Source organism: Chlorogloeopsis sp. ULAP01, assembly GCF_030381805.1.
In the GTDB taxonomy this organism is placed as follows: domain Bacteria; phylum Cyanobacteriota; class Cyanobacteriia; order Cyanobacteriales; family Nostocaceae; genus Chlorogloeopsis.
Map to the genome: position 1 here is coordinate 115,343 of NZ_JAUDRH010000019.1, position 85,515 is coordinate 200,857.

Here is an 85,515-nt window from a genome sequence, read left to right on the forward strand (position 1 = left end):
GTTCACCGCAAGCTGTTATTGCGAGTGGGAGCAGATCATGTTGTTTTTCCTGAATTTGAGGCAGGATGTGCCTTGGCGCGATCACTTACCAAACCATCAATATTAGAAAGATTTGACCTCGATCCTGATCATAGTATTGTAGAGCTGATTGTGCCTGACGAATTTCATGGCAGAACTATTGCCGAGCTACAACTTCGCAATCGCTATGGTTTAAATTTACTTGCGGTTAGTCATGATGGCAAATTTCAAATCAACCCAAATCCCAATCAATACCTTGAGCGTGGTTCAGCGATTGTAGTTATTGGTTGCAACAAAGATATTAATCGCTTGCCGATTTAAAGTTAATAGCTAAATGGCTAATAACTAGACTTGCGAAATAAACTATCCAGTGAGGAAAGGGAATAGGGTTGGGGGAACGGGGAACAGAGAACAGAAATTTTCATACTTTAGTTGTGAATTATATCCCCAGTCCCCAATCCCTAATCACTAATCCCCAGTTCCCCTTACAGGAAATAACAGTGGAGCAAGAGAGAAGGGTGCATCCTCAGGATCGACTTTTTCTTGTGTAGAAGTTTCTGGTTGACTAGGTGTCTGTTGTGGATTAAACAAAACCGGCACATTACTGGAGTGAGCTGGTGCTTGTGCGGGAGAAGTTTGACTAACTTGAGGTTGTTTTTGTCCTTGCATTTGAGCAATTTTTTGTATTAACTGCTCAACTTTATTAACTTGTTCTGTATTACCTTGTTCCCGGTATTGGTGACGTGCGCGTTTAAAAGCACCATTAGCTTTTTTAAACTCGCCTTGATTGTACCAAGTTACTCCCAAGTTATAGTAAGCCTCAGCATTTTTGGGAAGGCTACGAATAGCCTCTTGGTAAGTAGCAACCGCATCAGAAGTTTGACCTTGGAGAACCAGAAGACTACCCATGTTATTGTAAGCTAGAGCATTTTTAGGATTGAGCTTTATCGCTTGCCGATAAGCAGCGATCGCTTCTTCCATTTGTCCTTGTTCTTGCAAGACAATCGCTAAATTAAAATAAGCATCGGCATTAGTGGAATCTAAATTTACTGCTTGTTGATAGGCAGCGATCGCATCACCTGCTCGTCCTTTTTGATACAAAGCCAAACCCAGATTATATTGGGCAGATGCCATTGTGGGATTAATTACCAGAGCTTGGCGGTAAGCAGTGATTGCGGCTTCAGATTGTCCCTGTTTGTGCAAAGCCAAGCCCAAATTATAATGTGTATCACCGACATTGGGATTGAGCCTAATTGCCTCTGCATACTCTTGTACTGCTGCCTCCAAGCGATTTTGCTCCAACATAATATTGCCCAGGTAATTGTGTGCCAAAGCAATGTTGGGATCTAACTGTAAAGCTTGACGAAAAGCAGATTCTGCACCCTGTAAATTTTTGCGGTTATAGCGCATCACTCCCTGTTGAAAGAAGCTAGCAGCTTCTAAATTCTGAGATACAACATTAACCTTCTCTGCCAGCACCTTACTTGCTGATAATTCAGTAATTGTCGGTGCCGCCAACACCAAAAAAGCAGAAGAGCATAATAAAATCGCCTTGCTTAAGCTGGAAATACACTGAGATTGCCTAAAATATTTATACATAAAATAGACCTGGGCTGATGACTAGATACTCATACAGTCAGGTTACCCAGTACACAATTTAAAATTTAAAATTTGGAATTAACATTTTTTATTGATTTTCTATCCTTTACCAAATAGGTAACCATTTCTCCCTTACCCTTGATTTTCATCAGTCCTCGCGACTCAACTGTATAGCTGTTTTTCAGCTGCTCATAAGTCGTTTCTGTAATTTGAATACAACCTGGAACACCGTGAGATTCCATCCGACTAGCAATGTTAACAGTATCACCCCAAAGGTCATAGATAAACTTTTTGATACCAATAACTCCAGCAACAACAGGGCCAGTATTGATACTGATGCGGATGTTACAGTTACAATTAGTTTCTACATTAAATTGGCTAATTGCCTGTTGCATATCCAAAGCCATTTCCACAATAGCTTGGGCATGATCTGCTCGTGGATTGGGCAAACCACCAACAACCATTTAGGCATCGCCAATAGTTTTAATTTTCTCTAAACCGTGTTGCTCCGCTAGTTGATCGAAAGCCGAGAAAATCCGATTCAGTAATTTCACCAGTTCATTAGGAGAGATACGGCTGGAAAGTTCAGTGAAACCAACAATATCAGCAAATAAAACAGAAACTTCCGCAAAGCCATCAGCGATCGCAGTCGGTTTTTCTTTGAGACGTTCGGCGATTGGTTTCGGTAAGATATTTAGCAGCAAATGTTCTGATTTTTGCTGTTCTGCCGCTAGCTTGTAGGCTGTTTCCTGAGTTTCTTGGAGCGATCGCGCTAATGCCGCCACCTTTGAGAAATCTTCCGCACTGCCGGACGGAAAAAGAATACTCCCTCTAATACCAAAATTAAAAGTGTCAGAGAAAACAGCCACACTTCTAATTGTCGCAGTCTCCGAACTTCTGCTGTTACCTGCTGGTTATAACTCAGTAGAATTTTATCCGTATCTCTGACAAACGCTATTCCTGCTGCTTGGATTTGTAAAACCTTGGGCAAACTGGCACGACTTGGATTGTCAAACAGTCTGGGACGATTCGCTCCACCCACCATCAAGTTCTGAGCTGCTTTTTGCATGATTTTGGGAGTGGTTTGCTGAAGCATCCTACTCACCAAAATAGCATGGTCTTTTGGAAGTTGGGATGTACTTGCCAACTTTTGGAATTATGACTTGCTCGTAGAGAAGAGGCAACAGCCTTAGCTGGTCTATTGCTACCAAATTCGTGATTGCTGATGTGTCGCTAATGACAATCACAATTGCCCCAACTCTCGTAAGTTTTTCAAATCCAACTCAAAATCTTCAACATCATAGGAATACAGTGCAATTTTTCGCTGCTTCAAGAGTTGACGAAAAGCATTGAGTGGCATATCTGCTAAACGACTAGCGTAGCCAAGCGTTAAACGACCAGTTTGAAACAGATATATGGCAATTTCCTGGCGAAACTCGCTTGGTGTAAGTTGAGAGGCTTGCAGAATTTCATCTGAGATGACAACACTCATAACAGAGCTACCTTACCGACCACACCTTTAGAGTAACCTTTCTCGGCTCATAGATGGAAAAATTCCATATATCCACCTTATTTTTTACGTAAGAACAGGCTTTTCAGTATATTCATCGCTGATATCTGCTTCAGGCAAGATCAACATCGCGTCACCGAAAGAATAAAAGCGATATTGAGAAGCGATCGCCTGCTGATAAATATTTAATAACCGTTGCCTACCAATCAAAGCACTCACCAACATCAACAAACTCGAACGCGGTAAGTGAAAATTCGTAATCAAACCCTCAACTACACGCCATTTGTATCCCGGATAAATAAATAAATCAGTCTTACCGCAAAATGGTTGTAGCTCTCCTGATGTTGCAGCACCTTCTAAGGAACGAACTACCGTTGTACCTACAGCAATAACTCTACCGCCAGCAGCTTGAGTGGCACGAATTTGCTCTACAGTTGCAGCAGGCACCTCAATCCATTCTTCATGCATTTTGTGAGTAGTGACATCCTCCACTTCCACAGGGCGAAATGTTCCTACGCCCACATGCAATGTCACAAAAGCTTGATTAATACCTTTTTGCCGTAACCGCTCTAGTAATTCTGGAGTAAAGTGCAGCCCAGCAGTAGGAGCTGCGATCGCTCCCGGAGATTTAGCATAAACTGTCTGATATTGTTCGCTTTCAGCATCGGTTTGAGTAATGTAAGGTGGCAAAGGAACTTCACCAAACACATCCAACAATTGCACTAAAGAAATTTCTTCTGGCAAATCAAATTGTAGTAAGCGTCCCCCAGTCGCCTCATCAGTTTCTAGAACAGTAGCAGTCAGTTGCGAAGGCACGGAGAATTTTTCTTTCTCCGCGTCACCGCGTCTGTTTGTCTGGGCATTTTCCTCCATCTCCCTCGCCTCAAAAATAATTTTCGAGCCGCGCTTAAAGCGTTTACCTGGTTTAACTAAAGCTAACCAGCAGTTATGTTGCCGTTCCTCCAACAGCAACACTTCCACCTCTGCCCCAGTGGATTTTCGCCCATACAACCGTGCTGGTAGAACACGTGTATCATTTATTACCAGTAAATCTCCGGCTTGGAGTAAATCTGGTAAATCGCGGAAAATATAGTGTAAGGGATCTGTGTTTTTACCTGTACTGGGAGAATTTACGACTAATAATTTAGAACTATCTCTGGGAAAAGCCGGATTTTGAGCAATTAGTTCGTTCGGCAATTCATAATCATAACCAGCCAAGGAACAGTCTAATGAAGAACTTTCTATTTTTGGGTTAGAACTCAAATTTAAATTAGTTTCCGGTAGTTTTTGCTGCATTTATATTTAGATTTCCTAAAAAAAACGATTGCTGTTGTGCTTTCTAAAAGAACTCTAAAGGATTGCAAAAGATATTGATCCCTGGACTTTAAGATGGTTACTATTAAGTACCACGTAAGCACCTATATGAATATTGGGTAAAACTCCCCATCTAAAAACGGGGGCTTTTACCCTAGCGGATTGTATCCCCCTCTACCAATAATAGAAATGTAGGATTGGCTTTGATCCCAAGCACCAAGATGGAATACTTGTATTATCTGGCAAATGCCAGCCTCACTCTTCGGGTTATTCAGTACTTGCACGCTAAATCCCAAATACCTGTATCCTTCGTCACCGTAATTCATCAAATCGATGGTTGGGTGGTTAGGATCAAACTTAGAAATCAGTTATCACCTCAAGAAGATGGCGACATTAGGGCTTTCTTAAATGAATTAGGAATTAGCTATGAGCCGCCAATGAGGGTACAGATGGCTCTATGGAGTTTGGAAGCAGGACAGTGTCCCGTTGATGTGATGCGTCGCTACCAAGTAGCTATTGTTTCTCATGGTAATCCAGAAAAAGAAGAAATAGAGGCTTTCCGACAACAGTTTGTCAGGGGATTGGGTTACTGTCCAGAAACTTTGGCATAAAAGTTTTGAATTTTGATGACTGTTACAAATAAATAATTGGTAATTACTTATTGGTAATGGGAATTTTATCTCCATTACCAATATCCGTTTGCCACTTCAAAAGCAGCACAAATATATTCTTGTAAGATTAATTTGTATTCTTCTATAGAAGCATTGGCTAAAGTTTTGTCCATAACTTTAACTGTAGGAGATTGTTTTGGGATGTGCTGACAGTAGACAATAGCAACATCAAATTGGCAAAAATAATCTGCCTTATCTGGATATTTAGCTAAAAACATCTGTGCCGTGCGCCAAAGCTTTAGTTGTTTTGATGGCGCGATCGCACATCTTCCTCCTGAATCCCAATTGCCGGAACTGCGAGTTTTCACCTCCACAAACGCTAACTTGGGGGAAATATCCTCTCGTTGTGCTTGTGTCCCTGTGTCCTTTTGTTCCTCCTCTTCGTCATGTTGGGCAATAATATCAATTTCTCCCCAGCGACATCGCCAACGACGATGGAGAATTACCCAGCCTTGAGATTGTAACCATTGTGCGACTAGATCTTCTCCTGCGTTACCGATATCGGGATAATTATAAGGAGGATAGTTTGCCATTGACTAAAAGTACGATGATTTCAAGGTTAAGCGATCGAATTTGGATAAGCATACTTAATGTATTGCTTTTGACAGTGATTTTCATCACAGCAACTGTAGCTTTCCCTGAAGGTGCTGTGGCAGTAAACTATAACAACCGAACTCTAATTGAAGAAGATTTCTCAAATCAGGACTTAACAGATTCGAGTTTTGATCATGCTACTCTCCGCAAAAGCAACTTCAGTCACTCTAACTTACGTGGCGTTAGATTCTTTTCGTCAAATTTGGCTTCAGTAGATTTTACTGGAGCTGATTTGAGCTATGCCGATTTAGAATCAGCTCGTATGACTAAAGCTAATTTGACTGACGCCATCTTAGAAGGGGCTTTTATTACGGGTACCATGTTTGATGGTGCGATTATTGACGGGACAGATTTTACTGATACATACGTGCGTGAGGATGTGCTCAACAAATTATGCAAAGTAGCTAAAGGCACCAACCCAGTGACAGGGCGTGACACCCGTGATACTTTAATGTGTCCGTAGTACCCGAAGGCAGAAGGCAGGAAGGCAGAGAGCAGCGCGTTGCCAACAGAAGCGCCGTGCGGGGGTTTCCCCCCAACCCCACTCCGTGGGGGCCCCAAAGCCCCCCGTTGTAGACGCCCGGAGGGCGGCTTCCCGTAGGGTGGCGACTTCGGAGGGTTCCCCTCCGTTAAGGCGACTGCCCAGAGGCAGAAGGTTTTAGTACTTAAATACAAAAATTCTGATGTACTGTACAAGTTTTGAAGGTGGGTTTTGCCCACCTTTACTTATACTTAGATTAATTTCTCAAAGCCCTGATAAACCTTTGCAAACCCCTAAATACACTGGGTTTTCTTGCAGGTACAGTTGCGACAGTTTCTCCTTCTGGTGTTTGTGCTTGCCCGGCAAGAATCATATCTAACTCGTCACCAGAGGGTTTTTGCGCCAATTCAGCAACTTTTTGATAGTCACCATCGTTTTGTACCCATACTTCCCACACTCCCGGATAGCAGCGGAACAATGCCGCTTCTTCAAAGATAGGGCGCAGGTAATAACAAGATTCAATTGTATTAGTAAAACGATCGCGGATTTGTCTGGCGGCATAACCAATACCTATCTTGCCAGCATCCTCTAAAAAGGGATTTAACATCACAAAGGGGCGATCGCCAATTTCTTCACAAATCTTTTCTAACTGTGGTACTTCCACAGAGGTGGGAGCAATAAACAAAAATATTTCATCTTCTGGCTGAATTTTGGACTGAATAGAAGCAGCCCTGCCAGTACCAATGTCAGTAATTTTAAAAGGTACATTTGTCCAGTCGCGGCGGGCAAGCCCAGCACTACCAGCATCAGCAAAGAGAATCTTTAATTTTTCTCCATGTTCTTCAAAACTTGGCAACAGTTGTTGTGCAACTGGCATTAGTTTGAGTTCTGGAAACAGTAACTCAATTTGTAATCGTGTATATCCATCTGCAATTGCTGCTTGTGTAGCCTGTTGGGCTTGGGCGATCGCATCTTCAAGAGTCTTTGGAAGTTCAGTCATCTTAAAAAATTTTTGGAATGGAATTGTTAATTACCATTAGCCACTAACTAATCACAACCAATTCTACAGGTGAAAGTCGCTGCAAAACCTGCTTCAATACCATTGCTACCCAATCCACATCCTCTGCGGTTGTATCTCGTCCTAGTGTCATGCGAACACCTGCTAATGCAGCTTTTTCAGAGTATCCCATTGCCAGGAGTACGGGACTGGGATTGAGTTTACCACTATTACAAGCTGCTCCCGCGCTAATACCAATACCAGCACGGTTCAACTCCCGCACCAAGCTTCTACCATTAATTTTTTCTCCATCTGTGTGTTCCAGACAGAAACTAACATGATGAGGCAAACGGTGAATCAAATCACCTGTAGGCTTTAAATCAGGAATGTCAGCCAACAGAGAAAACAAGCGATCGCGTAACTTCATTAATCGAGGTATTTCTGTCGCAATTTCTTGCGCTGCCAATTCTGCTGCTACACCAAATCCAGTAATAATAGGTACTGCTTGCGTACCCGAACGCAATCGCATTTCTTGCCCGCCCCCACCCAATAACGGTACTAACTCTACACTCGGACGTACATATAGCGCCCCTACACCTTGCGGCCCGTAAATTTTATGACTAGAAAGACTCAATAAATCTACTGGCAAGTTTTTTACATCAATAGGTAAACGTCCTGCAACTTGCACTGCATCTGTGTGGAATAATACACCTGCACTATGAGTAATATTTCCCAGTTCTGCGATCGGTTGCAATGTGCCTACTTCGCTTTGCCCGTAAATTACCGACACTAACACAGTGTTATCCTGTAACGCCGCCTTTAAATCCAGGGGATTAACTCTACCCTTGCCATCTACCCCCAAGCGAGTCACTTGCCAACCCCACTGTTCTAATAATCGTGCAGGCTCGCTAATAGCAGAATGCTCAACACTGGAAATAATTATGTGTTGAGGTTCGGCATATAAGCGGGCAACACCCATAATCGCCAGATTGTCTGCTTCCGTGCCTCCAGAAGTAAAAATGATAGATTCAGCAGGTGCATTAATTAATCCAGCAACCTGCATTCTTGCTTGTTCTAGTGCTGTTGCTGCCCGTTGCCCCCATTCGTGTAAGCTAGAAGGATTGCCCCAGTATTGAGTCATGGCTGCTTGCATCGCCGCGATCGCTTCTGGACGAGTGGGAGTAGTAGCACTGTAATCTAAATAAATTTGCATAGATTCTCCAGTAAATATATGCTTGCACGGGCTGCATTTGTTTTCAGCATCTATAGTTAATTATTTCCTAATTCAGGATTATCTCTGCGTAGTTTTACGTTTATCTTTGTTTTCATCTTAAGTTAATAACTTTATTTATTGGGAATCATAAATATGTTAGTTAATTACACTTTTATCAAATTAACGTGTCTCATTTCTCTATCCGATGGAGTTTTTATTCTGTTGTTCTACTAATACTTACTCTGACTGCTTGTCAACAAAATAAGTCTCCCAATCAGTCTCTAGAAAGATTACCACAAGACCCTGTCATTCAAGTCTATTTCAATCAAAATTCCATATCTTCCTACAAAGATCCATACCGACACTTTCATCGTCAGGGAGACAATTTAGAACACCAGGTTATAAATACAATTAACCAGGCGAATTCTACTGTAGATTTAGCCGTAATGGAGTTTAGGCTACCCGAAGTAGCTAAAGCATTAAAGCGTGCTAAAGAGCGTGGAATTAAAGTTAGAGTTTTGCTGGACAATAAATACAACAAAACTATTGAGGAATATACGAAAGAAGAAATTAGTAGAATGAATAACCACGACCGAAGAGCTTATGAAGAATTAAAACGATATCCTGCTGATGCTCTGGCTATTTTACGCCAAAGTGGAATTGAAATTAAAGATGATACATCTGCTGGCGCAACTAAAGGTAGCGGACTTATGCACCATAAGTTTTTGGTTGCTGATGAAAAGACAACTATTGTAACCAGTGGTAACTTTACCACATCTGACTTTCATGGTGATTTTAACAATTTTGACAGTCGGGGTAATCCCAATAACATGATTTTTATTCTCGATCATGCTCTTGCCAAAACTTTTACTGAAGAATTTAACTATATGTGGCAAGGATTATTCAAATCTCGTAAACCCAAAAGATATCCTGTCACAATTCCAGTTGGTACGGGAAGTATTACAGTCAACTTTTCTCCAGCTCGTCGTCAAGAGAATGTAGCCACAACTAGCAACGGTATCATCGCCTCTTATGTGCAGCAAGCTCAAAAGAGCGTGTACATTGCAGTGTTTGTTTTTTCCGACCAAAAGATTAGCGACACTCTTAGCAGAGTATACGACAAAGGAGTAAAAGACATTAAACTGCTGATAGATCCAGATTTTTTCGGACAACCCTACTCAAAAGCATACGATGCACTAGGAGTTTGTCCACGTCCTGGTAAGAAAAATTATTCCATCAAAGTGAATCCGTGGAAAAATCCGATCGCCACAGTTGGTTTTCCCATCGCACCAACTGGAGATAGGGGAGTCCATAGTAAAATGGCAATCTTAGATGGAGAGTTAGTCATTACTGGTAGTCACAATTGGTCAAACTCCGGTAATTATCTAAACGACGAAACTCTGATATTCATACACAATCCTACTGTTGCCGCCCATTACGAACGCGAATTTAGCCGCCTTTATCAAACAGCACAAGTGGGTTTAGCGACTTTACCTTATGCTCAAAAGTGTCAAGCGCAATTCTTACCCCAAACTGCAAGCGAATCAGAATCTCTACCTACTGAGAATTAAAGCGCAATTAAGGAAATTATGTCTAATGTTGAAGAGTGGGTGTATGCTCAACCAGACTTCTTAGCTCAACTACAAGCATTACCTCAACCAAAAACAGGGCTGCGCTCGCCTCTTCGCCAAGGGTAAAAGCTTGATTTGATGTATGAGGGTGATGAAAATCAAGCTTGGATGGTTCACTTTGCGCTTCTCGACGCGGAGGGGAATCTTTTACCTCCCATGAGTGAATGCCAGCGTACGGTTAATGCTTATTTTCGAGTCGTCAATTCAAAGCTTCGGACAACAATTCACAAGGAAAGACTTAAACCTGGGGTACGGTTCTATGTAGTAGTCGGGTTACATAAAGTTGCAGAAGGCACAGTTACTAAGATACTGCACCTGCTAGACGAAGAAACACATACTTAAGCTTGTTGAGCGGTTAGTTAGCTGCACCGATTGCTAGCTCAAACTCGTGCTGAATCAATACACCAACACTTTAGTTTGCACACTTGTTGTAGTTTCCGTAACGCTACCCCAAAATCTGTGTGGAATACCCTACCCCCTTTATTCGGACACCACACTTTCTAGTTATTTGAAAATATTGTTAAATTTATTTACATAAATTTACAAAAATTAAATTAAGGAGTTGAATATAATGGCTATCTTAATTGCGTTGTTTGTTATCGCCTGGGTTGCAGCTTCCGTAATTGGTACTCAGGCTTATTTCCTAGGCGAACAGAGAAAGCCAATCCACGAGCGTAACTGGCGTTCCGAATCTTTTGAAAAATTGGCTAAATCCGTCACTGGCAAGGATACAGACAGAGCGCGATCGCACTCCTGCTTATGGAATGGATGCCTATGCCAGCAATACACTACCTAACTAGGGTCATGGGATGCGTTAGCGATCGTCTAACGCCCTATCTCCACCAAAATTTTTATAGAATCAACCCCCAAATAAAATCCGGTTTCACAAGCCAAAGAAACCGGGTTTTTCATTTGTAGGCGAAAGGTTTATTTCAACTCTAGTTTTTCATGCTTGCTGACATCAGCAGGTTTGCCAGTCATAGCTCCCTTAACTAAGCTAATCGTATTTGCGACTATGCTTGAAGGTGAATCCCAATATTCAGCTTTTTCTACGTTCACCTTAAGTAAAGCAATATCAGGCTCGTCTAAGCCTTTAGGAAACCAAGCCTTGAGTTGTGGTTGCCACATTTCCTCTAACTTTTGGCGATCGCGTACCAATTCGGCTGTACCGGATAAAGAGACGTAACACTGTTTATTAGGTGCAGCATAACTGACATTAACTTGATGGTTGCGATTAATTTCAACTACCTTGTAGGAACTAGCATAAGTGAAAAACCAGACATCGCCATCAAATTCTACTTCGCGATTGGTAGCCATAGGACGGCTATGTAATGTTCCATCCTCATTAACAGTCGTCAACATGGCATAGTCGATATCTTTAATCAGATCTCGCAACTTCTTCAGATTTTCGCTGTTATTTGCATGAGAGTTAGTCATAAACAGTCATCCTGTATTAGTTTGCTATTGGAATAAATTTCAATGGCAACTCAAAGGAAGATGCGAACTGCAATTCACCTCGCACCCATAAGTAGCACTGATTATTCTTTTCCTCACACTAACGTTCTGCCTAGCAAATAACCTGAGTCTACAGTTAGGTTTTCGAGCAAATCACTATATTTTTGTCAAAAAAATCGAAAACCGCTTAGTTTTTTAACAATAAATTAAATGCACACAGACAAAATTATCTACGTGGATCTATGCTTATAGGTATACTTTAAAAGGAAGATATCGGAAAAACGTTCAAATATTACAGCGCTTATCATTTCAATATTCTTAGCGCAACTAAAGCAATTTATTTCATTGCCCTCCTGATTTGATTTTAAAAGATACGAAAACTCGCATCTTTTACTAAAAAAATTATAATTCTCCTCGAATCTTACGCCTAATAATTTCCATCTGTTCTTGCATTTCTGCATCAGTCATCGGCGCAGGATAACCTTTAGAGTTAGGGTCACGTTTGCTCATAAGAAAACGTAGAGCTTCAATATCATCGCGGTTTTCGATGACATAAGCTCTTAGTTCAGTAAAGCTCATTTGTTCATAATTCGGGGTCATTGACAAAATCCCAAATTCCATTACTAAATATTATGATTTGGATATCATTCTCAGCCAGGATATATACCTGTCCAGTTTTGTCATCAAATCGAAATAGTTTAATATCCTTATACAGGTTAGATAGCATTTGACAAACCCGTACACAGGCAAATGCTTGTTCTGCTGTTGGTAGAATAATCACTCCTCACTACTATTTAATATAGGGTGAGCAATGCCCACCCTACCACTCCTTGCGCCTTTGTATGACCTTTCTACAACGGACGGTAAACGCGATAGTTGATATTGGGGAATATATTGTCCATTAGCTCAACTTTTTCTAACCAACCGCTATCGATTTTGCCGATATTAATGTCTTCGTAGAGCTTATTAAACCGCATCAGGTGCGATCGCGTTCTTCTAACTGCGTAGGGTACCATAGTTCCCGTTCGCATAATAAAAGCCCAGTCAGAAGATTGTGCCAAAAGTAACTCTCGTGCTGCCTGATTGAGTGCTTTCCATTCCAACTCATCCACAGGTTCCCTTGTAGAGAGTTCAATCATCCGTTCTGCCGCTTTGTGCAAATGTGGGTAAATCCACGCATTTGTATCATTTAACCAATACTCGTGGAAACCCTTATAACCCCAACTCGATTGAGAAGGACGGCAAACTTGCTGAGTTGGCTGTGCTCGTAAATAATCTCCTAAATGCGTCATTTGGTATGTTTGTTGGTCATACCATGACTTGCGGAACAGGTAATCAATAAACCAGGGGCCTTCATACCACCAATGCCCAAATAATTCCGCATCGTAGGGTGACACCACAATTGGCGGACGCTGCATGATGTGGTAGAGATGTTCAACTTGCCGTTCCCGGTTATACATAAAATTAGCAGCGTGTTCGGCGGTTTTTTCTCTTGCCCAGTAGGGGTCGTAGAGTGCTTTATCTCCTAAACCTAAACCACGACCAGTAATTTTATGATATTTGATGCCCGTATTCTTACGTTGACCGTTGGGCATGATGTAAGGCTTGATATACTCATATTCAGCTTCCCAGCCCAAGTCTTTATAAAACTCGCGATATTCCGCCGCACCAGGATAACCTACTTCAGAAGACCATACCTGCTGAGAGGATTCATGATCGCGTCCAAAAGCAGCCACACCAGTTTCTGTAAAAATCGGGGCGTAGCTGCCAAACCGAGGACGGGGACGAGCATAGAGAATACCGTGTCCATCAACAAGGAAGTAACGCAGCCCAACGTCTGCCAACATCCGCTCTAAGCTTTCATAGTAGGCACATTCGGGCAACCAAATACCCCTGGGTGGGCAACCAAAAGTTTCCTCATAATGTTCGTAGGCTACCTTAAGTTGCGCCCACACGGCTTGGGGATACATTTTCATTAATGGTAAATAGCCGTGGGTAGCACCACATGTGATAATTTCGAGGTTATTTGTGTCTTGGAAATTCTTAAAAGCTGTTACCAAGTCACCTTTGTAACGTTCCCAAACTTCTCGCGTGGCGTTGAACTCAGCAGCATAATGTTCGGCTAAATAGCGGATATGGCCATTATGGGTATTGTGCTCAACTTCTAGCTCGGCAAGTTCCTCAAGTTTAGCCAAATGGGCATCATAGCGTTCTTGCAGCAGAGGATCGCGCAGCATTGACACTAGAGGTGGTGTCATGCTCATGGTGATCTTAAAGTCGATACCGTCTCGCTTTAACCCTTCAAAAACTCGCAGTAAGGGAATGTAAGTTTCAGTAATAGCTTCATAAAGCCATTCTTCCTCCAGCACATAGTCACTTTCTGGATGACGGACGAAGGGCAGATGTGCATGAAGTACTAGCGCGACGTAGCCGATAGCCATAATGATTTCGGGGTGGTACGTAGATAAATTGTAAAGACGGGAGTTTGGCAGAAGTTAACAATATTTTAAGACCTTCTGGGGATCGTATCAGGCTTTCGCCAACTCTTTACAATGGCTGTGACTCCACGCCAAAAGTTATACCATTTTAGATTTTAGATTTTGGATTGTAAATCGCCTTCTGTGTCCGAGTTGGTTAAGCTCATCCCCCGACTGAAGTCTGGGGAATGAAAGCGGGCCGAAGTGAATTGGGAATTGGGCATTGGCCAATGCATGAATGCCCTTTGCCCCTTGCCCCAAGACGACGGACGACGGTTCTGAGCGCCCCTTAAAGGAACGGGCTTCCCCGTCGTCTTTTGGTGAATCCATCGGTCGCAATAATTTTTTAGATTAGTGTTAAAACTATTTTGTAAATAAGGGAGTCCCTATGAACTTCGTACACCACCAAGTATGAAAAAGTTCATTGGTATAAAAAATTTTTTGGAAGTTACCACGAGTGAAAAAACAAATTACTTTTCTTTTTTCTATCTTCACGAGCGCTGTTTTTGTTGCAACTCCAGTAGTTCTGGCAGTTCCCTCCACTGATGCGCCAAAAAGTCCAACTTCACCAAATTTAGAAGCAAAAACTACCACCTACGCAACTGCACTCACACTCAAAGATTTGCCACCTGGTTTTAAGGAATTGCCACCGCAACTTAAGACGGCAATAGCCACTCAACTAGAACCTCTCAAGCAAGCGATCGCCAAAGATAATCTGCCGCTCAATTACTTTTTTGCTTTTATTGAGCCAGAAAAGATGGAACTCGTGATGGGTTTTACGGGAACCCTGACTAATCAAAGACAACAAGCTCAATTTGATGCTGCCCTTAAGCAGGTGCAGAAACCAGAATTTGAGAAAGAAATCAAAAAATTAGAACCAGGGCTGCGATCGCTTCAGGTAATCAAATTTATGAACTACAAAAAACGCCCTGAATTTAATCATCTAGCTAATGCATCCACAGGTTTTTCTATCGGAGCAAAGATAGAACAACTACCAGTAAATTTTGACGTCATCGGTTTCCGTCGGCAAAGCTTTGGAGCATTTACAGCCGTGATGCATATGACTGGCAAGGAGCCTTCGATTTCTATCAAGGATGTCGTCACCAAATTAGATGGGCGTGTCTCACTGCCTTCTTCTGACTTTTGACTTCTGGTGTATTATTCCTCGCTGTCTTCATACAACTGCTCCAATTCTTGCAACTGTGTCCGTCGTGAAGCACGGCGATATTTCTTAGTTTCTAGCTTCGGTTCGTACTGAGTGTGACCCTGCTTGGTCGTTTTTGCTTTTACAGTAGACTCAGGATCGGCTTGTTGGTTTAATTGAGTTTGACGCGCGATCGCCTCTTCTAAAAACTCTAAATAATGCTGATAACGCTCCCAGTTTCCCTGTACTACGCACCCAGGTTCGTTACGATGTAGACAATCACTAAATCGACAGCTAGCGACTGCTAGTCTCTGCCTAATCTCTGGGAAATAACTTGCTAATTCTTCAGGAGTACAATCTAAATCCGGCTGATTAAATCCAGGCGTATCTGCTAATAATCCACCTTTTGGTAATTCAAATAATTCGACGTGACGAGTAGTATGGCGACCGCGAGCTAGTTTACCAGAAATTTCACCCACTCGCAGGTTGACATTAGGAATCAAAGCATTTATCAAACTAGATTTACCAACTCCTGAAGGCCCAGCAAGCACAGTAGTTTGCTGTTTGAGTGACTCAGCTAAGTTGTCAATATTTATACCTTCATAAACACTAATAAATATTGGCTGATAACCCCAAAGATTTAAATATTGATTAATTTCTGCTTGTTGTTCTGATGTAATTAAATCGCTTTTATTTAAACATAACACTACATGTAAACCCGTAGATTCAGCCTGAATGAGAAAGCGGCTAAGTTGGTAAGGTTCTAAAGGTGGATCGGCGACTGCAAATACTAAAAGAATTTGATCCACATTAGCGATCGCCGGTCGAGCCAATTGATTTTTCCGAGGTAAAACTTCAGCGATCGCACCTCTACCACCAGCCCAGTCTGGTTCTTCTACCACCACGCGATCGCCTACCATCACCTGTTGTCCAATTTTTTTGAGGCGAGTGCGGCGAGTGCATAAGAGGAGGGGGAGATGGGGGGATGGGGGGATGGGGGGAGATAGGGAAGGTGGAGAAGAATTTACTCCCATAACTTCCTCAGTTCCCTCAACTCCTTTTGTTCTCCTCTCCCATTCTTCTACTTCTAAATCCAGCTGTACTCGATAATAATTAGCCTGCACGGCTAATACTGTACCCAATAACTGCTGAGTATTTGCTAATGCTTCCGCTGTCATTACTCAGTTACAGGACGGCGTACAAACAAAGAAAAATAGCCCGTACAGTCTGTAATCTGTTCCACCAGATAGCCCGCCATTGTTAAGCTATCAGGAACTTGCTCAATCGGTTCACCAGGATCTAACCAGACTTCTAGCAAACTCCCAGGCTGCATTTGCTGCAAACGCAACTTCGTGCGCACGAAATTCATCGGACAGGGAGTGCCGCGCAAGTCAAGTTGAGCATCAGGGGACGAAAGGGAAGATACACTCATCGTTGGTGGAACAAATTACCTAAAAAACCTTCTATACCGCCTTTACCAGTGCGATCGCCTCTTATTTTAGCTAGTTTTTCCAGCAATTCCCGTTCCTCAGGTAGTATCTTGGTGGGAATATCGATTAACACTGTAATCATGTGGTCACCTCGACTTACAGGATTACCCAAGCGTGGTACACCACGATTTTCGAGCTTCATGACTGTATTAGGCTGGGTACCGGGTGGAATTAACAATTCCACAGGCCCATCCACTGTGTTCACCTCTAAACGGGAACCAAGAATAGCCTGAAGATAGCTAATTTTAATTTCCGAGAGAACATTAATCCCATCACGCTGGAATTCTGAGTCTTCATTAACGAACAAATAAACGTACAAATCTCCAGGTGGGCCTCCGCGTTGCCCAGCGTCTCCTTCTGAGGATATCCGCAGGCGCGTACCGTTGTCTACACCAGCAGGAATAGTAATTTTAAGCTTCTTGGTGACTTGATTTGCTCCTTTACCATCGCAAGCGTCACACTTATCTTCAATTACAGTACCTGTACCATTACAGGTGGGGCAGGTGGAGACTTGGGTGAAACTACCAAAAGGTGTTCTAGTGACGCGACGTACTTGACCAGAACCACCACAAGTAGAACAAGTGCGGGGTCTTGTTCCTGGTTTTGCACCAGAGCCACTACAAACTTCACAAGTCTCTAAATGGGAAATGCGAATTTCTTTTTCACCACCAAATACTGCTTCCCGGAAATCTAATTTCAGGTCTAAACGCAAATCGTCGCCTCTAACCGGGCCACTGCGCCGTCTTTGCGCTTGAGTACCCATGCCACCGGCAAAACCACTAAAGATACTCTCAAAGATATCGGCAAAACCGCCCATGTCGCCAATATCCTGGAAGCCCACACCGGCACCTGATACACCATCTGGGCCAAAACGATCATAACGAGCGCGGGTTTCTGGTTCTGAGAGTACCTCATAAGCGCGGTTAATTTCCTTAAATCGCTCCTCAGCTCCCGGTTCTTTGTTCACGTCTGGGTGATACTTCCGGGCTAAACGGCGATAGGCTTGTTTGATTTCTTCTTTATCGGCGTCACGAGAGACACCCAGAATTTCGTAGTAGTCGCGGGCCATACAGCAAAGGTGAAAGTAAAAAGGTAGAAAGCGGCTATGCAGGGAGAACTCATAAGACGCAACAGCATCTTCACCTCAGGGTGGGACTGCTGTCAGCATTCAGAAAATCGGGAAGGCAGAAGGCAATAGTTAAATTTTCTTAATAGTTAATTTTACCTTTTACCTTTTACAAAAATCACCAGTAAATCATCAACAACAGGTTTTTCTGTAAATTAAATAAACATAAGAGTTTTAACCTGAAGCTGTTCCTTTTATAATTGTGCTACCGAATACGGGAAAACTCCCACCTCAGATAGAGAGGCTAGCCGCACTTTTAGGTGTGGAAAACCCTCCATTAGTTTGGAAGTGTATCCTTGTCTTGAACCAATGTAGCTGGATTGTTCAACTCCTGGCAAGAAAAAATAAGGCTAAAGTCTGAAGTTTGAAGGATAAAATTTTTTAATTCCTTCATTTTTTCAAGCCTAAGCCTTCACCCTGAGCGGCGATAAGGCGCACTGTGCGCGTCTAGTCGGTTTAGTCTATCGCTTCATAATCAGCCTGTAGTGTGTTCTCCTGCTCAAAATCAAAATTGAATTGTGGTGTGAGTGTTCCATTGAAAGTTTCGTTTAGTTCAGAAGTCAAGGAATGATCCCCTGAGGAATTTTCATCGACTTGACCAACACGATTGTAAACTTCAGCACCAATAGTAAATAAAGTTTGCTGGAAGTCATCCAAGCATTGTTTAAACTCTGCTGTGGAAATACCAGAGTTAGCCATCACTGCTTTCAATTTTGCGAGCTTTTCATCTGCCAAGACCTTCATCTGCTCGGCGATCACATTGCCATTATCTTTTAACGTTGATTCATAACTATGTAACAAATTATCTGCTTGGTTTTTGAGTGCTACCATTTCTATGCGTTTTTTGTCTGCTTCGGCATAGATTTCAGCTTCTTGCCGCATTCTTTCCACTTCGTTGGTACTTAACCCACCTGTATTAGTAATCCGAATGCTCTGTTCTCTACCTGTACCTCTGTCTTGAGCTGAAACTTTGAGAATGCCGTTAACATCAATTTCAAAACTGACTTCTATTTGTGGTACGCCACGGGGAGCTGGGGGAATTCCCGCAAGCAGAAATTTACCCAAACTTTTGTTATCCCGTGCCATTGCCCGTTCACCTTGGAGGACATGAATTTCTACCGAGATTTGCCCATCCACGGCTGTGGAAAAAATTTGGGATTTGCTAGTCGGGATTGTGGTATTGCGTTCGATAATTTTGGTGAAAACTTCTCCTAATGTTTCAATACCCAATGACAAGGGCGTAACATCCAACAAAAGAAGATTATCGACTTCACCACCAAGTACGCCGGCTTGAATTGCCGCTCCTAATGCCACTGCTTCATCAGGATTAATTGAGCGATCGGGAGTTTTACCATTGAAAAATTTGCTTAAGGCATTTTGAACGGCAGGAATACGAGTAGAACCACCAACTAAAATAATGCGATCAATATCTTGTGGTTTTAGATCTGCGTCTTTGAGCGCCTGAGCCATTGGTTCGATGGTAGCTTCAATTAAATTACTGGAGAGTTCTTCAAATTTGGCGCGGGTAAGTTCTATTTCTAAATGTTTAGGACCTGTTTCGTTAGCTGTGATAAATGGCAAATTAATTGAAGTACTCAACATAGTGGAGAGTTCAATCTTTGCTTTTTCTGCTGCTTCCCGCAGTCGTTGCAAAGCCATTTTGTCAACAGAAAGGTCTATTTTCTCTTCTTGTAAGAAATTATCTATCATCCAACGGACGATAGAGTTATCAAAATCATCTCCTCCTAAGTGATTGTTCCCGCTAGTTGCCTTCACTTCAAACACACCATCCCCAAGTTGCAGGATGGATACGTCAAAAGTCCCTCCTCCCAAGTCAAATACTAGAATCGTCTGTTCTTGATCTTGCTTCTCCAAGCCAAAGGCTAAAGCCGCAGAAGTTGGTTCATTAATAATGCGTAGTACTTCTAGTCCGGCAATGGTGCCAGCGTCTTTTGTCGCTTGTCTTTGAGCATCCGTAAAATAAGCAGGCACGGTGATCACTGCTTGAGTTACCGATTCTCCGAGAAAGTTTTCTGCATCCTGCTTCAATTTTTGCAGGATCATCGCGGAAACTTCTTGTGGTGTGTAGTTACGTCCACGAATGTGGACATCAACGGTGTCATCTCGACCTTTGACACATTGATAGGGAACGCGATCGCGTTCTGCTTGAGTGTCCTCCCAGCGACGACCAATAAATCGCTTGATGCTATAGACTGTATTCTCCGCATTGGTTACGGCTTGGCGCTTTGCCAGTGGCCCGACTAAGCGTTCACCGCCTTTACCAAAACCTACAATACTAGGAGTAGTTCGTCCGCCTTCTGAATTAGCAATGACGATTGGTTGACCACCTTCTAAAATTGCCACGCAACTGTTGGTAGTGCCTAAGTCGATCCCAATAACTTTTCCCATGTGAATCGGTATATTTGCTGAGTTTTCACTCCTCAAAGTTTTACTAGATGCACGGAGGACAGTTTCATTAGATGCATTTATTTGCTGAAACTGTCTTTCCGTTAACCAGTAGCAGACCTGACAAAGAGATCTGCAAAACTTTTGGTGTGTTGTGGCGCGGACTACCTTTTGTAGGTTTTGAGATGCGATGCTCGCCTAGTTATGTTCAGTGGTCATTGGTCATTGATTAATAGTTACTATTGATACAAATGACAAATGACAAAAGGACGACTATTTAACTATTTGCTGAACTCGACTGATTTTCCTCTGAAGGTGGCATATCTTCCTTCGGAGCAGCCACTTTCACCATTGAATGGCGCAGCACGCGATCGCCCAAGTAATATCCGCGTATTAACTCTTCTAACACTGTTCCTTCAGGATGTTCATCCGTAGGTTCCCGCATTACTGCTTCGTGTAGGTTGGGATCGAATGGTTGACCTTCAGGACGCATCGGTGACACGCCCAAGCGCTTCAGGCAGTCTACTAATAGTTTGTAGACACCCTGATAACTTTTATGAATTCCCATCTCCCCATCGTTTTGGGGTTTGATTTGCGATCGCGCCCGTTCAAAATTATCAACTACTGGTAGTAACTCAGTAATTGTGTTCCGTTTCACCTGTGCTTCTAAGTCTTCTTTTTCTTTAACCATGCGTTTGCGGTAATTTTCAAAATCTGCCGCAATTCGCATATATTGGTTGCTACGCTCTTCTAGCTGGGCTTTGAGAGACTCTATTTGTTGGCTCATTTGCGCTAATGCCGCTGTGTCAACTGTAGTTGCCTCAGTGGCAGTAACCCCATTGTCAGGAGTCGGCATAACTGTATCTTCGGATACGTTAGCTGCTGTCTCTGTTACCTCGTTGCCAGGTTCGTTGACGTTGGATGGAGCTGGGGAGTCACTATTCATTGCTTGCTTAACCTCTGTTGCTTCACCAAATTGCTGGCTCGTATTGTTTAAATATTTATCTTCGTCCATCATTATGTACTCATCCCAGATGCTTATACAGCAATTTTCACGCTAGATTGTAGCCATTAGACAAATGGTGCAGAAAACGGTCAGAGCTTCTGCCGCTTGATTCCCTTGCTCAATGGCAACAATTGGCGTCTTTTTTACTGGAAGTGATGTCACCGTCCTCTATTGTGACAAATGGTGAGCGCAAGCGTGCAGACAGTAAAGGAGAATGGGGATTGGGGATTGGAAAATTGGGGAGGCAGCCGCGCTCTTCAAACTACCTTCCAGCGCGATCGCTAAAATTTAATTTTTAAGATTTCATCAGTCGCTAATTGAAATTGACATTTCGATGATTAAGAATTCCTCAGAAAAGATTAAAAATCAAAGCCCTTAAACTCCAAAATTTCATCTTCTGCATTATAAGTAAAATTTCTCACTACTTGAGTCTGATTAATTCTAAAAATTTAATTTTTTAATTACAGTGAAAACACGTAAATTTTTATTTTAAGAATAAGCTCAACAACACAACACTGTTAGCAAACCAAAAATTTTTGAATCGATATTAATTAAGTGGAAATGTAAATAATCGCTTTCAGCTTGGGAATACTCTAATCTAAGGGTTTCCGCAATAGCTAATTTATGACTTACTCGTCACCACAACGGCGCAGTACCGCTCTCACTACCAGAACAGAGTTTTCGCCTTTTGGCAATAAACTTGTTTCATCTGGCTTTGTCAATAACGAGCAGATGAAACAAGCACTGATGGAAAGTCGCAAATCTGGTAGACCTTTGACAGAGATACTGGAATCGATATCAGGGCGACAACTATCACCAGAGTTACTCAGACAGTACAAAAAGCAGCAATTATTTGAACTAAAAATACTTTATGGCGTTGAATCTCTAGATCCGGAAGTCAGTCCTGTAGGTAACACAACAGTTGCCAGTCTAATTGATGGCTTAATTCCGGTAGATATTTGTCGTCGTCATCGCTTAGTACCACTGGCAAAAAATGAAAACCAAAATCCACCTTCAGTTTTGGTGGCAATGGTTGATCCAGATAACCTAGAAGCATCGGATGATCTCAATCGTATCTTGCGCCCCCAAGGTCTAGTTTTGCAACGGATGGTAATTGCTCAAGAAGATTACCAGCAGCTTATCAACCAATACTTGGATGATTTGGCTGTTCGGCAAAAGCACTTGGAACAAGAAAAATATACAGACATCAATCAGGATTTAGAAAATCTAGAAAATCTAGACATCAATGATGCTCCTGAAGAAGCTGATGCTGATTTGGGAGCGGCAATGAAAGGTGCCGAAGATGCTCCGGTGATCAACTTGGTAAACAGAATCCTGGCAAAAGCACTGCATGAAAAGGTTTCTGATATTCACATCGAACCACAGGAAGAAAATTTACGCATTCGCTTTCGCAAGGATGGAGTGCTGCGCGAGGCGTTCGATCCTCTGCCCAAAAAAATCATTCCGGCTGTAACAGCTCGATTTAAGATTATCTCCAACTTAGATATTGCTGAACGACGTCTACCGCAAGATGGACGTATCCGCCGTCTATTTGAAGGACGTAAAGTAGACTTTCGTGTCAATACCTTACCCAGTCGCTACGGAGAAAAAGTTTGTCTACGGATTTTAGACAACTCTGCAACGCAACTCGGTTTGGATAAATTAATTACCGATCCAGAGACTTTGCAAATTGTCCAGGAAATGGTCAGCCGTCCTTTTGGTCTAATTTTAGTCACAGGGCCTACTGGATCTGGTAAAACAACTTCTTTATATTCAGCACTAGCAGAAAAAAATAGCCCTGGAATTAATATCAGCACCGTTGAAGATCCCATCGAATACAGTTTGCCGGGGATTACTCAAGTGCAGGTAATTCGAGAAAAAGGATTGGATTTTGCCACTGCATTGCGAGCTTTCTTACGGCAAGATCCGGATGTGCTGCTAGTGGGTGAAACGCGGGATAAAGAAACAGCAAAAACAGCGATTGAGGCAGCATTAACAGGTCACTTAGTATTAACTACCTTACATACCAATGATGCTCCTGGTGCGATCGCCCGTTTAGGAGAAATGGGCATTGAACCTTTCATGGTTTCCAGTTCGCTGATCGGTGTTTTAGCACAGCGTTTAATGCGGCGTGTATGCCCCGATTGTCGCATTGCTTATACTCCCACTGTGGAGGAACTGGCTCGTTATGGTTTATCAGCCTCCCAAGAAGTAGGAGTAACCTTTTACAAAGCTAATACTCTAACCGGAGAGCAACTTCAAGAAGCGAAAGCCAAAGGGCATCTTTGCTCTACTTGTAATGGTGTTGGCTACAAAGGACGCAGTGGTGTCTATGAGGTAATGCGAATTACTGAAAACCTGCAAACCCTCATTAATCAAGAAGCACCAACAGAACGCATCAAGGAAGTAGCAGTAGAAGAAGGGATGAAAACCTTACTGGCGTACAGTTTGGATTTGGTGCGCCAAGGTACAACCACTCTAGAAGAAGTAGAACGGGTAACTTTCACTGATACAGGTTTGGAAGCTGAATTGAAAGCCAAGCGCAAGACAAGCCTTACCTGTCGGACTTGTAATGCTGGATTGCAACCAGAATGGATGGATTGTCCTTACTGTATGACACCTCGATTTCAGGATTAACCATTAGCTATTAGCCAAACAACCAATAACATCGGAGCCAAAACTATGGAAATGATGATTGAAGATTTAATGGAGCAGATGATTGAAATGGGGGGTTCGGATATGCATTTATCTGCTGGTTTGCCTCCTTATTTTCGTATTAGTGGCAAACTCACTCCCATTGGTGAAGAACTCTTGTCTGGGGATCAGTGTCAAAGGCTGATTTTTAGTATGTTAAACAACTCCCAAAGAAAAACATTAGAGCAGAACTGGGAGTTAGATTGCTCCTATGGTGTCAAGGGATTGGCACGTTTTCGCGTCAATGTTTACAAAGAGCGCGGTACCTACGCAGCTTGCTTGCGGGCGTTAAGTTCTAAAATTCCCAACTTTGATAAATTAGGTTTGCCAGATGTAGTGCGGGAAATGGCAGACAAGCCCAGAGGATTGATTTTGGTTACCGGGCCTACAGGTTCTGGAAAGACAACTACCCTAGCAGCAATTATCGATCTGATTAACCGCACACGGGCAGAACATATTTTAACAATAGAAGACCCAATTGAGTTTGTTTACGAACCAATCAAAAGCCTCGTACATCAACGACAGTTGAATGAAGACACTAAAAGTTTTGCTAATGCTTTAAGAGCGGCTTTACGAGAAGATCCAGATATTATCCTAATTGGGGAAATGCGAGATTTAGAAACTATTTCTCTGGCAATTTCTGCTGCTGAAACTGGACACTTAGTATTTGGAACTTTGCACACTAGTTCAGCTGCGCAAACAGTTGACAGAATTATTGACGTTTTTCCTGCGGATAGACAAACGCAGATTCGAGTGCAGTTATCTAATTCACTTGTAGCCGTATTTAGTCAAACTTTAGTCTCAAAGAAAAACCCTAAACCAGGTGAGTTTGGGAGGGTAATGGCCCAGGAAATTATGATAGTTACTCCTGCTATTTCAAACTTAATTCGTGAAGGGAAAACAGCCCAAATTTATTCCGCAATCCAAACAGGCGGAAAGTTGGGAATGCAAACTTTAGAAAAAGTTCTAGCCGACTTGTACAAACAGGGAACTATCTCATTTGAATCTGCTATGGCTAAAACTTCTAAGCCAGATGAAGTACAACGCTTAATCGGTTCTGCTCCACCATCTGCTGCTGGAAAACCTGGTGTTGGTACTGCTGTAAAAGCACACTAAAGAACTGTGTTACTGCTAATTTGTTGTTTGGTTTTTACTATTAATTTCCAAACAACCAATAATAAAAAATTAACAATAAACAACTAATAATTATAAAATTCTCACGGATAGAGTTAAATTTATGCCCACATTTGTTGCTCGTGTTCGGGATTCACAAGGAAAATCAAAAACTGAAACAATTGTTGCGGAAACATTAGCGCAAGCACGCACTAATCTTAGGCAACAGGGTTTTATTGTCCAAGATTTAAAAACTTCTAAAGGATTTGGAAGCTTCGACCTGAAAAAAATTCAGATGTCATTAACGAAGGTTTCCGTTAAAGATAAAGCAGTTTTTTCTCGCCAATTTGCAGCTTTGGTAAATGCGGGAGTGGCAATAGTCAGAAGTTTAGGTGTACTGTCTGAACAGTGTAGCAATCCTAAACTGAAACAAGCGCTTTTGGATATTAGTGGCGAAGTTCAAAATGGGGTAAACCTTTCAGAGGCAATGCGTAAGCATCCTGATTGTTTTGATAATTTGTATGTCAGCATGGTTCAGGCTGGCGAAGTTGGTGGTGTTTTGGATGAGGTTCTAAATCGCTTATCTAAGTTATTAGAAGATATTGCCCGATTACAAAACCAAATTAAATCAGCGCTGGCTTATCCAGTGGTGGTGGGTTTTTTAGCCACAGCCATCTTTATTGGGATGACAGTTTTTTTGATTCCCATATTTGCCAATATTTTCAAAGAGTTAGGTACTGAATTACCAGCCCTAACGCAATTCTTGATGAGTTGTAGTGAAGTTTTGCGAAGTTGGCGGGTTTTAGTAATCATTGGTATTTTCATCGCAGCGGGAATTGCTTACAAACAGTACTATAAAACTCGCGTAGGTAAGGAAACTATTGACCGTCTTTCCCTGAAAATGCCTTTATTTGGAGATTTAATCCAAAAATCATCGGTTGCTCGTTTTAGCCGTACTTTTGGTGCTTTGACTCGTTCAGGTGTTCCAATTCTCACTTCCTTAGAAATTGTGCGGGATACTTCTGGAAACCAAATGGTTGCTAACGCAATAGAAGCAGCCCGTTCAGATATTCAACAAGGAGGAATGATTAGTTTGGCATTACAAAAAGATAAGGTTTTTCCCCCTATGGCTATTCAAATGATCAGTATTGGGGAAGAAACTGGAGAAATAGATGGAATGTTAATGAAAATTGCTGATTTCTATGAAGATGAAGTAGAACAAGCAGTAAAAGCCCTAACTAGTGTTTTGGAACCACTGATGATTGTGGTGTTGGGAGGGATGGTTGGTACGATTTTGCTAGCAATGTACCTGCCTATGTTTAAAGTCTTCGAGAAACTGGGCTAAGAACAGATGAAGGATGAAATTTTTCATATTTCATCCTTCACCCTTTACATTTCATCTTTATTATTAAAATAATGTCTGTGCAAAAATTTCATTATGAAGCTTGTTTAGCAGAATATAGTAATAATCTCAGCACGATCGCTCTATTAAAGCAGCACCGTCCATACCTGGAGATGATTCCCAGCCTGCGTCGTCCTGATGAAAGCATTATCACTATTCCACTGCCAATAATTCGCCTGCGCCAAGACGTAAAAAACGCAGCAGAGGCAATTTGTTTACCTTGCGATCTAGCAATTTTGACTTGCGATCCAGAGTGGAAAATCAAAACTGGATCTGAAATTATTATTTTTATTCATCGTCCCCACGAAGATTTTTCTGATTTATTAGGGCGCTGGCGACAAACACAAGTTTGGCTAGACAAAAGCTATGAATGGCTTATGCCCTTTCGCTACAAGCATATTTTGAGTGAGGGAACTAATACTGTATACCCTTTGTTTGTTGTTTTTCCAGAGACGCCAGAACGCATTCAAAGAGGTTTGGTAGGAGCCGATTTACCATTTGTAATTCAAGCCCCAGAATCGATGTTTGATGAAGACAGAAGTAGAGAAGAGGGGCTAGAGGCTAGGGATTGTTAGTAGATATAGTAGTCCTAAATTGTTTGTGAATACAATATTCCGACTTCTCACTAGAAGTCAGGGATCTGTGTTTTTTAATTCTTTATAAATCAAATAGAAAGTTTGTAGTGAGGGCTTTAGCCCTCAAAGTTTTAAGCACTAAAGTGTTTACTACAAGCCTATCTTACAAACTGAGGCATAATTTCAGCAGCAGTGAATATTCCATAAATGCCGCGTTGGTGCAATCCTATGCCTGCTTTAAGATAGCCAAAGGCTGGTCCACATACATTTGCTGCCATACTAGTTTCATCGCCTAGTGTGAAGGTGTGAGTGGAGATTTTACCCTCGAAGGTACGCCCTGTAATCTTCACGTTGGTACTGAGAGGCTTTTTGGGATTTCGAGTATCGACAACACCGCCTACTGTAACGCGATCGCGCGAACAAATTCCGGCTAATTCCAGCATCACATCATCGGCGTGTTCCATATTTTCTAATGTCAATACGCCATTAGTTTGATTTAAAAGTGCCTCTACTTCTGCATCAGTCATTGCTCTGGCAGTTTCTGTGCTGTAACCAGGCATATGAGCAATATCTTCACGGATTGTGGCGCGGTAAGCCTCCCAGTTAGCAATCCCTACTCCAAAGGTAATTTCCACTTGATGAATTTCGCTGTAGCTTTGTGCCGCCAGTGCTGCTGCTGCTGTTAACAATCCTGGTGTTGCACCGCAGCCCGTCAGATATGTAATTCCTCCGGCTTGCAGTTCTTCTTTCATTTCCAGCAACTGTTCTACCGCGCTGGTGCGTTTAATAGCATCAACTAGTACCCCCCGCCAACCTGATTTAATAAACTGTTGAGCGACAGAGGGAATAAAGTCATTCGGTAAGTTTGGCAATGCCAAAAAGTAGCCATCTACAGGATGACCACTTTCAATTAAATCCTGAATACTATAGTTAGTTAAAGTACCAAATACATCTAAGTAGCCGACCGAACCTTGAGAATGGTAAGTGGCTATACACTTTTTAGTATTTAATCCCTCTGGGCAGTAAGCATAACCTTTTTGGTCTGCTACTGCGACTAAAATCATTTCTCTTTTAGGATCAAGTACTTTGGCAGCAGCTTGCCCTAACCCGCCAAACCCTAGTACTCCAACACGCTTCGCTTTTGGAAAATTGGTATCCATTACTTGCTCTGCATTCATGGTCAATTAGCTCAGTTGAATAAAAGCTTAACCTTGCTTTAGATAAACTCCTGCTTCGCCTAACTCTGTAGAAGGAGTATCGTAAACGAAGCCACAAGAGTGCCATCTTGATTAATCTTAAGTTTGTGATTTCAGAAAGATACAGCACAGTCTAGTTTAAGCAAAGGCTAACCTTGACAAGATTTTATTATCCTGGGTTATTTCCTTTCCAGATTCTTTTGTTGCACTGCACTACCTTCTCGACATAAGCCCTCCTTTGTCTTATTTCTGGCAACTTCCGTAATGTTGTTAAAAATTTAAGTTTTAGTCCAGGCTTGTGGCTAATTTTATAAGATTAATTGAATAGTAATGATAAGTATTTTCAATAAAATTTTTAATTTCTCACTCTAGCTAACTCTTATAGCACCGCAGCTACTTGTTTCGCAGTGTTTTGTCATTGAGGATTTTGTTAAATTTTGAGCTTGACTTCTAGATTAGGTTAAGAGAAACTTACATATAACAAATGTATTGACTAATTAAATCAATAAGTTTTGTAAAGTTTTTGAGATATATATTTTGAGAGATGGAACATTAGTTAACAAATGGCAAATTTGTAGCTAAGGGAAAACGCTGTTCCTGTTGGCTATGATTTGTAGCTTTTTGCTAGAGCAGTAACGTCCAAGCATACTATTTGTGGTTGGCCAAAAGCATGGAGACATTAGAATTTATTATTTATTCAGATGGTAGGGTACAAGAAAAAGTCACTGGCATTGTGGGTGCTTCCTGTGCAGAAGTTACTGCGGCAATAGAGGCACAGCTAGGACAAGTACTCACTCAAGAGTCAACCTCAGAATTTTTCGCCACAAAGGTACAGCAATCTGGAGTGGTGAATACACAAAACGCTTTCAGCGATTGGTAAGTTTGCAAACATAAGTTTAGTTTCAATTAATTCACAACCACCATGTCACACTTTAGCCAAATTAAAACCCAAATTCGTAACCTTGAATCTTTGCAAGATGCTCTCACAGACTTGGGCATAGACTGGAAAAAAGGGCCACGAGAAGTACGTGGTTATCGCGGTCAAACCCATGCTGCCGAGATTACCATTGAGCAAGAAAATGGTTATGACGTAGGCTTTAGATGGAATGGCAAAGAATACGAATTGGTAGCTGACTTGCAATATTGGCAACAAGACTTGTCAGTGGAAGGATTTTTACGTCAGGTAACGCAGCGATATGCTTACAATACAGTAGTAAAAGAATCTACTCGTGCTGGCTTTCAAGTTGCTGAACAACAGCAAAATCAAGATGGTTCAATTCGCTTAGTAGTGCAGCGCTGGAGTGCGTAATGTCTGATTTTTCGCCGTCGCTGGAAGAACAAGAAGACAATAGATCCGGACTAGAGCCAGAATTAGGTGGTTTTTTGCGAGATACTCCTGAACGCTCTGGTTTAGAGCCGGAATTGGGGGGTATGTTGCGCCAAAAAGGTGTGTATGTTGATGAAATTACCTGTATTGGTTGCAAGCATTGTGCTTTTGTTGCCCGTAACACTTTTTACATTGAGCCAGATTATGGGCGATCGCGTGTGATGCGTCAAGATGCCGATCCAGAGGATCTAGTTCAAGAAGCGATTGATACTTGTCCAGTTGATTGCATCCACTGGGTTGACTACACCGAACTCAAAAAGTTAGAAGAAGAACGTAAATATCAGGTAATTCCTGTAGTTGGGTATCCGGTGGAAAGTGCAGTTGTAGCTGCACAGCGACGGCGTAAAAAACTCAAATCAAAACAAAAGAAATCCCGTTATTAAATTATAAATTTGGTTCAAAATCATTTAAATAATTAGGGCTGGTATTACCAGTCCTTTTGTTTTTTTTGAATTCAGACAATTCCAGGATTTACGCACAATTTATGAAGTAATTAACCGCACAAAACGCAGAGAATACTGAGGAAAGAGGATTTTAGAGAGATTTTGCGTAAGTCCTAAATTCAGATAAATCGACCATAGATAGACACACATGGACACAGATTTTACCAGTGTCCATGTGCGGTTGTCATTAACCTAGATCCTGATTTACCCAAGAAGGCTAGATCCTGATTTACCCAAGAAGGCTAATTATTCAGTCTCCGGGAAAGTCTGCACTTTGCCATCAGGATTGAGAACAGCCCGAATTCTCATCGCTTGTCCGCTTCTACTTGGAGAAACAAAAGGTTCACCAATTAAAGGCATACCCGTGCGATCAACATATTCTCTGGCAGCTTTGCCAATCGGAAAGATACGTTCAATAGTGCCGTCAACACCGACAATTAAACTGTATTCTAGTGCTTGCTTTAACGAGCCAGGTGGTTGCCAGCGTTTTCTCAGATATTCTCTCGCTTCTGCTACCTGGGCTGTGTCAAATAAAGTACCAGTGGCAACAGTTGTGCTGGGGTTACGATTTGCTCTTAATCTGTCAACTAATTTGGAACTATTATTAGCTGAAACTGAAGAGTTGGTTGGCGAACTGGCTTGGGTATTAGCACTGCCTGTAGGAATATTAGGCATAGAGGCAACATTTGGGGATGGGGGAACTTGGACACCCCCAGAGGGTAAGTTGCCTGTAATGGCAGGTGAAGTTGAAGGCAATCTTTGACCTGTGGGAGTTGATACAGTACCCTGCTGAGTTTTCAGAGAATTGGGTTGAATGGCAGCTTCCGGTTTTGTCAGTGTTTGGGGTGTATTGTTTGTTTGAGAATTGGGAAGATTTTGTGCTGTCGTTTGCGGAACGTTAAAAACACTACCTGAGGGTGATTTAGAGGCGGATGGGAAAGTGTTTTGAGTAGATGATGAAGGTGTAGGAAGAGTGGAAGATATGGGCGGGACGGCAGGTTGGTTTGGTGAAAGCGCTTGGGGGTTTTGGGGTAAAGTAGAACCGGGAACTGGCAGCCCAGAGCCAAAATTTAGCGGTGGTAATTGATCTGCCGGGGTAAGTGCAGGTGTAGGATTTGGCAGATTCAGTAAAGGTGAAGGTTCTAAGGCAATATTCTCTTCTGTTGTTGAAGGTTGATTGGCTGTTTGCGGTTCTTTTTTGTTGCTAGTGGATTGGAAAGCTAAGGGCAACAAACCCACACCCAACACCAAAACTGCTGCTACAGATGCCCAAGCAGGAATTGGAAAAGATGATTTTCTTTGGTAGAGAGTCGGTAGTGCTAAGACATCAGCCGAGTATTCATCTAAGGCAGTTGCTAAATCAAATAGTTGTAGTAGGCTGAGTTTAATTACAGGAGTTGAGACCTGGTAACCTAAAGAACCAAGAAACAAATTGTGAGTTAAATGGTTACTGGGTTTTATATATATTTCTGTTCCTGGTATTTGAGTACCCGGTATTTGAGGATTAAAAGTGTTTAAAGTTTGAATTGCTTGAGAAGATTGAAATTGTTCTTGTAATTCTGGATTTTCAGATGCTTTGCTTGAATCATCGAAGCCTGAGAAAGTTGCCCAAAACTTCTCAGGAGGCATTTGAAGGAATTCCTGCACGTAGTTTGTTACCGCTGCACACAAAGCTTCCAGTTGATCGCGATCGCCTCGAATTACAACCCTCTGTTCTTCTGGCAATTGTGGATCGTCAAAGCGTAGCTCAAAACGTAGCTGCTTTAAGACTGACTTTCCTACCCAACGGGATAAAGGTGAGCTTTGCGCCAATACTTCTAGCGTGCAAGTAGGCGGTGTGTACCGACGGATGACAGAATTTGTTAGAGGCATGGCAGGAAATACAAGCAGGACATTTTCAAAATTTAGTTGAACGGTCTATAAGTGCTAGCCAGAGGCGGCGGTGTCCACCAGAGCCACTGTAAAAAAGTAAATCTATCAGCAGTTTTAAAGCTAGGTGGGTTAGTTCGTCTGTAGAGATTGTCGATTCCTCCTCCATCCGCTCTTGGTATGTATTGCAGAAAGCATCGATATAATCTCCAAGTAAAGCAGCCTGATGAGGTTCCCGGTTATTTTCCGCCATCTGTTCTAACAAACCAACAGCACGACGAATCAACTCCTGGTGCTGTTGTGCAAGGTAGCAAGTAATGAGAACAAGCGCCCGCGCTTCTTCTACATCGAGCTTTTTTCGCCCTCCTTGACCTTTGCGTAGCGGATTTGATTGGCGCAATCGCCATAACGCTACACGATCTGGCACTCTTGACTCTAAATTCAGATCGATTGCCGCTGAAAGCATTGCCTCGGAGCCAATGCCAGTCAATGTTTCTAGCGCCAACAGCACCAAATCCAATTGGGTTTTGATATTGTCCCACTGAACTGAATTTGGGGCTGGGAGTTTAATTAAATCCTCCCACTGGGGAGTTGGAGTGGGTGAGTTAGCGGCAGAGTGCATAACTTTTAGCATAGGTGATCGGGCTAGTAGGGGCTGTTGCTGTTACCCATTTTGAAACCAGACTTTCACAAATGAAGATTGGTTTCCCAAAGCTATTACGTAGCAATGTAGTCTACATCAAGCTGTTTGGCGGCTTATATAGCTTTGATGTTTGGTAAACAGCAACAGTCTTTGTCTTAACTCTATGACGAAAAACGATTTTGGAAAAACTAAAGGCGTTATTTATTACTTTGTATTCTCCTGACTGCACCAATCAGTGTTTCGTGTATTTTCTACTAAAACAAGAGCTTTTTGATATTAAACAAATCTACCTTTAGACAGATATTTGCTCATAGTTAGTTGCTAATTGTGATTTTATACCCCAAAGAATACCTAATGAAGTCTTTTTCAACAACCAGCTAAAGAAAGTAAGTACTTTTGCAGAAATAGCGAATTTACCACAAGTGCTTTAGTGCTAACAACTACAAAAAGTATTCAGTAGATGTATGTGCGATCGCTGAATAAGATTGCTTTTCCAATCATCACATACTGTTTTTTGAACCAAATACGAGTTTTTTTCGGTTCTGATGCTGGAGGAAGCGCTAGTAGCAAAGGTGACTGCATTGTTAAGTAAATTTATAAATATAAAAGTATAAATTGTATCTTAAAATTACTATTACAATCTTTTTCTTACTAATTTATAGGTTGTCCGGAAAAATTGGGGTAGCACTCAAATTTTTGTGCTGCGTGCTTGCCAATGATTAAATAGCTTGTCTTGAAACAGTCTATGACTGAAAAGCTCCTACAAGTTTTTATATATGTTTATCAATACACTATTAACTCATCCCACACATTTTCTCAGGGTAGTTTTAATTGTAATAATTTCAGTTACTTTGCACGAACTTGCTCATGGCTTTACTGCTGTGACTCAGGGAGATGACACACCCAAAAAATCTGGTCATCTTACCCTTAATCCTATAGTTCATATGGGTTGGGAATCAATAATTTTCTTGTGTATTGCTGGTATTGCCTGGGGGAAAATGCCCGTCAATCCTTCTAAATTTCGTTCTGCAAAACTGGGTAATATTTTGGTATCCGCAGCGAGGAATATGTCCAACCTAGTTTCGGCGATTTTATGCCTTTTGCTGCTGAAATTTATTGTTTATAATTATCCAAATATTTTTAGTTTTAATTTTTTCTATCTAGCAGCTCGAATAAATTTGTTACTGTGTTTGTTTAATCTTTTACCAATTCCGCCTTTAGATGGGTTTCATGTTTTTAGTGAAATTTTTCCTGACTTAAAACAGCTAGAAAAAAGCCAATACGGATATTTTGCTTTGATGATGTTGTTTTTAATTCCTCATTTTGGAGATGGTTTGGGTGCGATCGCTGATTTTGTGATGAGTTTTGTGATTTTCAAATAGAGACACGATGTTTTGTGTCTCTACACTTAAAAAATAAGAATTAAATTTAATTTAAATGAAAATTAAACAAAAAATATTAGTTTTTACAACTGGATTTTTCATAAGTTTAATTTTTAGTAGTACACCATCGATAGTTCTAGGCTCAAATCTACTATCTCCAGAATAAATTAATGCTCACTGGCATTACTCAGACGTGTACGGTACTATCAACAATACATTGGATAAATTTCCAAGATTATTGGAACTAAAAAACTTACTGGTAATGTATCCCAAAATATCTGAATTAGTATTTGGGAAATTGCCAATAGTAAACAAAAATATTTGTGAATATATAATTAGCGATCGCTCAATATTTACAGACTTGATCAATTTGTTTGCTAGGTTGCTAATTATTGGTAGCGTCGGTTCATTAGGGATTGGGGGTTATTCGTCATTTATTGAACGCCATCTTCAAATCGTACATAAAGATTTTGTCTTGTTCTTGAGTGTTTGTTTATTGCTATTATTTCTTGCGATCGGCAGTATTGTATTCGCTATGTTTACTTCTGCCCATTCATTTCCGTCTTCGCTTAATTCTAGTAGTAGCTGTTTTTAGTAAACTTAGGCACTAAATATTCCAACACCCTAGAAGGGTGTGGCTATAAGAACAAAGCCTGCCTCCGCAGGCTAGTTAAGATCGCTTTTATAGAGAATTAACTCGTTCCCAGCCTCCAGGCTGGGAACACATCCTGTTAGGCTCCGCCGAGAGGGCTTGATGAGAGACAGGAGCTAAACAACCTGGCTTGGATGTTGTCGAACAGCTTATTGTACAAGAAATTTCTTAGAAGACTTTATAACTCACATCTTTACAGAGGATATTTCTACAGATAACTAGCACTAATTTCACTCTACATAAGCAACAGTAACGCCAGTGCCACCATCGGATTGTTCAGCCGCTTCATAACGGCTAACTCTGGGATGTTGCTTTAAAAATGCGTGAACACCTTGCCGTAGTTTACCAGTGCCGTGTCCGTGAATAATCCATATTGGCCCTGTTGCTTCTGAAATTGCTTTGTCTAAAATCATTTCTGCATCTGGCACCCTGCGCCCGCGCAAGTCTACTGTATTTTGAGATGTGCGAATTGCTGGAGCAGTTGCTGGTGCTGGAGTTTCAACGACTCTGGATTCTCCTTTGCTCTTGTGCTCCTTAATTACTGGTTCAGCTTTTTTACCATCCAGAGATTCCACGTCTTCCAACTTCACTGTCATCTTCATAATTCCAAAGCGGACAGTTAATTCACCATCTTCATCAGGTGCAGTTAAGACTTCTGCTGTTTGTCCTAATTTAGGAATGCGAATGCGATCGCCAACTTTCGGAACATACCCTTGTTTGGGTTTTGGTGGAGGCTGGGGTATAAATTTTTCAGTTATTTGATTTAAAGCATTTGTTGCTTGCTGGGCATCTTGGGCGGTTGGCGTACCTTGCTGCAAGCGACGAATTACTTTGGCAATTTCATTTTTAGCTTGGGCGATCGCTTGCTGTACTGCGATCTCTTGGGAAGCACGTAAATCGCGTTCTCTTTCTTGTAATGCTGTGGCTTTTTCGGTGACTTGTTTGTATAAACGTTCAGCTTGCTGCAATAAATCTTGTGCTTGTGCTGCTTTAGTTTCTTGGTGGCGACGTTGTGCTTCCAACCCAGCAATTACCTGGTTGACTTCGTCTGTTGCTCCTCCCAAGTTGCTTTTTGCCGCTTCTACAACTTCTGGTTTTAAACCCAAGCGACGAGCAATTGCTAGGGCGTTAGAACGTCCAGGTATTCCCCAGAGTAAACGATAAGTAGGCGAAAGAGTAGCTTCATCAAATTCGACAGAGGCATTTTCAAACCGCTCATCTTGATATTTCAGTGCCTTTAATTCACCGAAGTGAGTAGTTGCCATCGTCAGTTGAGCGTGTTCTGATAAATAGCGCAGCAGGGCGATCGCTAAAGCACTACCTTCGGCAGGATCTGTACCAGCGCCTACTTCATCAAGGAGCACTAAAGAGGAGGGGGGGAGGGGGAGAGGGGGGGAGGGGGAGATATTTTCTTCACTCTCCGTGTCTCCTGTCCCTAATGCATCCAAAATCCGACTAATCCGGCGAATATGTCCAGAAAAAGTAGATAAACTCTGCTGTAATGATTGTTCGTCTCCAATATCTGCTAATATCTGGTCAAACCAAGGTAATTCTACAGGTTCGCGGGCAGGAACAAACAAGCCCACCTTTGCCATTAATGCTGCCAAACCCAAGGTTTTGAGAGTTACTGTTTTACCACCTGTATTTGGCCCGGTAATTGTTACTACCCGAATCTGTGGCTGAATTAGTAAATCTACGGGAATGACTGCTTGTCCTTGTTCGTGCTGCTGTTGCCATACTAGCAGCGGATGACGCAGTTGTCTTAAGGTGATACTTTCATTCGCTTCTCGGTTAATAAAGTGAGGAGGATTGGCTTGTAACCACAAACTATAACGAGCTTTGGCAGTTGCTAAATCTAAACTGGTAACAATGGCTAACAATCTTTCCAAATCGAGTTTTACCGCTGCTACCTGCTCGGTTAAAACACGACGAATAGCTTCTTCTTCTGCTTGTTCTCTTTTTACCAACTGTCGCAGTTGGTTACCAAGTGGCACGATGGAATTCGGTTCTATGTATAATGTTGCGCCACTAGTAGAGGTATCGTGGACAATACCGGGAATTGCGTCTTTTTGGGGCGCTTTGACAGGGATCACATAGCGATCACCCCTTTGAGTAATAATCTGTTCTTGAACTGCGCCAGCTTTTGCTTGTAAAATATTTTGTAATTTTTGTGTAATTTGATTGCGTATTTTCCGTACTTCTGTGCGAATATCAGCCAGTTTTTGGCTAGCGCGATCGGTTACTTGTCCGCGTTCATCTATACAACGGTGAATTTCTTGCTCAAGTTCTGGATACGTTCGTAAATCAGCTACTAATTCCGACAGAATTGGTACATCTGGCTGATTGTCGATAATTCGGCGTAAGTTTCGTGCTCCAGCCAGGGTAGTAGCGATCGCAAGCAGTTCCTCACCTGCTAAAACTCCTTGCAATTCCGCTCTTGCTAAAAAATCGCCAATATCTTGAATTCCCTCAAATATTAAACCGGTAGTGAGGCGGCTTTCTAGTTCGTAAACTTCTTTAGTTTGCGCTAGTAAATATTCACTTTCATCCTGAGAATCGGGAATTCTTAAGTCACGTGCGATGACTGCCCCCAGTTTTGTGGCTGCAAACGTAGATAGGTGCTGGCACAGACGATGCCATTCAAGTAGTTCTAAAGTTTCAGCTTGAATCAAGGTTTTACTATTAGTGCTTTAATATCTAAATCTAAATGGTCTGAAATTATGGTAACAATACAAATCCCTGCATGGCTCAATCTCAAAGGGTGAATTTCCGGTTAGTCAATAGTCATTGGTTATTCCCCTTATCTCCGTGTCCCCGCGTCTGGTTGTCCCCGTGTCCTCTTCATTCCCCTTGTCCCCTGCTCCCTTCTCTCCCTCTCATGTACGTTCAATCAAAGATGCGATCGCTTCCACTAATGCATCCGGTTCAACAGGTTTGGGCAAGTGGATCTGAAATCCTGCTGCTATTGCCCGTTTTTGATCGTATTCTCCAGCATAGGCTGTGAGGGCGATTGCCTTCGGCATAGCTTCGCTTACCGCTAGAAATTGCTTTCCTGCTTCTTGATTTAATGCCCTAATTTGTTGCAGTAACATATACCCATCAGTATTAGGCATACCAATATCAGTTACTAACACATCTGGCTGAATTTGAACTAGGCTTGTTAGCGCTTCTTCTGCCGATGCTGCGACGGTTACTTCAGCTCCTGATTGTTCCAATACAAAACTGACATAATCACGCATATCGGCTTCATCATCCACAGCCAAAATTCGCACACCTGATAGTGGAAGAGGGTGAGATGAAGGGATGAGGGGATGGGGAGAGAGATTTTCTTCTTGTCTGTTTGTCTGTTTGTCTCCTTGCCCCCTGCTTTCTTTCAGGAGTGGCAAACATACTGTAAATGTTGCTCCTTGTCCTTCTCCTGGACTTTCTGCCCAAACAGTACCACCATGAGATTCAACGATATGACGCACGATCGCAAGCCCCAACCCCAAACCACCAAAGTTGCGGGTAGTGCCGCTATCTGCTTGTCGGAAGTAGTCAAATACATAGGGGAGAAATTCTGGGTTGATGCCTTTGCCTGTGTCTTTCACCTGAATTTGAGCGTAGTTAGCGATCAGGGATTGGCGAGTCCAGCGCGTTGCGGAGGTTCCCTCCGTTGTAGCGACTGGCGAACCCGAAGGGGGATTGGTGATTGGGTTCTGGGTAATAGGTGCAGAATCGTTATTTACATCTTCTTCCCAAGTCTTGTTGTCTCCTTGTCGACGGACACCTTCGCCAACGGGGGGCTTTGGGGCCCCCACGGAGGAGCCAGCGCCGTGGGCGGGTTTCCCGACTTGTTGGCGCGAAGCGACTTCCGAAGGTAGCGACTGGTGTTGGGGTTCGGGGGAGACCCCCGCACGGAAGTGTCCTCCCCTTGTCTTTTTCTTAGTCCCTAGTCCCCATTCCCCAGTCCCCAACCTTACCTCTACTTGCCCACCATTGGGGGTAAACTTAATTGCATTTGAGAGTAGATTCCAAACTATTTGCTGCAAACGATTGGGATCTCCTGCAACTAAACCGACATCTGGAGCAAATAGCTTCTGAATTTGAATGTCTTTGGCTTCTGCTGACAATCGCACCGTTTCTAGAGCTGCTTCTATCGTTGCTGCCAAATTGATGGGAACTACATTTAGACTGAGCTTTCCTCGTAAAATCCGTGAAACATCAAGCAAGTCTTCAATTAGTTGGGTTTGTAACTTGGCGTTACGTTCGATAGTTTCTAAAGCGCGATCTGTGGCGTCTGGATCGAATTTACGAGAACGTAGCAGTTTTGTCCAGCCCAAGATGGGGTTAAGTGGCGATCGCAATTCATGGGAAAGCACTGCTAAAAATTCATCTTTAATGCGGTTGGCGGTTTCTGCCGACTCTCGTGCTGCTTGTTCCAAGCGTAGGAGATTTTCACGTTCTTGTTCAGCTTGCTGTCTTTTAGTTACATCTTGTACTAGTGACAACACTGACACAACGTTACCTAATTCATCAGTTAGTGTTGAGTTATACCATTCACAATGAACAATGTTACCTGATTTTGTGTAGTTACGGTTACAGCAAAGAATTTGTGGCTCATTACCACTGAGGATTTGACGCCAGACATTCAGAACTCTTTGTGAATCTTCCTCGTAGACAAATTGCCACTCCCCATATTTTCTATATAAAACTTCTTGTGCTTGCCAACCAAATATCCTGGTGGCGGCGGCAGACCAACGGGTTATTTGCAGGTTTGTATTCCACTCTATCACTGCTAGAGGTGTATTTTCGACATGGAAGTTCAACCTTTGCAAAGCATCTCTTAAGGCAATTTGTGCTAATTTCCCATCTGTAATATCTTCTGCTACTCCGACAACACGATAGATTTCTCCAGACTCATTCTTGATTGGGAAACCGCGATCGCGAATCCATCGCATTGAACCATCAGAACGGGTAATCCGGTATTCCGCGTCGTATTTTCCTTCCGTAATTTGACTGAAGAAAGTAGCTTGTAAACGCTCTCTATCTTCGGGGTGGACGGTTTGCATCCACATAGCGGGGTTGGTATATAAACTTTCACAGGTACGTCCCCAAACCTGCTCATAGGCAGGACTAACGTAAAATATCTCACCTGCAAATGGGTTTGACACCCAAAATACATCTTGGATTGTTTCAGCTAGCTGACGAAATCGCTCTTCACTTTCTCGCAGCGCTGTTTCGGCTAGCTGGCGCTCTGTAATATCTTGGAAGATAAGCATCATCGTATTGACTATGCCATCTTCGTCACAAATGGGAGCAGCAGAGATACTCAAGATGATCTGGGAACCATCACGTTTACAGCGATAAGTTTCTACACCAAAAAATGTTTCACCATTCAGTAATAGCTCTCGTACTAAACGACATTCTTCCTTTTTGTCCTCTGGAACAATAGGTAGAATTTGGTTGAGGACTTCCGCTTCAGTCCATCCAAATAAACGTTCAGCTGCTGGATTCCATAGCCGTACTGTGCAGTCGGGTTGAATCAAAACTATCGGTAAAGGAGATGCTGCGACTAAAGTTTTTAAGGTTTGGTTAGTCTGTTGTATTTCTCGCTGTACCTGTTTGCGTTTGGTAATGTCGTAGAAGGTGAGGAGTGCTGCAACAATCTCCCCTTGCTGATTTCGGATCGGGCAAGAGTCAGCTAGTATTGTTTTCCGACTGCAATCGGCGCACACTAGCTCTATTTCCTCATTAGTTACGACTTCTCCTGTAGAGAGCGATCGCATCAAGGGCTTTTCCTCGTTCTTATATGCTCGTCCATCTGGATGAAGTAAGTAATGCTGAAAATGATTGTATTCCTCAAACCCCTCGACTAGAGGCAAGTCATAACCCAAAATTTGCTGCACTTGCTCATTCTTCAACAATAAGCGACCGGAAGGAGCCTCTGCCACTAACAACCCTGCTGGCATTTGCTGTAATACTGCCTCCACTAACCTTTGCTTAGACTCCACTTCTTCAAGTAGACAAATTCTCTCTTGCTCTATTTGCTTGTGATTGTGAATATCAGTAAAAGAACCAAACCAATTTGTCACTTCTCCTTGACAATTTCTTTGGGGTACCGCTCTTGTAATGTGCCAGCGATACTTTCCATCCAAGCTTTGCAAACGATACTGTCCTTCTATCCTACTTTTAGTAGCAAGTCCTGTCTTCCAAGCTCTCTGTGCCGATACTAAATCATCCGGGTGAATAGCACGTTGCCATTCCCAGCCCAAAGATGAATTAGGTGTAAGTCCAGTGTAGGCGTACCATTGTTGGTTGAAATAATCTATATATCCATCTGAGCGAGCATTCCATACCAATTGCGGTACATTTTCTGCCAATACTCTGTAGCGTTCCTCACTTTCCTGAAGTGCCTGCAAATTGTTTAGCGCCCGTTGTTGGGCAGTTTGGAGTTGCGAGTCGAGCGAACTAATTAGTAGTGTGACTAATAGAAACACACCCAACGGTACCAAGGAACTAGAACTGATACTGAAACTATATAACGGCGTGATCAAGAAATAGTTGACAGCCAGGGTGGATAAAATTGTAGCTGCTATCCCGGCTTTTATCCCTCCGTACCTGGTACTTATAACTACAGCCAAATAAAAAAGAGAAAGATTCGCAGGTGCTAAGAATGGTTGTAGTCGTAATGTCAGTACCAATGCTAAAGCAACGGATAGCACAGCAGTACCGTAGTGCAGCAGGTAAGTTCGTGTTGCATTAGACATGGATGATTATTGGTTAGCGATCGCTAACAAGCACATACATTAATTTTGACAAAACTAAGCAAATTTGATTTTCAAATACATATTTTTTATCTGCCTGATTTCTTACAAGGCTTTAGCGCTCAATGACGAACTAACATAACTGCTGCAAATATCCCCACAATTTGATACCCTAGCTTAAACAGATTTGGGAACATTGTCAGAGTGGAAATTCAAATTGGGCGGGGCAAAGCAGCTCGCAGAGCATACGGAATAGATGAAATTGCCTTAGTACCTGGCAGAGGTACACTCGATCCGAGTTTGGCAGATACAAAATGGCGTATTGGCAATATTGAGCGAGAAATCCCAATTATTGCTAGTGCAATGGATGGTGTAGTGGATATTCGCATGGCTGTGCTTTTGTCACAGTTAGGAGCGCTAGGCGTGCTGAACTTAGAGGGAATTCAAACTCGTTATGCGAATCCAGAGCCAATTTTAGATCGGATTGCGGCAGTGGGCAAAGATGAATTTGTAACGCTAATGCAAGAACTTTATGCCGAACCGATCAAACCAGAGCTAATCGAACAACGAATTAAAGAAATTAAAGCACAAGGTGGCATTGCTGCGGTGAGTGCAACTCCAGCAGCAGCAAGTAAATATGGTTCAGTAATTGCAAAAGCTGGGGCAGATTTATTTTTCGTTCAAGCTACAGTTGTTTCGACGGCACACTTATCACCAGAATCGATCGTACCACTAGATCTAGCACAGTTTTGTCGAGAAATGCCCATGCCTGTGGTGTTGGGTAACTGTGTAACTTACGAAGTAACTCTAAACTTAATGAAAGCAGGGGCAGCCGCAGTATTGATTGGTATTGGCCCAGGTGCAGCTTGTACTTCTAGGGGAGTCTTGGGCGTAGGTATACCGCAAGCAACAGCGATCGCTGACTGTGCTGCTGCACGCGATGACTATTATCAAGAAACTGGCAACTATGTCCCAGTCATTGCCGATGGTGGTTTAATTACTGGCGGTGACATCTGTAAATGTATTGCCTGTGGTGCTGATGGAGTGATGATTGGTTCTCCCTTTGCTAGAGCTGCAGAAGCACCCGGACGGGGTTTCCATTGGGGTATGGCTACTCCTAGCCCTGTCTTGCCGCGTGGCACACGCATTCGCGTAGGTACTACTGGTACTCTAGAACAAATTTTAGTCGGCCCTGCCCAACTCGATGATGGTACTCATAATCTCTTGGGAGCTTTGAAAACGAGTATGGGTACATTAGGAGCAAAAAATCTTAAAGAAATGCAACAAGTAGAAGTTGTGATTGCTCCGTCTTTGTTGACTGAAGGGAAAGTGTATCAAAAAGCCCAACAATTAGGGATGGGTAAATAGAGGGATTGGGAACTGGGGACTAGGGACTAGGAAAAGAGGAGCACAGGAGCACAGGAGCAATACCCAATCCCCAATCGCTCAACAAAATTTCCTAGACTATGAAACAATTACTGGAAAATTAGCATCTGTCGCCTACAATAGAAATAGCGGAGACGCATGTTTCCGTTCACTCCTCACACCACACTCCGCCCGGACTGCGGTTCGGGCGCTTCCTTATGTTTATTAATAAAAACTAAACCTATATATATACAAATGTATCTGCCTCATTTCCAAGCAGTGCTTTTTGCTATGGTAGAATTTCAGCAAAATCAAAAATATATCGTAGGCAAAGGTTTGTAGCCATGTCAGCAGCCGCACAAGTTACCGACTCTACTTTTAAGCAGGAAGTATTGGAAAGCGCAGTTCCTGTTTTAGTTGACTTTTGGGCTCCCTGGTGCGGTCCCTGCCGGATGGTGGCCCCTGTTGTAGATGAAATCGCAGCTCAGTATGAGGGTCAACTCAAGGTAGTTAAAGTCAACACTGATGAGAACCCTAATGTTGCCAGCCAATATGGTATCCGCAGCATTCCTACATTGATGATTTTTAAAGGTGGGCAAAAAGTTGATATGGTAGTAGGTGCTGTGCCAAAAACTACACTAGCTAATACTTTAGAAAAATATCTTGAGTCTTAAAGCATCTAGAATTTTTTTTGGAGTATTTTGTTGACTCTGTAAGTCAGCCCAATAATTGTCAGCAATGCAGTAAGGTGTAAGCATGGCACTTGATTGCACTGTCTGATTAATTAGATGGGCTATTCATTATCTTGAAATGACTTTCGTAGTGTATTCAACTGCCAAGACATCATAGTAAAAAACTTTCTTAAGGAAAGTAATCTGTGATTCATTTGTCTATCTTTTTGCCAATCCACCTAGTTGAAGGAAAAATAATCTCATCTGTTTTGCTTCAATTTATTCTGTATTTAATACAAAAGATGTAGCACCTTAGTTTTTTAACCAAAGGTGCCTTTTTGTTTGTAAAATAAGCTTAAAATTTTATACCTACTAAGAATCAAATTTTCTTATCCTTGCAAGGATGATAAGTAAGTCAATATAAATGTTAAGTTTGAAATATAACTAAAAAATACAGGCTGTACGGGTGTGATTAATTGCGTCTGTACGAGAGAGTTATGGGTGCTTATAGTATGTCTGTAAGAAAACGGCTACTGGGATCAAAATCTTTTCGTCCTTGAAGGTACGAAATAGCAGTGCTAGTACAGAGTCAACAAACTCTGTATAGTTAACTATGGGCTATGGACTTTTAACGACCCGTCGTGGTTGCAAATTTGATCGCAAATTTAGGTAAAATATAATGCCACTTTGGCTATAGTTCTCATGACCTCATCTGCGTCGTTCGACACATTAGAGTCTATCCAAGCTGATATTGCTGAATTAATTGAGCGCTTGCCGACGTTAAAACATCGGCAATATATCCGGCAAGCACTATTAACTATAGTGCGTCTAGCTGATAGTGAACTTGATCGCCTCGACTGGAAGATATTATCTGCGTCTTTAGCAGATATGGAGCGGGGTTTCGAGCTTTTTCATAATTACCGACACGTTCGCAAAGTTACTATTTTTGGCTCGGCTCGCCTATCGCCAGATACTCCAGAATACCAAATGGCAGTTGATTTTGCTCGCTATGTTTCTCAGTTGGGATTCATGGTGATGACTGGTGGCGGTGGTGGAATTATGCAGGCAGGGCATGAAGGCGCTGGGCGAGAAAATTCTTTTGGTTTAAATATTCAGCTACCTTTTGAGCAGCAAGCAAATCCAATTATTGAGGGCGATCCAAAACTAATTCACTTTAAATATTTTTTTACGCGTAAATTATTCTTGTTAAAAGAAAGCGATGCTGTTGCTCTGTTTCCTGGCGGTTTTGGCACTCAAGATGAAGCGTTTGAGTGCATGACTTTAAGCCAAACGGGTAAATTTGGCCCTGTACCAGTAGTTTTAATAGATCATCCTGGTGGTGATTACTGGCGTTCTTGGAGCGAGTATATTGATAAACAATTGGTACAAAAAGGTTTGGTAAGCCCAGAAGATCCAAGTTTGTACACAGTGACAGATGATTTGGTTGTAGCTTGCAATGCTATTACACGCTTTTACCAGGTTTATCACTCCAGTCGCTATGTAGGCGATCGCTTGGTGATCCGCCTCAATACAGATTTATCAGATGCTGAAGTCGAAAAACTAAACGCTGATTTTGGTGACATTCTTGTCCAAGGAAGGATAGAAAAAAGTCAGGCTTTACCCCAAGAAGGGCAAGATGAAGCTTTTGACTTACCTCGTCTAGTCCTATATTTCAATCAACGCGATTTAGGACGGTTGTATCAGATGATTGCAGAAATTAATAACATGGGCAAGCCTTCACCTGAAGAGAGAGGACATCCAGAAAGAAAGTAAATTGAGCTAATTTAGGTGGGCGAGTATTGCCCACCTTAGTCCTAACTCAGTACCCAATTAACCAAACTACGTACACCGAAGCCAGTAGCCCCAGAACCGTTATAGCCGTTTTCCTTGTCTGCCCAAACAGTACCAGCAATATCTAGATGCGCCCAAGGAGTATCTTTGACGAACTGTTTGAGGAAAAGAGCAGCAGTAATAGAACCACCAGCACGTGGCCCCGTATTTTTCATATCAGCGATACTAGACTTTAAGCCCTCAAAATATTTTTCTTCCATTGGCATTCGCCAAATTTTTTCGCCAGAAGTCTCGGCAGCCTTTTCTAATTCCTTCGCTAAAGCATCATCGGGAGTGAACAAACCAGCAATGTCATCGCCCAAAGCAATGACACAAGCACCTGTTAGAGTAGCCAAATCAACGATCGCATCTACTCCCAACTTTTCAGCAAATACCAAGGCATCAGCTAGAGTCAATCGCCCTTCAGCATCGGTGTTGTTAACTTCAATCGTTTTACCGTTGGATGCTTTGAGAATATCACCTGGATGCATAGCATGACCGCTAATCATATTCTCTGTGACTGCGGAAATAAAGTGAACCTCCACATCTGGCTTCAGTTGGGCAATGGCTTTGGCTGCACCCAAAGTAGCCGCACCACCGCCCATATCCATTTTCATCGTTTCGATGCCACTACCCGCACCTTTGATATTGAGTCCGCCAGAGTCAAAAGTTAAACCTTTACCGATAATTGCTAGCTTGCGTTTTGGTGTTCCTTCGGGCTTGTAAGTTAGGTGAATGAATTTTGGGGGCAAATCAGAAGCTTTTGCCACTCCTAAAAAAGCACCCATGCCCAACTTTTCGCATTCTTCTTGTTCGAGAATTTCGACTTGCAAACCATGTTCTGAGGCGATCACCATTGCAACTTCTGCCATAGTAATTGGCGTTACCTCGTTAGCAGGGGCTGCTACTAGTTGTCTTGCTAAAATTACCCCAGAAGCTATTTGATTGGCGCGGGTAATTGCTGCTTCTTGTCCACCTAACCCCAGTAAATCTACGGTTTCAACTTGTACTCCTTTATCTTCTGGTTCCGATTTAAAGCGATTATCCTGGTAAAGTGCTAGCTGTATGCCTTCAGCTATTGCCTGGGCAGTTTGTGCCGGATCGTTATTCCAAGTTGGCAGACTAATCCCTAGAGTTTTGCACTTTTGCTTTTTGGCTAATCGAGCAACAATAGCAGCAGCACGCCGCAAAGTATCAAGTTTTAGCGCTTCCGGTTTGCCTAAACCAACTATTATTACTTTGCGAACTGGGCTAGGGCTACCCACCCGTGTAACCACCGTGCTATTAGCTTTGCCTTTAAATTCCTCTTCGGCAATAAGTTCTTGGAGAACACCAGCAAGCTTTTCATCCAAAGCTGCCAGATCACCTGTTAATTCTACAGCATCTTCAAATAATCCTATAGCTAATCCATCTCCTGTCCACTCTAAAACAGGGGTTTTACTCGGTCGAATGTCCATTTTTAGCGTTCAATGTAAAAGTTCTGGTACCAGTATTGCGTAAAATTTGGGTTTTATGCTTTGGGGAAAGGAGGGATGGAGGAGGGAAATAACCACTGTACGGGCGGGTTTTAACAACAATCTCTCTAGGATGACGGAATATCTAAATAAACCCGCCCCGACTAATGACTATTGACTATTGACTATTGACTTAATTGAATTCAAGTCGATGTCAAATTTGGTAGCGATCGCATCAATGACTTTTTGTTCTGGTGGTGAAATTTCACCTTCAAGTTTAGCTATTCGGCAACACTGAGCCAAAAGTGGTACTGCAAAGTCTCGGTTGAGTTGATTGAGAAGATCATCTAAAGGCTGTGGAGATTTGATGTTTTGCTTAATCGCATCCAAAGATTCAGGGGTGAGGTTCAAAGCTTCCAACTCTGGCAAAATTGTTTCCCAAGTCTTGTCTGGATAGCTAGCAAGGAGCATATGAACCAAGATTTGATCCATGATTTTTTGCTGGGCGATCGCAGTTTCCAGATAGCGATCGCTTTGTTCCTTTAATTCTGTTATTGTTTCTTCGGAATTCAGCGACTTGGATTCATCCAGTTTGGCTTCATAAAATCGACAAGCTGCGTATCCTAGCGAATATACCATTGTCGAGTTTGAGCTAGCACCAATTACTGCACCAGCAAAAGGCACATTTCGTAGTAAACCTAAACCCGCTGCTCTCAAAAGCTTTCCACCACCTAAACCTATGCCAAAAATTGCCAAAACTTCACCTCTACGGGCTGGATCTTTTAAATCTAAGCCATAGGCGGCAGCAATCTGATAAATCATTTCTGATTGCAATTGTGTCGTGGCTGCCAAATCAATAGCTAACAATGCTGCAGCAAATCCTGGCAAAAGACTACTAGCAAAACCAATCCCACCTGCTTTTGTGGCTTTTTCCACCATAATACGGTGAGCTATTTGACTGGGTGATTCGTTCGGATGCTCTTGCTGCAACTTTTTCACTGCTGCTGCTGCTTTTTCTAAATCAACATTATCACTTGCACCAACTAGCCAATTCAGGTTTAATACGCCAGCTACCCTACGAATTAGCCAATTTTGCCCTAGATAATCTGTAACTTGTCCGGCTGTATGAGTTGCTTGCTCAATTAACTTATGGGTTTGTTTTGCTGCCGCTTCTCCTACACCAGCTGCTGTTTCTGCGACTGCTTTGCTTGCTTCTATTGCACTGCTACTGGCTGCTGCACCTACACCTACTGCTGTTCCTGCTACACAACCTAATGTTTCGGCAAAAGATTCAAACAAAGATGGCTTGTCTTCTTTTTGCTCGGCAGGGGGTTTATTGTTTAGTTTTTTATTCTCTTTTTCTTTTTGGGGCTTATCTGCCATTGCTTGGCACCTTCTAAAAGTCTTTCTATTCTGTTTTTAATGGAAATACAAGCACTTGACTTCCCCCTGTAAGGATAAGTCGTTAGTTTAAGCAACAGTTAGCCTTAATCTCAAAACAGAGCAGTGTGAGTAGGCTAATTTAGTGCATAAATATAAATATCTTGAGTATCTTGTGGTGTGAATATCTTGTCCGTACTGAAACCTCTTTCTATTACACAAGATATACAAGAAAGCGATCATGCGAGATTTGAGTTTTACCACCCCAATAGCAATGATGACAAAATTAATCTGCACTTTACAGTTAATTTAAATATAAGGTGTGTTAAAAATCTCTTTTGTTTTAGCTTTTAACCTCTAACTTTTTAACTACTTCTGTACCACGTTCTAGAAAATTATGGGCTTTCATGATCTCGTATAAGTTAATATCTGTTTCTAATAAACAAGCGTGTCCACTTTCCGGCAAAAGCACCAATTTAGACTCAGGTAAAATATTAACTAATCTTTGTGCTTCAGCAAGGGAAGGCAAAAGTCGATCTAAGACACTAGCAACTAGCAAAACAGGTTGAGTCAGGCGACGTAACTCTTCTTCATCAACATGAAATTCTTTAATTAAAGACAACCGCCAACAAACCGTTTCTGCTGGTATAGAACGTATGGTTCTTAGCATTTCATGGCGATCGCTTCTAGAAATACGTGATAAAGCTGCTAAAAACGGCAAAAACCCCACTGCACCAAAGTCAAAAAGACATGATGGCACTAAGTTAGTGAATTGCGATGCCCATTCATATAAAGGGCGAAGATGAAAGCTAGAAGCAGGGTTGACAAGGATAATTCGCTTAAACAACTGCGGTGCTGCTACAGCTACTTTCTGAGCTAAACAACCTCCAAAGGACTCACCACATAGATAGACTGAGCGCTGAGAGCTTTTTTCGAGTTCGGCGTGGATTAAGTCTAATACATTATTTGTCAGCACTTCCCAGCTAGTTAGATCCTCGCGGGGAATTGCTAAACAACGGACATCAAAACCAGCTTCCAATCCTACTGTTTGCGTTCGTAGTAGTTGACCGGTTCCATCCATCCCAGGTAAATATACAAACAGGGGATATTCTGGTTGTAAGCGCCTGGGAGTCAGAAAACATGGCTTTAGTTCTACTTTTGTAATAGACATTTATCATTAGTCATTGGTCGTTGGTCATTAGTCATTGGTTTTTAGTCAAAAAGACTTTGACTAAGAACAATTGACTCTGGATTAATTAATAACATCCTTGATGTAGCAAACTGGTTATTTCGCCATAACAATGTTCTGTCAGTTCAGCCACAACAGTTTTTGCTTGTTTTCCTTGATATTGTTGTTGATGTTGGGGTCTAATCCAATAAGGATGACCGATTAGCACCGCAACACGATTGTAGATGACCAAAGGGTGCCAACCTGGTTGATTAAATAGAGGTTCTGAAGGATCGAAAAAGCTCAATAGACTTAGAGGTACAGCAGATGTGTTAACTTCTTCTAAAGAGGCGATCGCAACTGGCAAAATTGCTAAATCTTGCACTGCTGCTCGTAATGCCAAATGGGCAAATCCTCGCTGGAACTCTCCCACCTGCTGTGGTTGAGTAAATTTTACCATTGGTTCCGCTCCTTCTGGAAACACACCCACTACTTGCTTTAGTTGTAACAGTTGTTGTGCTTGCTTAAAAAAGCTTTGCTGACGCTTTTGATCTGCTTCTAAGGGAAAGCATCCTAAACCTGTGACAATTTCCCGCATGATCGGCACTTGACTCATGTAGTGATGACAAGCGAAGCGAATTGGGCTGGATAACGCCGACATTAAAATCGGTGCGTCCATAAAGCTACGATGATTACTTACTACTAATACGCTAGCGTCTTGGGGAATGCGATCTTCATAGTAGCGAAACATTTTGGTCGATAAACTTCCCAACAACCAGCGAGAGATATCTAAGGAGTTGTTTACACTCATATTTGTTCAATATAAATTTTACGCAAATACTAGGTGTTATTCTGAATACAATTGTTACATTTCTTTACCATACCTGGAACTGCCTTAAGGTAGAAATGTCTTGATCTGCAAATCTAGAAAAATTCTTTATGAAATAAATATATGTATTGATAATGTAAAAATTAATCAAATCAAGATTTTTTTCAGAAATTAATCGTTGAAAGTTTCTGTCTTTTTGGCAGATTTTTAGTTAATTTCTATCTAATTAAAAATTAATTCCGCTCCAAATAAATTTGCTAATATTATGGTGTAACTTGAAAATATAGTATTTATGTTGTATAATTACGTGGTTTTGCCTAAATAAGTTTAGAATAGAAAATTGTTTTAATTTATTTAAGTTATTTTTTGATTTTGCATGAATCTAGTGGATAAAACAAAAAAAACATTTGCACTCACAACACCGTTATATTACGTAAACGATTTGCCCCACATAGGTAGTGCATATACAACAATAGCAGCAGACGTAGTGGCACGCTTTCAAAGACTTTTGGGGCGTCCAGTACTACTTGTGACGGGTACAGATGAACACGGGCAAAAAATTCAAAGAACAGCCGAAAGTAAAGGATTACCACCAAAAAAGTTTTGCGATCAAATGTCTGAGGGGTTTGTGTCCCTGTGGCAATTACTAGATATAAAATACGATCGCTTTATTCGCACTACCGATCATCGGCATGAAGCACTTGTCAAAGACTTTTTCCAGCGAGTTTGGTCTAAAGATGATATCTATCTGGGACAACAAAAAGGTTGGTATTGTGTATCGTGTGAAGAGTTTAAAGAAGAACGAGAATTACTAGAAGGACACCGTTGCCCGATTCACCCGAACAAAGAAGCAGAGTGGCGAGATGAGCAAAACTACTTCTTTCGTCTATCTAAATACCAAGCCCAACTCGAAGCACTCTACCAATCTCGACCAGATTTTATCCAGCCAGAAACTCGTCGCAACGAAGTTCTGAATTTTGTCAAACAGGGCTTACAAGATTTTTCAATTTCACGGGTAAATGTAGAGTGGGGTTTTCCAGTACCAGCAGATCCTAATCATACTCTTTATGTCTGGTTTGATGCCCTCTTAGGATATGTAACAGCATTGCTAGAACCAGGTGAACAAGCAACTTTAGAAAATGCCTTAGCAAAATGGTGGCCGATCAACTTACATCTTATTGGTAAAGATATCTTACGCTTTCATGCAGTTTATTGGCCTGCCATGCTGATGTCAGCCGATTTGCCTCTGCCAGAACGAGTATTTGGACACGGCTTTTTAACTAAAGATGGCCAGAAAATGGGTAAAAGTCTGGGCAATACCCTTGATCCCGTGGCATTAACCGCAAACTATGGTGCAGATGCTGTTCGTTATTACTTCCTTAAGGAAATCGAGTTTGGCAAAGATGGCGATTTTAATGAAGTTAGATTCATAAATGTTCTGAATGCAGATTTGGCAAATGACTTAGGTAATTTGCTCAATCGCACTTTAAATATGGTTAAAAAATACTGTGCTGGCAATCTACCATCAATTACAAGTGAAGATATTCCTGCCGATAATCCTTTAAAAGCGATCGGTTTACATCTAGGGGAACAGGTAAAAATTGCTTATGAAGCGCTAGCTTTTAACCAAGCCTGCGACGCTATTCTGAAGCTAGTACAAGCCAGCAACAAGTTTATTGATGAACAAGCTCCTTGGTCATTGTATAAACAAGGACAGCAACAAGCAACAGAAATAGTATTATATGGGGTTTTGGAATCAGTAAGGTTAGCAGCTTATCTCTTGTCTCCAGTTATTCCAAATATTAGTAGTGATATTTATCAGCAACTGGGTTTTGAAATTGACTTTAACGAGCAATCACAAACTGCCATTGTTGCCCCGTTTGAGATTCATGGTATGTGGGGAGTACTAAGTGGCAAACAAAAATTGGGCGATCCCCGTCCTGTTTTTAAACGCATAGAAACACTCAAATAACAATTAGCTAGTTCTTTCCATTTCTAAATTCTTTGTACTTAACCAGGGCTGATTTAATTAGCCCTGAAAGCTGTTCATAAGCAACTCTAAACTTTTATGAAAATCTAAAAAAGTATCAATTATTACATCGATAAAAAATGAGGTATGACAACAATGTTGAATAATCTGGAAAACGACTCGATTTTTACGCCAGAGCAAGTTTTGGAAAATCGAGGTCGCGTTGCTATATTTATTGATGGCTCAAATTTATTTTATGCAGCGCTACAATTAGGAATTGAAATAGATTACACCAAGCTATTATGTCGATTAACGGGTGGTTCTAGACTGTTACGTGCTTTCTTTTACACAGGCGTAGACAGAACTAACGAGAAGCAACAGGGTTTTCTGTTGTGGATGCGTCGTAACGGTTATCGAGTTATAGCAAAAGATTTGGTGCAATTGCCAGATGGATCGAAAAAAGCGAATCTAGATGTGGAAATTGCGGTTGATATGATGGCTTTAGTAGATTCTTATGATACCGCCGTATTAGTCAGTGGAGATGGGGATTTGGCATATGCAGTAAATTCCGTCAGTTATCGAGGAGTGCGGGTAGAAGTAGTAAGTTTACGCTCAATGACAAGCGACAGCTTAATCAATGTGAGTGATCGCTATATAGATTTAGAAGCTGTCAAAGAAGATATTCAGAAAACACCACGCCAAAGTTATCCGTATCGGCCTTTATCTAGTATGGATTTTTTGGAGCATCCTAGAGAAATAGCTGATGGACATTTGGAAATTCCAGAATGAAACAGCATAACAAAAGACACGGGGAAATTTCCTCTCACCGCGTCCCCGTGTCTCCCCTTCACCGTGTCCCTTATCACCTCTTGACTCTTGGCTTGCTTCTAATCCTTGGGTTAGCTGGCTGTGGGGGTAATACTACACTCACAAAATTGCCTGTTGAAATTCCCCAAGACAAAGACACAGATAGCAAGTTAACTTTCTTTGCTGTCACATTAGAACAGGCAGATGATGTTGGACGGCCTATTTGGAAAGTCAGGGCAAAACAGGCAAAGTATACAAAAGAAAAACAAATTGGTCAAGCCGAAAGTCCCTATGGTGAACTATATCAAGATGGCAAAATAGTTTATCAAGTACAGGCACAACAAGCAGATATAGAACAGGATGGAAAACAATTATTTCTTAAAGGAAATATAGTTGCTACAGATCCTCGCAATGGAACGGTATTGCGTGGCAATGAACTAGAATGGCGTCCTGATGAAGATTTATTGATAGTCCGCAACCAGATGTATGGCACCCATAAGCAACTACAAGCAGTAGCGCAAGAAGCACGAGTAAAAACTCGAACTCAACGTGTTGATTTTTTGGGTAAAGTAGTTGCAAACTCGATGGAACCACCATTACAAATCCGTACAGAACATCTAGTTTGGCAAATTAAAGAGGAAAAATTAATTGGCGATCGCCCTGTACAAATTGACCATTATAAAAATAATAAAATTACTGATCGAGGTCGAGGGGATGCCGCCGAAGTTAACTTGAAAACTAAAATTGCTACTATTACTAAAAATGCTCAAATAGAATTACTTGAACCGCCGATGCAAATTGCTAGTAATTCTATGTCTTGGAACTTAAGTACAGAAACTGTTACTACCAATAGTCCTGTACGCATATTTCATCGTGCTGAAAATGTGACAGTAACTGCTAATCAAGGTGAATTAAAAATACCTCAAAAAATTGCCTATTTAACAGGTAATGTCAATGGTGTTGGGGAACGCAGCCAGTCACTAAAATCTAAGGAATTAACTTGGTATCTAAATAACAAATTAGTAGAAGCTCAAGGTGATGTAGTTTATAAGCAAGTAGACCCACCAATGACATTTACAGGTGAAAAAGCTATTGGTAATATCCAAAAGGAAAATATAGTTGTTAGTGGTGGTAATTCTGGCAACCGAGTAGTTACAGAAATTATTCCCAAGGAAAAATTTCAGAGTCAATAGTTAATAGTCATTGGTCATTATTAAAAAAGAACAGGGGAGCCAGTGCGTTGCGGAGCCAGTGCGGTGGACGGGTTCCCCGGCATAAAGCACCTGGCGTCGGGTTAAGCACGTTGTAGCACCTGGCGTCAACAGGGAACAGGCAACAGGGAAATGTCTGTTATTCCCCTTGTCCTAAATTTCCTACCTACGCTCTTGCGCGTTCGCCGTCAGGCGTTGCGTTAGCTAGCGACTTCTGTAGACGGGCTTTGCCCGGCTTCCCGTCGGGTAAGTAGCCGCTTGGGCGTCTACTGTCATCTGCCCTCTGCCTTTTACTTAATGGAATACTTAACTTTTATATAGAATTTCATTGCGTTCGTTAGTACCAAATTTGGGTAAAACTTCGATGGGTGAGTGGGGAGCGATCGCTTTTGGAATCGCAGATGGTGCTTGCAGTTGTTTGGTAAGATTTTGCAAAAGTTTGTCTTGTTCAGCCCGAAAATTTAGTACATATGGGCCACGGTTAATAATGGTAAACCAAACCAAACCGCGATCGCGTGTAGGTATCACTCCGGCTAAAGCACTAACATCGTTGAGAGTGCCAGTTTTCATGACAGTGCCTGCTGGCATATGTCGAGCGTGCAGCGTTCCACGGCGATCAAAGCCAGACGTAGGAAATAAATCTGCTAAATTTAACCCATGAGTGAGTGCTTCTCTTTGAATTGCCATTAACATCGCACAAGCAGCTCTGGGAGAAATACGATTTTCAACTCCCAACCCTGAACCGTTAATTAATTGAATTTCTGACTCTGGCACCCTTGCGAGCCTAGCGGCAGTTGATTGCACAACAGTGTGTCCTCCCACCAACTCTGCTAGCATCTGTGCCATTTCGTTATTACTGAAAACGTTCATTTCCTTGATTAATTGGTGCAAAGGCAAGGAGCGACGACGTACTAACAAGGTTTGTTGTGGTATGGTTTGCGCCTCGAATTTGACAGTGCCAGCTATTTTAACTTCAGGCTTGGGTGTGCCTTTGGGCATGAGCGAATATTGTAAAGTAGTAGCACGAGACCAAGTCTTATGATTCAGTGCTTGCTTGAGTGCTTGCCCTGCTAGCAGTGGGTGTCGTTGGAAATTCATGGCAAAATTACCACTGATGATCAAATTGCCCTTGATCTGCTTGATGCCCATTTTATTCAATGTATTACCAAGGGCGATCGCTTCCTCCCAAACAAACAAAGGATCACCACCACCAGTAATTATCAAATCTCCCTGCAACACTCCTTTTTGCACAGAGCCTGTAGTACCAACTATAGTCTCAAATTGATGTTGTGCTCCCCAAGCTTTCAAAGCAACAAGAGAAGTCGCAATCTTAGTTAATGAGGCAGCAGGCAGAGGAGTTGTACCTTGATGATTAGCCATCAGCATAGGCCCTGACTGCAACCAAATTCCTTGACTCTGGGTTAGATTTGCTGGCATGATTTTCGTTGCCAATAGCCCCTTGAAATATTCCTGCACGGTAGTTACCCCAGCTGGACTTGGATCGGGAGCAAGAATCAGGCTAGGACTACTTTGCCAAGTTAATACATCTAAAGGATCTAAAGGTTTAACTTGGACTCCAGCCATCTCCAGCCACATTGACATCAAACCTGAACCAATTAATTCCAGCATTGATCGCTCCTCATGTATGCGAATACGCCACTTTGTTTTGGGTACTCAATACTACTTTGCATTGGGTAATAAATCATAACTGTTGATTTTTACATACGAAAGTGAGGCTAGTAACAAAGTTTTAGTAGGTTATACAACATCCACTTATTGCACTGTTATAAAAGTTGTAATCACAGAGTGCTTATTAGTATTACACTTGGTGTGCAATCATTAAATCCCAGATTGGCAGTTTCTTGTTTTCAAGCTTTAATATTAATCATTTCACTAAGAATTTCACAAATTAGTAATATAGATATATAGTCATTTCACTAAGATAGATAAGTATGATTTGGAACTGCTCAAAATAGGCTAGTTCAGTATAAATATTTTCAAAACCCGAAAACTTAACTTTATCTATGAAATTTTTATTACATTCTTTATGCCCGTATATACTTCACAAGGAACTCTAATCTGGAACTTATAACAAGTAGGTTTACTGAGATTGTGGTAATAAAGTTAAACAGTTTTGAGCGAATTTTAGCAACTAAAAAAATAATGTGCTTGTTGTTTGGTATATTAAAAAGCAAATATTTAGTAAAAAATTTTTCATCTCCATGTATTGACGTAAAATAGGGAAGTTTTTATCCTATAACTTCCAAAACTCAGGCACAATTCAGGTTATTTTTCTGATTTTAAAGAATAATTCATCTTTGCTGATTGCTTGGCAACGAACGGTAAAACTTTTTTGTTCAGTCCTCAAAGACTAACCAGATACGTAGTTTCATCAGTCAGTTAAGGGAGGAATTCATGTTATGTTGAGCTTGTCAGAATCTATAGCTGAAAGGGCAAAAGATGAAATAAGTGGCAAAACCTCGGAGTGATCCGTGGCTTGACTTTTTCATCTCAGACTGGGAAGCCACCCAGATAAAGATTTGAATATTGATGGATGCAATTTAGCAGCTATCAAATTGCTACTTTCGGCAGAGGCATCTGGTAAAATTTGTAAGGTTTCTAAAAGCTCTGAGCAATGGGATCGACTTGCGCACGGATCGCAATTGACGCAATGGGAGGGGATAATGCACCCGGTGAAATCGTGGCTGGCGCACTGCGAGCACGAGAAGAACTTGGTGTAGAGGTATTGTTGGTAGGTGATCCCCAAAGAATCGAAGCAGCCCTGCCAGCAAAAATCAATGTGGGTCAAGTTCAGATCGTACCTGCTGAGGATGCGATCGCAATGAACGAAGAAGCCCTTACCAGCATCAGACGTAAACCCAAAGCCTCTATTAACGTGGCAATGGATTTAGTCAAGCAAGGACAGGCAGATGCTGTAATTTCTGCCGGTCACTCTGGTGCAGCGATGGCAGCAGCATTACTTCGCTTAGGACGGTTGCCAGGAATTGACCGTCCGGCAATTGGTGCAGTATTTCCCACCATAGTAGCCAGCAAACAAGTTCTTATACTTGATGTCGGTGCAAATGTGGACTGCCGCCCGAAATTTTTAGAGCAGTTTGCCGTCATGGGGTCGATTTACAGTCAATATGTTTTGGGTGTATCTGAACCGAAAGTAGGTTTGTTGAATATCGGTGAAGAAGACTGTAAAGGCAATGATGCAGCTGTTCGTGCTCATCAATTACTGCGTGAAAATGCCCAGATTGCTTTTATTGGCAATGCAGAAGGAAGGGACGTGCTTTCCGGTCAATTTGACGTGATTGTCTGTGACGGCTTTGTGGGCAATGTGCTGTTAAAATTTGCTGAAGCGGTTGGAGAAGTAATGCTGCAAATAATGAGGGAAGAATTGCCGCAAGGATTGCGTGGTCAACTCGGAACGGCAGTTTTAAAACCCAACCTGAAGCGGATCAAGCAGCGAGTAGATCACGCAGAGCACGGAGGAGCTTTACTTTTAGGCGTAGACGGCATTTGTATAATTAGTCATGGTAGCTCCCAAGCACCTTCTATTTTTAATGCCATTCGTTTAGCAAAAGAAGCAGTCAACAATCAAGTGCTGCAAAGAATTCAATCTCAATATCAAAGCTCAACAAACTCCGGGCGTCTGTTGCCCGAAACTAATTAACTTAAGTCATTAGCCAAAAATAAAAGACAGATGATAAAAGACTAATGGCAAAAAGCCGATCGCTTGGGAGAAGCCGGAGTGCAACAAATAGGAATAGCAATTACAGGAAGTGGCTCGGCAGTACCAGCTACTTTCCTGGATAACCAGGGGTTGACTGAACTGGTTGAAACATCAGACGAGTGGATAACAACAAGAACAGGAATTCGTCAAAGGCATTTAGCCAAAGCTGGTGATTCTCTTGCAGAACTTGCTGCGATCGCAAGCCATCAAGCGATCGCCATGGCTGGAATTACACCAAAAGACATAGATTTGATTTTGCTCGCAACTTCTACGCCTGATGATTTATTTGGCAGTGCTTGTCAAATTCAAGCAAAATTAGGAGCGGATAGAGCAGTAGCATTTGACTTGACAGCTGCCTGCTCTGGCTTTGTGTTTGGATTAGTTACAGCCGCCCAATTTATTAGAACCGGAGTTTACCATAACATACTACTTATTGGGGCAGATATCCTCTCTCGTTGGGTGGATTGGCAAGATCGGCGTACCTGCGTTTTATTTGGAGATGCAGCTGGGGCAGTTGTACTACAAGCAAACCCACGCGATCGCTTACTAGGATTTGAGCTTAAAAGTGATGGCACTCAAAATAATTGTCTCAACCTAGCTTATCAAGCTAACTCTACAGAACTGCTCTCTAGTGTTTGTGTAGGACAAGGTGGCTTTTTGCCCATCACAATGAATGGCAAAGAAGTTTACCGATTTGCCGTCCAAAAAGTACCAGAAGTTATTGATAAAGCTTTATTTCGCGCTAACCTCTGTGTAGAGCAAGTAGACTGGTTGCTATTACATCAAGCAAATCAACGCATTCTCGATGCTGTTGCCCAGCGCCTAAATATCCCGGAAGATAAAGTTATCAGTAATCTTGCTTATTATGGCAACACTTCTGCCGCCTCTATTCCCCTTGCCCTAGATGAAGCAGTACGGCAAGGCAAAATTAAATCTAACGACATCATAGCCGCATCAGGTTTTGGTGCTGGACTGACTTGGGGAGCGGCAATTTTTCAATGGGGTAGATAGGGTTAATTGCTAATGATTAATGGTTAATAGTTAATGGTGCAATTAACTATTAACTATTAGCGATTAGCAACCTCTACTAGCCACCGACACTTGATACTTGAGAGTTGATGATTGACGAATGACTAAAAGCGCATGGGTATTTCCCGGACAAGGTTCCCAAGCTCTGGGAATGGGAGCAGATTTAATAGAATTACCATTAGCAAAGGAAAAATTTGCCCAAGCTGAAGAAATTTTAGGCTGGTCTGTAATAGAAATCAGTAACAATGATGCCGAAAAACTATCACATACCCTCTACACTCAGCCCTGTCTGTATGTAGTAGAAAGTATTCTCGCTGATCTTCTTTTAAAAAAAGAACAGCCAGATTTAGTTGCTGGTCACAGTTTGGGAGAATACATTGCTCTTTACGTTGCTGGTGTATTTGATTGGACTGCTGGGCTACACTTGGTAAAGCGTCGTGCAGAACTCATGGAAAGTGCTGTTGGTGGAATGATGGCAGCATTAATGAATTTTGACCGCGAAAAACTAGAAAAGGCGATCGCCGAAACTCCTGAGGCGACAATCGCTAATGATAATAGTCCAGCCCAAGTTGTGATTTCTGGCACACCAGCAGCAGTAGAAAAAGTGATGTCACAAGTGAAGGCAAAACGTGCAGTTCCTTTAAAAGTTTCTGGTGCATTTCATTCGCCTTTAATGGCAGCAGCCTCGGCAGAGTTTAAAGATGTTTTAGCTTCTGTAGAATTTAATACAGCTAAATTGCCAGTTTTATCGAATGTAGAACCAACTCCATCCACAGACGCAGATGTTTTAAAACAGCGTTTGATCCAACAAATGACTGGGGGGGTGCGCTGGCGAGAAATTTCCCTAGCCCTACCAGAAAATGGCATTGAGCGAGTAGTGGAAATTGGCCCCGGTAATGTGCTAACTGGTTTGATTAAACGCACTAGCTCCGGCCTAATTTTGGAAAACATCCGTAGTGCTGCGGAGTTACCTGTTTAATATTTAACTTATAGTGCTTGTGGAATTGGAGATGCGATCGCTTTCTACCCTTGCTAGTTTTGGTTTGGGTGTGGAGCGATCGTGTAATTAAAATAATAGATTTCACAACTTCCTATATTTGATGAGCCAGTACAATAAAGATTTGAGCAGCTTTATGCCGTCTGTGAGTAGCATTACGCTTTCACTCCAGCCAAAATCAAATTAATCGCTTCCTGAGTTTGCCGCTCAATCATTTCTGAACTGAGAAGTTGCCGACTCGGATCGAGATACTTCAAATTTTCGTGGGCATTAAAGTAAAATGTGCAAACTCCCAAAATATTGATCGTGGTCAAAAATGGATCGAGCGATCGAAACACACCTTCAGCTATTCCACGTTCTAAGAGAGTTGCCATACTCCAGAAACTTTTCTGCCAACCGCTCATCTGACCATATTGCCCCTGATTTTGGATAGCTTCATAAAACCACAGCATTCCGCGATGTGGATAATTGGCTCCGTAAGCAATGCCACTGCGAATGTATGCTTTTAAGGCTTCTTCTACGGGTAAATGGTCTGAACCAAGCTGTTGAAATGCTGTATCCAACTCGCTGCCGATCCGTTCCATTACTGCTTGATAAAGTCTTTCCTTACTTTCAAAATAATAATAAATCATCGCTTTTACAACACCTGTTCGGGCAGCGATCGCATCGATCCGCGTTCCAGCCAAGCCATAGCGGGCAAATTCCTGTTCGGCGGCATCTAAAATTTGCGCCTGAGTTGCCTCGGCATCTCGAACTTGACGAGGCTTTTTTGCTTTTCGTCTGAAATACTCTGAAGAATTCACACTTGTCCTCTGATACTTGCAGCATTAATGCTAACTGAAAATTTGGTTAGTTGTTGACAAACTCTTTGTCGCAGCAGATACTAACTGAATATATAGTTAGTTGTTGAGGCTCAACTCATGAATCCGATCTTACCGGGTGCGCCTTGGTTGATTGCTCATCGTTCTATGCTAGGGATAAATCGTCCCCATAAGGTGACATTAAATGAGCAGGACTACGTTCTATGGCAAAATGATCGGGGTGAAATTTTCGCTTTGAACAATGTTTGCCCTCATATGCAAGCGCCACTATCAGATGGCTGGATTTGCCAGGAAAGAGGAACGATTACCTGTCCATTCCATGCTCTAGAGTTTGACGGTGAGGGGAGATTATATCGAGAGGGTAAACAACAGACGCAACCAATCGCGCAGCCACTCAAGCTTATAGTGAAGAGAGATTGTGTTTGGAGCTATGGGGATTGCGAATCTCGCGTGGCTATTCCTGAAATTGTTGAGCAAATTGCATCGGAATATGATTTTGTCGGGATTGCTGGAGAAAAAACGATCCAGGGGGACTTCTTAAGTACCTGGTTAATCAATTCTGATTTCAATCATCAAAATGGCACCCATCGGGAGCTATTTCAGATTGTTCAAAACCAAATGACAGAATTTGATCAAGATGGCTTTTGGTATAAGGTAAAACAGGAAAGTACGAGAGCTGATAACTCACTTAGAGAACTTTTGCTTAACCCAGTTTTGTTAACTATCCCAAAAGTTCTCAAGAGTACCGTTGAATACTTTTTCCCTTCCGTTTTAGTGCTTTATGCCGAAACAGGAGCTGGGCCTTTTGCTCAAGTGGTTGTGCAATATCCGCAGCAACACAATCAAACCAAGATTTATGAATTAATCTTCGCCAAGCTAAAACCTACTTGGGTAAAGCCTCTTTTACGTCAATCAATGCTAAAAGCCATTGATGTGATTGTTGAGCAGGATACGACCGCGATTGAAACTCGCTATCCTCGCCAACCTGGCAAGGTTAAACTTCCCGGTGAAGAAGTCATGATGTATGCTGAGAAACTTTATCATGAATGGTAGCCGTTTTCTCAGCCAATGACTTTTTTGTATACGCTCTGCACAAGAAGTTCTTGAAGTTGCCTTACGCTTGCTGGATGCATATGATCGCGCTGAAACTGAATGGGTGGAGGATGTGAGAGAGAAAATAGATGCGGCAATTGCTCAATCAGAGCATACACCACCTGTTGACGGTGAAACTTTTGTAAACCAAATTTTAAAACGGTGAACAGCAACGTTGGGCAGCAACGCTCCGTCTGCGATAATACAGCCATATGGGAATATAAAAGAAAGAGTTCACAGCCGATGAACCATAAAGATGCGACACCTCTACGGTTTGCTGACACGCAACTCACGACAGGTGTACGGCTCCATTATGCAGAGCAAGGTAGCTCTGCTGGTCATCCGATTATCTTGCTCCACGGCTACACAGATTCGTGGTTTTCATACAGCCGCGTACTGCCATCCCTCTCTTCGGTCTACCACACCTATGCCCTAGACCAGCGGGGTCATGGTGACTCTGAGCGGCCTTCAAGTGCGTATGACATACCGGACTTTGCTGCCGACGTGGTTGCGTTTATGGATGTGATGAGACTGACGCAAGCAACACTAGTCGGGCATTCAATGGGAAGCCTCGTGGCACAACAGGTGGCTCTCAATGCGCCGGAGCGTGTGGCGCGGCTTATTCTAGTCGGCTCGGCAACCAATATGCGTTCCAAAGATGTCTTCCAGCTACAGCAAGCAGTTAACGCGCTTGACGACCCGGTACCCCCGGAGTTTGCACGGGAATTCCAGTTGAGTACCATTTATCACTCAGTACCCGACGACTTCCTAGACAGGGCAGTCGCGGAGAGCCTGAAGCTACCAGCACGCGTGTGGCGTGCCGCTTTGGCAGGACAGCTTGCCGTAGACTACACCGCCCAAATCAATTGCATTCAGATGCCGACACTGGTTCTGCGGGGCGATCACGATACGATATTCTCACAGAGCGCCCAGGATGCTCTAGTGGTTGGTCTAGCGAATGCAGTCTTGAAGGTTTATCCAGAAACTGGTCACGCGCTCCACTGGGAGCGTCCAGACGAGTTCGTTCATGACATAGAAGCCTTCATCATCCGTACGAAGTCGCCGTAGAGCACATTTTATTTTTGTGCTGATGCTGCTGTGCATAAGAGCTTTTGCTTACGAACCCGCTACCCAACAAACGCAAACCAAATGCTCAAACTGTTCCTGAGTCACTTTGAAAGTATCTGGAAGGTATAGCAAAGGTTTCATAGCAGGAGCGCAGATTGCTACCATTTTATAGTAAGAGGTAACTGGTCATTGATCTGGTAAGTAACTTTAAAAGATTCATCCTAGAGTGCAGCCCTATGTCAGACTTGTTGAGAAGAATTACGATTAATCCAAAACAGTGTGGTGGTCGCCCTTGCATTCGAGGTATGAGAATTAGGGTATCAGATGTACTGGACTTATTTGCGGCTGGACTGAGTGCTGAACAAATCTTAGAAGAAATGCCCGATTTGGAGGCAGATGCTTTAAAAGCAGCACTTTTATACGCCTCGCGTAAGCTTAATCATCCAGTTTTGGTGGCATGACGATTTGGATTGATGCACAGTTGTCTCCTACGATCGCAACTTGGATTACCAGCACTTTTGGAATAACAGCATTAGCTTTACGCGATATTGGTTTGAGAGATGCTGAAGACTCTGAGATTTTTGAGACAGCAAAAGCTCATGGGGTTATCTTCATAACTAAAGACAGCGACTTTGCTGATCTAGTCGATCGCCTTGGATCGCCACCACAAATTATCTGGTTAACGTGTGGGAATACTTCAAATGCTCGATTGCAAGAGATTTTGAGTGCTACTTTGCCCTAAGCACTAGAGCTTTTACAAGCAGGTGAAGCGTTAGTCGAAATTAGTGGAGACTAGCAGTGCAAGCTCACAAACAATTGCTCAATCAGGTAACTAACTTTAACACTCAAAAGCAGTGCCAATAAGATGGGAGACTAAGTTTAAGTTGTGAATGAGCAACCTGCAAACACTCAAATAGCAGAATTTTTGTCTCACTCCTCAAATGCAGGTATTGTGCAAATGCCGGGACGCAAATTTCCTGGTATTGTCATGCAAGGAGATATTTTATTGAACCTTTTTAGAGCAAGTTTGTTTCAGTTTACTGGATGCCAAGTAGCGTAGAGACCAACAGGCATATTATGAGTTCTTAATGTTTGCTGAAATGCTTCAGGGACAATTGCTTTACTACGAAAAAACTTTAGATAAACTGGAAATACCTCGGCCGTAATTTCCGTCAATTCGGGAGCGGCTGATTCAAGATGATTACGATTCTTGAAGACACTTGATCCTCCTATTCCAAGAATAGAACGATGACTGAGTTACTTGAACAAGCAATTTCAAGACTTAAAACTTTGCCTCCTACTGAACAAGACGCGATCGCAGCCATCATTCTAGAAGAACTCGAAGATGAAGTTCGATGGGATGCTACCTTTGCTAAGTCCAAAGATGTTCTTGCTATCCTTGCAGGCGAAGCAATAGCTGAGTATCGTGCAGGTAAAACACAGGAGTTAGATCCCGAAACATTGTGAAGTCACGCACTACCGCCCAATTTCGTAAAGCGTTTGCGGGACTGTCTGAGCAAGTTCAAGAGCAAGCACGTGAAGCATATCGCCAATTCAAGCAAGATCCAAGTCACCCAAGTTTACGCTTCAAAAAGGTGCATCCAGAAATACCAATTTATTCTGCTCGAATCAGCAAAAATTATCGGGCAGTTGGACAGCTATGTTGGACAGCTATATGGAGATACGGTCATTTGGTTTTGGGTCGGTTCACATATAGAGTATGACAAGTTACTCTTGCAGTTATAGCGACAGTAATTAACTTTAACAGTCAAAAGTAGTGGCGATCGCTTATCCTTAAATTCAGTCTGATTTCAATTATTTTCTGTGGGCAAAAGCCGCGAACCATTCGTTAGTCTGTTCCTTTACCACGCCTTTAAGTGGTCTGTTGTTAGCCCGATGCTGCACGTTTACTTTCGGGGTAAAATTTATGGTGCAGAAAATGTGCCTAAAAATGGGCCTTTGCTGGTAGTCAGCAATCATGCTAGTAACTATGATCCGCCAATTGTGTCCAATTGTGTAGATCGGCCTGTGGCACACATGGCGAAAGAAGAATTATTTAAAATTCCCGTTTTAAAACAAGCGATCGCTTTATATGGTGCTTATCCAGTCAGTCGAGGTACAGCCGATCGCGCTGCTATCCGTGCAGCCTTAAATTATCTAGAACAAGGGTGGGCTGTCGGTGTTTTTTTACAAGGCACTCGTACTTTAGATGGACGCATTACAGATCCAAAACGAGGTGCAGCGTTAATTGCTGCTAAAGCAAAAGCACCACTGTTGCCAGTTAGTTTATGGGGAACTGAAGCTATTGAGCAAAAAGGTGCTGTCATACCTCGTTCAGTTCCCGTAACAGTAAGAATTGGAGAGTTGATAGAAGCACCAACTTCTACGGATAAAGAAGAATTAGAGGCTGTAACGCAAAAGTGTGCTGTGGCAATCAATAAGCTACACGATCTGGGGCGATGAGTGCAAGCCTTTTATGGGTATCGGAGGAATATTTTTCTTATACCCTTTCTTCTATCAAGTAACCAGGGAAATATGCACTAGGGAAGTGGTGATTGTAACTTAAAGTCTGTAAGTTTAGGTTTATCTGAAGGCTAAAGTATAGAGGATTCATACTTTAGCCTTCACTTTTATCCTTCTGTTTAAGCTTTTTTTAAATCAACTATGAGTGGCTTTGGAGCCAATAATTTTTGGTCGCGGCTAAATAATCTTGCCTTAGTCCGCTTCTTGCTTTTTGTTGCTTCTGGCTGGGCAATTGTACAGCTTTTGGCTTATTTTGAATCGGTAATTGTTATTTTTACCTTTGCCACTATTTTAGCTTTTTTACTTAGCTATCCTGTACAGTGGCTGCGACGTTTTTTACCCCATAGTCTTGCAGTTTTTGTGGTTTTTTTACTTAGTATTGTCATTATTGGAGGTCTTGTAATTAGTATTGGTTTAACTGTTTTATCTCAAGGACAACAATTAATAGATAGTGTCACTGCTTTTTTAAATTCTTTAGCACCTATGTTAGAACAAGTAGAGACATTTTTACGAGAACGAAATCTACAAATAGACTTGAGTATTATAGATGAACAACTTAGGAATCAGGCTATATCTAGATTGGTGACAAGTATAGCAATTTTACAATCAATTTTAACTAATTTTGTAACTTTCATTTTAATTGCGGTTGTTGCTTTTTTCATGTTACTAGATGGAGAAAAGCTTTGGTACTTAATTGTTAAGCAAATACCAGTACAACGACGAACTAGATTTACAACTGTGATCAGACGTAAATTTTTGGGATTTTTTCGAGGTCAGTTGTTATTAATGTTATTTTTATCAAGTACAACTTTTATTGTTTTTTTGATATTAAAAGTGCCTTTTGCATTGATATTGTCATTAATAGTAGGGGTGCTTGACATCATTCCCGGTATAGGAGCAACATTAGGAATTGGTACAATTACTTTGATTGTATTATCTCAAGGTGTGTGGTTAGCTCTAAAAGTATTAGTGGTTTGTATTATTCTTCAGCAAATTCAAGATAACTTAATTGCACCTCGCATAATGCAAGGAGCTTTGAATCTGAATCCTGTAGTTGTATTTTTTGCTTTACTATTAGGTGCAAGAATAGCAGGATTGTTAGGAGTTTTTATTTCAATTCCTGTTGCTGGAGTGATTGTTTCTTTGTTTGAGATTGATGAAATGAAGGCAGAGGTTTAGGTTTTGATCTTTGGTCATTAGTCAATAGTCATTAGTCTTTTGTACCATAACTCTTGACCAAGACAGCTAGCGGCAATTAATCCAAACCTGCATATATAAGGAAAGGGATGAATCTCGGTCTTTTGGTAATTCATGTAGATTATGTTTAGTATAGTAATTAATACTAGTTACTAATAGCCAATGACTAATCAAGATTTAAGGGCAGAGTTAACAGAAAATCTGGATGAAGCAGAGTGGGAGTGGCTGGTTCCCCATATGCTGCGAGATGCAGTAATTGTAGTAAATCCAGAATTAGATATATTGGATGTGGGGGTAGCTATTGCTAGTGATAATGTCTCAGAAGTGCAAATTTGGATTGATGAAGCACTTATTGCCAAACCCTCAACTACCCAGATGACTGAATGGAATAGCGATCGCGCTAAACGATTTAATACTCTGATTGTGCAGCCATTTGTCCTGGTACAAGAGAAAGTAGCGGCATAGTTACGGTTGGAATTCTAGTGAATGAGCAAGAATAGAAAGCTAGTCATATAATGTTTATTTAACAGTTTTTGTCTAACAAAACCCATTCCCATTTAAGATTGGGATGGGATTTTTGATTTATTGATAAGGAAAAATCATAATTGTTTTGTCTGCATTACTACTAGCTAGCCTCTTCCCATCCGGGCTAAAAGCCACAGCATAAACTGCACTTCGATTTTCTGTAAAAGTACGAATTTCTTCACCTGTATCTACTTGCCATAACTTAAGAGTCTTGTCTTGACTACCACTAGCTAATAATTTACCATTTGGGCTAAAGGCTACAGAATAAACTTCATCTGTATGTCCCATCAAAGTGCGAATTTCTTGACCACTTTCTACATCCCATAGCCTAATAATTTTATCTTGACTACTACTAGCTAATAATTTACCATTCGGGCTAAAAGTAATAGAATAAATTCTTCCCCAAGAATTAGAATAACCTTTGAGAGTCAGGAATTTATTTTGTGTAAGGTACCAAATTTTTATAGTTCCATCATTATCACCACTACCACTAGCTAGCATCTTGCCATCTGAACTAAAAGAAACACATAAAACTTCATCTATATGACCTGTAAGTGTATAAGTTTCTTGCTGCTTTTCTATATACCAAAGCTTAATAGTTTTATCTTGACTAGCGCTAGCTAAAATTTTACTATTCGGACTAAAAGCTACTGAATTTACTCTCTCTTTATGTCCGGATAATGTACAGATTTCCTGTTCTGTGCGTACATCCCATAATTTAATTTTTATCCCATCATTGCCGCTAGCCAATATATTTCCATTCGGACTAAAAGCTACTGAATTTACTCTCTCAGAAACTTTGATGGTACGAGGTTCTTGATTAACTAAATGCCAAATTTTGATAGTTTTGTCATGGCTACCGCTTGCTAGTGTTTGCCCATCATTACTAAAAGCAATAGACACTACTCGCTCTAAATGTCCTTGGAGAGTGGATACAAATTTTAAGTTCTGGATGATTGTTGGCTGTGATTCAGGTATAGCTACTACTGGCACAAATACCTTAGTTGCTTCTGGATCTGGCTGAGGCTTGAAGTTTTTCTTTTCCTCTGGTGGTGATTGACTTTGCAAAATGGTGGTTTGTTGTTCTTGGGGTTTTAGTGATGTTTGTTGTGTAGTATTTTCTGTTTTTGTTTTTTTATTTAAAATCTCTTGGTGAAGTTGCTGTTCTACTTGAGTTATTGACTGTGTTAACTTTTGCAGTTCTGTTTGAAGTAGGGCGATCGCATACTTAAATTCTTCTGTCTGTTTTTCAGTATTTGTATTCAGTTCGGCAATACACTGTTGGAGCGGCTGAATTTGTTGCTGAGTATTTGTATTTAACTGTTGTGTAAAGGACTCTATTTGTGATAAGCGCTGATTAATAGCGTCAAGATTAGGCGCTTGTTGGAACTTCTGTAATTGCTCCATTTGCTGCTGAGTACTTTTACTCAATTGTTGTGTAAAAATATCCAGTTGTGTGAGGCGCTGTCTGAGTAGTTCAAATTGCTGATGAGTAGCTGTATTTAACTGCTGAGTAAAGGTATCAAGTTGGGCAAAATACTGCCTGAGTGGCTCAATTTGTTGCTCTGTAGTTCTGCTCAATTGGTGTGTGAAGGCATCAAGCTGGGCGAGATGTTGTCTAAGTGGCTCAATTTGTTGTTCAGTATTTCTACTCAACTGCTGCCTAAAGGAATCGAGTTGTACAAGTCGCTGCCGAACCGAGTCAGTAGATTGTTCTTGCTGGTGGCGTTGTAATTCCTCTATTTGTTCTTGAGTTGTTTGACTTAAATTTTGTGTAAAGCTGTCAAAGTTCTCTAAACGTTGTCGGAAAGGATCAATCAATTGATCTAATTGAGCGATCGCTGTTTGCTGTTGCCGTTCGTTTAAATTCTTCAATCTTTCCCGATTAGCCACATTTAAACCAATAGCTACAGTCAAAGGAGCTGCTGCATAGACAGCTTGTTGAGTTACTGCTGCCACCAAGGTTCCAAGTGCAGAGGCATACAGGGAAACGTATTCAGTAACTTCTAGCCAGTGGAGTTTAGTCATAAGTGGACTGTGCTGTACTTGCTGCTGAAATAGAAAACAGCCAGAAGGCGCTCTTGGGAGTAGAAAGGTTTTCTCTCATCTTGTGCCAAGCATATTCTTTGAATCTGTGCCGAAAATTCCCCATTGTGACAGCAGATAAATAAAGGTACTGCCTGAAGGAGCGAGACGGCAACTCACGATGTAACAATTTTTCTGTCTCCAGATAGAAAAGATTTCATTAATGTTCAGGATTTTCAAGCGATCGCTCATACTAAAAAAGATTGTCTTCACCGAAAATTCATGCTTGGTTTGCTTAGAAATCCTTTTGACACCACTCACACTCCTCACAGTGGATATCATTGGGACGGTACTAGCCGTCGCTTTTTTGAAGGTTGGTATTACCGGGTAACTTTACCTGGCGAGGCTCAATCCTTTGCCTTTATGTACTCTATCGAAGACCCCGTTGGTGGTAAACCCCATAGTGGAGGTGCAGCACAAATTCTCGCTCCAGATGATGAATATTTGTGCCGTACTTTCCCAAATGTCAGCAAGTTTTGGGCAAACCAGGAGGAGCTGGCATTGGGACATTGGGGTAAAGCAGATTTAGATATTAAACCTGGTTACCTGCTCAGTGCCGATTTTGAACGTTATGTACAACAAGGCTATCAAGCGACAGCTACCCTAAATCAGGGAGCAATTTTTGACCCTGGTAGTGGCAAATATTGCCGTTGGCAGTATGAAATTCAGCCAGTATATGGCTGGGGGAACAAAGGCAGCATACAGCAATCAACCGCAGGTTGGGTGTCATTTTTGCAGATTTTTGAACCTGGTTGGCAAATTTTGATGGCGCATGGGTTGGCTAGCGGTTGGATTGACTGGAATGGCAAACGCTACGAGTTTACTAATGCCCCTGCTTATGGCGAGAAAAATTGGGGAGGCGCTTTTCCCCAAAGATGGTTTTGGGCAAATTGTAATAGTTTTCTCGATCAGCCGGATCTAGCTTTAACAGCTGGTGGTGGTAGACGGGGAGTTTTGTGGTGGATGGAATCTGTAGCAATGATTGGGTTGCACTATCAAGGGAAATTTTATGAATTTGTTCCTTGGAATTCTCAAGTGAGCTGGAATATTCAGCCTTGGGGTAGCTGGCAAATGCAAGCAAAAAATTCTCAATATGAGGTCGAGTTACTTGGAGCTACTGATTTACCAGGTACTCCCCTACGCGCACCTACAGAAAATGGTTTGATATTTTGCTGTCGCGATACCTTACAGGGACGGTTAAATTTAGAATTGCGAGAAATTGGTGGTAATCAAAAGAGAACAATCCTCAAAGCATCTAGTTCTCTATGTGGATTAGAAATAGGCGGGGGCCCTTGGAACAATAGCTGGCAGCACGATTAAAAATGATATTATGGGGAATGGTATCTATTGGGGCTGTAGCTCAGTTGGATAGAGCGAGCGCCTCCTAAGCGCTAGGTCGCGCGTTCAAGTCGCGCCAGTCCCGTTCCCCCTCAAATCTTGAAATCTCTGTAAGGACTTGGTTTCAGGGTTTTGTTATTTTGGTTTAATAGCTCAAATATAGTACGTAAGCACTATTTGGCATTGATCTTATAATTTCTAATGAATATGGACTGAATATAGACTCATATTTTATTTTTGAAATATACGTAGTAGGGTGTGTTAGCGAAGCGTAACGCACCTTGCCAAGACTTTGGTGCCTTACGGACTATGTCCTAACGCACCCTACTCGATAACCTCTAATGAATATGATATGTTAGTCCGTGTTAAGCTGCGACTTAAAATTGTACCAACGTTGTCCAGCAGCTATAAAACAAAATTGCAAGAGTACTTTGCATCTGCGCAAATAATAGATAAAATCTAGCATCGAATCTGTAATCAGTACCCATTGCTTTCAGGTACTGAATTACGGTAAATGAAGTTGGAAAAATGACTAAGATCTAAATTTAGACATATTTTCACAACTCTGTAAATTTATACTATTATTCTTTTTCAAGAAAATTCTATTGAAGTTGCCAAAGTTATAAAACCTTGAAAAAGCTACTATTTACAGCAATTTCTTCCCCATTCATGCTCCTAATCCTACCACTAGCACTGTTATGGAGTTACAAGGAAATACAAAGTCAATTACACCAACCACAGGCAATTCTCGTTTTAGGTGGTTCTACAAGAAAATTAGAACGAGAAAAGTTTACGGCAGATTTTGCCCGTAGGCATCCCAATTTACCGATTTGGATTTCTGGAGGTAGCCCTCCAAGTGTGACAAGAAAAGTGTTTTCCAAAGCAGGAATCGACTCTAAGCGATTGCATTTAGATTATCGGGCGAATAATACAGTAGAAAACTTTACGACACTTGTGGGTGAGTTGGAAAGCACTGGTATTAAAAGTGTCTACTTGATTACTTCTGACTTTCATATGCGACGTGCCACTGTTGTCGGCGAGATTGTTTTGGGTAGTAGGGGAATCAATTTTAAGCCAGTGTCTGTTCCTTCTGATAATTCCCCGGAACCACTAGCAAAGTCTATTCGTGATGGAGTCAGATCTTTAGTTTGGGTGGCAACTGGTTATACAGGAGGAAATCAGTTGCAAGACGAGCATTAACCCTGAATTTAGAATCTTAAGGACGAATTCTTACAAAATTATTAAAGTAAATTTTAATCGTTCTACCGTAAATATACTGAATTGTTTATATGACTATGCAAAATATTTCCGTAAATATTCCGGAATTTATTTTGGCAGTTTAGTATATAGTTAATGTGCGGTGAAAAACCGCAACTAATTCCAAGAACTATACCGAATCAATTAACTATTACCAACTATCTAAAGTTAGTACTCTATCCCCTTTCCGAGAACCGGAGAGGGGATAGTATTTTATGGAAAAATACAACCATTGATACTGATTAATTGGGACTACTTATTTCTAGGGTTGAATTATTCTGATGCTTTTCAGTTTATATGCAATGAAGTACCCATTTAATATCCGATCTAGTACATTTTATCTAATAGCTAGTGTTGCTACTTTGCTTTTTAGTACAAGTACACTGGCGGCAGAAAGGGTTGTTTTTACATACAACATTTTTCGTGAATCAGTATCAGTAGACGAATTAACAAGCTTTGCTGAAACTGGAGAAGCTTCGCCAAGGTTAAATTATTATTTAAACCAAACTAATCAAGATCCACAGACAGTTCGCAATGTCTTAACTCAAGAACTCAACGCCAGCCCTGTTGTTTTGGATCGAGCGCTGAATAACCCAATTGGTGAATTTTTACTAGATCGAATCAGTCAAACAATTCGTACTCCCTCCAATCGAGCAAATCGACAAGCTTTACGATCAGCAATAGTATTATCTGCTAGCAAAGACAATAGAGTTTCATTAATTGAAATTCTTCAAAATTATCCGACAACAGAAGTTTATGTAGAGGGCGATCGCCTGGCTGCAACTTATAATCAACTCAGCATTTTGATAGAAGGTTTACAAAATATATTGGGTAGTCGTTAATCATTTTGATTACATAGCCGCCATGAAATTCAACCTGATAACGAAGCTAGTCTTCCCTTGTGCCTTCTATTTCAAGGCATCACTCTAATGATGGATGTAACTTCACAGTATAATCTGCCATGATCTGGAGTTGCGATCGCGTAGCGTACTGTAAGTAATCGCTACCATTGCCGAGTCGCAATGCAGCAAGTGCAAAAGCCATGATGAAAAGGCGAGTTTTTTTCCAGCAAAGTGTAAGCATCTTTGTTCTGGTAAACTTATCTGCGGTTAGTTGGGCTGCTACTGATAGTGGCGATACACTAGTTATGCCTACCGGGAGGAGCGATCGCTCGAAAAGGGAGGTGCAAAATATGAAATTGGCAAGTAGTGTACTTGAAGAAAATGACTTCATTCCTGCCAAATATACTTGTGATGGCGCGGATATTTCCCCTGCCCTAAGTTGGGATGAACCTCCACCAGAAACCGAAAGTTTTGCCCTGATTGTAGATGATCCTGATGCACCCAAGCGAACATTTGTTCATTGGGTTGTCTACGATATACCCGCCAAAGCTCGACAATTATCAGAGCAAATAGCAACTGTAAAAACTTTACCTAATGGTGGTGTTCAGGGAAAAAATGATTTTGGTAATCTTGGTTATGGTGGGCCATGTCCTCCTAGTGGCACCCATAGATATTTTTTCAAACTTTATGCATTAGATAAAAAGTTAGGCTTACAACCTGGTGCTACCAAAAACCAGATAGAAGCTGCGATGGATGGACATATCTTGGCAACAGCAGAATTAGTTGGACGCTATCAACGTCAGCGATGAGCGGGAGATAAGGAGACACGGGGACAAAAAGACAAGGGGACAAGGGGAAGAGGGGCAGAGGAGCAGGGGAGAGAACAACTAACCACTAATTACTAATACCAATTCTGTATGAAGATGCGCTTAACGAACCACATAGACGCGGAGCGGCTTCCCGCAGGGTAGGACGCAAAGAACACAAAGAGAAGAGGTATAGAGAAAATTTGGCGCAGCTTCACAAAGAAACGGTATAACCACTAACTACTAACCACTAACTACTATCCAATAACCAATGACAAATGACCAATGACTATTGACTAACCACCATAATATTCTTCAAAAACCCAAGCACCGTGAAATCCATAGGGTACGCGTTGGGGAAGTAGCACTCGTGCCACTGGTTCAGATGTAACATCCTGAGCGTTCACGACTACAAGTTCAGAAGTTTCAGAAGCGCGATCGTAAACAAAAGTCACAAGCCAACCATCATCCTCACTCTTTGTCACTCCGTTAGGAGTACGAGGTACAAATACTGCTTCTCCACCGTAGCGCCCTTGTCCAAATTCATAAGTTTGGGAATTGCCATTGTGGAGATTGTATTTGATGATTCCATCAAACAAAGGTATGGAACTTTTTGCCATTTTACCAGCGTAGCCATATTGAGTTTTACGTCCCAACAGGTATTCATTCACGCGGGGAAATTCTGAAGGCATATCGTCTAGCATTTCTTCGTGTACAGTTCCACTAGTCAAGTTAAAACGCCAGCGATGCAGGTGAGGAATATTTCCTTGAGGATCGCTTTGAGAGTCTTCAGACGCTAATACTGTCGTGGAATTCATTCGACAAGCTATAAGTACAACTTCGTCTCCTTCCTCATAGGCATTGAGGGTATGGAAGACATAGCAAGCCGGGGTTTCAAACCAACGGATATCACCATTGTCACCGTGACGGGGAAGAATACCAAAGCGACTGGGGCGATCGCGCTCAAACATCATCAAAGGCTCTCCCCTTTGCATCCGTTCAGGGCTAAAAGTTAGCGGCAAATCCATAAAAATTGTGTAGTTTTCGGTGATAGCAAAATCATGCATCATCACGGGCATTGGCAAATCAATAGGTACTGTCCGCAAAAGTTCACCACTAGCTGAAACCACACCATATTGCAGGTAAGGCGGACTAAAGCTATAGCCAAAAAACATCATTTCCCCTGTCACCGGATCTACTTTAGGATGAGCGGTAAAAGGAGAAATTAGTTTGCCATTGTAGGTGTACTCACCAATAGTTTCTAACTCAGGAACTTTGATGGCGTGAGGCGCACCTCCTTCCCACAGGGCGAAAAATTGACCAGCGTGCCATACCAAAGCAGTGTTAGCAGTATTCTTGTAAAATCCATAGGGGTTATTTTGTTGTGGTGGTTCTAATAACCCAGTCCAGATAGCTTTACCTGCTTCATGCTCGATTTCCCATCCTCTTGTTCGTACGTAACGGTTACGGTAAGTAGCTCTGCCATTGCTAATGCGTACACCGTGCAACATTCCATCTCCATCAAACCAATGGTATTGACCGATCGGTGTCCATTGAGGGTTGGGGCCATTTCGCACGAACATTCCCGATAAGTCGGGAGGTAACTCACCTATGACTTTGAGAACATCGGTGGTAATTTCATGACGTACAGGCGCAAAGTTGCCATCGAGATAGGGATTGACTACTGTGGCTACCATAGTGTTTTGTCAAACTGAGGGTTAATATATGACTGGTTCTTTCTATATTTTGGCTTGGGAATTTAGTGGTTTGGAGTGAGGATTTGCGGCTCAGTAAGAATATTTATACTGCGCAAAGCTACTATGCTACTTAATATTAGAACGTGGTATATTTAGCAGTTACCAATAAATATTTAAGTATTAAGTTAGCTTGACATTATGCATAATTGAAAGCTACAAAGGTATTTCTCTAATTTTAATATTTTTAATTGACTTGGCTATCTATGTATAAAAAATCAACTAGAACCATAATATTGGCAGTGGCAGCGATCGCACTTTTGTTTATTCTAGCTATTCCTAGTTTAGCGATGCCAAATAAGGTTATTGCTCAAAAACCCAGAATTGATTGTTCTAAAGCGACTACTACACCAGAACTTAAGTATTGTTCTCAATTATCCTACACAGCCGCAGACAAAAAACTAAATCAGGTTTATCAAAAAGTGATATCAACCTTAAACAGAGAACCTAAACAATTACTAATTACAGCAGAACAAGCGTGGATTAAGTTTCGTGATAATAACTGTAATTTTGAAGTTTATAGTTCTCGCGGTGGAACAGGTTATGAAATCTTTCGTAATGGATGTCTCGAACGGCTAACTAAACAACGCACCAAAGACTTAGAAGATTATTTAACGGCTAGGTAATTAAATAGGAACTAAAGATCCCCGATTTTTTGGAAAAATCGGGGATCTTGTTCATTTTCCCCAGAAAGTAAGTAGTTACTATTACATTTATCACAAATTTTATTCAATTATTGCGAAAAATTATTGTGAATAAATCTTGGTAAAGTATCAATATCTATCGAGAGGAGTAATGCTAGTCTTATATACATAAGGCACAAGCAAGATGAAACTTCAACCAAAGAATTTTTTAGATCGGAGCCTGTGCCACCTGCTCCCGTCTATTCGCAATCAATCCGATTAGGATGGCGTCCAAGAATGTGTTTTCGCCTTGAGTATATCGAGTTGTTTTGGAGGTAATTGAACGCACAGCCAAGAATGCCTGCCTAGCTGAAATAAAGGATGCTCTAGTCGGAAGATAAGAATAAAGATTGCGAATTTTGTTCACCTTAGTTTGAGTTACTTGTATCTGACTTTTAATTCTAATAAACCTGTTGGATGGTTAGTAAACTGCCGTTAGCTAGTGACGTTCCTCGGTCATAGTTAGCGGCAGTAAAGTTTTATATATTTGCTTAATTTTGTAATGTAATCACAGTTACTTCTGGTGGACAAAAAAGCCGTCCTGGTGCGTAAGTTCCTAAGCCACGATTGACGTATAGCTGATTTTCTCCCACTCGATGTAAACCGTATGCCCATTCCCAATGTCGCACCACCTTAGCGCAATCTGCTCGCAAGAATGGTATCCACAGCCGCACTTTTCTGGGAATTCGGCGAATCAGCTTTTTGTAATAAATAACCGCAGGGCCAATTCCTGGTATAATAATTTGACCACCGTGAGTATGGCCAGATAGTTGCAAATCTACCCGCCATTGTTGTAAAAATTCAGCAGTATCAGGATTGTGAGATAAGACGATACACGGTTTTGCTGGATCTAAATTGTTCATTACCAGTGCAGGTTTAAATTCCCGCGACCAATAATCGGCTAGCCCTACTAATAATATTTGTTCTCCCAGTGGATAAGCGATTTCATTCCAAAGAACTTTAACATCAATACTAGATAAGGCACTTGTAATTTCTGCTTTTGAGTAGCGGTAGTATATATCATGGTTGCCAAGTACAGCGTAAATACCAGCACGGCTTTGCAGATGTTTGAGTCGCTGTACTAGCTTGTGTATTGGAGTTGGATCGTCGGTTATATAGTCACCCGTTAGTACAACTAAATCTGGTTCAGCTTCATTACTGATTGCGATCGCTTGTTCTAACATTTCTTCCGACAAGCGCAACCCATCGTAGTGCAAATCTGACAACTGCACCAGCTTCGTACCTTGCAACGATGCTGGCAAGCCCTCAATATTAACTGTCAGTGCCTCTACACTTAAATTTCCAGACAACAACCTGTGCATAATGCTGACATCACTCCTCATACCAGCGCTTTCAGCTTAACATGGTGCGTAAACATGAAATCACTGATGCACTGTTGCATAATCTACCTTTAATCCCCGCTTAATCATCGCTATCTTTCAAAGAGAGTATGCATTCATAATTTGGAATAAACTATCCCTTCAACCTTTCTTATAAAGGAGAAAGGAGAGTAGTGGGAGAAACATATAACAAAAGATAAAATCGCTGCTGAAGAAGGCGTTAGGCTATATGCATAGCCAGTAATTGTTTTATTTTGCCGTTCTGGAGAAAAAGTAACTAATGATACTTGCACCCTCGGAAGAAAAGATGTGGGAAAAATCGCCCACGAAAAAAAATAGCGATACCAAGACCGATGAGGAGATTAATGCTAAATACGAAAAAGGAGAGAAAAGAATACTCACTGAAATGAATCGTGAAAAACTTCCTAATTTTGTGGAAGCTTTAAAAAAGCCTGGCTATATGGATGTGCAACCTTTTTACCAGAGAAGATCCCGTTGGGATGAAAAGAAGCAATCACGGCTTATTGAGTCATTTCTTATCAATATTCCTGTTCCTCCTATTATTCTTTATGAAAAAGATTATAATTCTTATGAAGTAATGGATGGGCAACAGAGAATTACTGCTCTGCGTGATTTTTATGAAAACAAATTAGAATTAACAGGCCTAGAACTTTGGCCAGAACTAAATCAACGTACTTACGATCAACTTCCTGCAAAAATTAAAGCAGGTATTGATCGTCGCTCCATATCATCCATAGTTCTAATTACAGAATCTACTTCCGATCCCGAAGAAGAGCTTTTCTTAAAACGAATTGCTTTTGAGCGTCTGAATACGGGAGGTGTAGCACTCAGCCCACAGGAAGTACGAAATTGTTTGTATTATGGTAAATTTAATCAATTATTGTTGGAATTAACAAGTAATTCTATATTTGCCAGTGCTTGGGGAATTCCTCTAGAGAATCATGAAGAGTTACCTCAAAATAATCTATACAAAAAAATGGAAGATGCCGAATTAGTTCTTCGCTTTTTTGCCTTACGGCATACAGATGACTTTCGTAGAGGAATGAAGGAATTTCTGGATCTCTATATGATGAAGAGTATGAATTTTTCTGAGGAAGACATCGAAATTCTCAAAAGTATTTTTATTAGGACTATAAGTTTAGCTAACCAAATTTATGGAGAAAATTTATTTAAACCTTACGATCCAAAAACTAATACTTGGAGTAAAGAGGCTTATAAAGCTTATTATGATGCAGTTATGGTTGGTTTTAGCAAGCATTTGGAAGATGCAAGCGTGTTAGTGGAGCGTAAGCAAATAGTAATTGAAGAAACAAAGAAGCTGTTTAGAGAAGATAAATCAAAGCTCTTGACAGGTGCTGGAAAAACAAAAACTGATATCCAAGAGCGAATAAGACTATTTGATAATATGTTGTCTAATGTCATCGCCAAGTAAAAAGCGATGTTTCAGGAGCTTTTAATAACAGTCAAGGCGAATATTTCTACTGTTCATTCCATTATCAAGACTAACGATAAACTTAGAAAAATTGCATTTGGAGAAGAAACTATTATAAAACAAGAATTGGATCAGCAAGCCCAATTCATTATTAGTTTTCTCATGGAGGATATACCTAAAGCAAGAGATTGGCGAGTTTACGATCACTGCAGCGCAGTGACGCGATTATACGCTATTTACGAACGTTTTATTGAGGAGTTAATTAGTGAGTGGCTAGTACTTATTCCAGGATTATTTCCACGTTATTTAGACTTGGATCAGAGCATCCGAAATACCCATCAGATTGGTGTCGGGAGATTGCTATGTGAATTGAACAAAAACAGGTATGAACACCTTTCTATTGAGGAAGTAGTTCGCGGTTTGTTTCGTGGAGTTACTGGTGAAGCGGAATACGAGTTACTAGCGGATGCATTTCTTTTTCATGAGCAGAACTTACGTCAAGAAACCCTAGAAAAATTGTTTGCTAATGCTGATATACCAAATGCATGGGCTTGGGTAGTTAAACATAGAGCCATAAAGTATTTTATAGAAGAAATTCGTGGTAATCAGAACACTGTAGAAGGAGAATTAAATGAACTTATTAGCTATCGGAATGATGCAGCTCATGGATCACCGATAGACGACTTATTAGGTTTAAATGCATTGTTGGAGTTGTGTGATTTTATCGAGGCATTGTGCCAAGCGTTGGCTGAATTGGTAACTTATCAAGTGATTGAGCGCAAGAAATCAATAGGACAAGCTAGGGAAATTGGTAAAATTACAGAGTGGTTTAAGAAGCCAAAAGCTGCGGTAGCAAAGATTGAGGAAACTATTTTATCAGTCGGAGAAAGTCTTTTTTTAGTTGGTGAAGCATATTGTTTGTTAGCTACTATTCAGAGTATTCAAATTGATGGAGTTACAAAAGATAAAATACAAACAACTACTGAGATGGAGTTAGGGTTGAAGTTTGATGTAGATGCTAGAAAAGAGTTGCGTTTGTATCAATTGAGAGCTTAAGGTAGTGTGATTTTGAGCATTTTATAAGCGGGGTTTAGTGATAATTTGAGTTATCAGGAAATATGGTATATCCAAATCAAACCCGCCCCTATTAATTAACTACACCCTCACTCCTTCAATCATACTGAATATAATACCTATAATACCTAAAATCATCAATAATTTTTAATCATATCAGCGGCTTTTTCAGCAATCATAATAGTAGGTGCATTAGTGTTACCACCCACAATAGAAGGCATAATTGATGCATCCACAACTCGTAAACCTTTTACTTTATGGACTTGGAGTTGAGAATTAACCACCGACAGAGCATCATAGCCCATCTTACAAGTACCAACTGGGTGATATAAAGTTTCTGCCATATTACGAATAAAAGTGTGAATTTCCTCATCATCTTGTATCTGAAATCCAGGGAATAATTCCTCACCCCGAAATTCATCAAAAGCTTTCGTTTGTACTAATTTGCGAGCAAGTTTTACACCTGTCACTAAAACTTCTAAATCAGCAGCTTTTTCTAGATAATTTGGCTGAATAATAGGTGATTCAAAGGGATTATTAGAACGTAAAGTAATCCTACCTTTACTTTGAGGATATACAAGAGTAGGAACAAAAGTAAATCCATGTCCTTCTGGTTTCGTGAAGCCATGATTTAAGAAATATGCAGGAACGAAATGGAATTGTAAGTTGTAGGTTTTCAAATCAGACTTAGTTTTGATAAACCCACCTGCTTCTGCAACGTTAGTTGTAAGAGAGCCACTCTTAAAAAGTAAATATCTTAAAATATTTTCTGTTTTTTCAGCATTTGCTAGAGATATATTTTTAATACATTTATAGACAATGGGTACGCATAAATGGTCTTGTAAATTTTGTCCTACACCAGGTAAATCGGCTACTACTGGAATTCCTAAAGCATTCAATTGTTCCTTGCAACCAATGCCTGATAACATTAATAACTGTGGTGAATTAATAGTACCACTCGATAAAATTACTTCTTTAGTAATTTTTATTTCATGATTGCTACCATTATGAATATAATTTAAGCCAATAGCTTGTTGATGAGCAAAAATAATTTTGGTTACTTGGGCATTAGTTTTAACAGTTAAATTTGTTCGATGTAAAATTGGCTTTAAATAAGCTACTGCTGCACTGTGTCGTTTACCATATTTCTGAGTTACTTGATAAAATCCTACTCCTCCCCGTTCTATACCATTAAAATCATGATTTAGCACAAAACCAGATTCTAATGCTGCTTTTATAAATGCATATGAAAGTGGGTTAATACAGCGTAAATTAGTAATATTGAGAGGCCCATCTACACCATGAAATTCATTTTTTAATACTTCCTGATTTTCAGCTTTTTTGAAGTAAGGTAATACTTCTTTATAACTCCAACCTTCATTACCTAAATCGTACCAATTATCATAATCACGCCAGTCGCCACGAATATAAATCATGGCATTGATAGAACTACTTCCGCCTAAAAGTTTACCACGAGGCCAATATAACTGTCGATTATTTAAGTGAGATTGCTTTTCAGTATAATAAGCCCAATCATATTCAGTTTTAAATAGTTTGTAAAAGCTCGCTGGAATATGAATTTCTTGTTTTTGATCTGGTTTTCCTGCTTCCAAAAGTAGTACTGTAGTTGTTGGTTCTTCTGTTAAACGATTAGCCAGAACACAACCTGCTGAACCTGCACCAACAATTACATAGTCATACATTGAAGATACCTCATCGTAATTTTTTAATAATAATATTTGTAAGTGGCACTTTTATATGACTCATTTTTATTTTTGAAATATGCGTAGGGTGTGTTAGCGAAGCATAACGCACCTTCCAAAGACTTAGATTTTTCAAAAATCAAATCGGATTACTATATTTAATTAGCCTTACTAATGATTTATTATTAAATAATTTTAATTCAGACACATTTTTTTAAGACACAAATCCTTGGCTTCTGGTAAGAAGTCGGGAATCTTGTTTATCACAAATATCTTAGACTACTATTTTTCGTTTATCCCAAAATCTATTCTTTGCATCTGTCAAAACAGCCAAATGCTGCGAAACCTATTTCTACCTACGGTGGGGTTAATCCATAAGAGCTGATTTATAAGATTTTGTGAGTGAGGTGCAGTTAATAGATATCTGTAATTTTCACTACGCACTTTTGGTAAAGCAACTGGAGACATTTTATGACATTTGCAACTGATGAAAGAACAAAACAGGCTGTAGAGCAATTTCGCGGCTTTGATGTTGATACTCAATTAGCATTACTGTGGTTCGGGTATCTAGATATTAAAGATAAATTGATACCAGCAAATCAAACTTCTGCACAAGATACTGCTGCTGCTTTGTACGATCAAATCCAAGCAAAGTCTAAGGAAGAACAGCTACAAGCACAACGCGATCTCGCTAGCCGTGCAGATACGGATATTAGCCGTGCCTATACTGCTTTGAGTTCTAGCGCCAAATTAGATGTATGGTTGCGTCTAGCACGAGGCATGGAAAACGATATTATTATTCCAATGCCCTCTGACTATAAATTGCCCGAAAACACAAAAGGTTTCGTGGATACCATCAAAAGTTTGGAATTTGAACAGCGCGTTGATTTCACCCGTAGTGTTGTGATGGAAATGGGTGCTAAGTAAGTAGAGGATAGGAAATAGGGAACAGGGAGCAGAGAAAAACTGTAACCTGTTCCCTGTATCATGTTACCTACTGAAGTGCCTCCTATTCAGGACGCAGAATGCCATACTGAATCAGATCAAAGCGCTTTCCCTCACGTTGGATAAAGCTGCACTGAATTTCTTCTTGACGAAAACCCACTTTTTCATGAGCTTTCATTGAGCGGATATTATAGCTAATGGTTGTTGAGCCTACCCGATAGAGGTTTAACTCCCGAAAAGCATAACCGAGAATAATTTGCAGCGCATCTGTGCCATAGCTTTTACCCCAATATGCGCGATCGCCAATCGCAATACCTAGTGATGCAACCTGGTGCATCCACTGGATCGCAGCCAAACCAACTAAACCATCTTCATTTCCAACTCTTTAGTTGTTGCCTCAGTTCCTCTATATCTAAACAATCGCTAGCAAAAGCTTTGCGCAAAAGCGGGTGAGGAATAAAGCGATCGTACTTTTGCATTTCTGGTGCTTCCGCATCACTTAATAAATCTTCTGCTGTAATTCTTTGTTCACATAAAGAGATAATTTCTGGATATAAAGATTGAATTTTATCCTTACCTAATTTCAGAGTTAGAAAATAGGGATTTACACAGTTAATAATTTTAATTTCTAAAGATTCCCGACAAAAAGAATTAAGCAATCTTTCAAGAGTGCGAAAAGCTTTCGTACCTAACCAGGGGAAAATACAACATTGATTTTTTGCTAATTGCACAATATTTTTTTGAGCTAATCCATCATTTTGGGCTAGTTTGCGAACTGACTGCAAACGTTTGCTCGCATTCTTTTGTAAGTAAGGATATTCTACATCTTCAATCAATACCTGTCGCATCCTTTGTAAAATCCGTGTATGAATAGAACCACTACCGCCACGCCAAAAAATACTTGCTTCTCCTTCCACTGGCTTAACTAATATAATCTTTTTTTTGAAGTCAATTTCTACAACTTCCCAAGTTTTACCTGCCAACGCAAACTGATTTCCAACAGGTAGTGGCATGACGATACTACCAATTTCCGTTTTATCTTGTTTAACACTATATTCTTCGTTATCTGGAAATACAGCATAAAATTGAAATTTACTAACTATCTTTTCTCCTCCCAATCCCAAAATTAATTTGCCCTGTTCGGCTAGTTGAATATGATTAATGTCAATTAAATAGCGCAGTAATAATTTGAAGTCTTCCTTAGAAATATTATTAAAAGATGGTAAATTAAAAACTTTCTGAGCAAGGGCTGTTGGCGAAATTGCTCCAGAGACTGCTAAGATGCTCATTGTCTGATGATATAGCAAACTAAACGGATATTGAATTGGTTTAATTGGTTCTATCCATCGCCCTTCTATATAAAGTTGAATAACTGCAATACACTGTATAAGTTGCCAAGGGATTTGTTCTGGTAGAGTTGCTTCTGGTGATAGCTTTTCTTCCCCACAGACAAAGCGCATATCCGCAGATTCACCTCGTCTTCCTGTGCGTCCCAAACGTTGTAAAAAACTGGCAACAGATAGCGGTGATTCTAACTGAATCACTCGTTCGAGATAACCAATATCTATACCTAATTCTAAAGTTAAGGTTGCTGCGGTAACAGTGGGTTGGTTGGGTTCGCGCATCGCATTTTCAGCCACTTGTCGCAAGCTAGCAGATATACTACCATGATGCACGTAATAGTTATCTGTTTGTCCTTCCTCTGTGGCAATTTTTCGTAAAGATGTAATGACAGATTCGGTTTGGGATTTATTGTTAGCAAAAATTAGACACTTACGAGATTTAGTGAGATTATAAATATATCTTTCATAGGCACTTATTTCTGAAATCTCATTATATTGACTAAAATAAAAATGTTCTAAAGCCAGTTTAATTTGTCGCTTGCCTACCTCAATCTCTGGAGTAATAACTGGTTTCTCTGTTCCGGAACGCAACCATTCTTCAGCCATTGAGTAGTCGCCGAGAGTTGCTGATAATCCAATTCTCCGGGGTTGTTTTTGTGTCAAATTCTCTAAACGTGTCAACTGACAAAGAATTTGACCGCCTCTTTCTGTACCCATAAAAGCGTGAATTTCATCGATGATGACAAACCGTAAATCACCAAAGATACGAGTAATATCGTGATATTTATTTATTAATAGGCTTTCTAAAGATTCTGGAGTGATTTGTAGAATGCCTTGGGGATTTTTCAGAAGCTTATTTTTATGGCTATGAGAAACATCACCATGCCAATGCCAAACAGGAATATTTGCTTCTTTTAGTAAATCATTAAGTCGTTCAAATTGGTCATTAATTAAAGCTTTAATGGGGCCAATATACAATGCACCGATGCTGATAGAAGGATTTTCGTGTAATAGAGTTAAAACCGGTAGAAAAGCGGCTTCTGTTTTGCCAGAAGCTGTACCCGCTGCAACTAATAAGTGAGCCTCAGTATTAAAAATAACTTGACAAGCCGCAATTTGGATTGGTCGTAATTCAGTCCAATTGTGATTGTAAATATATTCTTGGATAAATGGTGCGAGTCTAGAAAAAGTAGCATTGCTCATGGTTAAACAAGAAGATACCTGGCATTGCTAGCGATTTTAGCAAAGAGGTAGTGTATGACTCGCCACTATGATCCTGAATTTGGAAAATAGCGATCGCATCTGTACGAAACTGTTTGTTACTTATTACTCTTTCACAAGTACAGAAAAATACTTACCCAAATTGGCATAACTAAAGAATTTAGTCGTGCTTCACATTTAAAATAGATACTTTTCTACAATCTGGGTTAAGAGACAAAATACGAAATTTTTACTAACAAATCAAATATTTTCTATGTCACAAACCTTGATCTAGATTGATTTACGGAAAAACTGAGTAATTAGCTGAATTTACCCATTGGCTTCACTACAACGAAAAAAGGGTGGAATATCCACCCTAGAATTTTTTCAGTTGACATCAAAAGTCTGAAGATTAACGAACACCTGCTGTGGTTTCATGCGCATTACTGTATGAATTCATAATGCTATGAATCGTTCCATAAACTTTAGTGTAATTACTTTCATGGTAGTTACCATGTAAAGCAGAACCAGCAGTATGAACGGTAAAATCATCAAATGCTACTTCTTTGCCACCCCAAGTATATTTAACGTCTACATCACCATCTACATAAATCTTGTCAGCCCAAGATGCATAATATTCGTTGCGATTTGAATTGGTATGAGAATCAAGATGTAAGTTAGTTTTTGTTGTAGTGTGGCTATTTGTCCACTCGTTACGAACAAAAGTTTCACCAGCCAAAGCAGGGGTAGCAAAAAAAGCAGCCAGAATTGCCAAGCCAAGAA

At 41.2% G+C, this 85,515-nt stretch carries 80 protein-coding genes, 1 tRNA gene and 3 pseudogenes (1 of these 84 running past the window's edge); 45 read left to right on the forward strand and 39 right to left on the reverse strand.

Annotated features, from left to right (window positions below; all coding sequences use genetic code 11):
- Nucleotides 1-339, forward strand: the 3' portion of a protein-coding gene (locus QUB80_RS30825; protein WP_289793340.1) for a potassium channel family protein. It extends 357 nt beyond the left edge of the window; the window shows 339 of its 696 coding nt (coding positions 358-696); its start codon lies off the left edge, out of view; its stop codon occupies nt 337-339.
- Nucleotides 340-486: 147 nt separating this feature from the next.
- On the opposite strand, the gene QUB80_RS30830 is transcribed toward QUB80_RS30825, so the two are convergent.
- The 6 genes and pseudogenes from QUB80_RS30830 to queA all read right to left on the reverse strand — a co-directional run bounded on the left by QUB80_RS30830 (nt 487) and on the right by queA (nt 4,423).
- On the reverse strand, nt 487-1,617 hold the full coding sequence (locus QUB80_RS30830) for a tetratricopeptide repeat protein (RefSeq protein ID WP_289793271.1): 1,131 nt from the start codon (nt 1,615-1,617) through the stop codon (nt 487-489).
- 65 nt (nt 1,618-1,682) lie between these two features.
- Nucleotides 1,683-2,486: pseudogene (locus tag QUB80_RS30835) on the reverse strand (adenylate/guanylate cyclase domain-containing protein).
- The gene (locus tag QUB80_RS35360; protein ID WP_502875341.1) at nt 2,390-2,713 is read right to left on the reverse strand and encodes a hypothetical protein; all 324 of its coding nucleotides are present in this window, start codon (nt 2,711-2,713) and stop codon (nt 2,390-2,392) included. The pseudogene QUB80_RS30835 and the gene QUB80_RS35360 overlap by 97 nt, the downstream one beginning before the upstream one ends.
- 1 nt (nt 2,714) lies before the next feature.
- Nucleotides 2,715-2,864, reverse strand: a complete 150-nt coding sequence (locus QUB80_RS35365; protein WP_502875342.1) for a PIN domain-containing protein — start codon at nt 2,862-2,864, stop codon at nt 2,715-2,717.
- A complete protein-coding gene (locus tag QUB80_RS30840) occupies nt 2,861-3,109 on the reverse strand; it encodes a UPF0175 family protein (protein ID WP_289793272.1) in 249 nt (82 codons plus the stop codon). Before QUB80_RS30840 ends, QUB80_RS35365 begins: the two co-directional genes overlap by 4 nt.
- A gap of 84 nt (nt 3,110-3,193) precedes the next feature.
- Complete coding sequence (gene queA / locus QUB80_RS30845; RefSeq protein ID WP_289793273.1) at nt 3,194-4,423, reverse strand: tRNA preQ1(34) S-adenosylmethionine ribosyltransferase-isomerase QueA; 1,230 nt, start codon at nt 4,421-4,423, stop codon at nt 3,194-3,196.
- A gap of 239 nt (nt 4,424-4,662) precedes the next feature.
- Between queA and QUB80_RS30850 the strand changes: the two genes are divergently transcribed.
- Nucleotides 4,663-5,052: a hypothetical protein gene (locus QUB80_RS30850; protein WP_289793274.1), complete on the forward strand. Its 390-nt coding sequence runs from the start codon at nt 4,663-4,665 to the stop codon at nt 5,050-5,052.
- A gap of 74 nt (nt 5,053-5,126) precedes the next feature.
- Here the strand turns inward: QUB80_RS30850 and QUB80_RS30855 are convergent, their stop codons facing one another.
- Nucleotides 5,127-5,645 (reverse strand): YraN family protein, encoded by a 519-nt coding sequence (locus QUB80_RS30855; RefSeq protein ID WP_289793275.1) that lies wholly within the window; start codon nt 5,643-5,645, stop codon nt 5,127-5,129.
- 14 nt (nt 5,646-5,659) lie between these two features.
- On the opposite strand from QUB80_RS30855, the gene QUB80_RS30860 reads away from it, so the two are divergent.
- Nucleotides 5,660-6,169 carry a pentapeptide repeat-containing protein gene (locus QUB80_RS30860; RefSeq protein WP_289793341.1) on the forward strand — a complete coding sequence of 170 codons (510 nt, stop codon included), beginning with the start codon at nt 5,660-5,662 and terminating at the stop codon, nt 6,167-6,169.
- Between the two features lie 274 nt (nt 6,170-6,443).
- Here QUB80_RS30860 and QUB80_RS30865 read toward each other — a convergent pair whose 3' ends face one another.
- Both QUB80_RS30865 and QUB80_RS30870 read right to left on the reverse strand, forming a co-directional pair.
- Nucleotides 6,444-7,187 (reverse strand): DUF1995 family protein, encoded by a 744-nt coding sequence (locus QUB80_RS30865; RefSeq protein ID WP_289793276.1) that lies wholly within the window; start codon nt 7,185-7,187, stop codon nt 6,444-6,446.
- A gap of 43 nt (nt 7,188-7,230) precedes the next feature.
- Complete coding sequence (locus QUB80_RS30870) at nt 7,231-8,397, reverse strand: cysteine desulfurase family protein (protein ID WP_289793277.1); 1,167 nt, start codon at nt 8,395-8,397, stop codon at nt 7,231-7,233.
- A 185-nt stretch (nt 8,398-8,582) separates the two neighbouring features.
- On the opposite strand from QUB80_RS30870, the gene QUB80_RS30875 reads away from it, so the two are divergent.
- The 3 genes and pseudogenes from QUB80_RS30875 (at nt 8,583) to QUB80_RS30885 (ending at nt 10,828) form a co-directional block, all read left to right on the forward strand.
- A complete protein-coding gene (locus tag QUB80_RS30875; protein WP_289793278.1) occupies nt 8,583-9,968 on the forward strand; it encodes a phospholipase D-like domain-containing protein in 1,386 nt (461 codons plus the stop codon).
- 138 nt (nt 9,969-10,106) lie between these two features.
- Complete coding sequence (locus tag QUB80_RS30880) at nt 10,107-10,370, forward strand: hypothetical protein (protein WP_289793279.1); 264 nt, start codon at nt 10,107-10,109, stop codon at nt 10,368-10,370.
- Nucleotides 10,371-10,599: 229 nt separating this feature from the next.
- Nucleotides 10,600-10,828: pseudogene (locus QUB80_RS30885) on the forward strand (photosystem II protein, Psb35-related).
- 127 nt (nt 10,829-10,955) lie between these two features.
- Here QUB80_RS30885 and QUB80_RS30890 read toward each other — a convergent pair.
- The 4 genes from QUB80_RS30890 to QUB80_RS30905 all read right to left on the reverse strand — a co-directional run bounded on the left by QUB80_RS30890 (nt 10,956) and on the right by QUB80_RS30905 (nt 13,924).
- Nucleotides 10,956-11,465 (reverse strand): pyridoxamine 5'-phosphate oxidase family protein, encoded by a 510-nt coding sequence (locus tag QUB80_RS30890; RefSeq protein WP_276753302.1) that lies wholly within the window; start codon nt 11,463-11,465, stop codon nt 10,956-10,958.
- A gap of 420 nt (nt 11,466-11,885) precedes the next feature.
- Nucleotides 11,886-12,062 carry a DUF6887 family protein gene (locus QUB80_RS30895; protein ID WP_289793280.1) on the reverse strand — a complete coding sequence of 59 codons (177 nt, stop codon included), beginning with the start codon at nt 12,060-12,062 and terminating at the stop codon, nt 11,886-11,888.
- 4 nt (nt 12,063-12,066) lie between these two features.
- Nucleotides 12,067-12,264 carry a DUF6888 family protein gene (locus QUB80_RS30900; RefSeq protein WP_336622364.1) on the reverse strand — a complete coding sequence of 66 codons (198 nt, stop codon included), beginning with the start codon at nt 12,262-12,264 and terminating at the stop codon, nt 12,067-12,069.
- Nucleotides 12,265-12,334: 70 nt separating this feature from the next.
- Nucleotides 12,335-13,924 (reverse strand): glycoside hydrolase family 57 protein, encoded by a 1,590-nt coding sequence (locus tag QUB80_RS30905; protein WP_289793281.1) that lies wholly within the window; start codon nt 13,922-13,924, stop codon nt 12,335-12,337.
- Between the two features lie 493 nt (nt 13,925-14,417).
- On the opposite strand from QUB80_RS30905, the gene QUB80_RS30910 reads away from it, so the two are divergent.
- On the forward strand, nt 14,418-15,107 hold the full coding sequence (locus tag QUB80_RS30910; protein WP_289793282.1) for a hypothetical protein: 690 nt from the start codon (nt 14,418-14,420) through the stop codon (nt 15,105-15,107).
- An 11-nt stretch (nt 15,108-15,118) separates the two neighbouring features.
- On the opposite strand, the gene rsgA is transcribed toward QUB80_RS30910, so the two are convergent.
- From rsgA to grpE, 5 genes are all read right to left on the reverse strand, one after another.
- A complete protein-coding gene (gene rsgA / locus QUB80_RS30915; protein ID WP_289793283.1) occupies nt 15,119-16,282 on the reverse strand; it encodes a small ribosomal subunit biogenesis GTPase RsgA in 1,164 nt (387 codons plus the stop codon).
- On the reverse strand, nt 16,282-16,536 hold the full coding sequence (locus QUB80_RS30920) for a sulfurtransferase TusA family protein (RefSeq protein ID WP_289793284.1): 255 nt from the start codon (nt 16,534-16,536) through the stop codon (nt 16,282-16,284). The genes rsgA and QUB80_RS30920 overlap by 1 nt, the downstream gene beginning before the upstream one ends.
- Entirely contained in the window at nt 16,533-17,663 is a 1,131-nt protein-coding gene (dnaJ, locus tag QUB80_RS30925; protein ID WP_276753308.1) for a molecular chaperone DnaJ, read from the reverse strand. The genes QUB80_RS30920 and dnaJ overlap by 4 nt, the downstream gene beginning before the upstream one ends.
- A 513-nt stretch (nt 17,664-18,176) precedes the next feature.
- Nucleotides 18,177-20,129, reverse strand: coding sequence for a molecular chaperone DnaK (gene dnaK, locus QUB80_RS30930; RefSeq protein ID WP_289793343.1), 1,953 nt, complete (start codon nt 20,127-20,129; stop codon nt 18,177-18,179).
- Nucleotides 20,130-20,403: 274 nt separating this feature from the next.
- Nucleotides 20,404-21,141 carry a nucleotide exchange factor GrpE gene (grpE, locus tag QUB80_RS30935; protein ID WP_289793344.1) on the reverse strand — a complete coding sequence of 246 codons (738 nt, stop codon included), beginning with the start codon at nt 21,139-21,141 and terminating at the stop codon, nt 20,404-20,406.
- A gap of 615 nt (nt 21,142-21,756) precedes the next feature.
- Between grpE and QUB80_RS30940 the strand changes: the two genes are divergently transcribed.
- From QUB80_RS30940 to QUB80_RS30955, 4 genes are all read left to right on the forward strand, one after another.
- Nucleotides 21,757-23,769 (forward strand): GspE/PulE family protein, encoded by a 2,013-nt coding sequence (locus QUB80_RS30940; protein WP_289793285.1) that lies wholly within the window; start codon nt 21,757-21,759, stop codon nt 23,767-23,769.
- 45 nt (nt 23,770-23,814) lie between these two features.
- Nucleotides 23,815-24,942, forward strand: coding sequence for a type IV pilus twitching motility protein PilT (locus tag QUB80_RS30945; RefSeq protein WP_289793286.1), 1,128 nt, complete (start codon nt 23,815-23,817; stop codon nt 24,940-24,942).
- Nucleotides 24,943-25,063: 121 nt separating this feature from the next.
- Complete coding sequence (locus QUB80_RS30950) at nt 25,064-26,284, forward strand: type II secretion system F family protein (protein WP_289793287.1); 1,221 nt, start codon at nt 25,064-25,066, stop codon at nt 26,282-26,284.
- Between the two features lie 71 nt (nt 26,285-26,355).
- A complete protein-coding gene (locus QUB80_RS30955; protein WP_289793288.1) occupies nt 26,356-26,916 on the forward strand; it encodes a hypothetical protein in 561 nt (186 codons plus the stop codon).
- 158 nt (nt 26,917-27,074) lie between these two features.
- Here QUB80_RS30955 and bioU read toward each other — a convergent pair whose 3' ends face one another.
- Nucleotides 27,075-28,094, reverse strand: a complete 1,020-nt coding sequence (bioU, locus tag QUB80_RS30960) for a (S)-8-amino-7-oxononanoate synthase BioU (RefSeq protein WP_289793289.1) — start codon at nt 28,092-28,094, stop codon at nt 27,075-27,077.
- Between the two features lie 688 nt (nt 28,095-28,782).
- On the opposite strand from bioU, the gene QUB80_RS30965 reads away from it, so the two are divergent.
- The 3 genes from QUB80_RS30965 to QUB80_RS30975 are packed head-to-tail and all read left to right on the forward strand — an operon-like array spanning nt 28,783 to nt 29,882.
- A complete protein-coding gene (locus QUB80_RS30965) occupies nt 28,783-28,992 on the forward strand; it encodes a DUF2997 domain-containing protein (protein WP_289793290.1) in 210 nt (69 codons plus the stop codon).
- Between the two features lie 42 nt (nt 28,993-29,034).
- A complete protein-coding gene (locus QUB80_RS30970; RefSeq protein WP_289793291.1) occupies nt 29,035-29,421 on the forward strand; it encodes a DUF1257 domain-containing protein in 387 nt (128 codons plus the stop codon).
- On the forward strand, nt 29,421-29,882 hold the full coding sequence (locus QUB80_RS30975) for a ferredoxin (protein ID WP_289793292.1): 462 nt from the start codon (nt 29,421-29,423) through the stop codon (nt 29,880-29,882). Before QUB80_RS30970 ends, QUB80_RS30975 begins: the two co-directional genes overlap by 1 nt.
- Before the next feature lie 306 nt (nt 29,883-30,188).
- On the opposite strand, the gene QUB80_RS30980 is transcribed toward QUB80_RS30975, so the two are convergent.
- Both QUB80_RS30980 and QUB80_RS30985 read right to left on the reverse strand, forming a co-directional pair.
- Nucleotides 30,189-31,814, reverse strand: coding sequence for a DUF4335 domain-containing protein (locus QUB80_RS30980; RefSeq protein ID WP_289793293.1), 1,626 nt, complete (start codon nt 31,812-31,814; stop codon nt 30,189-30,191).
- A 25-nt stretch (nt 31,815-31,839) separates the two neighbouring features.
- The gene (locus QUB80_RS30985) at nt 31,840-32,445 is read right to left on the reverse strand and encodes a DUF3038 domain-containing protein (RefSeq protein WP_016879727.1); all 606 of its coding nucleotides are present in this window, start codon (nt 32,443-32,445) and stop codon (nt 31,840-31,842) included.
- A gap of 785 nt (nt 32,446-33,230) precedes the next feature.
- On the opposite strand from QUB80_RS30985, the gene QUB80_RS30990 reads away from it, so the two are divergent.
- Nucleotides 33,231-33,836, forward strand: a complete 606-nt coding sequence (locus tag QUB80_RS30990) for a site-2 protease family protein (protein WP_289793294.1) — start codon at nt 33,231-33,233, stop codon at nt 33,834-33,836.
- A gap of 262 nt (nt 33,837-34,098) precedes the next feature.
- Nucleotides 34,099-34,431 (forward strand): hypothetical protein, encoded by a 333-nt coding sequence (locus tag QUB80_RS30995; RefSeq protein ID WP_289793295.1) that lies wholly within the window; start codon nt 34,099-34,101, stop codon nt 34,429-34,431.
- 287 nt (nt 34,432-34,718) lie between these two features.
- On the opposite strand, the gene QUB80_RS31000 is transcribed toward QUB80_RS30995, so the two are convergent.
- A complete protein-coding gene (locus QUB80_RS31000; RefSeq protein WP_289793296.1) occupies nt 34,719-37,160 on the reverse strand; it encodes an endonuclease MutS2 in 2,442 nt (813 codons plus the stop codon).
- Between the two features lie 204 nt (nt 37,161-37,364).
- Nucleotides 37,365-41,237: a PAS domain S-box protein gene (locus tag QUB80_RS31005; protein WP_289793297.1), complete on the reverse strand. Its 3,873-nt coding sequence runs from the start codon at nt 41,235-41,237 to the stop codon at nt 37,365-37,367.
- Nucleotides 41,238-41,438: 201 nt separating this feature from the next.
- On the opposite strand from QUB80_RS31005, the gene QUB80_RS31010 reads away from it, so the two are divergent.
- From QUB80_RS31010 to QUB80_RS31020, 3 genes are all read left to right on the forward strand, one after another.
- Nucleotides 41,439-42,602, forward strand: a complete 1,164-nt coding sequence (locus QUB80_RS31010; protein WP_289793298.1) for a GuaB3 family IMP dehydrogenase-related protein — start codon at nt 41,439-41,441, stop codon at nt 42,600-42,602.
- A gap of 314 nt (nt 42,603-42,916) precedes the next feature.
- Entirely contained in the window at nt 42,917-43,273 is a 357-nt protein-coding gene (trxA, locus tag QUB80_RS31015) for a thioredoxin (protein ID WP_289793345.1), read from the forward strand.
- 699 nt (nt 43,274-43,972) lie between these two features.
- Nucleotides 43,973-45,043 carry an LOG family protein gene (locus QUB80_RS31020; protein ID WP_289793299.1) on the forward strand — a complete coding sequence of 357 codons (1,071 nt, stop codon included), beginning with the start codon at nt 43,973-43,975 and terminating at the stop codon, nt 45,041-45,043.
- Between the two features lie 41 nt (nt 45,044-45,084).
- On the opposite strand, the gene QUB80_RS31025 is transcribed toward QUB80_RS31020, so the two are convergent.
- The 4 genes from QUB80_RS31025 to QUB80_RS31040 form a co-directional block, all read right to left on the reverse strand.
- A complete protein-coding gene (locus QUB80_RS31025; protein ID WP_289793300.1) occupies nt 45,085-46,557 on the reverse strand; it encodes a leucyl aminopeptidase in 1,473 nt (490 codons plus the stop codon).
- Nucleotides 46,558-46,725: 168 nt separating this feature from the next.
- On the reverse strand, nt 46,726-47,937 hold the full coding sequence (locus QUB80_RS31030) for an EcsC family protein (protein WP_289793301.1): 1,212 nt from the start codon (nt 47,935-47,937) through the stop codon (nt 46,726-46,728).
- A gap of 340 nt (nt 47,938-48,277) precedes the next feature.
- On the reverse strand, nt 48,278-49,105 hold the full coding sequence (locus QUB80_RS31035; RefSeq protein WP_289793302.1) for an alpha/beta fold hydrolase: 828 nt from the start codon (nt 49,103-49,105) through the stop codon (nt 48,278-48,280).
- An 85-nt stretch (nt 49,106-49,190) separates the two neighbouring features.
- Nucleotides 49,191-49,913: a lysophospholipid acyltransferase family protein gene (locus tag QUB80_RS31040; protein ID WP_289793303.1), complete on the reverse strand. Its 723-nt coding sequence runs from the start codon at nt 49,911-49,913 to the stop codon at nt 49,191-49,193.
- 394 nt (nt 49,914-50,307) lie between these two features.
- Here QUB80_RS31040 and metG point away from each other — a divergent pair, with 394 nt between their 5' ends.
- From metG to lptC, 3 genes are all read left to right on the forward strand, one after another.
- The gene (metG, locus tag QUB80_RS31045) at nt 50,308-51,903 is read left to right on the forward strand and encodes a methionine--tRNA ligase (protein WP_289793304.1); all 1,596 of its coding nucleotides are present in this window, start codon (nt 50,308-50,310) and stop codon (nt 51,901-51,903) included.
- 153 nt (nt 51,904-52,056) lie between these two features.
- On the forward strand, nt 52,057-52,689 hold the full coding sequence (locus QUB80_RS31050) for a LabA-like NYN domain-containing protein (RefSeq protein ID WP_289793346.1): 633 nt from the start codon (nt 52,057-52,059) through the stop codon (nt 52,687-52,689).
- Nucleotides 52,686-53,900 carry an LPS export ABC transporter periplasmic protein LptC gene (gene lptC / locus QUB80_RS31055; protein WP_289793305.1) on the forward strand — a complete coding sequence of 405 codons (1,215 nt, stop codon included), beginning with the start codon at nt 52,686-52,688 and terminating at the stop codon, nt 53,898-53,900. Before QUB80_RS31050 ends, lptC begins: the two co-directional genes overlap by 4 nt.
- Nucleotides 53,901-54,224: 324 nt before the next feature.
- Here lptC and QUB80_RS31060 read toward each other — a convergent pair whose 3' ends face one another.
- Nucleotides 54,225-55,547, reverse strand: coding sequence for a D-alanyl-D-alanine carboxypeptidase (locus tag QUB80_RS31060; RefSeq protein ID WP_289793306.1), 1,323 nt, complete (start codon nt 55,545-55,547; stop codon nt 54,225-54,227).
- A 1,006-nt stretch (nt 55,548-56,553) separates the two neighbouring features.
- On the opposite strand from QUB80_RS31060, the gene plsX reads away from it, so the two are divergent.
- The 3 genes from plsX (at nt 56,554) to fabD (ending at nt 59,665) form a co-directional block, all read left to right on the forward strand.
- A complete protein-coding gene (plsX, locus tag QUB80_RS31065) occupies nt 56,554-57,597 on the forward strand; it encodes a phosphate acyltransferase PlsX (RefSeq protein ID WP_289793307.1) in 1,044 nt (347 codons plus the stop codon).
- 78 nt (nt 57,598-57,675) lie between these two features.
- Entirely contained in the window at nt 57,676-58,668 is a 993-nt protein-coding gene (locus QUB80_RS31070; RefSeq protein ID WP_289793308.1) for a beta-ketoacyl-ACP synthase 3, read from the forward strand.
- Between the two features lie 118 nt (nt 58,669-58,786).
- Complete coding sequence (gene fabD, locus QUB80_RS31075) at nt 58,787-59,665, forward strand: ACP S-malonyltransferase (RefSeq protein ID WP_289793309.1); 879 nt, start codon at nt 58,787-58,789, stop codon at nt 59,663-59,665.
- A gap of 173 nt (nt 59,666-59,838) precedes the next feature.
- Here the strand turns inward: fabD and QUB80_RS31080 are convergent, their stop codons facing one another.
- Nucleotides 59,839-60,486 carry a TetR/AcrR family transcriptional regulator gene (locus tag QUB80_RS31080; protein ID WP_289793310.1) on the reverse strand — a complete coding sequence of 216 codons (648 nt, stop codon included), beginning with the start codon at nt 60,484-60,486 and terminating at the stop codon, nt 59,839-59,841.
- Between the two features lie 117 nt (nt 60,487-60,603).
- Between QUB80_RS31080 and QUB80_RS31085 the strand changes: the two genes are divergently transcribed.
- From QUB80_RS31085 to QUB80_RS31135, 11 genes are all read left to right on the forward strand, one after another.
- A complete protein-coding gene (locus QUB80_RS31085; RefSeq protein ID WP_289793311.1) occupies nt 60,604-61,557 on the forward strand; it encodes a Rieske (2Fe-2S) protein in 954 nt (317 codons plus the stop codon).
- Nucleotides 61,558-61,624: 67 nt separating this feature from the next.
- The gene (locus QUB80_RS31090) at nt 61,625-61,762 is read left to right on the forward strand and encodes a hypothetical protein (RefSeq protein ID WP_289793312.1); all 138 of its coding nucleotides are present in this window, start codon (nt 61,625-61,627) and stop codon (nt 61,760-61,762) included.
- Nucleotides 61,759-62,664 carry an alpha/beta fold hydrolase gene (locus tag QUB80_RS31095; protein ID WP_289793313.1) on the forward strand — a complete coding sequence of 302 codons (906 nt, stop codon included), beginning with the start codon at nt 61,759-61,761 and terminating at the stop codon, nt 62,662-62,664. The genes QUB80_RS31090 and QUB80_RS31095 overlap by 4 nt, the downstream gene beginning before the upstream one ends.
- Nucleotides 62,665-62,900: 236 nt before the next feature.
- Entirely contained in the window at nt 62,901-63,125 is a 225-nt protein-coding gene (locus QUB80_RS31100) for a DUF433 domain-containing protein (RefSeq protein ID WP_289793314.1), read from the forward strand.
- On the forward strand, nt 63,122-63,406 hold the full coding sequence (locus QUB80_RS31105) for a DUF5615 family PIN-like protein (RefSeq protein ID WP_289793315.1): 285 nt from the start codon (nt 63,122-63,124) through the stop codon (nt 63,404-63,406). The genes QUB80_RS31100 and QUB80_RS31105 overlap by 4 nt, the downstream gene beginning before the upstream one ends.
- 144 nt (nt 63,407-63,550) lie before the next feature.
- The gene (locus QUB80_RS31110) at nt 63,551-63,724 is read left to right on the forward strand and encodes a DUF6959 family protein (RefSeq protein ID WP_289793316.1); all 174 of its coding nucleotides are present in this window, start codon (nt 63,551-63,553) and stop codon (nt 63,722-63,724) included.
- Between the two features lie 188 nt (nt 63,725-63,912).
- Entirely contained in the window at nt 63,913-64,131 is a 219-nt protein-coding gene (locus QUB80_RS31115; protein WP_289793317.1) for a hypothetical protein, read from the forward strand.
- The gene (locus QUB80_RS31120; protein ID WP_289793318.1) at nt 64,128-64,388 is read left to right on the forward strand and encodes a ParE family toxin-like protein; all 261 of its coding nucleotides are present in this window, start codon (nt 64,128-64,130) and stop codon (nt 64,386-64,388) included. Before QUB80_RS31115 ends, QUB80_RS31120 begins: the two co-directional genes overlap by 4 nt.
- Before the next feature lie 100 nt (nt 64,389-64,488).
- Entirely contained in the window at nt 64,489-65,127 is a 639-nt protein-coding gene (locus QUB80_RS31125) for a lysophospholipid acyltransferase family protein (protein WP_289793319.1), read from the forward strand.
- Nucleotides 65,128-65,328: 201 nt separating this feature from the next.
- Nucleotides 65,329-66,366: an AI-2E family transporter gene (locus QUB80_RS31130; RefSeq protein ID WP_289793320.1), complete on the forward strand. Its 1,038-nt coding sequence runs from the start codon at nt 65,329-65,331 to the stop codon at nt 66,364-66,366.
- Nucleotides 66,367-66,546: 180 nt separating this feature from the next.
- The gene (locus QUB80_RS31135) at nt 66,547-66,849 is read left to right on the forward strand and encodes a DUF2288 domain-containing protein (protein ID WP_289793321.1); all 303 of its coding nucleotides are present in this window, start codon (nt 66,547-66,549) and stop codon (nt 66,847-66,849) included.
- Nucleotides 66,850-66,966: 117 nt separating this feature from the next.
- Here the strand turns inward: QUB80_RS31135 and QUB80_RS31140 are convergent, their stop codons facing one another.
- Together QUB80_RS31140 and QUB80_RS31145 are read right to left on the reverse strand one after the other, a co-directional pair.
- Nucleotides 66,967-68,937: a WD40 domain-containing protein gene (locus QUB80_RS31140; protein WP_289793322.1), complete on the reverse strand. Its 1,971-nt coding sequence runs from the start codon at nt 68,935-68,937 to the stop codon at nt 66,967-66,969.
- Complete coding sequence (locus QUB80_RS31145; protein WP_289793323.1) at nt 68,930-69,124, reverse strand: hypothetical protein; 195 nt, start codon at nt 69,122-69,124, stop codon at nt 68,930-68,932. The genes QUB80_RS31140 and QUB80_RS31145 overlap by 8 nt, the downstream gene beginning before the upstream one ends.
- Before the next feature lie 92 nt (nt 69,125-69,216).
- On the opposite strand from QUB80_RS31145, the gene QUB80_RS31150 reads away from it, so the two are divergent.
- The 4 genes from QUB80_RS31150 to QUB80_RS31165 all read left to right on the forward strand — a co-directional run bounded on the left by QUB80_RS31150 (nt 69,217) and on the right by QUB80_RS31165 (nt 72,431).
- Nucleotides 69,217-70,314, forward strand: a complete 1,098-nt coding sequence (locus QUB80_RS31150; RefSeq protein ID WP_289793324.1) for a tocopherol cyclase family protein — start codon at nt 69,217-69,219, stop codon at nt 70,312-70,314.
- Between the two features lie 29 nt (nt 70,315-70,343).
- A tRNA-Arg gene (locus QUB80_RS31155) sits at nt 70,344-70,417 on the forward strand.
- Nucleotides 70,418-71,001: 584 nt separating this feature from the next.
- Nucleotides 71,002-71,532 carry a YdcF family protein gene (locus QUB80_RS31160; RefSeq protein ID WP_289793347.1) on the forward strand — a complete coding sequence of 177 codons (531 nt, stop codon included), beginning with the start codon at nt 71,002-71,004 and terminating at the stop codon, nt 71,530-71,532.
- Between the two features lie 359 nt (nt 71,533-71,891).
- A complete protein-coding gene (locus QUB80_RS31165) occupies nt 71,892-72,431 on the forward strand; it encodes an alpha/beta hydrolase (protein WP_289793325.1) in 540 nt (179 codons plus the stop codon).
- A gap of 79 nt (nt 72,432-72,510) precedes the next feature.
- Here QUB80_RS31165 and QUB80_RS31170 read toward each other — a convergent pair whose 3' ends face one another.
- A complete protein-coding gene (locus QUB80_RS31170) occupies nt 72,511-72,633 on the reverse strand; it encodes a hypothetical protein (RefSeq protein ID WP_289793326.1) in 123 nt (40 codons plus the stop codon).
- Between QUB80_RS31170 and QUB80_RS31175 the strand changes: the two genes are divergently transcribed.
- A complete protein-coding gene (locus QUB80_RS31175) occupies nt 72,632-73,240 on the forward strand; it encodes a YbhB/YbcL family Raf kinase inhibitor-like protein (protein WP_289793327.1) in 609 nt (202 codons plus the stop codon). The two genes, QUB80_RS31170 and QUB80_RS31175, sit on opposite strands and share 2 nt — an antisense overlap.
- Nucleotides 73,241-73,533: 293 nt before the next feature.
- On the opposite strand, the gene QUB80_RS31180 is transcribed toward QUB80_RS31175, so the two are convergent.
- Nucleotides 73,534-74,934, reverse strand: coding sequence for a carotenoid oxygenase family protein (locus tag QUB80_RS31180; RefSeq protein ID WP_289793328.1), 1,401 nt, complete (start codon nt 74,932-74,934; stop codon nt 73,534-73,536).
- 263 nt (nt 74,935-75,197) lie between these two features.
- Here QUB80_RS31180 and QUB80_RS31185 point away from each other — a divergent pair, with 263 nt between their 5' ends.
- Nucleotides 75,198-75,617, forward strand: a complete 420-nt coding sequence (locus QUB80_RS31185; RefSeq protein ID WP_289793329.1) for a lysozyme inhibitor LprI family protein — start codon at nt 75,198-75,200, stop codon at nt 75,615-75,617.
- Nucleotides 75,618-75,843: 226 nt separating this feature from the next.
- Here the strand turns inward: QUB80_RS31185 and QUB80_RS31190 are convergent, their stop codons facing one another.
- Nucleotides 75,844-76,041 (reverse strand): hypothetical protein, encoded by a 198-nt coding sequence (locus QUB80_RS31190; RefSeq protein ID WP_289793330.1) that lies wholly within the window; start codon nt 76,039-76,041, stop codon nt 75,844-75,846.
- Between the two features lie 124 nt (nt 76,042-76,165).
- On the reverse strand, nt 76,166-76,996 hold the full coding sequence (locus QUB80_RS31195; protein WP_289793348.1) for a metallophosphoesterase: 831 nt from the start codon (nt 76,994-76,996) through the stop codon (nt 76,166-76,168).
- A 298-nt stretch (nt 76,997-77,294) separates the two neighbouring features.
- On the opposite strand from QUB80_RS31195, the gene QUB80_RS31200 reads away from it, so the two are divergent.
- Together QUB80_RS31200 and QUB80_RS31205 are read left to right on the forward strand one after the other, a co-directional pair.
- On the forward strand, nt 77,295-78,467 hold the full coding sequence (locus tag QUB80_RS31200; RefSeq protein WP_289793331.1) for a DUF262 domain-containing protein: 1,173 nt from the start codon (nt 77,295-77,297) through the stop codon (nt 78,465-78,467).
- A 6-nt stretch (nt 78,468-78,473) separates the two neighbouring features.
- Entirely contained in the window at nt 78,474-79,523 is a 1,050-nt protein-coding gene (locus tag QUB80_RS31205) for an MAE_28990/MAE_18760 family HEPN-like nuclease (RefSeq protein ID WP_289793332.1), read from the forward strand.
- Between the two features lie 155 nt (nt 79,524-79,678).
- On the opposite strand, the gene QUB80_RS31210 is transcribed toward QUB80_RS31205, so the two are convergent.
- On the reverse strand, nt 79,679-81,244 hold the full coding sequence (locus QUB80_RS31210; RefSeq protein WP_289793333.1) for a GMC family oxidoreductase: 1,566 nt from the start codon (nt 81,242-81,244) through the stop codon (nt 79,679-79,681).
- 471 nt (nt 81,245-81,715) lie between these two features.
- Here QUB80_RS31210 and QUB80_RS31215 point away from each other — a divergent pair, with 471 nt between their 5' ends.
- The gene (locus QUB80_RS31215; protein WP_289793334.1) at nt 81,716-82,171 is read left to right on the forward strand and encodes an orange carotenoid protein N-terminal domain-containing protein; all 456 of its coding nucleotides are present in this window, start codon (nt 81,716-81,718) and stop codon (nt 82,169-82,171) included.
- Between the two features lie 82 nt (nt 82,172-82,253).
- On the opposite strand, the pseudogene QUB80_RS31220 reads toward QUB80_RS31215, so the two are convergent.
- The 3 genes and pseudogenes from QUB80_RS31220 to QUB80_RS31230 form a co-directional block, all read right to left on the reverse strand.
- A pseudogene (locus QUB80_RS31220) lies at nt 82,254-82,550 on the reverse strand (GNAT family N-acetyltransferase); the annotation flags it as partial.
- A gap of 10 nt (nt 82,551-82,560) precedes the next feature.
- Nucleotides 82,561-84,735: a DEAD/DEAH box helicase gene (locus QUB80_RS31225; protein ID WP_289793335.1), complete on the reverse strand. Its 2,175-nt coding sequence runs from the start codon at nt 84,733-84,735 to the stop codon at nt 82,561-82,563.
- 409 nt (nt 84,736-85,144) lie between these two features.
- On the reverse strand, nt 85,145-85,515 hold a 371-nt coding region (locus QUB80_RS31230), incomplete at its 5' end, for a hypothetical protein (protein ID WP_289793336.1).

Bases quoted from the DNA above. Each gene is read 5' to 3' on its own strand.
- QUB80_RS30830 (WP_289793271.1), bottom strand. From the start codon at position 1,617: ATGTATAAATATTTTAGGCAATCTCAGTGTATTTCCAGCTTAAGCAAG.
- QUB80_RS35360 (WP_502875341.1), bottom strand. From the start codon at position 2,713: ATGCTTCAGCAAACCACTCCCAAAATCATGCAAAAAGCAGCTCAGAAC.
- QUB80_RS30840 (WP_289793272.1), bottom strand. From the start codon at position 3,109: ATGAGTGTTGTCATCTCAGATGAAATTCTGCAAGCCTCTCAACTTACA.
- queA (WP_289793273.1), bottom strand. From the start codon at position 4,423: ATGCAGCAAAAACTACCGGAAACTAATTTAAATTTGAGTTCTAACCCA.
- QUB80_RS30850 (WP_289793274.1), top strand. From the start codon at position 4,663: ATGGAATACTTGTATTATCTGGCAAATGCCAGCCTCACTCTTCGGGTT.
- QUB80_RS30855 (WP_289793275.1), bottom strand. From the start codon at position 5,645: ATGGCAAACTATCCTCCTTATAATTATCCCGATATCGGTAACGCAGGA.
- QUB80_RS30860 (WP_289793341.1), top strand. From the start codon at position 5,660: ATGATTTCAAGGTTAAGCGATCGAATTTGGATAAGCATACTTAATGTA.
- QUB80_RS30865 (WP_289793276.1), bottom strand. From the start codon at position 7,187: ATGACTGAACTTCCAAAGACTCTTGAAGATGCGATCGCCCAAGCCCAA.
- QUB80_RS30870 (WP_289793277.1), bottom strand. From the start codon at position 8,397: ATGCAAATTTATTTAGATTACAGTGCTACTACTCCCACTCGTCCAGAA.
- QUB80_RS30880 (WP_289793279.1), top strand. From the start codon at position 10,107: ATGTATGAGGGTGATGAAAATCAAGCTTGGATGGTTCACTTTGCGCTT.
- QUB80_RS30890 (WP_276753302.1), bottom strand. From the start codon at position 11,465: ATGACTAACTCTCATGCAAATAACAGCGAAAATCTGAAGAAGTTGCGA.
- QUB80_RS30895 (WP_289793280.1), bottom strand. From the start codon at position 12,062: ATGAGCTTTACTGAACTAAGAGCTTATGTCATCGAAAACCGCGATGAT.
- QUB80_RS30905 (WP_289793281.1), bottom strand. From the start codon at position 13,924: ATGGCTATCGGCTACGTCGCGCTAGTACTTCATGCACATCTGCCCTTC.
- rsgA (WP_289793283.1), bottom strand. From the start codon at position 16,282: ATGACAGCGGAAGCATTAGCAAATACTCAGCAGTTATTGGGTACAGTA.
- QUB80_RS30920 (WP_289793284.1), bottom strand. From the start codon at position 16,536: ATGAGTGTATCTTCCCTTTCGTCCCCTGATGCTCAACTTGACTTGCGC.
- dnaJ (WP_276753308.1), bottom strand. From the start codon at position 17,663: ATGGCCCGCGACTACTACGAAATTCTGGGTGTCTCTCGTGACGCCGAT.
- dnaK (WP_289793343.1), bottom strand. From the start codon at position 20,129: ATGGGAAAAGTTATTGGGATCGACTTAGGCACTACCAACAGTTGCGTG.
- grpE (WP_289793344.1), bottom strand. From the start codon at position 21,141: ATGGACGAAGATAAATATTTAAACAATACGAGCCAGCAATTTGGTGAA.
- QUB80_RS30940 (WP_289793285.1), top strand. From the start codon at position 21,757: ATGACTTACTCGTCACCACAACGGCGCAGTACCGCTCTCACTACCAGA.
- QUB80_RS30945 (WP_289793286.1), top strand. From the start codon at position 23,815: ATGGAAATGATGATTGAAGATTTAATGGAGCAGATGATTGAAATGGGG.
- QUB80_RS30950 (WP_289793287.1), top strand. From the start codon at position 25,064: ATGCCCACATTTGTTGCTCGTGTTCGGGATTCACAAGGAAAATCAAAA.
- QUB80_RS30955 (WP_289793288.1), top strand. From the start codon at position 26,356: ATGTCTGTGCAAAAATTTCATTATGAAGCTTGTTTAGCAGAATATAGT.
- bioU (WP_289793289.1), bottom strand. From the start codon at position 28,094: ATGAATGCAGAGCAAGTAATGGATACCAATTTTCCAAAAGCGAAGCGT.
- QUB80_RS30965 (WP_289793290.1), top strand. From the start codon at position 28,783: ATGGAGACATTAGAATTTATTATTTATTCAGATGGTAGGGTACAAGAA.
- QUB80_RS30970 (WP_289793291.1), top strand. From the start codon at position 29,035: ATGTCACACTTTAGCCAAATTAAAACCCAAATTCGTAACCTTGAATCT.
- QUB80_RS30975 (WP_289793292.1), top strand. From the start codon at position 29,421: ATGTCTGATTTTTCGCCGTCGCTGGAAGAACAAGAAGACAATAGATCC.
- QUB80_RS30980 (WP_289793293.1), bottom strand. From the start codon at position 31,814: ATGCCTCTAACAAATTCTGTCATCCGTCGGTACACACCGCCTACTTGC.
- QUB80_RS30985 (WP_016879727.1), bottom strand. From the start codon at position 32,445: ATGCTAAAAGTTATGCACTCTGCCGCTAACTCACCCACTCCAACTCCC.
- QUB80_RS30990 (WP_289793294.1), top strand. From the start codon at position 33,231: ATGTTTATCAATACACTATTAACTCATCCCACACATTTTCTCAGGGTA.
- QUB80_RS30995 (WP_289793295.1), top strand. From the start codon at position 34,099: ATGTATCCCAAAATATCTGAATTAGTATTTGGGAAATTGCCAATAGTA.
- QUB80_RS31005 (WP_289793297.1), bottom strand. From the start codon at position 41,237: ATGTCTAATGCAACACGAACTTACCTGCTGCACTACGGTACTGCTGTG.
- QUB80_RS31020 (WP_289793299.1), top strand. From the start codon at position 43,973: ATGACCTCATCTGCGTCGTTCGACACATTAGAGTCTATCCAAGCTGAT.
- QUB80_RS31025 (WP_289793300.1), bottom strand. From the start codon at position 46,557: ATGGACATTCGACCGAGTAAAACCCCTGTTTTAGAGTGGACAGGAGAT.
- QUB80_RS31030 (WP_289793301.1), bottom strand. From the start codon at position 47,937: ATGGCAGATAAGCCCCAAAAAGAAAAAGAGAATAAAAAACTAAACAAT.
- QUB80_RS31035 (WP_289793302.1), bottom strand. From the start codon at position 49,105: ATGTCTATTACAAAAGTAGAACTAAAGCCATGTTTTCTGACTCCCAGG.
- QUB80_RS31040 (WP_289793303.1), bottom strand. From the start codon at position 49,913: ATGAGTGTAAACAACTCCTTAGATATCTCTCGCTGGTTGTTGGGAAGT.
- metG (WP_289793304.1), top strand. From the start codon at position 50,308: ATGAATCTAGTGGATAAAACAAAAAAAACATTTGCACTCACAACACCG.
- QUB80_RS31050 (WP_289793346.1), top strand. From the start codon at position 52,057: ATGTTGAATAATCTGGAAAACGACTCGATTTTTACGCCAGAGCAAGTT.
- lptC (WP_289793305.1), top strand. From the start codon at position 52,686: ATGAAACAGCATAACAAAAGACACGGGGAAATTTCCTCTCACCGCGTC.
- QUB80_RS31060 (WP_289793306.1), bottom strand. From the start codon at position 55,547: ATGCTGGAATTAATTGGTTCAGGTTTGATGTCAATGTGGCTGGAGATG.
- plsX (WP_289793307.1), top strand. From the start codon at position 56,554: ATGGGATCGACTTGCGCACGGATCGCAATTGACGCAATGGGAGGGGAT.
- fabD (WP_289793309.1), top strand. From the start codon at position 58,787: ATGACTAAAAGCGCATGGGTATTTCCCGGACAAGGTTCCCAAGCTCTG.
- QUB80_RS31085 (WP_289793311.1), top strand. From the start codon at position 60,604: ATGAATCCGATCTTACCGGGTGCGCCTTGGTTGATTGCTCATCGTTCT.
- QUB80_RS31100 (WP_289793314.1), top strand. From the start codon at position 62,901: ATGTCAGACTTGTTGAGAAGAATTACGATTAATCCAAAACAGTGTGGT.
- QUB80_RS31105 (WP_289793315.1), top strand. From the start codon at position 63,122: ATGACGATTTGGATTGATGCACAGTTGTCTCCTACGATCGCAACTTGG.
- QUB80_RS31115 (WP_289793317.1), top strand. From the start codon at position 63,913: ATGACTGAGTTACTTGAACAAGCAATTTCAAGACTTAAAACTTTGCCT.
- QUB80_RS31130 (WP_289793320.1), top strand. From the start codon at position 65,329: ATGAGTGGCTTTGGAGCCAATAATTTTTGGTCGCGGCTAAATAATCTT.
- QUB80_RS31135 (WP_289793321.1), top strand. From the start codon at position 66,547: ATGACTAATCAAGATTTAAGGGCAGAGTTAACAGAAAATCTGGATGAA.
- QUB80_RS31140 (WP_289793322.1), bottom strand. From the start codon at position 68,937: ATGACTAAACTCCACTGGCTAGAAGTTACTGAATACGTTTCCCTGTAT.
- QUB80_RS31150 (WP_289793324.1), top strand. From the start codon at position 69,217: ATGCTTGGTTTGCTTAGAAATCCTTTTGACACCACTCACACTCCTCAC.
- QUB80_RS31160 (WP_289793347.1), top strand. From the start codon at position 71,002: ATGCTCCTAATCCTACCACTAGCACTGTTATGGAGTTACAAGGAAATA.
- QUB80_RS31165 (WP_289793325.1), top strand. From the start codon at position 71,892: ATGAAGTACCCATTTAATATCCGATCTAGTACATTTTATCTAATAGCT.
- QUB80_RS31175 (WP_289793327.1), top strand. From the start codon at position 72,632: ATGATGAAAAGGCGAGTTTTTTTCCAGCAAAGTGTAAGCATCTTTGTT.
- QUB80_RS31170 (WP_289793326.1), bottom strand. From the start codon at position 72,633: ATGGCTTTTGCACTTGCTGCATTGCGACTCGGCAATGGTAGCGATTAC.
- QUB80_RS31180 (WP_289793328.1), bottom strand. From the start codon at position 74,934: ATGGTAGCCACAGTAGTCAATCCCTATCTCGATGGCAACTTTGCGCCT.
- QUB80_RS31185 (WP_289793329.1), top strand. From the start codon at position 75,198: ATGTATAAAAAATCAACTAGAACCATAATATTGGCAGTGGCAGCGATC.
- QUB80_RS31195 (WP_289793348.1), bottom strand. From the start codon at position 76,996: ATGCACAGGTTGTTGTCTGGAAATTTAAGTGTAGAGGCACTGACAGTT.
- QUB80_RS31200 (WP_289793331.1), top strand. From the start codon at position 77,295: ATGATACTTGCACCCTCGGAAGAAAAGATGTGGGAAAAATCGCCCACG.
- QUB80_RS31205 (WP_289793332.1), top strand. From the start codon at position 78,474: ATGTTTCAGGAGCTTTTAATAACAGTCAAGGCGAATATTTCTACTGTT.
- QUB80_RS31210 (WP_289793333.1), bottom strand. From the start codon at position 81,244: ATGTATGACTATGTAATTGTTGGTGCAGGTTCAGCAGGTTGTGTTCTG.
- QUB80_RS31215 (WP_289793334.1), top strand. From the start codon at position 81,716: ATGACATTTGCAACTGATGAAAGAACAAAACAGGCTGTAGAGCAATTT.
- QUB80_RS31225 (WP_289793335.1), bottom strand. From the start codon at position 84,735: ATGAGCAATGCTACTTTTTCTAGACTCGCACCATTTATCCAAGAATAT.